Raw genomic sequence first — 115343 nt, 5'->3', positions numbered from 1 at the left:
TGTTCGTCGCTATCATTGTCGCCTTGTTGGTAGGCACGGTGTACGTCTTCGTATTGGAGAAAAAATTCTATATCAAGATGCCGAAGGGTGTTCCGCCAACCGTGGAAAAATCGTTCGCGGCCCTGACTCCCGGGTTTCTTGTCGCGATCTTTCTGCTCGTCTTGTCCGCCATCTTCAGCGCGACTCCGTACGGGAATATGCACGAGTTTGTCTTCAATATCATTCAGGCGCCGTTGACCAGTCTGGGCGGAACCTGGTGGGCTATGCTGGTCTGCGTGTTCGTAATCCATCTGCTGTGGTTTTTCGGCGTGCACGGAACGCTGGTCGTCTATTCGGTGGTCGGTCCGATTTGGGTAACGCTCGGATTGGAAAATTTGGAAGCGTATCAACAGGGGCTCGAAGGTACGAATATTGTCGGCTCGCCGTTCTTTCCCGTCTATGTGCTGGTCGGGGGGGCCGGGGCCACGCTCGGGCTGATTATCTCGATGCTGTTCGCCAAGTCCAAACGATATAAAACGCTGGGACGGCTGGCGATCGTGCCAAGCTTTATCGGCGTGAACGAGCCGGTCATTTTCGGGCTGCCGCTGGTGCTGAACCTGCGTCTGATGATTCCTTTTATCGTGACGCCGATTATTACGAGCGGCCTGGCCATCCTGCTGACCGCCCTGGGCATCTTGCCCGTCCTTAACGGCGTGCAGGTTCCGCTCGGGATTCCGATCATTTTCAACGGCTGGATGACGGGCGGTTGGCGCGTCGGTTTGTTCCAAATCGTGCTGATTGCCATCAGCGTGGTCATGTACTATCCGTTCTTTAAAAAGGCCGATGCTGAGGCGCTGGCCGAGGAGCAGGCGGCTGAGGCAAAAGAGCTGGCTGCGGCTAAGGCTTAGAACAACAAGCTTAATATAATTATGACAAGGCGGTGAGGCTCGTTTATGGCGAGTGCATTTCCGAAACATTTTTTGTGGGGCGGGGCGGTTGCGGCCAATCAGGTCGAAGGCGCTTATAACACGGACGGAAAAGGGCTGTCGACCGCCGATGTCGTCCGCTATGTCCCTCCCGAAGAGCGCGGGAGCCTGGATCAACTGCTAGGCATGAGCCGGGCCCGGCTGGAGGAAGCGATTGCGGATACGGAAGGCAATTATCCCAAACGGCGGGGGATCGATTTCTACCACCGTTATAAGGAAGATATCGCGCTGTTTGCGGAAATGGGCTTCAAGGTGTTCCGGTTGTCGATCTCCTGGCCGCGCATTTTTCCCAACGGGGACGATGACATTCCGAACGAGGCGGGACTTGCGTTTTACGACCGGGTGTTTGATGAACTGCTGAAGCACGGGATTGAGCCGCTCGTGACCATCTCCCATTACGAAATGCCGGTAGAACTGGTCCGGAGTTATAACGGCTGGGCTTCCAGAAAGCTGATCGATCTGTTCGTCCGCTATGCGGAAGTGTTGTTTCAGCGCTATAAAGGTAAGGTCAAATACTGGCTGACTTTCAACGAAATTAACTGTACCTTGAAGGCGCCATTTCTGGGCGCCGGTGTGATTGTGGAAGGGGAGGCCAATCCGAAGCAAACCGCTTTTCAGGCGCTGCATCACCAGTTCGTGGCCAGCGCCCTGGCAGTCAAACGCTGCCGGGAATTGGACGGCGAGGCGAAAATCGGCTGCATGCTGGCGCGCAAGCTGATTTACCCGTACACCTGTCATCCGCTGGATGTCCTGAAAGCCCAGGAGGAAAACCAGATGGCGCAGTTTTGTACGGACGTCCAGGTACTCGGCGCTTACCCTTCGTTTATTAAGCGATACTGGGAAGAACACGGCGTAGCCATCGACATGCTGCCCGGGGATGAGGCGATCCTGCGGGAAAATCCCGTCGATTATCTGTCATTCAGCTATTACATGTCGGTGACGACCAGCGCCGATCCCGAAGGTGCGGTTCGGAACGGGGCGGCGCAAGCGGCGGGCAATCTGTCGGCCGGGCTGGCAAACCCTTATCTGGAGTCCTCGGAGTGGGGATGGCAGATCGACCCGGTTGGCCTGCGCATCGTCCTGAAGGAGATGTACGACCGCTACCGGATCCCGTTGTTCGTGGTGGAAAACGGGCTCGGCGCGGTCGATCGGATCGAGGAGGACGGAACGATCAGGGACGATTACCGGATCGAATATTTTGCCCGGCATATCGAGCAAATGGGCGAAGCGATCAAGGACGGAGTGGAGCTCTGGGGCTACACGAGCTGGGGCTGCATCGACCTGGTCTCCGCCTCCACCTCCGAGATGAGAAAAAGATACGGATTTATCTATGTGGATCAGGACGACGTGGGGAACGGGAGCTTGGAGCGAATCCGTAAAAAGAGCTTTTACTGGTACAAGAAAGTCATCGCTTCCCATGGGGAAGATCTTGAAAACCAATAAATCAGTACGGGGCTGTCCATCGCAGTATTGAACTGCGCTTGGGCAGCCTCGTTTTTATTGTCGGCGGCTGCTTTGGAGCTATGTGGCGGCTCGACCAGTTTATTTTCATGAGCCGCTTTTTTTGGACGGTTCTTCCACTCTATGGTATTTTTACGATATGCCCGTTTTTGTGGCTCCTGATCAGCGGTTTCAAAACGAATAGGATTTCTGCAACCGTCCGTTTGGGCTTTCCCGAAGCTGGCTGTGGAGGGTTATATGAATACGATGGAAGGGGAGATGGGGAATGGAATGGAGATGGAGTAAAGAGCTGGACGGGCCATGGAAAATCCAGCATTTCGAGCCGGGGGAGAAGCCGGCGCTGGAACTGGCCGCTCCGGGATTGGACGACCGTTTCTGGATCGGCGCCGACGTCCCGGGGGACGTCCATTCGGCTTTGATGAAGCGGGACATAATCGATCCGCCTTACTATGGACATAACGATGCCAAATGCCGGTGGATCGAGCGCAAGGAATGGTGGTACAGGACTAATTTTACGTTGGACGAAAAACCGGACCCTGCCGCCGGAGAGCGCGCCGAGCTGGTATTCGAAGGCCTGGATACGTTCGCGGCCGTGTTCGTGAACGGCCATGAAGTCGGGAAGACCGCCAACATGCTGATGTCCCATACGTTTGATGTAACGCGAATCGTGCGCAGCGGATGGAACTCGCTGGCCGTAAAGTTCGATCCGATTCATTTGCATCACCGGGACAAGGAGCAGTTCGAATGGTCTTCCTATACCAAGGAACGGCCTTGGCTGCGCAAGGCGGCGATGAATTTCGGCTGGGATTGGGGGCCGCGGCTGGTCACGGTGGGAGTCTGGGGCAAAGTCCGCCTGGAGCTGCGGAAGCTGGCCAAGCTGGAAAGCGTATACGCTTATACGGCCTCGGTGACGGAGGATCGCAGCGAGGCGGTTCTCGCTGTCGAGGCGGAGACGAGAGCCTTGGCGAGCGGCGTCCGTGCGGAAATCGAGGTGAGGCTGCGCGATGCGGACGGGCATGTTGTCGCTGAGGCCGTACAGCCGGTAGAGGAGAGTCGGAAGTCGCTCTACACGGGCAGACGGGCCAAGGCCGCCGCGGAGCTGCGGATTCCCGCTCCCCGGCTGTGGTGGACGCATGATCTCGGCGAACCGTATCTCTACCGTCTCGAGGTGGTACTCCGGGCGGAAGGCCGCGAGGTCGACCGGTACGCGCAGGCTTTCGGCATCCGGACGGTGGAACTGGCTTTGCGGGACGAGGCGGGCAACCGCTCGTTCACTTTTGTGCTGAACGGGATAAAGCTTTACGCCAAAGGGGCCAATTGGATTCCGGCCGACCAGATGATCGGCGCGATCCCGGAGGAGAGGTACCGCGAACTGGTGGAGCTGTCCGTGCAGGGGCATATGAACATGCTTCGCGTCTGGGCGGGGGGCATTTACGAGAAGGATATTTTTTACGAGGAATGCGATCGTCAGGGCGTGCTGGTATGGCAGGATTTTGCGTTCGCCAACGCGCTTTTTCCCGACTTTAACCGGGATTTCGTGGAAAATGTCAGGCAAGAGGTGGCCGATAATGTACGCCGCTTGCGAAACCGGGCTTCCCTGGCGCTCTGGTGCGGGAACAACGAGATCGACTGGCTGTACGACATGAAAACGGCCGGCGGGGATATTACCGGTCCATTTTACGGCGAGAGCATATACCATGAGTTGATCCCGGAGCTGTTGGAAGAGTTGGATCCGGTGCGGCCCTATTGGCCTTCCTCGCCTTACGGCGCGGAGGACGGCTTTGACGCCAACGATCCGGGAACGGGGGACCGCCACAACTGGCAGGTCTGGCACGGTTCCGTTTACCCCCGGATGTACGGCGAGCCACCGCGGCTCGACTACAGCATGCAGGGCGTGACGTTCAAAAATTACAAGCAGGACTTCGCGCTGTTCAGCAGCGAGTTCGGGATGCACGCCTCCGCCAACCGCTTCACTTTGGAGCGGAACATTCCGGCGGGCGAATTTTATTGGGGCAGCCCGGAGATGGCGTACCGGAACAAAGATACGAACCATCAGAAGGGGATTCTGCTGATGGAAAGCTTCACGGAAATCCCCCGGGATATCGAGGAATATATGAACTTCTCGATGCTGACGCAGGCGGAGGGGCTGAAATACGGCATCGAGCATTACCGCCGCTTAAAGCCGCGGAACAGCGGGGCGCTGGTCTGGCAACTGAACGACAGCTGGCCGGGAACCAGTTGGTCCATGATCGACTATGAGCTGCTGCCGAAGGCTTCGTATTATTATGGACGGACCTTTTTTCATCCGCTGCTGCTGTCACTGGAGCATGAACCGGGGGAGCCGCTGAAGGTATGGGTGGTCAACGACACGCTGGAGACTTTGAAAGGAACGGTAACCCTGAAGGTTTACCGTCTGGATGGGGGCGGCCTCGTATCGGAGACGGCGTTTGACGTCGAGGCCGTTGGTCCCGGCTCGGCGCTGCTGCTGAGCGAGCTTTCCGAACCGGAGGCGCTGGCCGGAGCTGCGTCTCCCGAGGAAGTGATGGTCGAGCTCACCGCCCAGGGCTTCGGCGCGCCGGCGAACCGCTATTACCTGCGGGACCCGAAGGATCTCCGGCTGCCGAAGGCTTCGCTTGCGGCGGAGACCGACCGGGAGGCCGGCACGGTAACGGTGACGGCGTCCGGCCGGGGCGCGGCCCGGCTGGTGAAGCTGGAGCTGCCGCTGGGGCGGGTCCGCTACAGCGACAACTACTTCGATCTGCTGCCGGGCGAGAGCCGGATCGTGGAGGTGCGGCATCCGGAGGGTCTGCCGCTGCCGTGGGAACAGCTGCGGGTCAGCGCGCTGAACGCATAAAAAAGGTTGACCGGGTGGGGGGCAGGCCTCCTCCGGTCAACCTTTTTTCAATTGGAGCAAATAACGGGAGAACCTCCCGTTATATTGGAACATTTCGCCCTCGGGGAGGAAATTAGCGGGAATTCCTCCCGCTAATGCCGTCCATAAAGGGCCAAATGCGACGTAGCGCCCGGATTAACGGGAGTTTTTCCCGTTAATTGCTCACCGCTTGCTCCCAGGCCGGAATTACCGGGAGTTTTTCCCGTTAATTTCTCCGCATGGCCCCGCGAAGTTCCCGCACCAGCGGCACCACCCCCTGGCAGCCCCGGCGCTCTTTTTTTCGCCTAGGCCCAGGCCCAGGCAGCTCTGCATGACGACGCGTGGCTGGCCGCACCATCTCGGCCGTCCGGGGCACTCCCGCCCGCTTTACAGGTCGTCAAACCCGTTGTCGTCGCCGACCTTCCCGTAGTTGCGGGACTTGGCTTCGAAAAAGTCCGTTTTGGTCGCGTTCAGCGCTTCGTCCGAGAACGGCTTGATCCAAGGCATGCAGTTGACGTCCACACCTGCGTAGCCTTTTTCCAGGCCCATCAGGGTGAGGCGTTTGTTGGCGATGTATTTGATGTAGTCGGACAGTTCGTTCAGGTCGATGCCGCGAACTTCTTTCAGGGTATAATGCGCCCAGTTGGTTTCAAGCTGCACGGCACGGTCGATCGTGCGGTAAACGTAGTCTATGTTTTCCTTGGTGTTCAGCTCCGGATAGTCGGTCAGCAGCTGTTTGAACACTTCGGCAAAGAAATAGCAGTGTTGGTTCTCGTCACGTTGAATGTACGAGATCATTTGGCTCGTGCCCATCATCTTCTGGTCGCGGGCCAGATTGTAGAAGAAGGCGAACGTACTGTAGAAGAAGATGCCTTCAAGAATCAGGTCGGCCACGAGCGCTTGGAAGAACGACTGCGGCGTCGGTTCGTCGCGGAAGTTTTGATAGATATCGGAAATAAACTTGTTCCGTTCAAGCAGAACCGGATCATGCTTCCAGTATTCGAAAATCTCCTTCTGCTCCTGCTCGGATACGATGGAGGAGAGCACGTAGGAGTACGACTGGTTGTGCACGACTTCCTGCTGGCCGATAATCGCCGAGATCGCCTCCAGCGAGGAGTCGGTAAAGTACCGCTTCACATCGCCGACGAACATCGTCTGCATCGAATCCAGCACGGCGAGCAGAGAGATATTGATTTTGAACGTGCGCTGTTCCTCCGGATCGAGCCCCACGAATTGCTGGGCGTCCTTGTTCATCGGAATTTCGTCCGCGATCCAGTGGTTCAGGAGCAGGACTTTATACAATTTATACATGTGCGGCATGCGGATATCGTTCCAGTTGAGTATCCCCGAGCATTCCCCGCCGATGATGCGCGTGGATTTGTTCGGCGCCTCCGTGTTAAAAATCGTTTGCAGTTGCATGGATTTTCATCTCCTTGATTATTTTGAAAACCGCCCGGGCCGGCTTCGCTTCCCGCGCTTCTTATGAAGCGCAGGACTCGCATTCCTCGATCGTCAGGGCGCGGCTGCGCACATAGTACGTCGATTTCAGGCCGGCTTTCCAGGCGTGCAGATGCAGGTCCAGGAATTCGCTCGCCTTGATGTCCGGGCGAACGTAGAAGTTGAAGCTTTGCCCCTGGTCCACGTGGCGCTGGCGGGCGGAAGCCATGTTGATCGACGCGTGCTGGTCGACCAGGAACGCCGTCTTGTAGTACCAGATCGTCTTTTCGGACAGATCCGGCGCCGGGTTGGCGATTTTGTACGTCGTCTTCTCTTCGTACGAGAGCAGCTCATACAGCGGATCGATGCTGGCCGTGGAGCCGGCGATGATCGAGGTCGAACCGTTCGGCGCGATCGCGAACATCCAGGCGTTGCGCACGCCGTTTTCGCGGACCAGCTCGGCCAGTTCTTTCCATTGCTCGGTCGTTACGAACTTGCCTTCGCGGGAGCCGTCGGTATAGCCGCGATGGGAAAAGTACTTGCCGTTTTCCCAATCGGAGCCGGCGAACTTCGGATAGCGCCCTTTTTCCTTGGCGAGCTCCATGCTGGATTTGACCAGCAGGTAGTTGATTTTTTCGTAAAGGGCATCGTTGTAAGCCACGGCTTCGTCGGATTCCCAACGGATGCCTTCCAGAGCCAGCAGGTGATGGAGCCCGAAGGTGCCGAGGCCGATCGCGCGGTATTGGCTGTTGGTGTACTGCGCTTGCAGCACCTCGATGTTGTTGATGTCGATGACGTTGTCCAGCATCCGCGTCTGGATCGGTACCAGGCGCTCCAGGACGCCGGCCGGCACGGCGCGGGCCAGGTGGATCGAATTCAGGTTACATACGACGAAATCGCCCGGGATTTTGGAGACGATGATCCGCGTTTGTCCGTCTTTCGTGATAAGCTCTTCTTTTTCCACCACGGTCGGTGTCTGGTTCTGCATGATCTCCGTGCACAGGTTGGACGAATAGATCATGCCGTGCGCCCGGTTCGGGTTGGCGCGGTTGACGGTGTCGCGGTAGAACATATACGGCGTGCCCGTTTCGAGCTGGGACTTCATAATGCGCTTCATGATATCGATCGCAGGCATCGTGATTCGCGGAAGCGTCGGATGGTTGACGGCCTCCTCGTATTTTTCGCGGAACGATCCTTTGCCGAACTCTTCGTCGTAGAAATCCTCCAGGCCGAGTGCACGGCCGTTCTCGTCTTTCCAGCCCATCGTCTTCTTCACTTCATGCGGACAGAACAAATTCCATTCGCCGCGCTCTTCGACCATTTCCATGAACAGATCGGGCAGGCAAACGCCGTGGAACACGTCATGGGCGCGCATCCGCTCATCCCCGTTGTTCAGCTTGAGGTCGAGGAAAGCGAGAATATCTTTATGGAAAACGTCGAGATAGACCGCAATCGCGCCCTTGCGCGTACCGAGCTGATCGACGCTGACGGCGGTGTTGTTCAGCTGGCGAATCCAGGGGATGACGCCGGAGCTGGTGTTTTTATGACCGCGGATGTCGGAGCCGCGGGCCCGCACCTTGCCCAGGTAGACGCCGATACCGCCGCCCATTTTGCTGAGCCGGGCCACGTCGGTGTTGGAATCGAAGATGCCTTCCAGCGAATCGTCGACGGTGTCGATAAAGCAGCTGGACAGCTGGCCGGCGACCTTTTTGCCCGCGTTGGACATCGTCGGCGTCGCGGCTGTCATGTAGATGTTGCTCATGGCCCAGTAAGCTTCTTTAACGAGCTCCATGCGCTTTTCCGCAGGCTCTTGGTGCATCAGGTACATGGCGATGATCATGTAACGTTCCTGCGGAAGTTCCATCGTCCGGCCTTCGAAGTCGGTGGCCAGGTAACGTTCGGCCAACGTCAGCAGTCCGATATAGTCGAACAGCAGGTCGCGGGACGGGTCGATCGTCTCGCCCAGTTCCTCAATTTGCTCTTTGGTGTAGCACTCCAACAGCTCCTCGCGGTAGATGCCGGTTTTGCACAGCTCGACGATCAGGTGATGGAACGATCCGTATGGCTCTTCCGGATACGCTTTATAGCGGCGGTTGACGGCCGCTTTTTTGTAGAGCGAGGTCAGCAGCGCGCGGGCGGCTGCGAATTTCCACTCCGGCTCTTCTTTTGTCACAAGTTCGAGCGCCGACATGGTGAACGCGTTGCTGATTTCTTCGCCGGTGACTTCGTCGCGTCTCAGTTTGGCGTTGACGCCGCGCAAAAGACGCTCCTTGTCCAAGGTATGTAGTCCGTGCAGAATGCGGTCGGCGTAGACGCCCAGGCGTTCGCTGTCAAACGCGAGCTGGCGGTTGTTGGGTTTATTTACGAGCAGTGGCATGAGTAAATTCCTCGCTTTCTGAGCATGGGTTGTTGCCCGGATCGGATCTCTCCGTCAGGCATTAAATCTACAAATTTTAATTCTAAAATTGAAAATATTCAGGAGAAAAGGGGCGCCCTGGAAAGGACGCCGTTGGCACTATTTTGAAAAGGTCTATAAAAATCATCACAGACCATAAATTATACTAGAAACTTAATAAGCTAGAAAGAGAAAGTTGGTTCCCAGAGCACCGCTTTTCCGGAAGCAAGACTTTGCGGAATGTCGATCAGTCTCTGGTTTGAGCTGCCCCGGTATAACAGGGAGGGGTCGCGCAGTTCCTCGACAAAGCGCCCGTCTACCAACACCTGGCAGCGTTCCAGCAGGCGGAATTCGGGCGACCCGGCCTCCGCGTGCTCCGGCGAGGTCAATTCCTCATAGGTATAGCCGCTATAAATCCAGATCGGGACCGGGCCGGCTTCCCCGCGGAGACGGTCGACAAACGCGCCGACTTCCGTCGCGGAGAAAAACGGATCCCCGCCCAGAAGGCTTACCCCGCTCAGCAGCGGGTTGTTTGCAATATCGGCGATGATCTCCGTCTCCCGTTCGGGCGTCAGCGGCTCGCCGTAATTGAAGTTCCAGGTGGCTGCGCTGAAGCAGCCTTTGCAGTAATGGCGGCAGCCGCTGATAAAGATGGCGGCGCGGAGGCCTTCGCCTTCATTGATGGATTCCGGGTAGTAGCCGCAGATGTTCATGCGTCGTGCTTGACCCGGTCCCGGACCTCCGCCTGTTTGGCCGCGTTAAAGCGGGTTTGGAAGTCGCCGGTCAAATAGCCGGTGACGCGGCGCAGGCGGCGGATATGGACATCGTTCTCGTGACTGCCGCAGGAAGGGCAGTTCGCGCCGATAATCCCTTCAAAACCGCAGGCGGAGCAGCGGTCGATCGGATGGTTGATGCTGAAATAGCTGACCTGCTGCGAAAGCGCGTATTGGACGATCTTCAGGAACGCCGCCGGATTGCTGCGGGCGTTGCCGTTCAATTCGATATAGGAGATCGCTCCGGCATTGCACAGGTTGTGGAACTGCGCTTCGAGCTCGATTTTTTTGGCGGCGCTGAGTTTGTAATACACCGGAATGTGGAAGGAGTTCGTATAATACTCGCGTTCCACAACGCCCGGCACAGTACCGTAAAAGGCGCGGTCGCGTTTCGTGAACTTCCCGGACAGCCCCTCCGCCGGGGTGGCGAACAGGGTGATGTTCAGGTTGTGAACCTCACTCATCCGGTCGCAGTAGTCGCGCATGTAGGCGATCAAATCGTAAGCTTTTTTGTAGACCGCTTCATCCTCGCCATGGTGCTTGCCGTACATCGCCTTCATGCACTCCGCAAGACCGATGAAGCCGAGGGAAAGGCTGCCGTGCTTCAGCAGTTCTCCGACCGCGTCATCCGGACCGAGCTGTTCGCCGCCTTCCCATACCCCTTCACGCATCATAAAGTCCGAGGCTTTGGCTTTTTGGGCGGACTGGATCTGGAAGCGGTGCAGCAGGCCTTCCAGAGCAATGTCCAGGTAGTGGTCCAGCTCCCGGTAGAATCCGCGCTCATCGGCTTCCTTCCGCCGGCCCAGCGCGATCCCGTGCTCCAGTCCGAGCTTGACGAGATTCAGCGTATTAAAGGAAAGATTACCTTTGCCGGACAGGCGGTTCCGGCCGAACCGGTCGCTCAGCACGCGCGTGCGGCAGCCCATAGTGGCGAATTCGGTATCCGGATTCTGCGGATCGTAATGCATCAGATTCAGCGGTGCGTCCAGATTGGCGAAGTTCGGATAGAGCCGCTTGGCCGAGCATTCGGCCGCCATCAGGAACAGCTCGTAATTCGGTTCGCCCGGATTCTGGTTGATGCCCTGTTTACACTTGAAGATTTGGATCGGAAAAATCGGCGTCTCCCCGCTGCCGAGTCCCCGCATTGTCGCGGACAGCAGCGAACGGATAACGAGCTGGCCTTCCGGCGAAGTGCAGGTGCCGTAGTTGATGCTGGTGAACGGGATTTGCCCGCCCGCGCGGCTCGACATCGTATTGAGATTGTGGATCAGACTTTCCGCGCCCTGGAGCGTTTCGGTTTCGGTTTCTTTTAACGCGTATCGGAAAGATTTCGGGAACCGCTCCCGGAGATCGCTGCGGCTCATGGTCACCTCACCGCCGAGGTCGGCGGCCGGATCGCCTTCTTCCAAATAATCCAGCCCTTTGCGGAAGTATTTGGCGAAGGACTTGGCCACATAAGGGGCCAGGTCAAAATCGAGCATGTTGGCGGAGACGCCGCCGTATTGGCTGTTTTGCTGCGACTGGAAAATAATCGCGACGAGCGCCATCGCCGTCATGATCGAATTCGGCGGTCTGACACTGCCGTTGCCGGTATTGAAGCCCTCGCGGAGCAGTTTGGCAAACGGGATAAAAATGCAGTTCGTCGTGCCGATGGCGTATTGATCGAGGTCGTGCACATAGACCACATTATCTTGGATCGCTTGAACGAGCCGCGCAGGCATCACGAAATGGTTGGCGTACCATTTGGCGTATTCGCTGCCGAACTTGCTCATTTTGCCCGAGAAGCTTTCCCCGTTCAAATTGGCGTTTTCGCGCAGGACTTCCAAATTGGAGCTGGATACGATTTCCTCGCCCAGATTAATAACTTCATCCAGCATTTGTTCCTTGGAGGTACCTTTATTTGTATTTGTAGTGAAATGGTTGAGCAGTGCCATGATAAAATCTCCTTCCGATTCACAATTAGAAATAAAAAAGCATTTCCACCCCCAAAGAGGTCGAAAATGCCCGGTTGCGCTCTTTGAAAACAGCACGTCGCCTTTGCGGCGCGCCAGAATGACTTATATGTATGGCGGCAAGCGGACACCTTGGCCTGTACCTCGCAGGGCTACTCGGGTGCCATCCAGACGGGCAGGTCTCCTGGCTTCCGGACCTTCCGGCTCCTTCCCGCGGACAATGGCGTCTGCAGTGGCATATGCCGGAGGATGCTGATCTATAGCTAGTGAGACCCGGGGGATCGCACTCTCTATAAAGCTTCCGGTTACAGTGGCGGGACCGCAGCGGATTTGCACCGCACTTCCCTATTAAGCCCCGGCATCGTGCTTGTGCCGGTTCACCCGTCTGTACACTATATTTGGTTGATGCTGTATCATAATAACCCAATATATTGTGTTTGTAAACGGGCGGATAACAGAATTTGAATTTGAAAAACAGCTGAAAAACAGTCGAAAGCAATCAGGATGCGGGGAATCGGGGACGAAAAAAAATAGTAGATTTTGAGGCAAGATTGTGGCGATGATGAGGTAAGCGTTTGCTAGTTTGGGAGGGGAGTAAGCGGGGGCGGAGGGGAGTCCGTTGTCTGCTTGCGGTGGGTTGTTTCGGGTGGAGGTGCACTAACGCGTAACGGAAATAATAGCCGCTACTGTGTCCGATAAAAATGGAGACCGGCCGTTTTGGCGCAAATAGCGGTTATAGTTTGCGTTAGATAAAATCGGAGGTTCGATTGCCCACCGCAGAGCGAGTCTTTATCACAAGCGACGGACCTTTCGACCTTTACCGATTGAATTCCGGGTCCCGAACTTGTTACAATAAATAAAAAATCCGGTTAGCGGAACAACGGGAGGTTGTCACATGGCGATCGCGGAAGTTACGGTCATTCCGATCGGTACAGGTTCCACCAGTCTGAGTTCATATGTTGCCGAGCTGCAGCGGGTACTTGAAAAGCAGGAAGGAGTCCAATGCACCCTGACTTCGATGAGTACGATTATCGAGGGGCCGCTCGATCGAATTTTTACGGCGATTCGGGCGATCCATGAGGCTCCGTTTCAATCCGGGGCCCAGCGCGTTTCCACTTCGGTTAAAATCGATGACCGGCGGGACAAAGAGAGCTCCTCGGAGCAGAAGCTGCGGTCTGTGCAGGATAAACTCGGTTCATCCTAACCCTGTTGCAGCCAAGCAAATGGTTGGTTTAATTACCAGACATTGGCCCTTGCAATATTTTTAAAACGGAGTATAATAATTTTTGTTTCACTTTACCAAGTGATTCTGCTGGTGTAGCTCAGGGGTAGAGCAACGCACTCGTAATGCGTAGGTCGGGGGTTCAATTCCCTTCACCAGCATCTTTTATAACTCAAGCACAGCGCGGCTTCCGAGGTTTTCGGGGGGCGCGTTTTTTTTGCGTGTGGTGATTCACATTATCATACGATTTAAATACTTGAAACTACCAACCTCCGTGGCTGATAATAGGTATAGGTAGAATTATTTTCCAAGGGAGAGCTATTGATGAAGAAGAATTTCATAACGGGCGCGGTGTCTGGTTTGGTTGTTGGTGCGCTGCTTTTCGGAGGAGTTCCGACTTTTGCCGCGGCAGTTAAATCGATCATGGGCGCGAAGGTAACGGGAGTCTATGCGGTTGAGCAGGACGGCAAGATGATCGCAGAAGCGGCGGTTATCAACGGTTCTACATACGCTCCGGTGCGGGCAATCGCGGAAGCTACGGGGACCTCGCTCGATGTAAAGGGGAAGACGATCGTATTGGAAGGAACAGGAGGCACAACGGCTCCGGCTCCTGCGCAAGAGGGGAGTGCGTTAACTCCCGAGACTAAATGGACCAATCAAATAGACAAGCTTAATAGGGAAATTAACGGCTTAAATGTAAAAATTAATGCCGAAAAAGAAGCTATTAAGGGTTACGAAGAACGGATCAAGGCCGAAGAGGCCGCTAAGGTTAAATTACCTGGCGGAGTCGAAGCGATTGAAGCGAACATTGCGGAAAGCCAGCAACTCATCGATAAGTACCGGGAGAAGATAAATGCAGCCAACGCACAAATCGCGGAGCTGCAGAAGAAGATCGACGCGAGCAAGAAGTAAACTAGACGCACAAACCGAAAGAGCCCGCAACTGCGCGGGCTCTTGGTTGTTTGACTAACCGGAGAGGGTTCTTTCGCACTCTTGACCTGCAACTAATGGTTTGGTTCGAATTAAAGGGAATTCTTCCCGTTAATTTGGTACGTATGCGGCTGCAGAGGCGAATTAGCTGGAAAACCTCCCGCTAATTCCCCTAAAATTGTGTATATCGGCAATCGGGCCGCGAAATAGATGGAGCTTTTCCAGCTAAATCCGATCGAAGAGCCAAGAGCGGTACATTAACGGGAGATTTTCCCGTTAATGATGTGGACTCCGGCGGTGGGGCTTTATATTGACAATTGTGGATATTGGCAACGTATCTCCGAAACCAGTTCACATTCTTGCCCAACGCCAGTTCTTTAGTTCAACCTATACAAAACGAATTTCAAAAAATAAAATCATCGTCCGTTAAAGGCTCTACATTCAAAGCCCGGACATAGCCATTGCCTTTCTTGGAGAAGAAATCATGTTGTTTAGTATGGGTACTGATGCCGTTGAACACTATCGGATTGACTTCTTCATCTTCAAATAAGGGGTCGAAACCAAGGTTCATCATTGCCTTGTTAGCGTTGTACCGCAAGAAAACTTTAACATCGTCCACTAAATTGATTGAAGTATATATCTCCTCGGTGTACTGCTCTTCATTATCGTGCAAGAAATGCAGTAACGTTACCAGGGAGTTGTACACTTCCTGTTGTTCTTCCTCGTTCAGTTCAGAGTAAATTTCCTGGGCCAATACCCCGACATAAACACCGTGAATGCTTTCATCACGCAATATTAGGTCGATAATCTCTCCGCTGCATGTAAGTTTTCCTTGACCCGCCAAATAGAGCGGGTAGAAAAATCCGCTGTAAAACAAATAGCTTTCCAGCAACACAGATGAGGCCATGGCGAAATAAAGATCTTTTTTAGTATTGATGTTGTTATAGTATTGCTGAATCGTTTGCGCTTTAGTTTGGAGATGCTTATTTTCTTCCACCCAGCGGAATACACTATCAATTTCTTCCGTGGAAGCCAGAGTTGTAAAAATACTGCTGTACGATTTAGCATGGATTTGTTCCATCATGGCCATGAACCCCAGTACAGCCTTGCGCTGCAAACCGTCCACATGCTCCAAGATCTGCGGCATGCCTACGCCACCCTGGATGGTATCAAGCAAAGTTAAGCCGCCCAACACCTTCATATAAGCTTCTTTTTCTTGATTACTGAGTGTCATCCAGGTCATTTTGTCGTCGGACAAAGGGATTTCATCATCTGTCCAAAATTGCATTATATTTTGATTCCAAAACATAAGCGTGAAGTCATCATCTGGGCGGTTCCAATTGACCGCTTGAATTCCTGGCATTGGATAATCTCCCCTTCTTTGTGATAGAGCTGAAACTAATTAACCGATAAGTCAACTGCTTTAGGTATTAGACCGAGCAGGTTAGGCATTCTTCCACGGACAGCTTTTTGGTACGCGTATAGTACAGCGATTTTAAACCTTTATGTGCAGCATACAGATAGCAACGTGCCAGCTGTCGGGTAGTAACATCACTGTTAACATGTAGAACCGTCGAAATTCCCTGGTCTATGTGAGGTTGAATTTCTGCAATCAAATCTATGACCTTGAATTGATCCATTTGATACGCCGACTTATAGAAGAAGATATTATCCTTTTGCAGGTAAGGCATTGGATAATAGGTTGTGGAGTTAGCGTATGTGCGTGTTTCAACTTGCTCTACGATAGGCATAACGCTGGATGTCGCATTTTGGATATAGGAAATGCTGGCGGTTGGTGCAATGGCCAAACGGTAAGCATGGTACAAGCCGTTTTTCATTACGTTCTCTTTCAGCGTACTCCAATCTTCCGGTCCCGGTATATCAATCCCGGCGAACAGTTCCCGCACTCGTGGTGTTGTCGGCCGGTAGTCCGTTCGGAGATAACGTTCAAAATATACCCCTGTTGCGTATTCTGACTCTTCAAATCCGTAAAAACGTTGTCCAGTTGCCTTGGCAATCTCCATACTTTTCTCCAGTGAATGATAGTTCATGATCATGAAGAAGGTTCGCACAAAATCTCTGGCTTCCTGGCTCTCATACGCGATTTTGTTCTTCGCAAAGAAACCATGCAGGTTCATCGCGCCGAGACCCACCGAATGCATTTCACGATTTGCCTTGGCAACACCCGGCGCATTCTCTACATGGGTCATATCGCTGACTGCGGTCAGCGCGATCATCCCCTCGTGAACGGATTCCTTGATTTTTTTGTGTTCCATGACATTTGCAATATTCAAGGAAGCCAGATTGCAACTTATATCTCTGCGTATGGTGTCTGGCTGACCATAATCCGCAATTTCGGACGTCTCCTGAAGCTGAAAAATCTCGGTACACAGATTCGACATCTTAATTTGACCCACATTTTTGAGAGCATGTGCCTGATTTGCGTTGCTCTTGTTAACAATATACGGATAACCGGATTCAAGCTGGGTCATTGCGATTTTCGTTAACATGTCGCGGGCGCTCATCACTGCTTTTTTGGTAACACGGTCATCAGCGACCAGCGTATCGTACATGGTATCAAGGTCCATGTCGTCAAGATGCATGCCATACGCCTTGTATACACTATAAGGCGCAAAAACGTACATTGGCTCATTGTGTTGCGCTAATTGATAAAAACGGTTTGGAACAATCAGACCGATAGAGAGGGTCTTCAGTCGAATTCTCTCGTCAGCGTTAATTTTTTTACTATCAAGGAACTCTATAACATCCCATCCGAAAATATTATAGTAGGCTGCACCCGAGCCTTTGCGCTGGCCCATCTGATCCGCGTAGGAGAAACTGTCTTCCATCAACTTAAGGACAGGCATAATTCCTTTTGCCGCCCCTTCGACACCTTTGATTGCTTCTCCGCGGGCCCGCAGTTTAGATAGATTGACCGCTACACCGCCACCAATTTTGGATAACTGCATGCATGTGTTTAAGACATAATTGATCGAATTTAGCGAATCGTCCATTTCAAGCAGGAAGCAGGACACCATTTCTCCACGGCGGCTTTTTCCGGCATTAAGAAAGGTCGGGGTTGCGGGCTGTAGCCGCTGTTCCATCATCGCTCGTGCGAGTATACGGGCTGTGTCACCGTCACCACGTCCCAAATGGAGAGCTACAGCCGCTACCCGATCCGGATAATGCTCAAGGTACAACTTACGATCATTACTCTTCAGTGCATAGTCGGTATAAAATTTGGATACCGCCATGTAGGAAGGGAACTTGAAGTTATAGCTATGAGTGATATTAAACAATTCTAAAATTTCTTCGGAGGAATAGTTTTTATAAAAATCTTCATAAAAGTCATTTTCAATCATATACCGTACTTGTTCTTCAAAATTGGCAAATTCCAGACTTCTGGTTGCCACTTCCTTCATAAATTCATCTACTGCTTCCAGGTCTTTTTCTAACTGAAAAAAACCGTCAGAATCCCGTTTCATTAACATGTTGTTCAATTCAATATGTCGCAATTCGATTTACCTCCTGTTTGAAGCGCTCTACATCGGTCGAAGTCCCGGATAACTCAAATTTACTGAGGATGGGGACATGATACAGATCCGAGATCAAGTCTGCGCTTTTTGCAAATTTTTCCCCCCAGTTACGATTGCCGCTGGCAGCCACACCAACAAGATGGTCAGCATTGTGCTGCAAAAAGGAAGATACCTTGTTCGGTATCTGGCCAAATCCTGTTGTATATGTAATGAGTACATAGGGTTCATTTATCGTCATTTGATCTTCAATTTGAACCGCCGGGAGTTTAAGCTTGGATATAAATCTTTTTACGTTGCCGGTCTTCGAATCATAGGCAATTAGCATCGTAGGGTCCTCCTTAAATTCTATAAAATAAAGTAGAACACTATATTTAGTCGACTTCATCCATTTTATAACTATATATAGAATTGTCAATTGCAATGTTGAATAAATCAGGTAGTGATGATGCATTTTATATTTTGAAAAAAGTTGTTGACATTTGAATAGAAAAGGTTATAAAATTACCTCAATATCAAATATCTCAATATTAAGATTCGTGATATTAAGTGACTTGAAGGGTTGCTTAATTAACTGTCAGGCAAGATAAAGGACAATATTCGTTGGATCGTTTTTTTCTAAAATATCTTTATATTAAGAGTTATTGATTCGGAATTGTAGGTCGATTTTATTTATCTAAAATAGGAGGAATAAAAATGAGTAAAAAAACAATGGGTATCCACCATATTACCGCTATTGTCGGACACCCTCAAGAAAATGTGGATTTTTATGCCGGTGTATTAGGGCTTCGCTTAGTTAAAAAAACGGTCAATTTCGATGACCCAGGTACATATCACTTGTACTTCGGTGATCAAGGCGGCAGACCTGGGACGATTATTACCTTCTTTCCATGGGCTAATGCTTATAAGGGAACTATTGGCGATGGGCAAGTAGGGGTTACTTCTTATGTTGTGCCTAAGGGTGCAATAAGCTTTTGGGAAAACCGGCTAAAGCATTTTGAAGTTCCTTTCTCTAAAATCGAACGCTTTGGTGAGCAATATTTGGAATTTGACGATCCTCACGGACTCCATCTGGAAATTGTGGAACGAGAAGCAGGAGAGCCTAATATGTGGAATTTCGGCGGCATTACCTCCGATGTTGCCATTAAAGGCTTTGGGGGAGCGACCTTGCTGTCTGCACAACCGGAAAAAACCGCTGAATTGTTGGAGAAAGTCATGGGACTTGAATTCATAGGCAAAGAGGGAGATATTGCACGGTATCACTCTTCCGCCGACATCGGCAATGTGATAGACCTCAAACTTTCTCCAGTGGGCAGGGGTCAAATGGGTGTTGGTACGGTTCATCATATAGCATGGCGTGCAAAGGACAATGAAGATCAATTGGATTGGCAAAAATATGTTGCTGAACATGGCTATGGAGTCACGGCTGTTCGTGACCGGAACTACTTTAATGCCATTTACTTTAGGGAGCATGGGGAAATTCTGTTTGAGATCGCCACAGATCCTCCAGGGTTCGCACATGATGAAACATTTGAAACCATGGGGAAAGATTTGAAGTTGCCTATTCAGTACGAGCCTCATAGAGCTGAAATCGAAAAGGTCCTGCTCCCATTTGAGGTAAGAGAGCTGGACTAACTGACGAAGGGGTGGATTTGTTTGATTGCTTATATTGGGATACTCGTCTTCAAAGTTACGGTGTAAATTATAATAATTCTGTACGCTTTGGGGAAAAATATCTCCAATGAATATGGAAAGAAGAACAATTTCAGGAGGTTTTGTTCATGGCAAAAGATCTTTATACAGCTTTACAGGAGAGACGTTCGTATTACGGGATCAATAAAAATGTAAATATCTCTGATGCGAGAATTAAAGAGATCGTAGAATTTGCTGTTAAATACACACCTTCAGCTTTTAATTCCCAAACGGCCCGCGTTCTTGTACTTTCAGGCGCTGCACATGATAAACTTTGGGATATTACGACTGAAACTTTGAAGAAAGTGGTTGGAGATGGAGATTTCTCGGGGACCCAACAAAAAATGGATTCCTTTAAAGCGGGTTATGGTACCGTATTGTTCTTTGAAGATGAGGCGGTAGTTAAATCCCTCCAAGAACAATTTGCTTTGTACGCCGATAACTTCCCGATTTGGTCTAACCAATCATCCGGTATGCTTCAACTGGTTGTATGGACGGCTTTGGAGTCTGAGGGACTGGGTGCTTCTCTGCAACATTATAACCCTTTAATTGATGACCAGGTTAAGAAGGAATGGAATGTTCCTGGGAATTGGAAACTGATTGCTCAGATGCCGTTTGGTAATCCAACTGCTCAACCCGGTGATAAAGAATTCCAACCGCTTGAAGATCGCGTGAAATTCTATAGCTGATATTTCAAGGGAGAAAAACCAGTTTCAATTTTGAAACTGGTTTTTTTTGTCATGTACTCCTTATGTGCAAATAAGTTGAAGACTTGAACTTCTGTTAATCCTGAGGCGTTGACAAAAACCGACTAAACCTATATGATATTAAAACGAACTGACTGACCAGTCAATCTGGAGGGGATGATTTCCATCGTAAACGTAAATCAGTCTAGACTACGGGATGCGAGAAAATCTCAATTGATGGATATAGCCGTTGAGAGATTTGCCAAATACGGATATCAGAATACTAAAATTTCTGACATCGTCAAGGATGCCGGAGTGGCGCAGGGTACGTTCTATTGGTATTTCAAGAGTAAAGAAGCTATAGCCCTGGAAATCATTGAGTCTGGCCGAGAAGCATTACTTACGGTGATCAAGAGAGGTTACCGGACTGAAGGCGGCTCTGTTCAGGAAATGGTTCAGGGGTCTGGGCGCCTGCTGGCGAATATTTTTAGATTTGCCCAGGAGCATCGGTATTTCATGGAGCTGCTGCTCACCGGCAATGGAGAAGAGGAAGCCATTCGAAATGCGTTTCGTGAAACGCGCATCGAAATGGAGGAGTCCTTCAGGCGAAATATTGAACGCGCCGTCGAGCTGGGGATGCTGCCGATATCAACAGACATACATATAAGAGCGGCGCTGCTGATGAGTCTGATTGAGGGGATTGTTGCAAGATGGCTGTTTGGTCCTAATCCTGCGGATTCCAACCTGGCTGAACTTACGGTGGATGAGTTGGCGGCGGAAGCCGTTCATTTCGAGTTTTTCGGATTGCTTGGGATATGACAGGTTCAGACAGCGGAGAAGGAGGATGATGTGAGTTGCTGAAGTACGGGCTTAGACGTATAGCCATGATGATTCCAAGTATCGCGGGTATCGTCATGATCACGTTCATCTTAACGAGAATTTTGCCGGGAGATCCGGCGCTGATGATTACAGGGGAACAAGCGCTGCCGGAGTTTGTGGACAAGGTTAGAGAAGAATATGGCTTCAATCAACCGCTGTATATCCAGCTGTGGGATTACATCAAGCAGCTCTTCAGGGGGGATTTGGGATTTGCCTGGCATACGGGGCACTCGGTTGCATCCGATTTTGTCTCGCGTTTTCCGGCTACTTTGGAGCTTACACTGGCAAGCATGTTTATAGCTTTAATTGTAGCCATTCCACTAGGCATTGCGGCGGCTTCCAGGCAAAACTCGATTTTTGATCATATCGCCAGGGTGCTTTCTTTTATCGGTTCATCGGTTCCTATTTTCTGGCTGGGCTTGCTGCTTATTACGTTATTCTACTCCAAGCTTGGGTGGCTGCCCGCTCCTATAGGACGTATTAGCGGCGGCATTAACCCGCCAACCCATATAACGGGCTTGTATGTGCTGGATAGCTTGCTAAGCTGGGACATGATCGCGCTGAAGAGCTCACTTCATCATCTGATTCTACCGGCGATTTGCATGAGTATGGGTACGATGGCTATTGTTACAAAAATGGTCCGGGCGAGCATGCTGGAGGTCATACGGCAGGATTTTATGAGGACAGCCAAAGCAAAGGGATTATCGGGCAGAGCCGTTATTTACAGACATGGTCTTATTAATTCTTTGATACCTTCTTTGACGGTAATCGGACTGCAATTTGGCGCACTGCTTGGCGGAGCCGTTATTACGGAGACGATCTTTGTGTGGCCGGGAATCGGGAATTATGTGACGGAATCGATTCTTTCCGCGGACTATGCCCCCATTCAGGCGATGACACTGATAAGTGCCATATTGTATGGATTCATTAATCTTATTGTCGAATTGTTATATGGGGTTCTTGATCCCCGGGTGAGATATGAATAGTTCATTCAGACAATCATGGACAAGCTTCATGAGAAAGATTACAGCGAAAAAACTGTTGCTTCTCGGTTTAACCCTAGTTTTTGTATGGGTGATATTGGCATTGTTAGCCCCCTGGATCGCTCCGTTTGGACCCGATGAAATACGGACAGAGGACAAGCTCCAGCCCCCGAATATGGTGCATTGGTTCGGTACGGATAATTTCGGCAGAGATATCTTCAGCCGCATTTTGTACGGGGCGCGAGTCACGATTTGGACAGGGCTTGTAGCGATAGGCATAGCTAGTGTGGTCGGGATTCCGCTCGGCGCTATCGCCGGTTATTTTGGAGGAAAAATCGGTAATCTCATCATGAGGTTCATGGATATTTTGCTCGCTTTTCCGTCGCTGATATTGGCCATGGCGCTTGCGGCATCGATCGGTCCCGGTTTATTTGGCGCATTGCTGGCGGTCGGGATCGTCGCTATACCGGAATTCGCCCGTTTAATGTACGGCCAGACCGTGGTGATTAAAGAGAAAGAATTTATTGAAGCAAGCAGAGCGCTGGGGGTGCGGCACTCCTCGATTATTTTTCAGCATATTCTACCGAACGCCTTGGCACCGGTCGTTGTGCAAATCACGCTCGGTTTGGGATCGGCCGTTCTAATTACGTCAAGCCTCAGCTTTCTTGGTCTCGGTGTTAAGCCGCCGACGGCGGAATGGGGAGCTATGATCTCCTATGGCCGTGATTATATTATTTCGGGCGAGTGGTGGATGACCGTGTTCCCAGGCGCAGCTATCGCCACAACCATTTTCGGATTCATTTTGCTTGGAGACGGATTGCGTGACGTTCTTGATCCGCATGGCCAATCCTCCAACAAATAATTAACAACTATAGATTAGGGGTGGAAGACATGAAAAAAAGTAAATTGATTATCCTCATTTCGGCATTGCTGGTATTGGCGCTTGCATCGGGATGCGCGCAAAGCTCCAATCCAAAGCCAGGTGCAGGCAATAAAACGGCAACGAATGCGGAGAACTCCACCGGGACGGATGCCGCGGCGGGAAAAACCATCACGATCGCTTATTCGCAAGGGGCCGGTCAAACGATGGACCCGCATGACGCGGCCGATTTGACCTCGGCTTCCTATGCGTTTGCTCTGTACGATACGCTTGTAACGAGCGCCACGGAAGAAGCCGATGGCAAAACGGTGGGACGTACCGATAAAGTCGTTCCTTCCCTGGCCGAATCCTGGAAAATTTCCGATGATTTAACCACCTATACGTTCACGCTCCGGGACGGAGCCAAGTTCCAAAGCGGGAACCCCGTCAATGCGGATGCCGTCGTGTATTCGTTCGAGCGGGTACAAACCAAAGGCGAAGGCGGGAGCCTATATAAACTGGCAAATATTCAATCCGTTACGAAAATCGATGACAAGACTGTAGAATTCAAGCTGGGTGCACCTAACCATTTGTTCCTGAAATATCTGGCAACCTTCACGTTCTCCATCGTTGACCCATCGGTGGCCAAGGATCAACCGGATGATTATTTGACTCAACATTCCGCGGGCTCCGGAGCATTTAAACTTGAAAAATGGGATCCCGCTACCGAAGCTGTATTTGTCGCCAATAAAGATTACTGGAATGGTGCGCCCAAGGTTGACAAAGTTATCGTTAAATATGTAGCGGAGGCATCCAACCGCGAATTGTTCCTTGAAAAAGGTGAGGTTGACGTAGCGCTCGACATCCCGGCCAAAGACGTTGAGAGCTTGTCGAAGAAAGACAACATTACGATCAGCTCGGAATCCTCCAACCGGATCGTATATCTTGGCATGAATGCGAATTTCAAGCCATTCGACCAGTTGAAGGTGAGACAGGCCATAAACTATGTGATTGATCAGAACAAGTTGATTCAGGACGTTGCCTTCGGACAAGCATCTCCGCTGAAAAGCTCGATCTCCAGCAAATCTCCGGATTTTACTTCCGAGGGAAATGAGTATGAATACAACACGGAAAAAGCTAAACAATTGATTAAAGAAGCGGGCTATGAGAAAGGATTTACCTTTGACCTGACCGTGAACTCCTCTACTCAAGATTATGAAGACATCGCGGTTCTGCTTAAAGCTGAGCTTGAGAAAATCGGGGTAACCTTAAACATTAACAAAGTAGCGCCGGCACAATACCGCGAGCTGATCAACAATAAAAAAGCGGCGGCTTATCTGGGCAAATATACGTCGCTGGTCAACGATCCATCCTATCATTACGGATTCCTGCTGGATAGTAAAGGGGCTTCCAACTACACGGGTTACAGCAGCAAAGTCGTTGATGACCTGTTGGCGAAGGCGAATGTCGAGCCGGATGACGCGAAGCGTTCGGAACTGTACAAACAGGTACAAAAACAGGTTACGGCGGATTCTCCATGGGCGTACCTGTATGAAAGCAATTTGATTGTGGGCATCAGCAAGGGCGTAAATGGGTACATCTTCTACCCGGATGAGATCATTCGCTTCAGCTCATTGTACAAATAAGAAGAAGGACCCCCGAGCCGAAGGGCGCAGGGGGTCTTACCTACTTTAATTCATCAGGGGAGGCCGCTATGACAAAGCTCTTGGAAATAGACCAACTGTCTATCGACTTCGCCAATGGTTCGGGCCCGATTCGGGTAGTAAACGGTGTGCGCTTGGAGCTTGAGGCAGGAGAGACGCTTGGGCTTGTCGGGGAATCCGGCAGCGGGAAAAGTGTGACCTCGTTATCCATTATGCGGCTGCTTCCTCAGGGTTTGGCCAAGGTGGCGGAAGGTGATATTCGTTACCGTGGACAAAGTCTGCTGGACATGACCGAGTCCGAAATGCAAAAGGTGCGGGGCAATCAGATTGCCACGATCTTTCAGGAGCCGATGACGGCCTTGAACCCTGTCTTTAAGATCGGCCGTCAAGTTAGAGAATCGATACGGCAGCACTCGAAAAAGAGTAAAAGAGAGGCCCATAAAGAAGCTATTGCTTTGCTTGGCGAAGTTGGCATATCCGCGCCGGAACAAATTATGGAGGCCTATCCGCACCAGCTGTCAGGGGGGATGCGGCAGCGCGTGATGATCGCGATGGCGATGGCCTCCAATCCGGAAATCCTGATCGCGGATGAGCCGACAACCGCCTTGGACGTCACGATTCAGGCGCAAATTCTGGAGCTGATGAAGAAACTCCAGAAGGAGCGGGGAACCGCGATTATTTTTATTACGCATGACCTTGGAGTCGTGGCTGAAATGTGTGACCGGGTAGCGGTCATGTATGCCGGTCAAATCGTGGAGCAGGGCGATGTTCGGACATTATTCAAGGAGCCGAAACACCCTTATACCATCGGCCTCTTGAATTCGATGCCTCAATTCTCAGGAGAAATGAAGCGCTTGGAGGCCATATCCGGACAGGTTCCTCATCCTTCGGAATATTTGCCGGGCTGCCGCTTTGCTCAGCGGTGCCCTTCCAGAATGGATTTGTGCGAGAGCGAAGAGCCCGCGCTTTACGATTTTGGCAATCAGCATAGATGCAAGTGCCATCTCTATAGGGGGGATACGCATGCGGCCCATTCTTGAGATCAAAGATTTAAAGAAGCATTATCCCGTAAAGACGGGTCTGTTCGGCCGGGTGACCGGCGCTGCGAAATCCCTCGACGGCGTATCCTTTGCGATTGAGAAAGGCGAAACGTTCGCCATCGTAGGGGAGTCGGGTTCGGGAAAAACCACCTTGGGCAAAACCGTGCTTAGATTAATAGAGCCTACTTCCGGAAGCATCCTGTTCGACGGAACGGATATTACGCAGCTCGGTGCGGAGTCGATGAGAAAGCTCAAGACCGATATGCAAATGGTATTTCAGGACCCGTTCGGCTCCCTTGATCCGAAATGGACCGTTCGTCGTATTTTGGAGGAGCCGTTGCGTACCCATTTTAAATTACCGCCGGAAGAGCTCGTGAAAAAGGTGGACGATATTCTCGAGGTGGTAGGGCTGACGGCAAAACATGCCTCGAGATATCCGCACGAACTGTCGGGCGGTCAGCGGCAGAGAGTGGGGATCGCTCGGGCGCTGATTCTTGAGCCTAAATTTATCGTTTTCGATGAACCGGTGTCGGCGCTGGATGTATCGATTCAAGCTCAGGTTCTGACCTTGCTGGAGGATCTGCAGAGCCGCCTGTCGCTTACCTATCTGTTCATTTCCCATGACTTGTCGGTTGTCCGGTACATTAGCGATCAGGTCGGGGTTATGTATCTGGGCAAAATGATGGAGATGGGCCCCTCGGAAGAGCTGTTCACGAATCCGCTTCATCCCTATACAAAGGCGCTGATTTCGGCTATTCCCGAGCCGGATATGGACAAGCGAAGGGAGCGGATTGTTCTGTCCGGAGAGGTGCCGAGTCCGCGCAAACCGCCTTCAGGCTGCGTTTTTCATACCCGTTGTCCTCACGCTATGCCAGAGTGCGGCAGCGTTCAGCCAGAGTGGCAAAAAGTATCCGAAAATCGTTATACAGCTTGTCATTTATATCATAAATAGAAAAAGAAGGTAGGTTAACAACATGCAAGTAACGACAACTTGGCAAGGGAAAAAGTTTTTTCAAGCAGAGGGTCCTTCCGGCTACAAAGTGAATATGGACGCAACTCCGCAATGGGGAGGAGAGGGCAACGGCGCTTCGCCCGTGGAGGTATTATTGGCAAGCTTGGCGGGGTGTATTGGCATTGATGTAACGATGATTCTGGAGAACTTCCTGTCTTCTATTGAAAAGATTGAGATTGTAACGAACGGAGTCCGCAAGGAAGAGCCGCCCAAAGGATTTGCCTCGATCGAGCTGATCTTTAAGGTAGACGGCGATATTCCCGATTACCGGATTTGGAAGGCCATTGAACTCGGGACTTCGAAATATTGTTCCGTATCGGACTCGTTAAATGCGACCATTACACACAGACTCATTCTGAATGGCGTGGAAGTGTTTAAATAAGAACGACGGAAATGGAGGATACTCATAGTCTGGACACTTAGAAAAAAAGTGCCGGGACTGTGGGTATCTTTTTGTCTACTGATGAGAGTATCGGAGTCATATATGATGGTTGGAGTGAAAGCGATTCTGGTTTACTCTTATAATATCGAAAAATACGCTATAGATTCATGAATCAACTGTGCTGCGTTCCACGGGCGGTTGCTGAAGAGGCTTCTCTTATATTCGGCTCCGGCCGCTGCTTTGAGGCGGGACTGCCTGGACAGAGCGGTGTCCAGCAAGGCGGATCGGACCAATGCCAGTTGTCCCGGGAGCCATTCCGAGCCTTTGGAATGAACAATTTCCAAGGCTTCTTCTACCGATTGGTTTCGGATGGACCGCAAAAAATCCCCCCATTTAATCAAGTCGAACCATTTGCCGTCCGTAGAGACAGGACAAGCGCCGAAACCGCTGCAGTCTCCGCAGGAAAGTTTTAGGATGCAATACCAGCATTCTTGGGAGCTCCGGGCGGCAATAACAAAAGATGGAGGTCCACTAAAGGCGAACAGCTCAATTCGCGTTAGTCTATTGTTATTCATCTCCGTAACCCTCCTCAACCGTTCATCCAATTAAAATCGACATGATGCATGTTTTCAGCCTTGTGAATATAGCTTCGGATTTCCGTTTCATTTTCGCAAACGGCAGAATGCTCCAGCCATACGGCGTATTTTGTTTTGTGAACAAAGGTTAAATGAGCGGGAAACGACGCTTGCAATTTCAGCACATACCAGCCCGGAGGTATCCGGAGCCAAGGTTTTCGAAAAGCTGCCAGAAGCGGAAGGCGTAAGCGCGCCGACCAATCCTGTTCCTGCTGTTGTTTCCTGAATTCCCGGTAGATCTCGTGCAAAACCTCTATATCCGTGCATTCTTGACAGGATGCCGGTGCGCCGAACTGGCGGAATATCCCGATTTTGCTGTCGCCGAAACCATAACCTACGATAAATCTTTGCCCGTGTTCTTCATACCAGAACGCTCCAAAATACAGGTAACGCAAGCTAACCGGGTCCAGAAGATTCCGATGCGATCCCCAATAATAAGTCCTCATGTCGATCCTCATCCTCCCATAGGGTTAAAATGTTTAAAAGCCCGTTTGTCCGCATGTTTACAACAAAAAAACCGCCGACAGAGAATAAACCCCTGCAGCGGTTTGCGCGGACGGGCAAAATGCCCCGACGCAAAAGCACGGAAATCAAGGTTCTCTCTGCTGCGCTTACGAGGTTAGCTGTCGGATTCGGGCGGTGAGAGTCGCCCTACCTTACGAGACCGATAACGTCTCATTTCGGATTCACCCCAAGTTGGACCGAATTTGCGGTCCGATGGTTCCCCCGCTTCCCGCCATAACGGGAATTCAGCGTTCATACAAGTCGAAGAATTCACGGTTCTAACTATAATTCAGGTCCGTATAAAAAAGGGGTAAATAAACCGCCCACGGGTGTAAAAAAACCGTAAAAATGATGAAAAGTCTTGTAAACATGAGTATTTGCGAGGAAAGAAAAGAGTTTCCATTTTGATAACGCTGCCTTTATCCTAGAACTCCTTATTTCAGTGGATACACATGCTACAGCGTTTTACAATCATTTTGTCAAGGAGTAAGATACGGTCCATGAATTGAATTGCTATTCGATTCTAATGGAGCTGCCGATCCAAAACGGGGAGTCAACGGACCGAAGCTTGTGTGGGAGCAAGCCGATCGGAACCGGGAACGAAATCGTTCGTTCACGACTCGATCAGCGAAGACGGGCGTCTCTCACCGCCTGTAAATGTCAGCTAACCCGTAGATAAAGGATCGTGTGCTATTGAGGGAGAGGATGAATCAATCGGTTATTCATCGTTTTTTCTGCCACAGTCTCGGAAAACTGTGACTTACAATATTTTTTTAAAACGCTGAATCCTTGGAAGACTCAAGGAACGGGGGAACCAACGAAACCGCGCTCGGTTTCATGGGGTGAATCACTCGGCACTCTTAAATGCCTGGTGTAGGGCGACTCTCACGCCCGAATCCGACAGCTAACCTCGTAAGCGTATGGAGAGGCAACATTTTGTCGCGGGCCGATCAGGACGAAGGCGTCATGAGCGAGAAGCCGCGGAAAAGGTTCCTCTTTTCCAAGGCTTCTTTTTGTTGCCTTTTTCCTTGATTCGGAGGAGGAGCGCATGGAGAAAAACCGTATTTTAGTGGCCGCTTCGAATAAAGCGGGGAGAAACTTCATTCGGTTGCTTATGTACCAAAAAATTCCGGTAGCAGCCTTAACCAATAACAAAAGGGAAGAAAAGCTGCTGAGGGAAATCGGAGTGAATGAGGTTTTGCGTGTAAGTACTACCCGTAATAAGGCGGGTGAGATACCTGTATTTCCGATCGGGCGAGTTTTCATTTTTGAGTCCAGTCTACCGCTAAGCTGTCAGTATTTGCAGTTTGTTGCCCGGTTTTCCTGCAAGGCGATAACTGTCGTGACGACCATGTGGCATCCCGAGGCGATTTATAAAAAACTCGGTGCTTCCTTTGTGGTATACACAAAAAACGGGGAAGTCGGGTTTCTACTCAGCGATCTGACTGATTAATTATTTGGAGGAGTGTCGTAATGCTGGATATTTGGATGGGACTAACGTTAGCCGCAGCCTTCGCGCTTGTGATCGGATTTGTCGTTTGGTGCGGGAAAACGGTAGCGGACTCGGGAGGCGAACACGAATGACGATCGTGTTGATGTTTACGCTCGTATTGCTGATCTATTTGATCTATGCCTTACTTCATCCGGAAAAGTTTTAACGAGTGTTTGATCTTTATCTTTTTTATAGCGGCAATACCAGGGAGGAACGGTCAAATGGATATATTGCAAATCGGAATTGTGATCGGCATTTTGCTGCTGATTGCCAAACCGCTTGGAAATTATTTGTTTTATGTTTTTTCTAACGAACCCAATCGCACGGATAAAATATTCGGGTGGGCCGAGAAGCCCATTTTTGCGGTCATCGGGCTGAAGCGCCGCCCGGGCATGAGCTGGAAGCGGTACGCGATCAGCTTCGTCGCGACCAACTTCGTGCTCGTCGCGGTAAGTTATTTCCTGTTGCGGATACAGAGCGGCTTGCCGCTTAATCCGAACGATATCGGGAATATGGAACCTACGCTGGTGCTAAACACGGTTATCAGCTTTATCACGAACACAAACCTGCAGCATTACAGCGGCGAGACGGGGTTGACATATTTCTCGCAAATGGCCGTCATCATGATGATGATGTTCACGTCGGCGGCTACGGGCCTTTCGGTCGCGGTCGCGTTTGTCCGGGGCATTACTAGCAAAGGCAAGACGCTGGGCAACTTCTTTGAGGATTTCGTCAAGGCGCATACGCGGGTTTTCTTCCCGTTGGCGTTGATCGTCACTTTGGTGCTGGTCGCGCTGCAGGTTCCGCAGACGCTCCATCCGACACTGGCGGTAACGACACTGGAAGGAGCTGCGCAGCAAATTGCGATCGGGCCTGTCGCTTCACTGGAGTCGATCAAACATCTGGGCACCAACGGCGGCGGCTTTTTCGGCGCCAACTCGTCGCACCCGTTTGAGAATCCGAACCCGTTGACCAATGTAATCGAGATTCTGTCGATGTGGTGCTTGTCCGCGGCGCTGCCATTCATGTACGGCAGATTTGCGAAGAGCCGCAAGCAGGGCTGGGTTATTTTCTCGGCAATGATGGTTCTGTTCCTTGTGTTCCTTACGATCGCCTATACGGCGGAAACAAGCGGAAATCCGGCGCTGAATGCGCTGGGCATCGACGCTTCGCAGGGCAGTATGGAGGGGAAAGAGGTGCGTTTCGGCATAGCCCAATCCGCCCTGTTTACCACCGTGACGACGGCGGCGACGACTGGTTCGGTCAACAACATGCACGATACGCTGACCCCGCTCGGCGGTCTGGTGCCATTAGCGGAGATGATGCTGAATGTCGTATTCGGCGGCAAAGGCGTCGGGCTGATCAATATGCTGATGTACGCGATACTGGCCGTGTTCATCTGCGGACTGATGGTCGGCCGTACGCCGGAATTCCTGGGCCGCAAGATCGAGCCGCGGGAGATGAAGCTCATCGCGATTGCGATATTGGCGCACCCGTTCATTATTCTGGCGCCGGCGGCGCTTGCCTTCCTGACCGATCTCGGTAAGGGCGCGATTACAAATGCCGGCTTTCACGGAATCACGCAGGTGCTGTACGAATACACCTCGTCAGCCGCAAACAACGGCTCCGGCTTTGAGGGATTGGCGGACAATACGCCATTCTGGAATATAACGACCGGCCTGGTGATGTTTTTCGGGCGGTATATCTCGATGATCGCGATGCTCGCCGTCGCCGGATCGTTGACGCGTAAGCAATGGGTGCCGGAGACGATCGGCACGTTCCGAACGGACAACGCCCTGTTTACCGGTCTTCTGATCGGCACCGTCATTTTGATCGGCGCGCTGACTTTCCTGCCGGTGATTGTCCTGGGGCCAATCGCTGAGCATCTGACGATTCGTTAAGTAAGAAATGGGGAGAAATGGCCATGAACGAAAAACGTAAGAAAAGCATGTTCTCCGGTCCGCTTGTTGCGCAAGCCCTGAAGGCGAGCGTCGTCAAGTTGAATCCGGCCGTCATGATGAAAAATCCCGTGATGTTCGTCGTTGAGGTTGGCACGATCATCGTACTGTTAATGACGGTATTTCCCGGTTACTTCCATGCGGAGGACCGCATCGGCTTCAACCTCACCGTATTTGTGATTCTGTTGTTTACGGTACTGTTCGCCAATTTCGCGGAAGCACTGGCGGAGGGGAGAGGCAAGGCTCAAGCTGATACGTTGAAGCGGACGAAACAAGAGATCACCGCGAATAAAGTGGTTGGCCAAGGCGTTAAAACCGTGCCTTCAACGGAGCTGCGCAAGGGGGACATCGTCATCGTTTCCCAAGGGGAGATGATTCCCGGCGACGGGGAAGTGATCGAAGGGCTCGCCTCCGTCGACGAGTCGGCGATCACCGGCGAATCGGCGCCGGTGATCAAGGAAGCCGGCGGCGATTTCAATTCGGTCACCGGCGGGACGCGCGTCATTAGCGACCGCATCAAGGTGAGAATTACCAGCGATCCCGGTGATACGTTCATCGACCGGATGATTGCGCTTGTCGAAGGTGCGAAACGCCAGAAGACGCCGAACGAAATCGCGCTTAGTACGCTGTTGATCAGTTTGACGATTATTTTTCTGATCGTTGTGGTGACGCTCGGGCCGATCGCTTCTTATGTGAATATTCAATTGGAAATCCCGGTACTCATTGCACTGCTGGTCTGTTTGATCCCGACGACGATCGGGGGTCTGCTGTCGGCCATCGGCATCGCGGGCATGGACCGGGTGACGCAGTTCAACGTGCTGGCGATGTCCGGTAAAGCCGTCGAGGCCGCGGGCGATATTAATACGATGATCTTGGATAAAACCGGAACGATTACCTTTGGGAACCGGATGGCCAGCGACATCGTACCGGTCGGAGGCGCTAGCCTGGATGTGGCGGCCGCTTGGGCGGCGGTATCTTCTGTACAGGACGAAACCCCGGAAGGCCGCTCCGTACTGGAATGGATGAAGAAGAACGAAAAGACCTATGACAGGGCGCTCGGCGAGGATGGCAGCTTTGTTGAATTCAAAGCGGAAACTCGAATGAGCGGCATCGATCTGAAGGACGGACGTAAGGTTCGCAAAGGAGCGGTAGACGCCATCCGCAAATGGGTGGCCGCCCAAGGCGGGGGGATTCCGGACGAGTTGGAGAAACAGGCCAATCGTATCGCGTCGGAAGGCGGAACGCCGTTGGCCGTGGCGGTCGATAAACAAGTCTTTGGCGTCATATATTTGAAGGATACGGTGAAGCCCGGTATGCGCGAACGGTTTGATCAACTGCGCGCCATGGGCATCAAAACGATTATGTGCACCGGCGACAATCCGCTGACGGCGGCAACCATCGCCAGGGAAGCGGGCGTCGACGATTTTATCGCCGAGAGCAAGCCGGAGGATAAGATCGCCGTGATCCGCCGGGAGCAGGCCGAAGGCAAGCTGGTCGCGATGACCGGCGATGGCACGAACGACGCGCCGGCGTTGGCGCAGGCTGACGTCGGGCTGGCGATGAACAGCGGGACGACCGCGGCTAAGGAAGCGGCCAATATGGTCGATCTCGATTCCGACCCGTCGAAAATTATCGAGGTGGTGGCGATCGGCAAGCAGTTGCTGATGACGCGCGGCGCTTTGACCACGTTCAGTATCGCCAACGACATTGCCAAATATTTTGCGATCATTCCGGCGATGTTCATGCTGGCCATTCCGGAGATGGAAGCCTTGAACATTATGAAGCTCGGCTCGCCGCTTTCGGCCGTACTATCGGCGCTCATTTTTAACGCTATTATTATCCCGCTGTTGATTCCGCTGGCGATGAAGGGTGTCGCCTACCGGCCGATGAGCGCTTCGCGGCTGCTTAGCCGCAACTTACTCGTCTACGGCTTGGGCGGTGTGATCGCCCCGTTCGTCGGGATCAAGTTGATTGATCTGATCGTTCATATGTGGATCTGATCTTTGCCATTCGCACGGCAAATTAAATATAAATATGAAAGAAGGAAACGGCTATGAGTACCATTGCGCAAGAAGAACAGGCTGGGCGCTCCGGGGGAGCGGTTTTCTGGATAGCTTTGCGCGTCGCTCTGTTGTTCATCATCTTATGCGGTATTGTATATCCGCTCGTCAGCACGGGCCTCGCGCAACTGCTGTTTCCCCACCAGGCCAACGGCAGCTTATTGAAGGATAAGGACGGCAGCGTGGTTGGTTCGGAACTGATCGGGCAATCGTTCACCGATCCAAGTTATTTTCAAGGACGCGTATCCAGCATCGATTACAAGGCGGAGGCGTCCGGTTCCAACAACTATGCGCCTTCGAATCCGGATATGCTTGCCCGCACGAAAGCTTCAATCGACCAGTGGCGCCGGGATAACCCGGATGTACCGATCGAGCAATTGCCGCTCGCTCTCGTTACCAACTCGGGGTCGGGACTCGACCCGCACATTACGCCGCAATCGGCGCTGGTGCAGGTGCCGCGAATCAGCAAGCTAACCGGTATTTCCGCGGCCGAGCTGGAAACGCTGGTGGGCGAATATACGGAGGACCGCGACCTGGGCGTATTCGGTGACAAACGGGTCAACGTACTGAAACTCAATTTGGCGTTGAAAGAAAAGTTGGGTAAATAACGCTTTGACAGGCCCTGTCCGCCCGTTTTCCGGGAGACGGGGCAGTCGCATTTTTTCCGGCAGGTTCGATATTCAAGAAAAACGAGGTGATCCAATTGCCTAGACGGGTCGTCATTCCGGACGCTTTTGATCCGTGCAATCTGTGCCAGCCGGACAGGCTTAATGCGGCCGTGCCGCAATTTTTGGAAGGAAAACGGGTGGTCCGGCCATTGACAACGTACCGGGAGGTGGCCAACGAGTGACCGAGTTTAAGCGAAAAACGCCGGATGAAATCTTACAATCGATTTCGCAACTGCGGAAGGGACGGCTTAAAATTATCATTGGCCCGGTTAGCGGTTCCGGCAAGACGTATCATATGCTGCATGAAGGGAAGCTGCTGAAGCAGCAGGGAATCGATGTGGTCATTTGCGCGATCTCGACCATGCAGCGGTCTGAAACCGTACAACAAACGATGGAGCTGGAGCGTGTGCCGAGCATCCATTGGCGGAAAGAAGGCAAGGAGTACAAAGATTTGCCGCTTGACGCGATTGTGGCCCGCAATCCGGAGGTGCTGCTGGTTGACGGCCTTGCTCATCGCAACCGTAAGGGGGCGAAGTTTAAGACGCGGCTGGAGGACATTCGATACTTGATGGAGCAAGGGATCAGCATTATTACGACAATCAACGTCTACGAGTTGGATGGGGTGGACGCGATCGTCCTTAAACGAACGGGGATTCGGGCGGAAGAAACGGTACCTTCCGATACGTTGGAGCTTGCCGACGAAGTGCGGCTGATTGATGTTTCCCCGGAGACGATGTTGAAGCGGATTGACGAAGGCATTCTGGGAGATCAGACGCATCCCGCGATGGCCCGCCGCGGCAATCTTGGCGTGCTGCGGGAAATTTCGCTGCGGCTGATGGCGGAAGGGGTTAACGATTCGCTTGAGAAGCATCGCGAAGAGCTCGGACTGCTTGGTCCGTCGGGCGCGGCGGAGCGGATCCTTGTTTCGGCGCAATATCACTGGAACGGATCGCTTTATGTGCGAAGAGGGCAGCAAATCGCCAAAAGATTGAACGGCGACATGATTGTAGTAACGTTTGTCCTCCCCGAGCGGAAATTATCGAAGGATCAGCAAATGTTCAAACGCTCCATTCGCAAGCTGGCGGAGAAGGTGGATGCCAGATTCGAGGAGCTTCCCATACTGCATCTGCGCAAGCTTCCGTCCATGCTCGTACGTTATGCCATCCAAAACAACGTCACCCGTATCGTGATGGGCCATTCCAAAAAAAGCCGCTGGCAGGAACGCTGGCAAGGCTCCATTGCAGGCAGGGTGCTGCGAAAAATGCGGAATGTGGACGTGTTTCTGATGGCGGACCGCGCCGAGTATGAAGGGGAGCGAATCCTGCCGATCAAACCGAAATCGAGCGGAGGGGCGGAGCCGTTCCGGAGGCTTAGTCCCAAGGAAATCGAAAAGGAAATCCAAACGATCCGGCGCGGCACATTTAAAGTTTATATCGGAGCTGCTCCCGGGGTAGGCAAGACCTTTAAAATGCTGCAAGAAGGCAACCGTCTGCTTGGCAAAGGAATCGATGTCGTAATCGGTTTATTGGAGACGCACGGCAGGAAAGAAACGGCGGAACAGATAGGCCAATTGCCGCTTATTCCACGGGTGAACATGGTCTATCAATCAGCGCAGCTTGATGAAATGGATACGGAGGCCATTATCGCGCGTCATCCCGAAGTCGTGCTTGTCGATGAACTCGCGCATACGAATATCCCCGGCAGCCGCAATAAGAAAAGATATGAGGATGTAATCCGCTTGCTGGAAAGCGGCATTTCTGTCATTTCAACGATCAACGTACAGCATCTGGAAAGCCTCAATGACGCGGTGCAGCAGTTGACCGGTGTCCGCGTGCGCGAGACGGTGCCCGATGCCATTCTGAAAATGGCGGATGAGGTCGAACTGATCGATGTGACGCCGCAAATGTTGCAACAGCGGATGCGGGACGGCAAAATTTATGCTTCCGAAAAAGTGGATCAGGCGCTGGGTTCATTTTTTAAAATCGGCAATTTGATCGCTTTGCGCGAACTGGCACTCCGCGAAATTGCCGATGATGTGGATGAACGCTTGGAAGCCTGGGACCGGAATACCTCTCTCCGCGGGCCATGGCATCGGCAAGAGGTTATCTTCGTCTGTGTGGATACAAGTCCACGAGCGGAGCGGTTAATTCGGCGCGGGTTCCGCATTGCCCACCGGCTCAAGGCGGAATGGCATGTCCATTATGTGCATTGTGCCGGCGCCCTGTCCGATGCCGATAATAAGCGGTTGGAGACGCTTCGTCAATTATGCGAGCGGCTTGGAGGCAAGATGGAGGTGGCCGGGCTTGGCAACCATAGAAACACCGGTGAAGCGTTGCTCCAACGGATGCAGGAAGTGCGCGCCACCCAATTGATTATCGGCCAATCCCGCAGGCCGCTATGGTACTCGCTGATGAAGGAAACGGTTGTTCATTTCATGCTGCGCCGCGCTCGCTGGGTCGACATGTTGATCGTGGCCGACTTCGATCCGACGGTTACCGAGGAAGGTTTGCAGTCGATTTGAGAAACAGTCTCTATTTCTAGCTATTTTCGCGATATGGTGGATACTCGCCACTGATGTTGCATCCAACCCGGCACGGTGTGGCGGGGAGGGGGCCGAGGTCAGGGTTTTGCCCGCTTTTTCCCAAACTAAGGCCCTAAAATCCGCTATTCCGCACCGCCCAGCCGAATCTGACAAAATAGAGCCGCAGCAGGCTCTTATTCGCTCGATCTATGGTTTCTGTTTATCGTCAACATAAATCCAGTTGGCCTTGGAGATGGTATCCATACCTAATGATTCCATGTTGGCAACGGCCTCTTTAAGCTCTTCGCTAAATTTACTCTCTTTGAGATCTGAACTCGCCTCGATGGCGGTTTGATCCTTATTTTTAAAAGCCAAATCATAATAAGAGATATTTCCATCCGAATTGTTCAATTCCATTCGCAGATCTTCTTTCTTGTTGTTCATTAACTTATAAGTAAAAGTCGTCTCCACTCCATTAAAGACTTGAGTGAAGGAATCCTTTCCGATATAGATATCATAGCTAATGTCCGGCTGCTTGGTGTCTGTTGCCTTCCAGTGTCCTAAAAGTTTGTCGGTGCTATTTACATGCCCGCAACCGGATAAAAAAACAAAAATAGAAATCCCAAAAACGAAAGCCATAATATGCTTATACTTGTTTCGTAACATCCTAATTTAGCCCCCAAATAAATGAATTTTATGAATAAGCATCTTTCATTATATTCTTTTTTTGGAATTATGAAAAATTCATGGTTGACGTCTTTGCTCCTAAATTTTTTATCGGTGTTTCGGATGATTGACAGGGAACCATAAAAATGAAATAATTTATATATGATCAATCATTCATATGTTATTCGTTTTTCTCGGAAGGATGGGATTAGAATATGGAGACGGGTGCCGGTACAGCCAAACGGAAATTTCTGCTGGAAGGTCTGGATTGCGCCAACTGCGCTATGAAAATTGAGAACGGAATCCAGAAGATTGACGGAGTGTCATCCTGTTCGGTGAACTTCGTAAATAAAACGCTAACGATGGAAATGGCCATGGAGCAGTCCGAGGAGATCATGGATTTGGCCAGGAAAAAAATCCGCACGCTGGAGCCTGACGTCAGAGTAGTGGAGCAGGGAACGGCGGGGGCGCAGGCGGGAAGCCGGCAAGGGAAGTCCGCTAAACCTGGTGGAGTGCATAACCACGGCCATACTCACGACCATGATCACGCTCATGAACACGGCATGGAAGCGGCGGATGACGGTCACGGCCATTCCCATGATCACGGCGCGCAAAGCATCAGAACCATGGCCGTCCGTCTGGTTGCCGGTCTTGTCATCGGGACGGCGGCATTAGGGTTAGCCCTGGGCCGGGAGCTTGAGCTGCTTCTGTACCTCGCTGCGTATCTTATCGTGGGCGGGGATATCGTACTCAAGGCGCTGAAGAATATCGTCAGAGGCCGGGTGTTCGACGAATACTTCCTGATGTCGATCGCGACCATCGGCGCCTTTGTGATCGGTGAGTATCCCGAAGGCGTAGCCGTCATGCTTTTTTACCAGGTCGGAGAACTGTTCCAGAGCATCGCGGTTAACCGGTCGCGGAAATCGATCAGCGCGTTGATGGACATCAGACCCGATTTTGCAAATTTAAAATCCGGCGACGAAATTCTACGCGTGAGTCCGGAGGAGGTGCAGATCGGCGATTGGATCATGGTGCGGCCGGGGGAAAAGGTGCCTCTTGACGGCAAAGTCATTGAGGGAAGCTCGGCCATGGATACTTCCGCGCTGACCGGGGAGTCCATGCCGCGCGAAGTGGCGGCGGGCGATGACGTGCTGAGCGGATTCATCAACAAAAACGGGGTTTTGACGATCGAGGTGACCAAGGAATTCGGCGAGTCGACCGTGGCCAAGATTCTCGATCTGGTGGAGAACGCCAGTAGCAAAAAGGCGCCGACGGAAAATTTTATTACGAAGTTCGCCCGCTACTATACACCGTTTGTCGTCATTGTTGCCGTTTTGCTGGCCGTTCTGCCTCCGCTGATCCTCAGCGGGGCGACGTTCGCGGATTGGGTCTATCGGGCTCTGGTCTTCCTGGTCATTTCTTGTCCTTGCGCCCTGGTGGTTTCGATTCCTCTCGGCTTCTTCGGCGGCATCGGAGCCGCTTCCAAGAACGGCGTGCTGGTTAAGGGCAGTAATTACCTGGAAGCGTTGAATGACGTCAAATATGTCGTCTTCGACAAAACGGGTACGCTGACCAAAGGCGCGTTTCAAGTAGGCGGCATTTATCCGCAAAACGGTTGGACCGAGCAGGAACTGCTGCGTCAGGCCGCTTTTGCCGAAATGCACTCCACCCATCCGATTGCAGAGTCCATTCGGGAAGCTTATGGGCAGGAATTGAATGAAGCGCTGCTTGCGAATTACAACGAAATATCGGGATACGGAATCCAGGTTATGTTCGAAGGCAGGGAAGTGCTTGCCGGGAACGCCAAGCTCATGAAGCGAGAGAATATTAAATTCACCGCGCCAACCGAGTTGGGGACCATTGTGCATGTCGCGATCGGTAAACAGTATGCCGGCTATCTGGTCATTGCCGATGAGGTCAAGGAAGATGCGGCGAAAGCGGTCCGCTCCTTAAAGCGCCTGGGCGTGAAGAAGATTGTGATGCTGACGGGCGACATCAAGGCGGTGGGGGAGGATATCGGCAAAAAGCTGGGCGTGGACGAAGTCCGGGCCGAGCTGCTGCCGCAGCATAAGGTGGAGGAACTGGAAAAGATCGACCGCGAGAAATCGCGGAAGGAAAAAATCGTGTTCGTCGGCGACGGGATCAACGACACTCCGGTTCTGGCCAGAGCCGATGTCGGCGTGGCCATGGGCGGCCTCGGGTCCGACGCGGCGATTGAAGCCGCTGATATCGTCATCATGACCGACGAGCCCTCCAAGCTGAGCTCGGCGATTTATATCGCAAAGAGAACCCGGCGGATCGTATGGCAGAACATTATTTTTGCCCTGCTCATCAAGGCGGTCTTCCTGCTCCTGGGCGCCTTCGGGATTGCTACAATGTGGGAAGCGGTGTTCTCGGACGTGGGCGTGACCCTGCTGGCCGTTCTCAATGCCATGCGCGTACTGAGGATCAAACCCAATCCGGCATAGGGGATGCGATGAGTATGAATAATCGCTGGAATAAGTTGATTTATCGGGCGGGGGCCCCTTTCTACGATTACTTGTTCAACGCGGGACCTTTCGCCCGGGCGAGAAAAAGAGTATTTGCCGATCTCGCTCCGAAGCCGGGCCAACGCGTGCTGCTGGTCGGGGCGGGAACGGGCGCGGACCTGCGCTTTTTCCGCGGAAAGGAGCTTGAAGTAACGGCCGTCGACCTCTCGCCGGCCATGCTCGCTCAGGCGAAATCCAAGGTAAACGGAAACGAGAATATCCGATTTTTGGAGATGGATGCACAGGACCTGCGTTTTGCCAATCAATCCTTCGATTTGGTGATCGCAAGCTTGATTCTGTCGGTTGTGCCCGACGAGCACAAATGCATGTCGGAACTCGTTCGCGTTACGAAGGAACAGGGGAGGATCGTCATTTTCGACAAATTTCAACCCCGGGAGAGCGAAATGCCGCTGCCCATACGGTTGCTCCGGCCGTTTATCGCCGTATTGGGAACCGATATCGGCCGGGATTACCAGGCTATACTTAAACCTCATCTTGGCGGACTATTCATTCAGGAAGACAGCCCAGCCATGTTTGGAGAAATGTATCGCAAAATCGTGCTCCAGCGGCGAGCTTCGGCAGGCCGCCGACTTTGATCCGGATTGAAGCATATAAAGCTGTAGAGCTAACTTAACAAGGACTGTCCCGCATGTCATCGAAGATGGCGAGGGGCAGTCCTTTTTTTACAACACCTTGAACGAAATTAGCCTTTTTCGGCGCTGGCCGCATCATCCATGGTTGGTGTGCTGGAGGGTTTGCAGAAAAATCTGCTCAATATGCGCGTCGTCGAGCGAATAATAGACCGTTTTTCCGACTTTGCGCCGTTTCACGATCCTCATGTTGCGCAGGTAACGAAGCTGGTGGGAAACGGCCGATTGCCCCATCTCCAGGAGGACCGTCAAGTCGTGCACGCACAGTTCCCTTTTCAGCAGGGCGCCGATGATTTTTACGCGGGTCGGATCGCTGAACGCTTTGAACCAATCGGCAAATTGAACGGCCGCCTGGTCATCGATTAACTCCGCCTTGATCGCATCCAAATCCACCGTTCCCGAGCAGCTCGTATCGCATTCTTCCGTTATATTTATAGATCGTGTCATGGATGATCACCTTTCCGCTGGGCGTTTCCATCATTATATCAAAAAGGACGAATTAAACGAAATCATTACTATTAAACTTCTTCAGAAGTTAAGCGATATTGCCCACTTATAACGGTATAACGGGAAAACCTCCCGTAAAATTACCGCAATTGGCCCCTCAATCGGATATAACCGAAAAAACTCCATCTATTACGCGGTGCCAGCGCCTATATCCCCTATTTCGGATTGAATAGCGGGAGGTTTTCCAGCTAATTTACCTCTGCTCCGGCATAGGCAGCTAATTATCGGGAAGATTTCCTGTTAATTAGGAATACAACCTTTTTCCGGTACTTATACACAGAACCAGAGAGAACGGCGAAAGCCCGGGGTATCCGCAAAGGAAAACAAGCCAACAAAAGTGCGAATTATGCATTTGCAAAAATGGCCGGCCACGGGTGAAAATAGAGGGGACGATACTATAAGGGAAGGATGAACCGGAGTGCAGCGGAGTAAACGTGTGTTGGCTTTTGGAGGTTTGATCGTGGCGGTTGCGGGAGTCTCTCTATTTTTATCCCAAAATACAAAGAACCCCACCCGTGAAGTACAAGACAATCGTGAGATTAAGGAAATCGTGCAAAGATATAGCGCCTGGAAGGATGCTTCCGAATCGGCGTCCATTACCTCGCACCAACTCATTGTGTCGGACGGGGGAAAGGAAGTTGTCTACGACCTGCCCGAACGAGAATTTTTTGTTTCCGTCGCACCGTATAAGCAGAATACACATCCTTGTCAAATTCACAGTTTGACGGGCTGCCAAGGGGAATTGGCGAATGAGGAGTTTAACGTCCGCATTGCCGATTCAAACGGAAATCTCGTGTTGGATGAAGTAAAGAAGACCGGTTCGAATGGTTTTATCGACTTGTGGCTGCCGCGAGACCAAACCTATCAAGTTATTATCGAGCAAGACGGGAAGAAAGCGGAGTCCACCATTTCTACGTTTAAAAACGATGATACCTGTGTTACAACCATGCAGTTGGTGTAATGACGATGAGCTTTATGGATGCTTGGGAGGAATTGTTCGTAGAGCAGCAGCGGGAACGAGATCGGCTTCGCGTTAATCAAATCACGATGAAAGTCACATATAAGAAAAAGAGCAAAAGCAGAGAACACCAAAAGGAAACGACTATCGAATATGGGCTGGTGGAACGTGATATAGACGATGAGCGTTTAATCGGAAGATATGAGCTTTATTTCGCCGATCGGGACACTCTAATTCAGAGAGACCGGGTGGGGGCGGATATGGCTTTTGGTGAACTTTTGGATGAACATGCGGCTGCTAACGCCATCTTCCCCTATTTGGCGGAGCATTACGCTTCTATCTTGGAGGAATCCCCTTTCGCGATCAGCTATAACCCTATTGCGGAAGCTTGGATTATCGAGGGAACACTGCCTCCGGGATGCCTGGGCGGAGTATTCTATATTGCTCTGGCGAAGGAAAATGGAAAGCTGCTCATGATGCATGGGACCAGATAATACGAACCTTTCACCTTGAAAGGGATGTTCCTTCACGCAAAAACAGCCTTACCCTTGGTTTAGCAAGGGTAAGGCTGTTTCGGTTTAAATGGGGTTCAACTACAGGCCGGCGATGAAATTGTATACCGCCCGAGCCGCCTGAGCACGGTTGGTTTTCGCTTGCGGCTCCAGCCGGCTGTCGCCCGTGCCTTGGATTATTCCGGCCTTCAGCATGGCTTCCATGGCGGGCCCGGCGTATCCGGCTATCTCGGAGGCATCCCGGAACGCCTGGATCCCGTTTGCACCGCTGCCGGAAGGCAGCTTCGTACCGGAGAGATCCGCGATTCGGTGGAGCATGACCATCATATCCTGGCGGGTAATTCCGGCTTCCGGACGGAAGCGGTTATCGCCTTCGCCCTTCACCAGCCCCAGCCGCTTCGCTTCCGCCAGGTACGGAGTATAGTATTTGTTCCCCGCATCGGCAAAATTGGCTGCCGCACCGGTGCCCGAAGATTTGTACCCGAAGGCGTTCATCGCCATGATCAGGAAATCCGCCCGGCTGACTTCGGCATCAGGCCGGAAGCTTTCGGCCCCCGTCCCTTTGACGATATCGCGGGTCGACAAATAGTTGACCGCCGCGTAATACCAATCGTTCGCTTTCACGTCCGTGTACGGCACCGCTTTATACGCTGCGGCAAACGTTCCGAAGTGATTCGTGCGGAAAACCATGGACCGGGTCTGCGCATCGTACCGGCCGTTGATTACAGCCTGAGCCGTCCCGTCCTCCTGAATCGACATGATTACCAGGTTGTCCGGCTGTTCTCCGGCTGTCGGAGTATAAGGCAGGGAGATGACAACCTCCGTTTTGCCGTTGGCCCATTCGGCCGCAGCGCCTCCGATCCGGAGGGACTGATCGATTGCCGGTCTGTTGCCGACCACCCCGCGGACCGGGGAGGCAAGACCTTCGCGCTCGGCCCGTCCGATGACAAGCTCTGCGTATTCGCCGGCATTCGGCAAATGCGCCAACATATCGGAAGGAACCGTTACGGCCGCTGCGGGAGTAACGACACGGTAACGGTCATTACCGTGATCTCTGTTCAGCAATGCGGAAGGCAGGCGCAGGACAACGTCCCCGTTATGCTGTTTTCCCTGGGCGTCCAGCTCGATCGATACCGTGCGGATTCCGTTGTCTGCCGCTGCCTGGGTCAGCGCCCGATTCAGCGCATTTGCATCCGGCGTAGCGATAGCCTGGTCTCCCTCGATCTTGGTAGGGGCGACCACGGTTCCCGGGGCCGGCGTTTGGCCCGAAGGCGGTGCAGTTCCCTGCGTACCGCCCGGAGTGCCGCCCGTTATACCGCCCGAACCCGTTCCCGGGCTGTTCCCGGAGTTGCCGCCTCCACCGCCGCTGCCCGGATTTGTCCCCGGGTTACCGCCGGGATTCTCCCCGTCTCCGCCGCCCGGTTTAGGCGTCCCGGTCGTAAAGCGGTAAATCGGGCTCAGCCGCTCGGCGCCGTATTCGTCTGTAAGCTGCATGTACCAGTAGTAGGTATGATCCGGCTGCAAATTTTTCCAAACGGCCGACGCCTCCGAACCGGAAGCCAGGTCCGTTTGCTCGCCGATGACACGATCCTTGAAGACATTCAAGGCGAAGTAATCGGTGGCGACCCGTTTTGTCGTATCGCGGAAGGCAAACGGCTCGGTGAAGTCCTCGATGGCGTCATCGAAGAAGTTGTAATCGTCCAGATAAGGCGAATACGTATCCACATCGAGCGTCCCCGCCGACGGGTCCAATTTCAGCAGCCGCAAGTAGCCGCTGCCCCCGCTCGGCCCCCCTTGATAATCCGCCAGCATTTCAATGACCTGGCGGGTGGAGCCGTCCGGGTTCTGCACCGTCTTCACTACGCGGTTGGCGGCATGGTAATGGCCGCTCAGCACGAGCTGGACATTCGGATTCGGCGCAATGATCTGATCAAAGACATTTTGCGCCATATTGGACAACGTCCCATTCGTCTCCAGATAGGCATGCATGCCGACAATCGCGACGCGGTCCGCATGTTTCTTCAGCACTTCGTTGGCCCAGATAATCGTTTCCGGCGTATCCTCCAGGCCAAAGCCGATGTACAGGAAAATAAAATCATGCCCGCCGAACGAATAGAGATCATAGTGGTTTCTGTTATTGTCCATTTGCCCGCCGTACCACGGATTTTTCTCGTATCGGTCGGCGCCTACATACTTTCCGTAGTTTGTATAATCCACGCCGTCGATAATGACGTCATGATTCCCGGCAAGCACGCCGTAAGGCACTCCGGCCTCGTCCAGCTTGTCCAGGTTGCGGTCGGCTACCTTCCATTGGGCTTCGTCATTCGCTTTGTTGACGATATCGCCGGTATGAATGGCGTAGCTGAACGTTCCCTGACGGTACTGATCGACGATCCAGTCGCCCATCGTATTAAAAATTTCCGGATAGGACTCTGCGTAATATTGCGTATCCGTAAACCACAGGATCGTAAACGGATCATTCACGCCTTTCACTTCGTCCTGCACCATCGCCTGGATCCGCCCATCCCGGACGAAACGGGACGGCTCGACCTTAGCGGTAAGCTCGATATCGCTCTCCTTCGCGTCTCCGGTTGCCGATTTCAGCGCGGCCCATTTGCCCGCTTCGTGATCCCAGGCATACAGCGTAACGATTCGGCCCGGCAGTGTGCGGCCTTTCCAGTACAGTTCGGCCGTATCGCCCGGCTGTAGTTCTTGTTCCAACTTGATTTCGAACCGGTGATACGGGAATCCGGAATCGGTATCCGACACCAGATATTCACCGTCCGGTTTGGCGATCTGCGCTTTATCTTCAGCCGACAGGCCCGTCTCGCCTTCGGGAGTCAGCACCAGCGGAGGTTCGCGGTCGGCCACATTCCGGTAACCGGCGATCGCTTCGCTGCGAACAAAATCATATTTGTCGGCCTCAAGGAACCGTACATCCAGCTTGTCCCCGCTCGGGTCGGAGACATGGGCGCGCAGCGTCGCGTTCGTCGGTACGTTGATCGCAAAATCCGCAGGCGCGACTTCGCCCGGAGCGAGCGGCTGCTCTTCGCCGATAACGAAGGCGCGCTCCATAACGGCGGTGTTGCCCGCTCCGTCGAACACGGTAACCTTCAAACGATGCTCGCCCGGCGTCAGAACCGTGGAAGAGGTGGCGTAAGGCAGTTCGATTTTCGTACCGTCGAGCTCGGCTTCCGTCTTTTGAATGCCGGTCAGGTTATCCGATGCGATGACGTTCAAGGTAACGGCGCCCTTCAGCGCCTGCCTTTCCTCGACCGGGAGGTTGTCGCCGGCCACGACGGCTTCGATGACGGGATCGGTGTTGTCGACCATTATGTCGAAGGCCTCCAATTCGTCGTTTCCAATCGTCATGGCGAGCGGATAGACGCCGTCTTTCAACTTTTCGGTGTCCAGTTCCACGTATCGGGCCGTATACTTCTCTTCCGCCACGGCGAAGTGGAAATCGCTGACCATCGGTTTGTTCGGATTGCTGCCGTAATCGGCATCCCCGAACCCGTAATAGGTGTCTTCCCGGTAATCTATCGTCGTTTGGCTGCGGTTGCCCAAATAATTAATGACCTGGTCCGGTTTGACCACCGAACCGTCGGGCAGAACCAGATGCACATTCATCACTTCGAAGTCATCGTGGTTGTTGATGCCGAACACTTTATCGTGCTCGCTTACTTGATAAGGAGCGTTCTCGTTGCCCGTATGCACGGACACAACGGAGCCGGTGACAAGCAGCTCGGGCGCCATCGGGAAAACGGACCATGCCCCGTCGGAATATTTGGGCAGGATGCGGGTAAAAAAGGACGGCTGGCCCGACGGGTCCAATGCGCTCGCCGAGGCCTGATAAATTTGGTCGACCCCCCGCGTCTGCATCCCCAACTGGACGGTGCCCGGAAGGGCCTTACGCATCGGAAGCGGCTGGCCGTTCAACCGGACTTCGATCTGATCCTGCGCGCTGCGCCCGTAAGCGTAGAACGCGGCTTTGTCCTTGAACATGCTGCCCGCTTCAATCGACAAGCCCGGCTCCGGCAGTTCGGTTCCGGCTCCCGTTTCGTTCACGGTCAGCAGGCCGCCTCGCGAATTGTAAGGAACGCGCGTCCGATTACCTTTCTCGTCGTCCGTTTCGATAATGTAACGGTATGCCCCTTTTTCAGGGAAGGCGACCGTTCCGCTGTAGACATACTTGCCGCCGTCCCGGGACAGCAGCTTCAGCGGCTCTTTGCCGGAGTAGACGGTCGCCTCGTTCGTCGCGGGACCGTACATCACTTCCGCTCTCGCGAGCGGCTCGTTGCTGACCAATTTTACGGCGTAGGGCTCGTTTTGCCCCAAATTATAAACCGTTTGCTCATGCTCGAGGACCGGAGCGGTCATATCCACGCCGTTCACGGGCGGAACCTGTCCCGGATCGATGCTGCCCGGATTCGCATACATCCGGTTGTCCAAGCGTTTCATGACATGTCCGGATTCCGGATAAGTGTAGCGCACCACGGCATTGCGTACGTCATTGACCAGTCTGTCGGGACTGTCCGGCGTGCTCGGATCGTACCAGGCCTCCACCAGGTAGCGGTCCGGCTGCTCCGGACTCGACAGCGCCAAGCCGCGCTGCAGCGAATTCGGCAGGTTAAATTCCGACGGCTTCGAATTGTCGTAGAAGATCACATCGCTGTCTTCCAGCGTAGAGTTAAAGTGCAGATTAAAATCCGCCGTCGTCGTATACCCTTGACCGTTGGCTATCGCTTCCTTGGCGAACCAGATGACCGCCCCGCTGTACGGTTCGATGGCCGTGTGCTGCGGAATGGTCCACTGCTTCGGCGCGGTATTCCCCGGATACAGGTACCATAAACGATAATCCTTCAGATCCAGCGTCTCGTTCGAGTTGTTGTAGATTTCGACGTATTCATATTGATTGCCGCTTCCCCAGCGGTAATCGCCCGCCGGATTCGGGAGAATTTCCGTAATCAAAAGACGGGGGACTTCCGCATCCACGGTGCCGGTTAGCGATGTTACATACTCCTGGGAACGGGACGTTTCAATTCCGTCCGAAGCTTCAATATAATAATACAGCTTGTCCCCGGACAGTTGAGCGGAGGGAACTGCGCCTTCATAAGCGTCTTCGCCGGTATTTTGCATCGGAGCTTCCGCGAACGGACTGTTCGCGACGGACTTATAGAACAGTTTGACCTGCAGCGGGTCCCCGTCCTCATCGTAAACGCTTGCCGTTACTGTCACATCCTTCGTACGATCGGCCGAAGCCGCTGGAGCATGGACAATGGCCGGGGCATAGTTCGCCACGGAGACCAGCTGTCCGGGCTCGGTTAAGCCGGCGGAAGGCAGCGCCTCCCGGGCATAAGCGACCATGGCGGCACCGCTGGAGGGCAGTTGGAGATGGAGGCTTTGGCCGTCACCGACATCGTCCGCGGTGTAATACACCTCGCTGATAATGGCGGAATTGTCATCTTTGCGGGTCACGTACAAGCCGCGGTCCGTGTTGTTGAAACCGTCCTGCCCGCTAAGCTTGAACACCGGAATCCCGTCCGGCACGCCGTGATAGCGTCTGAAGTCCGCCTCGGTCAAATTGGCGGCCGCTCCGGTGATGGAGGAACTGGTGCGCTTTACCCAAAGCACGGCCGGACTACCCGCAGGAATAATAACATCGTCAAGGCTGCCGTATGCCGCATCCGTAACGGTAACGTTCAAATCCTTCGTGCCGGTATTGTAGTTGTACCGGATTTTATACTCTTCATTAAATGATATCTCCCGGTCCGAGGCGTTATAAATCTCCACGAACTCGAACAGATCCGCTCCGCCGGCTCCCTCAATCTCATTTTGATTGGAGCGGTCGTCGGGATACACTTCCGTAATGAATACACCCGTTCCGGGCGCCGCTGCCGCTGCCGCCTTGCTTGCCGGCGCAGGCTGGAAGAATTGCGCGCATAGTATGCTGCAAGTTAAAAGACCGGCTAACCACTGCTGTTTCCTCATGTTATCCTCCCTATGCCTTTTTTACCTTAAAGAGCATAGCCGAGGGAGGTAAGAAGGATGTCAAAAGAAGTCGATAATTATGTAAATTTATACAAAATTCTGTTTTTGTATTCATGTAAAAAAGCGATTGGTTATAGACGGAATTATTTTGTTGTCCAAAAAAATTAAAAGATGGAAAAACCTGAACTAACTTAATTGCGCTCTGTGGACAAGCCATTGCAAGAGTTGTTTTTAATGAATGTCATTAAAAAGTCACAATTTTCCTCGTATTCCCCGAAAATACCCCCCGTGAGGGCTATGTAAAGCGACAAATGTTATAGCTTAATATATCGGTAAAAGTCTTTCAATTTTTGAAATGGGAAAAATCCAAGGATCGGAGTAGGTTTATGAAATTATGAACGGGAAGCGCTGGATGTTGGTGTGTCTATGTTTTGCCGCGGCCTGTTGGATCGGCCAGTTGTCCGCGGGGTATTCGAGCCAAGCCGCCCAAGCTACCCAAGCCGCTGAAGACGAAAAGCCTTTGATCCCGCTCCAGGAACTGGTGGATCGGGCTCAGCCGGGCGAAGTTGTCCGGCTTGCGGCGGGGGACTATGCCGGCCCTGTCGTCATCGGTAAGAAGCTGATCCTACAGGGGGAGGGCGGAGCTTTGCTCGCACATGATAGCCCGGGGCCTGCCATTACGGTGAAGGCCGAAGGCGTGGAAATCCGGGGCCTAGGTATCCGGCAGAAGGCGGAGGGGGAAGGCTCGGCGGCGGTGCTCGTCCGCGCGGACAAGGCGGTCCTGCGGGAGCTGGACATCCGAACACGCGGGTCCGGCATTTTGCTGCGTGAAGCGAGCGGCGGACGAATTGAGGATAACGTCATTACATGGGACAGGGCCGGGGCTAGACTCAGTCTGGGGCAGAAAGGGAACGGAATCGATCTTTACGGTTCACCCGACAATAGAATGATCCGCAATGAAATCCGGAACATGAAGGACGGAATTTACCTGGAGAACAGCCGCAGCCTTACAATTGAGAATAACAAGATTTACGGCTCGCGTTACGGCATTCACTGCATGTACATCGACGGCACCCGGATCGCGGGGAACCGGGGCGAATCGAACTTTACCGGTGCGATGGTCATGGGAGTCAAGGATATCGTTCTATCCGACAACGTGTTCACCAAACAAAGCCAAAATGTTCATGCCCAAGGCATCCTACTGTATGATGTGCGAACCTCGCTGATCGAAAGAAACAGGGTCGACGGGAACCGCGTGGGAATTTATCTCGAGCGATCCAGCGATAATGAGCTGCGGGATAACGCGGTTTACCGGAACTTCATCGGCATCCAGTTTGCGGATGCGGAACAAAACCGCATTCACGGAAACGATTTCGTAGCCAATGTGATCGAAGCGGAGGCGGCGCAAAGCGGGGAGAACCGGATCGAACGGAATTATTGGGATTCCTTCGAGGGACTGGATCTGGACGGTGACGGGTTTAGTGAGACCGCATACGCAATGAACCCGTTTTACAAAAACCTGATTTCCCGTACTCCGGCCTTTCAGTTGTTCTTTCAGTCGCCCGGCATGACGTTCCTGAGCGATATGGTGGAGGAAGATCGGAAGCGGTGGGCTAAGGATGGTTCTCCGTCGATGCATCTTCTTCACCCGGATCTTGACCCTGCGTTGGAGCGGGATCAAGATCCGGCCGCGGAGAAACGGGAACGGATTCCGGAGAAAACGTTTATGCTGATCATCGCTTCCATGCTGTTTGCGGGATCGCTGGTCGTCATTATTTATTCGAGAGGGGCAAAATCATGAAAAAGGGATTTTTCGCTTTAGCGCTGATGACCGTGGTGTTGGTTATGTTGGCGGGCTGCGGGAGCAAAACGTATCAGCCGCAGGCCATTAATGAAGATGTCGACGTTTGCGTCATCTGCAACATGCAGGTGAAGGATGACGCTTTTGCCACCCAGATCGTGCTGAAGGACGGAAAAAGCTTGAAGTTCGACGATATCGGATGCATGAACGAATGGAAGCGGAAGAACGATACGTCCCAGATCGGGATGGACTTTGTGCGTGATTACAACGATAAGGAATGGATCGAATTCAAAAAGGCGACCTACGTCTATGACGCCTCCATTCGTACCCCGATGGCTTACGGGATTGTCAGCTTTAAGGACAAGGCTTCCGCAGAGGCGTTTGTAGCCGAACAGGGGGTTGGGCAAATCGTGAGCGCCGAGGAACTGGCGAATCATACCTGGAAACAAAGCAAGGAAATGATGGAGATGCCCGGTCATATGGAGCATGGCGAAGGACACGAGGAAGGACACGGACAAGAGCAAGGAGAAGGGCATGGATCATGACGGACCTGCTGCAAGTGGCCAAAAAGGAAATTAAAGTCGGCTTTCGCAACCCGTGGGCCTATTCCTTTTTATTGCTGTTCTCGGTGTTTAGCCTTAGCTTGCTGCTTGTAAATTCGCAAAACCGGATCGGCGGCTATTCGGGAATTACCGGCTCCATGCTGAACTTGATCTTGTATCTGCTTCCTCTGATGGCCCTTTTCTTGGGCTCGTTTTCCCTGACGGCGGAAAAAGAGGAGGGAAGCTGGCAACTGCTCTCCACCTACCCGTTGGGGACGGTCCCGTTTCTGCTAGGCAAATATGTCGGGCTGTCGATCGTCCTGCTAACCATCCTCTCCTTCGGGTACGGGCTGATGGGGCTGGTCACCGCGCTGCTGGGAAAAGCGTTTGAAATCAATACGTATTTGCTGTTCTTCTTTTTTTCCTGCGGCCTGGTTTTGTTGTATCTGGCGCTCGCTTTATGCATTGGAGCATTGTCAAAAAACCGTTGGCAGGCGATGACCATTTCCGTCATGGTATGGTTCTTTACCGTCATCGGCTGGACGACTCTGCTGATCGCAGTCTTGGGCTTGCTGCCCTACTTATGGATCAAACCGGTGCTGACTGTGCTGACACTGCTGAATCCGGCGGAATTTGTGCGTCTGTTCGTCGTCGTGAAGCTGGGCGGTGGTTCGGTGCTGGGAGCGGAATATTATCAATGGGTCGGCTGGATTCAAAAACCGGGCGGAAGTCTGCTGTTTGCCCTGCTATTTATCGTTTGGGCGGCTTGTGCGATTTCCGGCGTTTGCCGGATTTGGGAAAGGGGGAGGACACGTGGCTGAGCCCCTGGTCATCGTCAATAAAATTAACAAGTGCATCAAAGGGCAGCGGCTGGTGGCGGATATCTCTTTCGAGCTTGGAGCCGGCCAAATCGTCGGGCTTTGCGGCGGCAACGGCGCGGGAAAAAGCACCGTGCTGCGCATGGTGGCGGGGATTCTCCAGCCAACCTCGGGGGGCATTCGTATAAACGGCTTGGAGTGGAAAAAGGAGCGGAAACGGTTTTCGGAGCAGATCGGGTATATGCCGGACGATTTTCAGTTTCCGCAAGGTATGACGGCGGCCGAGATGCTGTCCTTCTGGGCCGGCTTGCGCAAGCTTCCCGCAGCAAGCGTACAGGAGGTCCTGGCGCTGGTGGGACTCGAGGACAAGCGGCACAAAGCCGTCGCTACGTTCTCCAAAGGGATGCGGCAGCGGGTGCTTTTCGCGCAGGCCATTCTGGCGAAACCGCCCCTGCTCATTATGGATGAGCCCACCAACGGGATGGATCCCTACTGGATCGGCGAGTTTATGGAACTGCTCAAGCAGATGAAACGTCAAGGGCAAACGGTGCTTTTTTCCACGCATCAACTGGAGCTCGCCGAGGAGCTCGCAGATTATGTCTTGTTTTTGAACTCCGGCCGAGTTTGCGGGGAAGGCCCTGTGGAGGTTTTTCGCAAAATGTACGGCGCACTGCCTCTTCATGCGGCCTTCCGGCACAGCCTGGGGCTGGATCCCGGGGGGAGGATTGCGGATGAATAAGGCTCTGAACAAGCGAAGGAATTCTTTTCTTGCGGCTGGAATACTCGCTTTGGTTTTGATTGCCGCGGGATGGGTTCTCTTGACGAATCTCTCCGGAAATGAGGGACAGTCGCAGTCCGGCAGGTTAACGGTTGGCAGCGCGGCGCCGGATTTTCAGGCTGTTGATATGGAGGGCGAAAAGGTGCCATTGTCCGATTACCGGGGGAAGGTGGTTGTCCTTAACTTTTGGGCCTCCTGGTGCGGTCCCTGCGTGAACGAAATGCCGCTCATCGACCGCGTCCGGCAATCGAATATCCCAGGCATGGAAGTATTGTATATCAATGTCGGTGAGTCGAAAGGAACGGTGCGCGAGTTTTTGACTCTGCATAAGTTTAATTTTCCCGCCCTGATTGATGCCACAGGGAAATTAGCAGGTCTTTACAAAGTGACTGGGCTGCCGGTGACTTACGTTCTTGACCCAGATGGAGACATCGCCCGGGTAGCCGTCGGAGAGATCCGCAGTGAGGAGCAGTTTCAAGCTTATATCGATGCCGCCAAAGAGGATTAATTCTGCATTTAATCCTCTTTGCTGCGCGCGGAACTTGTGGTTTGATACATTTAGGACATGAATCCCATGATATAAATCGCGAAACGGAGGAGTTGCAACTTGACCTATAAACAGATCAAATGGATGATTTTGTTCATTCCCACGCTGATCGTGGGGTTATGGGAATATGTGCGGCATCAGTTCCTGTTATCCTATATTTCCATGGATCTGGGCAACTGGCTGACGCCGTTGTTGGTCTATCTGGTCAGTGTGACCCTGCTGACTCAGCTGTTCTCCATGCTGGAAAAAATCCAGTCCGAACTGCAGGCCGAACGGGCCCAAAAAGCCGCTTTGGAGGCGCGCGAACAGCTGGCCAAAGAGCTTCATGACGGAATCTCCCAATCGCTGTTTTTGTTGTCCGTCAAAGCGGACCGCCTGGAGTATACGGAAGACCAGGCGAAGTTTGAGGAGGAGCTGTATAAAATCAGAAAAACGGTCCACGAAGTGAACCGCTATGTAAGACAAGCCATCGCCAACCTGAAATACGCCCCCGTCCCGGAGGACGAGTCGCCTTTTTTCGCCACCTTGGAGGATAAAGTCAAACAAACGGCGGGTGAGGTTCTCATCCCGATGGACATCCGGTGGGAGATCCCGGAGGACGCTTTTTCGCCCAAAGAGAAGGTGGAGCTTCTGGCTTGCATCCGTGAAGCCGTCGTCAATATTCAGAAGCATGCCCGGGCGGGAAAAGGATGGATTTACGCGGGCGGGACCCGAAGCGAATGGAAGGTGGAAATTAAGGACGATGGGCGCGGGTTCCAGGGGAATCCTTTTGAATCCAGGGGCAGTTACGGGCTTAGCATCATGAAGGAACGGGCGGAAGCGATGGGCTGGCGGCTCCGGATCCGAACGGAGGAACTGACGACGCTGGAACTGGAAAAGACGGGAGGAGGCGCATGAAATGAAGACGCGCGTGCTTGTTGTGGACGATCACGCCCACGCGAGGGAGGCGATCTGCGAAATTCTGGCGATGGATGACCAGTTTGAAGTCATCGGTGTGGTCAAAAGCGGCCAGGAGGCGATCGAGTTTACCGAACAGTGGATGCCCGACCTGATTCTGATGGATATTCAGATGCCGGGGATGGATGGTTTGGCGGCGACACAGCGGATCAAGCTGAGCTTTCCTTATGTCAAGATCGTCATGATTACTGTCTCGGATGATATGTTTCATTTGCTTGAGGCTTTAAAGCGGGGGGCCCAAGGGTATCTGCTCAAAAATCTGGCGCCTTCGACCTGGATGGATTATCTGCGCTCCATCGTCAACGAAGAAGCCCCCTTGAGCCGGGAGCTGGCCTTCGAAATTTTGAAGGACGTTTCTCTATCGAATAAGCGGGAAGTCGCCGGGGCCCTGACTCATCGGGAAAAGGAAATTTTGGGTCAGGTGGCCAACGGCCTCACAAACAAGGAGATTGGCGAAATGCTCAGTATTTCCGAGCATACGGTCAAAAACCACCTGAAAAACATCCTCCAGAAGCTGCAGGTGCAGAATCGGGTGCAGTTGACAAGGTATGCCTTGGAGCAAGGGCTGGTTGCCGGAAAGGGCGGTTTTAAAGGGGACAGGGAAGCTGACTAGGGTGCAGTACCGGCTGGAGACGGCAAGTCGTAGAAGCGATCGACGGCATCGTTCATTATCCGGTCGTAAACGGCGATAGTCCACCGTTTTGCCATGCTCCTGTTTCTTTTGCGGGGGATGATAACCGTAATGAAAAATAATCCCATAGCGCGCTTTTATATCCCAGTTGATGCGGTAGGTTGAACTAAAGAATTGACATACACACTTAACCATTCTACTAACGGGAAAACCTCCCGTTAATTTACCGCTCTTGACCCATGGATCCGAATTAACTGGAAAAACTCCATCTATTTCGCGGCTCAACCGCCGATATACGTAATTTCAGGCGAATTAACGGGAGGTTTTCCAGGTAATTGGCCCTATAGCCGCAAAGGCACCAAATTAACGGGAAGAAATCCCGTTAATTGAACAAAGAATTAGCGGAAGGGCAGGCCGTGGCGTTGTGCCCCGGGCTCCTTGGCGGATTTGCGACGCCGCGAGAACCGGCGGAAATTGTCGGCGGCACCGGAGAGGACGTTCTGCTCGACAAAGCCCGGGTGCTAACGAAATCCGGCGAGAACGCTACGGATATGGATGGGAAGGGGGCCGAGGGGGGAGCGCCTTGCCAAAGAGGCCGCCGCCACGGCCGCCGTGCCGAAGGAATTCCGCCCGTCGTGCGGGAGCGCCATGATTTATGACGGCCGCTTTGCCAACGGCGGAGTGCCGGCAACGGAGTTACGGACGTCTTGATCGAACGGGAAAGGATACCGGTCGTCTCCGAGAATGGATCGGTGAAATCATCGATGGGGAATAACAGCGGTTGGCGTTATGATCTTATGCCATCATGCCCAGGCTTGCGGTAATAAATCACGCAGGCTTTTTTTATTTATGGATAAAACGCATCAAAAAGTCCGGAAGCCCTAAGCCCCCGGACATCCTCCAACTAGGCTAGCGGTGCTCGATCAGATCGATCGCGCCGAGCACAAGGTGGGCCAGGCCAAATCCGAGAGCCCCGGTTGCAGCAAGCTTATACTTGCTTCCAAGCAGTGATGCGGCAGAAGCGGACACTACAGCTCCAAGAACGGTAGGAATCAAACCTTCACGCATGCGTAACACCCCTTTGGACTGGTTTGGAAAGACAACGTTATTTTGGGAAGGCTGGGGGCCATTTATACATCGGGCCAGATTCAAAGCTTTAACCGATAGGGTAAAAAGAGGGCAAAACAGTTGTATAAGTTGAACTATTGATCCAGAATCATTTCACACTCTTGCCTATCGCTAAATTGCTAGTTCAACTTATACAGTCAAGGGGGAAAGAGCATGAAACGGAGAAAAACGTCCCAACTGACGCAACAGCTCGTGTTTGTTGGACCCTCCACGATATTTTTCGTCCTGATCGTGGCCGTTCCGTTTTTTCTCGGCTTATATTACGCCTTTACGGACTGGAACGGGATTTCGAGGCAGGCTGATGTTGTCGGCGTCCGCAATTTCGTCCATATTTTCACCAAGGATCCGGCCTTTCTGAATTCTTTCTGGTTTACGGCCAAATTTACCGTGCTCGGTGTCATTCTCACGAATGTGGTGGGCTTCGCGCTGGCGTATTTTTTAACGAAGCGTTTGTACACGCGGAACGTGATGCGGACGGTCTTCTTTATGCCGCACGTCATTGGAGGCTTGCTGCTGGGGTTCATCTGGCAGTTCATTTTTGTCCGGGGGTTCGCTTCCATCGGCGGGGCGACCGGAATTCCCTTCTTCCAGCTGCCGTGGCTGGGGACGGAAGCCACCTCATTCTGGGCGATCGTGATCGTGTTCGTGTGGCAAAATGCAGGTTACCTTATGGTCATCTACATATCCGCCATCAACAATGTGCCGAAAAATCTGATCGAAGCGGCCAAGGTCGACGGGGCCGGACGCAGGCAGGTGCTGAGGCATGTCATTGTCCCTTTGGTCATGCCGGCGGTCACGGTCTGCCTATTCCTGGCGATTTCCTGGTCGTTCAAACTGTTCGACCTGAACTTGTCCCTGACCAAAGGGGGGCCGTACAAATCGACCGAGTCGGTGGCGCTGAACATCTACAATGAGGCGTTTACAATCAGCCGTTTCGGCATGGGCTCGGCCAAAGCCATTATTTTCTTCATTATCGTGGCGTTGATCTCGATTCTTCAGGTCCGGGCGACCAAGCGCAGGGAGGTTGAACTGTGATGGATACAGCCAAACGTTACCGTGGCGGCATGCTGCTGGTCGAGGCGCTTTTGATCCTCGGCGGACTGGTGTTTCTCGTTCCTTTTTACTTCCTGGTGGTGAACTCGGTAAAAACCTTCGGGGAGATTCTCAGCGACGCGGCCGGATGGCCCGCCGTACCCCAATGGAGCAACTATGCGGAAGCCTGGGACAAAACCTCGTTCCCGAAGGCGTTCGGCAACTCGCTGCTCATTACGATAGCCAGCAATTTACTGCTCGTGCTGATGTGCTCGATGGCCGCTTACCGGATGGCCCGCAAGCCGACGGGATATAACCGTTTCTTGTATGCGGCCTTCGTCGCCGCTATGGTCATTCCTTTCCAGGCCATTATGATTCCGCTGGTCAAGGTGTCCAGCCTGCTCGGCCTCATGAACTCGACCTGGGGACTGATCGTCTGTTACCTCGGCTTCGGCGCGCCGCTGACGGTATTCCTGCTGCACGGCTTCGTCAAGTCGGTACCCGTGGACATCGAAGAAGCGGGGCGGGTCGACGGCTGTTCGGCGTACGGCATTTTCTTCCGCATCATTCTGCCGCTGATGCAGCCGATCGCGGTGACGGTCATCATCTTGAACACGCTCTGGATCTGGAACGACTACCTGATGCCTTCGCTTATTTTGCAGAAACCCGAGCTGTATACGATTCCGATCGAGACCTTCGCCTTCTTCGGCCAATACACCAAGCAGTGGGACCTGGCGTTGCCGGCCCTGGTGCTCGGAATCACGCCGATCGTGATCTTTTTCCTGACCATGCAAAAATACATTATCGAAGGCATCGCGCAAGGTTCGGTTAAGGGGTAACCGGGGGCCGGGCGATTCGATAAAGAGATCGACAAGAGTGGTGGAAGGAGAGTGAGTCAGACATGAGAAGGGGTAAACAGGCACTGCTCCTGCTGGTGATGGCGCTGCTCGTCGCCGGTTGCGGCAAAAGCGGTCCGGACATGGACGGAGGACGCAAGGTGCTGCATATTTTTCAATTTAAAGTGGAGATTGCGGAAGCGATGGAACGCCTGAAGGCGGAATATGAAAAAGAGCATCCGGACATCAAGCTCGACATTCAGACGGTAGGCGGAGGCAGTGATTATGGCGCTTCATTACGGTCGAAATTCGCCTCCGGCGAAGAACCGGATATTTTCAATATCGGCGGCTACACGGAAATGGAGATGTGGCAGGAGTATCTGGAAGACTTGACGGACGAACCGTGGGTAAAGGACGTCAAAAAGATCGCCCTGGAGCCGATGACCAAGGACGGCAGGCTGTATGGCATGCCGGTGAACTTGGAGGGATACGGGTTTATTTACAATAAGGATCTGTTCGCCAAAGCCGGTATCAAGGAAAAGCCGGTCACGCTCAGCGGGCTGCGCGAAGCGGCCGAGAAGCTGAAGGCGGCGGGGATCACGCCGTTCTCCAACGGCTATCAGGAGTGGTTCGTGCTCGGGAACCATAACGTCAACGCCGCCTTTGCGAACCAGAAAGATCCGGCGGATTTCATCCGGGGATTGAACGAAGGCAAGTATAAATTTGCCGATGACCCCGTATTTGAGCAGTGGACAAAATTGCTGGGTATGACGCTGGAATACGGCAACCCGAACCCGCTGACCACGGATTACAACACCCAGGTGACGATGTTCGCCAACGGGGAAGCGGCCATGCTGCAGCAGGGCAACTGGACCCAGGTGCAGCTGGACGGCATCAATCCCGACCTGAATCTCGGCATCCTCCCGATGCCGATCGACGATACGGGAGAGGACAACGACAAGCTGTTCGTCGGTGTCCCGAATAATTGGGTCATTTACAAGGATTCCCCGATGAAGGAAGAGGCGAAGGAGTTTCTGAACTGGCTCGTCACCTCGGAAACGGGCAAACGGTTCATCACGAAGGAGTTTAAATTCATCCCCGCCTTCGACAGCATTCAAGGAACGGAGAAGGACCTCGGCGCCCTTGGGATGGAAGTGCTGAATTATACCGATACCGGGAAGGCGCTAACCTGGAACTGGTTTCGCTTCCCGAACGGAATGCCTTCCGAATTCGCCAGCATTATCCAGGCCTACATCGGAGGCAAAATCGACAAAGCGGGGATGTTCGAACAGTTCCAGCAGAACTGGGACAATCTCAGCGTCGAATAAAAAGGCCGTAAAATGGACGCAAGCGTCAAACGGTTTATTCCAAACCGTCGACGCTTGCTTTTTTGTTTCTTTAATCGTATATTGCAACCCGTACCTTCATGTACACGTGAAGGATGTTGGCGTGTGGTTCCTGCCTAGACTACAACCGTAACTGCAGACGGTTTCCAAAACAACAAAAGCCCTACCTCTCATTTGTCCTTGCGGCTCCGATGACCGCGCCAGTGTGAATCAGAAATCTACGAAAATTCTTACTCGTTGGGTCATTCAAATAGGAATTTCATACCGGATAAGGTATTAGGAGAGTTATAATCTTTTGAGGAACTACTATAGAGGGTTTAACAATCAGTATTAATCTTACAGTAACTTTCATGAAAAGTCAAATTTGGACTTTCAGACCGCCATTGAACTCGAACATCGGCCTCTGACACATGGTGTTGCCCGCCACATTAACGGCCTTTTGGGGCGTTATTTCGATGTCATCGGGAATGAATTCCTGCAAAAGGTCAGGCTTTCCGGCGGGTAAAACGCCTAGGGAAGTCTAACGGCTGTAGCAGCCGTTATTTAACGAAAAGTAGCCCTTTCGAAATTCTAGCGGTCGTGAGCGCCGTTATTTCCCTGGATTCTCGCCCAAACAGCCTGTTTATTCGAAATAAGCGCCGTGGCGACCGTTAGAATGGGAAGTCGGCGTTTTCGGGGCAAATAACGGCTGTGGCAACCGTTAGCGTTAATTTTCGTCTTTCTTGCAAAGCTGCTCATGCGACGGCGGTTAGGGAAATGGGGCACGCCGGATCCAACGTAAGGCCCTTATTCACCTGTCCGCTTACAAATTATGGACCCCATAATCTTCAGAAAAATCCCCGCCTCAATAAAACGGCGGGGATTTTTCTGCGTAAATTAGTTGGCGAACGTGTAGCTGTCGTTGGTTTTCTTCAACATTTGCTTGAATCCGGGGGAAGCGTACAGTTTTTTGTCCTTCGTGATAAAAAGGACTTCCGTGTTTGGCGTATTTTCCGCGAATTTGAGTCCTTCTTCGATCCCCATGATCAGCAGGGAGGTATCCATCGTATCGGCATCCGTGGAACGGTCCGTCACGATCGTGACGCTGCTGATATTGTTATCGACCGGGTAGCCGGAACGCGGATCGATGATATGCTGGTACAGTTTGCCGTCTTCCACGAAGAAGCGCTCGTAAATCCCCGCGGTTACCACGGTTTTGTCTTCGACCCGGACAGTTCCGATCGGGTTGCCCCGTTCCTGGGAGGGATCCTGAATGCCGATGTTCCAGGTGGATCCGCCCGGCTTGCTGCCCATCGCAAAAATATTGCCCCCCAGGTCGATGATCGCGCTGCTGAAGCCCTGCTCCGCCAAGTAATCGTAGATGGCGTCCGCGGCATAACCCTTACCGTAGGAGCCAAGGTCGATCTGCATCCCCTTGTCCCGCAGGTAAATCTCGTGCTTCTCCGGGTTGAGCTCAATCTTGCGGTAATCCGTCAGCTTCCGGGCGGCTTCGATGTCCGCGGCGGGAGGGACATGCGCCCCCTCATGGCCGATGTTCCATAAGCTGACGAGCGGTCCGATCGACGGGTCCAGCAGGCCGTCCGTTTTTTGCGCATAATCGACGGCGAGCTGAACGAGTTCGAACGTATCCGGCGAAACCTCCACGGGGGCAATGCCCGCTTGCGCATTTACCTTATGGATCTCGCTGTCCTCATTCGTCCGGCTGATTTTGCGGTCGATGTCCTTCATCAGGGCTTCCAGCTCTTTAAAGTTCCCGGCGGTAGCCCGGCTATCATATATTTTGATGGTGACGACGGTATCAAATATAAAAAAGGTCTGGACCAAAGGCTTCATGGACGTCCCGGACTTCGACGAATCCTTGGAAGAAGTGGCGGCCCGCGCATCAGCCGGGGAGTCCGCCGCTTTCCCATTCGCGGAATCGCCGCCCGCGCATCCTCCAAGCAGCGCCGTAATCAAGACCAGGGTCAGCAACAGGATTGCCGTTTTTTTCTTCTTCATATGCGTAGCCTCATTTCTCCCGTTATCTCGCCTTGATTTTAGCAGAAATAAAAATGAGCTAAAAGTACTTTCATTCACAAAGTAAGAATTATTCTAATAAACTGCCCTTTAAGTGATGATTTTGTGAAATGGGTCCTAGATTGAGACATTTGTCACACGGGAGTGAGGAAAGTTACAGGTATAATGGGTTCATCTAAGATTTATATAATTAAAAAATAAGATAAAAGGAGTTAGCCATGAAACGTGGAGATATCCTGCTGATCGGGCTGATTGTTGTCATTGCCGCGGCTTTCTTGGTCCCCCGTTGGTTTGATGGGGATTCAAGTGAAAAATATCACAACGAACCCCGTGTAGCTAAAATTTCTGTGAACGGCAAGCCGTTTCGCACGGTGGAGTTAACCGGAGAAGAACAGGAGATTGAGATTAAAACGGAGTACGGCTACAACCTCTTGAAAATTCATGATTATGGCATTGAAATGATCGATGCCGACTGTCCGGATAAAGTGTGTTATACGTTTGGATTTATTGAACGCAACGGCGGGACTATCGTTTGTTTGCCGAACAAGTTGCTTGTAGAAATCGAGGGGGCGTCCGGGGAAGGAGATGAGCTCGATGCCGTCGTTAAATGAACAATCCCATTTGGCCCTAAAAAGAACGGTCATCATCGCTATTTTTGCGGCGGTTGCGGTCGTGCTGAGTCTGGTGGAGAGCGTTATTCCCATCAATATGAGCGTTCCCGGAGCAAAGCTCGGGCTGGCCAACATCATGGTGCTCACATGTCTTTATTTCCTCCGGGCCAGGGACGCCATGATGATGGTGCTATTAAAAACACTGCTGACGGCTTTTATTTTCGGCACTTTTTCCAGTTTTCTATTCAGCATCATGGGGGCGCTGTTCAGCTTCGCGGCGATGTGGTTTCTGCTGCTGGTCGGCCGCAAGCGGCTTAGCGTGATCGGAATCAGCATCGTGGGAGGTATCGCCCATAACATCGGGCAGTTGACCGCCGCAGCTCTGTACTTCAAAACGTCAAATATATTCTATTACTTGCCGATGCTGCTCCTCATGGGGGTATTAACCGGCATTGCGGTCGGCATTGCGGTGCGCTATCTGATTCCTTCCTTGTCCAGACTGGCGCTGTTCGACGGGTTTTTGACCGAATCCGCCTAGCTGAGAAAGGGCCGGGAATCGGCCGGAAAGGAGAATGGCGATGAATGCCACCAGGCTCGCCTATGAACTGCAGCACGTCTCTTTTGCTTACGAGCCGGAACATCCGGTCCTTAACGAATTGTCCTTCTCCATCCCGCAGGGAAGCTGGGTCTCCCTCGTCGGCCCCAACGGCTGCGGCAAATCAACTCTGGCGAAGCTGCTGGGGGGGCTCCTGTCCGTTAATGCCGGCGCCATTATAGTAGAAGGAATCCCTCTGCTCAAGGAGACCGTTCAGCAAATCCGTCCGCGAATCGGGATGGTGTTTCAGAACCCGGATAACCAGTTTATCGGGGCCACCGTCGAGGAGGATATCGCCTTCGGCTTGGAAGGGAGATGTCTGCCGCGCGGGGAGATGGCGAAGCGGGTTCGCCATTACGCCGATAAGCTGGAAATCGGCCATCTGCTGTCCAAACACCCTTCCGAGCTGTCGGGAGGGCAGAAACAGCGGGTCGCCGTCGCGGCGATTTTGGCGATGGAGCCCGGTATTCTTATTTTTGACGAAGCCTCATCCATGCTGGATGAACGGGCGCGGGGAGAACTGCTGGCCATTTTAAAAGAAATGAAGCGTTCCGGGAGGTACACCATGATCTCCATCACGCATGACGCCGGGGAGATCCTGGCTTCGGATCGGGCGATCGTGCTGCATAAGGGAGGGCTGGCGGCGGATTTGCCGCCCCGTGAATTGTTCCGAGACGAAGCTCTGCTGGAATCCTGCCGGCTGATTGCGCCCTATGGCATCCGGCTCTCGTGTGAGCTCCGTAAGCGGGGGATTTGCCTTGCGGCCGAGTCTCCGGAGGAGGTGGCGGACGCGATATGGCAATTGAATTCGAGCATGTAAGCTTCGCCTATGACGACCGCAGCCTGTGGCGTCAAAGCGCGTTGGAGGATATCAGCCTGAGGCTGGAGGAGGGCGGATTTGCCGCGGTTGCCGGAGCCTCGGGATCAGGGAAATCGACGCTGCTGCAGCTTTTCAACGGAATTTTAAGGCCGACCGGGGGAACGGTCCGGGTGCTGGACTGTCTAATTCAAGCCGGAGAGAAACCTCTGCCGCTGCGCGATCTTCGCCGGCGGGTAGGCCTGGTGTTCCAGTTTCCGGAACAGCAGCTGTTCGAGGATACGGTGGAAAAAGATCTCTGCTTCGGTCCGTTAAACTTCGGCATGACGCTGTCCGAAGCGAAGGGACGGGCGAGCAGAGCGCTGGAGATGGTCGGTCTGGACGATTCCCTGCTGGAGCGAAATCCGTTTCACCTCAGCGGCGGGCAGATGCGCAAAGTGGCGATCGCTTCCGTCCTGGCGATGGATCCGGACGTGCTTGTGCTGGATGAGCCGACCGCTACACTCGATCCGCAGAGCCGGGCCGAGCTCGCGCTTCTGTTGTCCCGGCTGCATCGGGAGCAAGGCAAGACGGTGATCGTCGTTACGCACCGTCTGGAGGAAATGCTGCCGTACGCCGACCTGTGGATCGTCATGAAGGAGGGCAAAAAGGCATTCCAAGGGCCCACCGCCGAATTGGTCCGGGAGGCGGGGCGGTTGCAGCGCGAATGCGGCCTGACGGTTCCGGCATGCATCGCCATGTGGAACGAAATCGCGGGCAGGTTTGGCCTGGGCGGCGAGGAGCCGTGCCTGACGCCGGAGGCGCTTGCGGCACGCCTTCACCTCTTGGTGAACGCGCCGCGCGGTCCAGGCAGCCATACGGGGAAAGGGGGATAACCGTGCGCAATAAACTGCTGTTCGGACGCCGGATCGATACCGGCTCATGGATCCATGGCCTGGATCCCAGGGCCAAGCTTACCGGTATGCTGCTGTATCTCGCGGCGATCGTGATCGTCGGCTCATGGCAGGCGCTTGCTTTTGCCGCGGTCTTTTCCCTGGCTTATATGGCGGCGACACGGATCCCGATCAAGTATTATGTCAAGGCCGCCAAGCCGCTGTGGGCGCTGATGGTGTTTATTTTTGCCGTTCAGTGCCTGACGGTGGAGCAGGGCCAAGTGCTGTGGCGCATCGGGTCCTGGGCGCTATATACCGGGGGGATAAGGAGCGGCTTCATTGCCGCCTCGCGCATGGCGCTGCTCGTTTCGTTTACGGCGATTCTGACGTTTACCACCACCCCCGGGCTTCTAAACCAGGGCTTGGCGGGTGTGCTGGCGCCTTTTCAGAAAATCGGACTGCAACCCCAGCGCCTGACGCTGATGATGAGTATCGCACTGCGGTTTATCCCGACGATTTTGGAGGAGACGCAAAAGATTTTGAAGGCTCAGGCCGCCCGGGGCGCGGATTTGAGGGAGCTTCCCTGGCGGGAGAAGGGGAGAATGCTCGTCTCCCTGCTGGTGCCGGTGACGGTCAGTGCTTTTCGCCGCGCCGAAGAGCTGGTTCTGTCGATGGAATCCCGGGGATATACAATCGGCGCGCCGCGCACGGAATACCATCAACTGAGCTGGAGCCGCCGGGATACCTGGTTTGTATTGTCGTATGTTGCACTGATTGCGGCGGTATGGATGCTGCGCCGGATTTAAGAGAAACCGTGCGGATAGACGCGGAATAACGGAGGAGGGGAACGCGGTGGCACGCTATTTTAACAGTAGAGAGGTCGAACTGCTTGCACCGGCGGGAACGTTTGAAATTTTCAGAGAGGTGATCGAGGCGAATTGCGATGCCGTCTATTTTGGCGGTCCAAGCTTGAATATGCGGCTGATGCGCAAAGGCTACAATTTTTCCCGGGAAGAAATTACGGAAGCGGTGAAGATCGCCCATTCCCTGGGCAAAAAAACGTACGTAACGGTCAATAATCTTTTGAACGAAGGGGAGATCGACGAGGCGGCGGAATACTTGCGCTTTCTCGAGCAGGCTGCGCCGGATGCGATCATCGTTCAGGACTTCGCCGTTCTGGCGCTGATCCGGGAATTGAAGCTGACCATTCCGGTGCATTCTTCGGTCATGATGAATGTACATAATGTGGAAATGGTCAAAGCGCTCCAGGAACTCGGCGTCACCCGGGTCGTCACGTCCCGGGAAATGGACCTGCATACGACGCGTTATCTGCAGGCGGTGACGGGGATGGAGCTGGAGTATTTTGTGCATGGGGATATGTGCTCGGTACACGGGGCGAATTGTTATTTCAGCTCGCTGGTATTCGGCATGAGCAGCAACCGGGGCAAGTGCCTCAAGCCGTGCCGCTGGGATTACCGGATCAAAAAAGACGGCAGCATTTACCCTTCGGAGTATCCGCTTGCCGTCAAAGATATGTTCATGTACGAGCATATCCCGGAGTTGATCCACGGGGGAATCACCTCGTTCAAAATCGAGGGGCGCATGCGGGACAAAGCGTTTGTCGTCATGCTGGTCAACGCCTACGGGGATGCGATCGACCGGTACATTAACGATCCGGCGGGTTTTGAGCGCGGCAAGGATACGCAACTGCTCTACGAGAACCGGAAACGCGATTTTTCCACGGCGTATGCTTTCGGGCGTCCGGGCTTATCGAACATCAATAAGCGGTATGAGGGAACTGGGAAATTTTACAGCACGGGAAAAGTGTTCAGCACACCGACCGAAGAACGGGAATTGGGCGTAAAACGGCTGGATGAAATCCGTGGGCAATGGTCCGTCCTGGCTGCCGCCAAAAGCGGGGAAGCCGGGAAATCCACGCCCGAAATCTCGGTGCATGTCAACAACAAGGCGCAGGCGGCCGCCGCGCTGGAAGCGGGAGCGGACCATATCTATTTGTCGGGCGATGTGTTTGAGCCGGATCGTCCGTTCACCCGAGCGGAGATCATGGAGCTGGCGGCGCTAAAGGGCGGGGCGAAACTGTATTTGTGCCTGCCGCGGATGATGACGGAGCTGCATTTTGATATGTACGACGCATTATTATCCGGGGAGCGCCTGCCGATCGACGGGCTGATGGTGACGAATCTCGGAGCGATTCGCCGTTTCGCGGGCAAGGGCTATCCGTTGGTCGGAGACTTCAACTTGAACGTGTATAACCGTTTGTCCGCCGGATTTTACGCCGACCTTGGCATCGGGCGGCTGACGGCTTCGCTGGAATTGCCGCTGCTGGATTTTACCGCGCTGTTGGCCCAAACGCCCGTGCCGCTGGAGGCGATCGTGCACGGCTCTCCGGCCTTGATGTACATGGAGCATGACCTGTACGAAAATGCGGAAGTGTTCGAGCCGATTGGGGAAGAAGACAATCATTTCGTCGACAACAGTGTGCTTGTGCTGAAGACGGACAAAGGAGAGAACCCTGTGTACCGGGACGCATACGGCCGCAATCACTTGACCCTGGCCAAGGAGCTGTGCCTCCTGCCGCTGGTCAAAGAGCTGAAGGAGGCTGGCCTGGCCGTCTTCCGCATCGAGGGGGCGACCTACCGGCCGGAGCGGCTGCGCGAGGTTGTGGCCGCCTACAAAGCCGCGCTGGCGGAGCCGGACACGGCCGCCGAGCGCTTCGCGGGCCTGCCGCCGGTCTACGCCGGCTACACGCTGGGCGCGCTGCAGTTTGACGGCGGCGCAGCCAGTGCGGCCAGCGCACCGGCGGCGGAGCCGGCCGCGGCGGCGCGGGCGTAGGCGAAGCGGCCCCCGCTGCCGCGCGTTGCGGCAGTGCCGTGCGCTGGAAGGCCGCCGCAGCGGCTGTGAGCACCGCGGGGGTGCATGCCGCAGGCTCGCCGGGCCTGCTGGCGGCGGCCAGCGCACCGGTGCCCCACCCTGCCCCGGCCAGCCAGCGGCAATTAGCAGGAAAAACTCCCGCTAATTTCGCACGCAAGCAAACTATTCACCAATTTAACAGGAAAAACTGGAGTTAATTTTGCGATTTTCGCCGACATTTACAGGTTTCCTCTAAAATAACTCCAGTTTTTCCAGTTAATTCGGTTATCACCGGAATGACGGGTGAAATAGCTGGAGTTTTTCCCGCTAATTTTGCCTCAACCGTGTCAAACAAAGAGGCACCAATCAACGAGACCAAAGGAAAGAGGGCGGTTGAAGATGAAGCAAACTTATATCGGACCGGAGGGTGTGTTAGAGAAGCGTCGGCGGTATTTTTACCCTTGTACCAGTCATTTTTACCGGAATCCGCCGCAGCTGGTTAAAGGCGAAATGCAGTATTTGTACGGGCATGACGGCAAATGTTACACGGATTTCTTCGCGGGGGTGTCGGTGGTCGCCGCCGGCCACTGCAATCCGGAAATTACCCGGCGGACCGCGGAGCAGTTGCGAACCCTCCAGCATACGTGCACGATCTATTTGACGCAGCCGAATGTGGAGCTGGCGGAACGGCTGGCGGGCGTGCTGCCCGGAGGGCTCGGCCGCACGTTCTTTGTGAACAGCGGCTCGGAGGCCAATGAAGGCGCGCTGCTGCTCGCCCGTTTGCATACTGGGCGGAAAGGCTTTATCGCGCTGGAGCAGGGCTTGCACGGCCGCACGTATCTGACCATGAGCGTCACGGGGCTGGCGATGTGGCGCTCCGACCCGCAGCTCGACCATCCGCAGGCGCAGGCGGTCGAGGACGTGTCGTTCATCCCGCGCCCGTTCGAACGCGGGATGAGCAGCGAAGCGGCGGCACGCCGCTCCATCGATGCCCTGAAGGCGGTGCTCGCGGAGAAGGGCGGCGACATCGCCGCCATGATCGCGGAGCCGATCCAGGGCAATGGCGGCATCATTGTGCCGCCGGACTGGTATTTCCCTGAAGTGAAGGCGCTGCTGGAGCAGTACGGCGTACTGCTCATCGCCGATGAAATTCAGACCGGCTTCGGCCGCACGGGCCGCATGTTCGCCATGGAGCGCTGGGGTGTCACGCCCGATATCGTGACCATGGCGAAGGCGCTGGGCAGCGGCGTGCCCGTGGCGGCGTTCGCCACGACGGACGAGATCGCCGCCAGCTTCACCCGGCCTTCGGCCTCCACGTTCGGCGGCAATCCGGTCTCGTCCGCGGCCGCGTTGGCGGTGCTCGACTACATCGAGACGCACCGCCTGCCCGAGCGCGCCGAGCGCCTCGGCCGCAGGCTGCTGGACGGCCTGCGGGAGCTGGCCGGCCGGTTCCCGCGGCTCGTCTCCGACGTGCGCGGCGCTGGGCTTATGATCGGCGCCGAGCTGTGCGCCGATGATCCGGGGCGGGGAGCGCAGTTGGTTGACGAGGTGCTGGAGGAAATGAAGGACCTCGGATTCCTCATCGGTAAAAATGGAGTCGACCGCAACGTGCTCGCGTTTCAACCGCCGTTGGTCATTACGGAGGAGGATATCGCCGAGATGCTCGCCGCCCTGGGGTACGCCCTGCACGCAGCCTGTGAGGCAAAGGGGGAGAACGCTTATGGAGTACGCCCGTAGAATCGGCACAAAAATCAGGCTGTACAGCGAACTGGTGATGTTTTCGCATACGCTGTTCTCCCTGCCCTTCGCCATTATCGCAATGGTATGGGCCGCGGAAGGCTTTCCTTCCTGGCGGGTGATGCTGTGGGGGCTGATCGCCCTCATCGGCGCCCGCAACGGAGCCAACGCCTTTAACCGCGTGGTGGACCGGACCTTTGACGCGCAGAATCCGCGCACGGCACACCGCCACCTACCGCGCATGCTGCTCGGGGAAAAAGAAGTATTGCTGTTCGTGGTCGTCAATTACGCCATATTCGTCTTTGCGGCAGGGATGCTGAATCCGCTGTGCCTGGTTTTATCGCCGGTGGCCATTTTTCTGATCTCATCCTATTCTTATACGAAGCGGTTTACGTATTTGAGCCACCTGTATCTCGGCTTCACGATTGCGTCGGCGCCGATCGGCGCCTGGTTCGCCGTGACCGGGCGGTTTGCCTTTACCCCGTTTATCCTGGGAACGATCGTAATGCTGTGGATCGCGGGGTTCGATATTATCTACGGTTCGCAGGACATCGAATTCGATAAAAATCACGGGCTGTGGTCCATTCCCAGTATCTTCGGCCTAAGAAACGGTTTGCGCATCGCGGCCGGTCTTCATCTCATTATGGTGCTGCTGCTGATCGCGCTCATTCCGATTCGGCATCTGGGTTGGCTCTACGTCGCGGGGATCGTGATTTCCTTCTTCCTGTTGATGACGGAACATAAAATCATCAAGCCGTCGAACCGCAAGGTGATGAAGGTGGCGTCCTACAATTTAAACCAGGTGATCAGCATGGTGATCCTGTTCTTTACGCTCGGGGATTTTTTCTTCATGTAAAAAAAGTGCGAGCTGCCAAGTGGTATTTCCACACGGCAGCTTGCACTTTTTTTGTCTAAAGGCGGTGCGACCAGCTTCCCTTGGAACCTGGCAGGTGAATAAGGGCCGAGCCGAATCGGTCCGAAATAGCGCCCCAAATGGCCGCTAATATAGCGGACATTTGGGGAAAACGCAAAACAAGCACCGGCACCGACCTCAAGCAGACGAGGGGGGTGCCGGTGCTCTCTCCGGCGGCATCAGCTTTCCCGGCCGCCAAAATACCACAGTAGGGTCTGCAAATCCCGGTAAGCCGGAAATGGTTTCAGCCGGTTGATGATCGCTTCGGCTTCGTCCAGATATTGACGGTTAAGGCGTTCGCTTTTCTCCAGCGCATCCGATTGCTGAATCGCCGCGATCACCGCATCGGTAACTTCCGCGGGGGTCTCCGGGCCTACGGTCCGGATCGCGGAGGCCAGCCGCTTGTTCCGCAGCGCGAACAGCACAGGCAGCGTAACCTGGCCCTTGCGCAAATCGCTGCCCGCCGGTTTACCCAGCTTTTCCGCGGACTGCGTAAAATCGAGAATATCGTCCTTGATTTGGAAAGCCATGCCCAGCTTTTCCCCAAAGCTGTACAGCAGGTCCGCGGTCTTCTCCTCGGCACCGGCGGATTGCGCGCCTATTTTTAAACAAGCGGCCATTAACTGAGCCGTTTTGTTTCTCGATTTTTCCAGATATTCCTCAATGGTGATGTCGTAATCAAAAAGATGGGTGAGTTGCTGATACTCGCCAAGGCAAAGCTGGGTGGTCGCCAGGGAGGACAAATCGTAGACGTATCGTTCCCGTTCCGCGGAGTACACGGACAGAAGCTCGATTACTCGGGCGGACATATAGTTGCCCACATGAAGGGCTCCGTTTACGCCGAGCTTGATATGCATGGCCTTTTGTCCCCGGCGGACCGGAGAGTCATCGATGATATCGTCATGGATGAGGGAGGCGGCGTGGATAAATTCGGCCGCTGCCGCAAGCCGCCACACTTTGCGCCCGTCCGGCGACGGGCCGAAACGGCTGCCGACGATCACCATGAGCGGGCGGACTCTTTTGCCGCCGGAACGAACCAATTCGACGATGCTCTTGCCAAGGTCGGAAGAACGGGGGACGTCTTTGTCGTACTTTACCATGTTTTCGATTTCCCGGTCCACCGAGCGAAGGGAAATATCGAGTGCTTCGTCAAGCGTAAGTTGTGGCTTCATGCGATGACCCTCCTTATGGTGCTTCTGCGGTTAGATCGCCCGTCGGATGCGGTGACTTTCCAATTGCAAATATAGTTCTAGGCTTTTTAGCAGATGATCGTCGTCCGGTTGGCCTTCCGCGCGTTGGATCTGGATCTGCTTGAGCACGGGAGCGAGTTTGGCGAGCAGGTCGATCTCGCCCCATTTCAGGCAGAGCTGTACATATAAACTGTATAGGTAGTCGCCGTCCAGCACTTTGCGGACAAGGGCTTCCCCGCCGCCGGTGGCTTCACATTCTCCATGGCGCTGAAGGGCGAGCTTGATTGCGATGTAAATGGACAAGAGGCGCTGGCGGCGTACCGCCGGCATCTCGGATTGCTCCAAGAGCAGGGCATAAGGCTGAATGGCTGCGACAGGCAAGTCAAGCTCTATGCCGGTTTCGGGCGACAGTTCGCCCCGTAACAGGTGGCTAGCGTTCTGGATGAGCTCAACATTCATAAGGGCACACTCCTCGCTGTAATACCGCGATAGTTAAAATCTTAGGTAATAGATTAAAAATTAGAGTAATGTGCGGGTACGCACATTACTCTTCACTAAATAGGTTAAAATGCTAATAGTTCAATTCATTACTTGTTTAATCCGTGTACAGGTACCATCTTCGTACGAGCGGAATCTTCTTCCATTGTTTCTTAAGCCAAGGAAGCACGTAGTAGTCGAGGCCGAAGGTGCTGCCGGAGCCGCCGATCAAGGCTACCCCTGCGGTCATATACCAGAGCATCTCGGTCGAAGCCATGCTCGACGACCATATCATAATTCCCAAGCCGACCGTGACAGCCGAGGCAACCGCCGTAAACAAACCGACGATAATCAGAATGCCGAGCGCGATCTCCATGAAGACCATGAAGAATTGGAACACGGTAGCGAGCGCGGTGTAACCCCCATCCGAGGTATAGAAGAAAACTTCCATAAACCAGTTGACGATGGACTTGATGAATCCAGGCACCGGCAGGGCGGTGACCGCGGTAGAAGCGCTCTCGACAGCCGAAGCCGCCGCCTGTGCGTCTACGGTTTCGGTAACTTTGCCGGCCGCTTCACTCGCGGCGGAAACCGCGTCACCCGCATGAGGAGAAGCCGGAATCAGGAAGATGTTGTTCGGATCCTTCAGGATCTTAGGAAGCTTGTCGAGCCCTTCCTCCAACCACTTGTAACCGACGAAGATCCGAAGCGGAACGAGCCAGAAGTTAGGGGAACGTTTGGAAAAATGTCCGCCGACAAAGCTTCTGCGATTGTTCACATGGAAGAATTCATGCATCATATAAGTCCAGACTTTGTTGAATCCGGCGACGGTGAACAAGTAGTACATGTTGATCAAGTGCTTGGAGAACATCGCCATGAAACCGGAAAGCATGAACATTTTATTCGGAAGCCCTACATTCGCTACGCCATAGCGGCTGCCGATGCAGACCATCGTACCGTGGAAGCCCGGCTTGTAGGATTTCTTCGGCTTGTTATGAACATCGGCGTGGATATTATGGGCGATCAGCGGGCCGGCCTGTTCGGCGTTTTCGACCATCTGCGGTACCGGACGGGTCTCGCCTTCCGGAATGTAGAAGATGTTGTCGCCGACGACATAAACATCTTCATGATCGATGCTTTGCAGTTTGTCATTGGTGACGATCCGCTTGCGGCCTTCCTGCTTCACATCCAGCTTGCCGACGAGCTCCGAGCCTTCAACCCCGGCGGTCCATACCACCGTGTCCGCTTCGAGCTCTCTGTCGCCAAGCACGACACCGCCTGGGGTAACCCCGGTAATTTTGGCGCTGGTGACGATTTCGACGTTCATTTTATGCAGGCGTTTTACCGCCTTTGCAATCAGCTTGTCGGGCAGAATCGGCAGGATTTTCGGTGCCATATCCGCCACGACGAGGCGGACTTCGCTCGGTTCGATATAGAATTCCTTGCAGAGTTCGTTGCGGAATTCGGCCAATTCGCCGACCAGTTCGACTCCGGTAAAGCCGGCGCCGACTATGACGAAGGACAACTTCTTCCGGCGTTTGACCGGGTTGGTCTCTTTGGCGGCTTCGCTGAATTTGCGCCGCACCTGTTCTTTCAGACGAACGGCGTCTTCAAAGGACCATAGAGTCAAGGAATGTTCCTCGGCTCCCGGAATTCCGAAGAAAGTAGGTTTACATCCGGTACCGATCACAAGGTAGTCATATTTGTAAGTATTTTTTTCGGAGCGGAGCTCCTTGGAAGCAAAATCAATGTGATCGATGGAATCGAGCACCACATCCACCTTTTGTCCGGCAAAAATCTTCTTAAGTTCGATTTTGACGGAATCCTCCGGCGCGCGGTTGGCGGCGACTTCGTGAAGTTCGGTCAGCAGCGTGTGGTACGGATTGCGGTCGATCAGCTTGATCTCTACATCCTTGTCTTTTTTAAACAGTTTGGCCAGGTGTTTGGAAGTTACCACACCGCCGTAACCACCGCCCAGAACGACAATCTTTTTCAAGGGACTCACCTTCTTGTTATAGAGTGGAAATCATGGAGCAGCAGGCTTGTTATTTCACTTGTTATTTCGCTTGTTCCAGCGCTTTGGTCACCAGATCGAAGTAGGACTTCAAGCTGATCGATACGCCGGAAATCGCGTCGGTTTTGCCTTCTTCGTTAAAAGTAAGGGAAGCCGGATCCTGCTTTTCAACCAGATAAGCTTCGGCTTTGGCCGCTTCTTCATGCCATTCGGCTTGTGCCCCGCCGGCTTTCATGCCGTATTTGCCGTCGATGGAGTTTTGTTTCTTGTCTTCGCCGGCTTCGTTCACACCGCTGAAGTTGACCTTAACGATCTTGCCTGCAGCGATAACCACGTCCGCGGTTTCCTTCCAGCCGCTCTTCTCGTCAAACTTATCGCCTTCGGCGTGGTAGGTCCCGTCTTTATAAGGACCGGCTTCTACCGGACCGGCCGTCAGAGCTTGATCCGCCAGGTTAAAGAAATCGTCAACGTGTACGGAAACTCCGGTAATCGCGTCGGTTTTGCCCTCTTCATTCAACTTGATCGCTTTCGGATCTTGCTTCTCAATCAGGTATTGCTCCGCTTTCTCGGCCTGCTCATGCCATTCGGATTGAGCGCCGCCTGCCTTCATGCCATACTTGCCTTCTTTGGAGTAGGTTACTTTGTCTACGCCGATATTGGCGTTGGTTGCGTTCCACTTGGCTTCCGTAATTTTTCCTCCGGATACCGTCAGCGTAACGTAGGATTGCCAGCCGGTCTTTGCGTCGGCTTCCCCTTGGGCAAAATAAACGCCGTCCTTATATTTGCCTTGCTCGCTTCCGGCATTAGCTTTGTCTGCTCCCGTCTGGGCGCTGCTTTCCGCAGGGGCATTGCCGGCCGGAGCGGCTCCTTTCCCTTCGCCGTTGGATCCGCAACCGGCAAGAACGCCAAGCAGAAGGGCACTGCACAAAAGAATGGAATATTTCTTCATAAATAATGACCTCCGATTTGGAATATATATATTAAAATGTACGGACATTTTAATAACATTGTAGGAGGGCGAACTAGCGCCAATACTGGGTTTCTAGGTCTTTTTGGGGAGTCCTAAAACCTTTGTTCGATGGCATTTTAGCATATATAGTATGGGGTTAATGTGAAAAATATCACTTAGTATGTGACAAAAAACAACCCCGAAAAACGCAGCAGCCAAGGCGCTGCTTGGGGTTTCGGGGTTGGAGGAGGAGCTTACCTTCAAAAATATTTTTTTAAAATTTTATTTATCCGGAGGAAAAGGCTTGTCCATGTTTTTCTCGTCCACATCGCCCGGAATTAAATCCGGAGCGGGCACGATCGGGACATGCGGCATTTCCTGAAAGCTGAAAATTGCTTTAATTTTGTCCCGCTGGGCCTTAGGTCCGAGAATGTAAAGCGTATCCCCCTCCCGGATCACGGTATTTCCCCGGGGGGTGATGATCTGTTCGCCGCGGATGACCGCCGTCACGAGCACCTCTTCCGGCAGGTCGAGCTCCTGCAGTTCCTTGCCGATGATCCTCATTCCCGCATGGATATGGAGATGGTTGATCTCCGATTTCGTTTTTCCCAAAGCGACGAGCTCCAGCAATGAATGCTGGCCGGTGCCGCTTTCGTCGGCCAGGCCGAGCTTCACCGCCAAAGGGGAGATCGTGGCCCCCTGAATGACCGCCGAGGTCAAGATGATAAAGAAGACAACATTAAAGAAAAGGGGGCCGTTCGGCAAACCGCTCATGAGCGGGTAGGTCGCCAGCACGATGGGAACCGCCCCGCGGAGTCCTGCCCAGGAGATCAGGATTTTGTCCTGAAAAGAGAACTTGGAGAACATCGTACTGACAAAAACGCCGACCGGACGGGCTACGAGCATCAGTAGGAGCGACAGCGCCAAACCGGGGAGCATAATTCCCGGCAGTTCTCCGGGAAATACGAGCAGACCGAGCAGCGTAAACATCGTGATTTGCATAATCCAGCCAAAACCTTTGTTGAACTGGAGAATCGACTGGCGGTAGGTCAGGTCCGAATTTCCCAACACGAGCGCCATCACATAAACCGCAAGCAGCCCGCTGCCGTGCAAGGCGGAGACGACGCCGTAGCTCAAAATGGCAAAGGCGATAGCCATAACGGGGTACAATCCCGAGGAATCAAAATTCATGCTATTAATTACTTTAACGGCGAGCCAGCCGAAGGCCAATCCCAACAACAGCCCCAATCCCATTTCCAAAAGGAAAGAAAGCGCCAGGGAAACGAGGTCATGCTCGGGATGCCGAATCCATTCGATAAGGGTGACGGTGAGAAAAACCGCCATCGGGTCATTGCTTCCCGACTCGGCTTCCAGGGTCGCCGTAAGGCGTTCCTTGATATTTTTTCCTCCCAGCACGGAGAAAACGGCGGAAGCGTCCGTACTTCCGACGATGGCTCCGAACAGCAAGCCCTCTTCCAGAGAAATCCCCAATATGTTGGTTGCGCTAATGCCGATAATGACCGTGGTAATCACAACCCCGATCGTGGCCAGTGATAGAGCGCTGGGGATGACGGGCCGAATCGTCGTATATTGGGTCTGCATGCCTCCCTCAAACAAAATGACGATTAAAGCGAAGGTCCCGACCAATTGGGCGAGAAAGGCATTGTCGAAATAAATAAATCGGCTCAGCACCATGCCCGCAGCGATAAAAAAGACGAGGGCCGGAAGCCCGAAACGGCTGGAGAATTTGGTGGCGAATACGCCGATCAAGAGCAAGCTGGCCAGCAATATGATAATCGAATCCGTGAGTGCGGTAAGGTCCATAGCCGGCCTCCCTTCTTATAGTTCTATAATTCATTAATCACCAAATCCGGGTATGAAGCTGCCGCTCCCGTTGCTTGTGAAAACTTTTCTCTTTTCTGCCGATAATGATGTAAGAAGCGTTTTGTTCTGCTAATGCGATACGGAAGGAAGGACGGGCGATTCCTTGACGGTATATAACACTTTTATTTCTCGTTTAAAGCTCAATTATGCAGCCGGTACGCTTTTGGCGATCGTGGCGTCCGGCGGCCTGATGCTGTTTGCCCCTTTGGACATTTCGATCGAGGAGTATTATTGGTTGACGGGGGTACTGTTTTTTTCCATCTGCGTTATGTTCGCGTTGGAATGGCTCGTGTTTACCCTGCAGGTCAGACCTATCCGCAATTGCTTCGCTAAGGAAGGAGGCAGCTATTCCAACCTCCAAACGGTTTATATACGAACCCATCGTTTACCGGTTCTGGCCGTCAAACGCATTCTCGGCCCCCATCTGTTGGGCCTGCTGCTCCCGGCTGCCGGATTAACACTATGGCTCATTTATATCGGAAAATTATCGATTCCTTATTATTATGTCCTGCTTGCTTCCATTGGAGTAATTATCGTGGCCGGGATGCATGGACTCCTCGAGTTTTATTTAACCTCCTATACCATACGTCCGGTTTTAATGGAGCTATCGTCCCGGGCGCTTCGGCAATATGGCAAGGAACTTACCCTTGGCGGCAGGGTGCTTTTATCCATTCGCCGCAAGTTGAGATGGAGTTTTTTTATGATCGGGGCGTTCCCCCTGCTGCTTTTCAGCCTATCCGTGCAATTTCGCCTGGGAGGGAAGTGGATGGCTGTCGACTCTTCCTATTGGCAATGGGCGATATATATTCTCGCGGTCGGCTTTGGCTTCGCCTTTATCGGCTCCAGGCTGCTGACCCGGGAGATCGTGCTGCCGATCCAGCATCTTTACGAAAAGATGGCCGAGGTAAAAATCGGGCAGCTTCGGTCCGGAGCGAGCGATCTGTTCTCCGACGAGTTCTCGCGGCTTGTTTCCGGGTTTAATCATATGCTGCGCGGAATCCAAGTTCAGGCCGAACGCAACAATCAACTGCTGGAGAGCTATTTTGCCACGCTGGCGGCTGCCCTGGATGCCCGCGATCGTTACACGGCCGGCCATTCCCTGCGGGTCGCGGAATATGCGGTCGAAATCGGGAGGCTCGCCGGTCTTTCCGAAGAGGAGCTTCAGGACCTGAGGAAAACGGCGCTTCTTCACGATATCGGAAAAATGGGGATCCCCGATTCGGTTCTATTAAAGGAAGGACAACTGAGCGATGAGGAGTGGGAACGTATCAAGGAGCATCCCGTGCTGGGAGAAGCGATTCTAAAACGGATCGAACCGGCCGATGCGATGGAGCCTTTTTTGCCCGGTGTAAGGTCGCATCATGAGCGTTACGACGGCGCCGGTTACCCGGATGGATTAATGGGGGACGACATTCCGCTGTTCGGCCGGATCATTGCGGTCGCCGATGCTTTTGACGCCATGACTTCCGACCGCCCTTACCGGAAGGGACTGGACGAAGAGAAGGCGGTAGCGATTCTGGAAGAAGGCCGCGGAACCCAGTGGGATCCATATTTTGCTGAGCTTTTTATCGAAGCCTATCGCAACAAGCAAGTAAAGAAACAAGCCCAATAATTTCATTGGGTTTGTTTTGTTTTCAGGGACAAGGGCGGATTGCACGGCGGTTCAAAGGCATGGGCTGAGGGTATTTAGAACATATACGGAAAGTTCCATATGCTCATCTTGCTTTGTTACAAATCGGACAAGGAGTTGACTTGAGATGGACGAGAACGTATTTAAGGGAAAATGGAACCAGATCAAAGGCGAAGCCAAAAAGCAATGGGGCAAGCTGACGGATGACGATCTGGATATTATCGCCGGGGAGAAGGATAAGCTTGTAGGCAAACTTCAGGAGCGTTACGGACACACCAAGGATGCCGCCGAGCGGGAGTACGAAGACTGGGCACGTGCCCGCAAGTAGACTCGCGGCTTAGCCTGAACTATCGGAGGCGAAAGGATGTATGTATCCCGCGTAATCACCGGAAAAATCATCGAGATGCGGGGAGACAGCGTGGTGACGGTCCAAGGGGATACGGTCAACACCTATCATCTCCGTTACTATTCTTTGCGGGAAGTGGAAGTTGAGCCGCTGCCCGAGTCCGAACCCGAGCCTTTGCCCAAACGTGGCGGACTTCGAGGCCTGTGGACCAGCCTGCGGAAGCGAGACGCGGAACGCAGCCCGCTTTCACATCCGCTCTTCTGGAAAAAGGGCGCGAATCGAATCTGATTTGCGCCCTTTTTTTTGTTATATTTATGCAAATATTTGCAAATCGATTCATCTCTTTCCTGCGCCGCCGGATATGTTAAGATGGAAGAGCCTAACAGGAGGAATAGATACCGGGAGTGAGCTTATGGGTTTTGGCAAAATGTTTCTGCTTAATCTGGGGATGCTGATCACATTTGCTTACCTCGTGAATGTGGTCTATAAGTATGCCTTTTCGAAAATCGACCCGAAAATAAACTACGCGTTATCCCTGACGCTCTTTATTTTTTCCGGATGGCTCTGTATGGAGTTCGGATTTCAACTCAGCGAAAACGTGATCTTCGATCTGCGCCTGGTCCCTTTAATTATCGCTTCCGCCGTCTACAAGAGACCCGGGGCGCTGGTGTTGATCGGCCTCGGCATCGGACTGGCCAGACTGTCGCTCGGGGTGAACGAGGCGGCCATGGCCGGGCTGATCAATATGTCGATTATGGGGGTGGTCTGCGCCCTGCTTAATATTTGGATGCGGCGCACCGATTATCGGCTAACGATCAAGGCGATGGTTACCATCCTCGTCACGAACGTCGTCAATACGATCAACATCGGCGTGTTCGGCGTCATTCCCGCCAAGCAGTACCTGCTGGAGATTGCGCCCGTAACCTTCCCGCTGACCGTCGCTATGAGCCTCGCGTTTGCGCTCATTCTCTGGGATTTTCAACTGGAGCGGAGGCATACGATGGAGCTCAGCTACACCAACAATCTGCTGCAAATGCAGACCGAGGAACTGCGGAAGGCGAAGCTGGACCTGGAGGAACGGGCCGAGCAATTGGCGCTGGCCTCGCAGTATAAGTCGGAATTTTTGGCCAATATGTCCCATGAACTGAGAACACCGCTGAACAGCATCATTAATTTGGCTCAAATTCTGGCGGAAACGGAAGAGGGGGAGGAACGGGGAAAGAACGGCGATGAAAACCCTAATTACGGTACGATTATTTACAAATCGGGACAAGATTTGCTCGGCATCATTAATGATATCCTGGATTTGTCCAAGGTGGAGGCGGGACACATGGAAATCGCGCGGGAGACGGTGGTGCTGGCGGAAATAGCCGAGACGCTGGAGATGCATTTCGAACATATCGCCCGGCATAAGGATATCCGGTTCCAGGTCTCCCTTGAAAAGGGCTTGCCCAGCATAATAGTGTCCGATTCCCAGCGGGTGGGGCAAATACTGCGGAATTTGCTGTCCAACGCCTTCAAATTCACCCACCAGGGGCAAGTGAAGCTGGAAATCCGCAAGCTGCCGCCGGACGGTAAGGTGCTGCCGGGGGAGTGGATCGTCTTCGCGGTCACGGACACCGGCATAGGCATCCCGCATCATAAGCAGGAGGCCATCTTCGAAGCCTTCCGCCAGGCGGACGGGTCCATCAGCCGGAAATACGGGGGAACCGGTCTGGGGCTCTCGATCAGCAAAGAACTGGCCCGTCTGCTGGGGGGCTTTATCCGTCTGCAGAGCAAGGAGGGCGTCGGCAGCACGTTTTCTTTGTACCTGCCGCTTGCGCCGGGAGCCGAGAAATAACGGCTATAACAGCCATTAGATTACCGGCCTGGCTGAAACACGGGAAAAAGCCCGTCTCGCCGGTTGCGTTCGGAGCCCAAATCTGGCTACAATATAAGAAATTTTAAAAAAAGAGGGATGAACGATGAGTAAACAAGTGATTTCCACCACAGCGGCGCCGGGAGCCATCGGGCCTTATTCGCAGGCTATTCAGATCGGGGAGCATGTGTTCACTTCCGGCCAACTCGGTCTGAACCCGCAGACGGGCGAGCTTGCCGCGGGGATCGAGGCGCAAACCGAACAGGCGCTGCGGAATCTGGGCGCTATTTTGGAGGCCGCGGGGACAGGGTTGGATAAAGTCGTGAAGACAACGGTGTTCCTGAAGGATATGAACGACTTCGCTACGGTAAATGCCATTTACGGGCGTTTCTTCAGCGAGCCGTATCCTGCCCGCAGCGCCATAGAGGTGGCCCGCCTGCCGAAGGACGGCCTTGTGGAGATCGAAGCGGTCGCTTTCAAATAAGGCGAATGTTGGGGAAACAGAGGCTCCGCCAGTCGAAGAGACTTGGTGGGGCCTCTGTTTCGTTATAAAAATATGCCCGGTTCGCCCGGCTTATTAGAGACAAAATTCTAACGGCTGCCATGGCGCTTATTTCCGTCAGAATCCCGAAAGTGCGGATCTCCGCGAAATAGCGTCTATGATGTCCGTTAGAGCGAGCACGCGGCGTGTAGTTCGTCCGGTCCTAGGCGCTAAGGATCGTCTGGGCGGTGCTGAGCCGACAGTGGGACGGCCCCGGCTTAAGGCCCGGCCGAAAATTTCTAACGGAAGCCATAGCCGCTATTTCGCTCATGAAGGGCACTTTCAGATTCTAACGGACGCAGCAGCCGCTATTTCAGTAAAATGAGATCATTTCGACGGGAAATTGGACAAATAGGCGCTAATATTTCCGTTAGAATCCCAAAAGTGAGGATCTCCACGAAATAGCGTCCATGATGACCGTTAGAGCGAGCACGCGGCGTGTAGTTCGTCCGGTCCTAGGCCAAGGGTCGGCTGGGTGCTGAGTCGACAGTGGGGACGGCCCCGGCTTAAGGCTCGGCCGAAAATTTCTAACGGAAGCCATAGCCGCTATTTCGCTCATGAAGGGCACTTTCAGATTCTAACGGACGCAGCAGCCGCTATTTCAGTAAAATGAGATCATTTCGACGGGAAATTGGACAAATAGGCGCTAATATTTCCGATAGAATTCCGAAAGTGCGGATCTCCGCGAAATAGCGTCTATGATGACCGTTAGAGCGAGCACGCGGCGTGTAGTTCGTCCGGTCCTAGGCCAAGGGTCGGCTGGGTGCTGAGTCGACAGTGGGGACGGCCCCGGCTTAAGGCTCGGCCGAAAATTTCTAACGGAAGCCATAGCCGCTATTTCGCTCATGAAGGGCACTTTCAGATTCTAACGGACGCAGCAGCCGCTATTTCAGTAAAATGAGATCATTTCGACGGGAAATTGGACAAATAGGCGCTAATATTTCCGTTAGAATTCCGAAAATGCGGATCTCCGCGAAATAGCGTCTATGATGTCCGTTAGAGCGGGGCATGCGGCGTGTAGTTCGTCCGGCCCAAGGGGGTTATGGCTTGCGGATTCGATCCTTGAGAGACTTCGTCAGTCCCTTTCCCGGGCGCGAAAGAAGAGCAGGGAGGCGGCCAGTAGAAACAGGAGGGCCGCTGCCAAGCCCGCGGTCACAAACACCACCCGTTCTTCGGAATGCTTGTCCGCGATCGCGGCAAATCCCCAGGCCACCGGCAGAGGGAGAACTCCATCGCGGGTGCGGCTGCCGAGCAGGAAAACGACGGCCGTTCCGCCGATGAGCAGCCCCGCTGCCAGCCAAATTGCCGGAAGATCGGGCAAAGAGCGGGAAGGAATAACGTGCTGCACAAGGATCTGCAGATTAACCAGCGTAGCGGTCAGGATCCAGCCCAGATACAGGCTAAAGGGAAAACGGATGAACCAGATTTCCCCCAAAGCCGGCCGAGGAGTGACGCGGGTATGGCGGTGGAGCTGGAAGAGGGACCATAAGAGCAGCAGCGTAGCCCCGAAGGAAAGCGGCAGGTATTCCTGGTGCCATAACAGCAGCCAGCTTATGTTGAATAGACAAGAGAGCCCGAACCATGCCGTATAAGTCCGCATCCATTTGGCCTCGTCGTTTTTTCGCCGAAAGAGATAGACCACCGCACAGCCGATCAGAAGATAGATGACATTCCAGATCATGAAGGCATACCCTTCGGGGGTCAGGTGGGAGGGATAGCGGTCGGACAACTCCCCGGTTTTCGCGCCGCCCAAAGGAAGTGTCTCCGCCATGACATTTACCGCCACCAAGGCGAAAAAGAATAATATGTTCCACCATCGGCAAGCCTTGCTATTGAACATGGATGCGGCCTCCTTTATCCGGTTATAAGTTGCTTCATTGCGTTTACTATATGAATATACCCATTCCCGGAAAAACAATTTCCGCGAGGAACTTCAAAAAATGGGGGACGGAACAAACCGACCGGGAAAAAGTCGGAAAGAAGAGCGGTTTTATATAGGAAAGGTTTCGTATAAGATAGAACTAGTGTGTTTTAAGGGAATGAGAATCGGGAACGACAGGAGATCACCATGAATCAACGCCTTTATGGAATATGGCTTGGGGATGTGTTTTTTTGCTTCTCGGGCGAGATATCGGAGAGCAAAGTGGATGCCTGGACGGCAGCGGTACGGCCTTTGGAGCCGGTTCCGGGATTGCGTCCGTTTCAGCATGCGGCCCTTCGGCTTGCCGAAGTGAGGTATCCCGTCGCCCCGGGGAGAAGGTCCGCGGGCGGCGGAGAACGGAAAGGGCTGATCGGCCGGACGCTGGAAGGTTTGGCGCTGCCGGTGCCGGAAGCCTGGCGGCTTCTTTTGAACTGGGACGAAGGTTATTACGCACCCAGAGGCGTGCGGCCCGGGCCGGAATTCTCCTACTGGAGCACGGCGGCCCGCTTTGCCCTCGACCTGCTGCGCCGGGGGAGAATCGTGCCGGGGTTGCGGGCGGCGGCGGGCCCTCAGGGACGCCGGCGCTTGACCCAAGCTTCGGCCCGAGCCGTCTGGGGACCGCTGCTTGACCGGGAGGAAGACGCCGGACGCTTCCGCCGGCTGGCCGAATCCATGCCCCCGCTTGGTTTGGCCGCCATGCAGCAGCCGGCCGAAGCGGCGGAGAGCGGAACGATCGCCGGCCGTCAGATGGCATTGCTGCATTCCTTTCTGACGGCGATGGTGGATCACGAAGTCCGCAAGGCCGTGCAGGACCTTGGCCGGAAGCTGAATCCCTCGCGGGCCGATTACCGCAGAGGCGCCTCGCCGATCTCCGAGCTTTGGTGGAACGGCCTGCTGACCGCCGGGACGCCGCCTGACCTTACAGGCCATACGGCGGAGATCGAGCAGTTGGCGGAAGATGTTGCCGAAATCGGCGGGGGACGTCCGCGTGCCGAGGAGGAAGAGCCGGGAGGCAGGTCCGCGGGTACGCTCCGGCTGTGCCTGCGGATCGAGCCGCTGCCCTCGGGGAGCGGCGTGCCGGATTCCGGGCTGGCCTGGCGCCTTTCGTTCTGGGGCGAAGGGGCCGAGGATCCGGCCGTACTGCTGCCCGCCGGATTGATCTGGAGCTATCCGCACGCGGAAATGGAGATTCGCGGGCGGAGGTACGGCAAGGTGCAAGAAAGCCTGCTGCTCCGCTTGAAGAAAGCGGCGGAGATGTCGCCGGAGATCGCGGGGGCGTTGGAAGGGCCCCGGCCGGAGGCCGTCACGCTGGAACCCGCGGAGATGGTCGCCTTTTTGGGCCGGTCCGTGGCGCTCCTCCGCAAGCAGGGGGTGACGGTACAGATGCCGTCCCGCTGGACCCGGGAAGGCCGTCGCCCCGCCGGGGTGAGAATCAAGGCCTCGAGCTGGGGGACCACGCCCGAGAGCAAAGACGAGGGGGCCGGACTAGGCGTCCAGCAGTTGATTGCTTTCGAGGCGGGCGCCGTGCTGAACGGGCAGGAACTGACCCGGGAGGAGTTGGCCCGGCTGGCTGCCTTGAAATCCCCGCTCGTCCTGTTCCGCGGGGAATGGATCGAAATCGACGTCAAGGAACTTCGCCAGGTGCTGAAGTTTATGAAGCGGCAGGAAAGCGGCACGTTGACCTTCCGGGACCTGATGTACCTGGCTTCGGGTACCGACGAGGATCACCGGTTTGAAGGGCTGCGGGTCGAGCGGGTGGAGACGGAAGGCCTGCTTGCCGTTCTGATGAGCGGCGAGCTGCTGCGGGACGCCAAGCCACGCCCGGTGCCCGAAGCGCTGAACGGAACACTCCGCCCTTACCAGGAGCGGGGCTTCCAATGGTTGGCGGCGATGCGTCAACTGGGCTTCGGCGCACTGCTGGCCGACGATATGGGGCTGGGCAAAACGGTCCAGGTCATTACGGAGCTGCTGGACGGCCTGGCGGCTTCGCCGGGGACCAGCCTGATCGTGTGCCCGACTTCGCTGCTCGGGAACTGGCAGCGGGAACTGAACCGGTTCGCGCCGCAGCTGCGACTATACATTCATCATGGGAGCGACCGGCTGCACGGGGATCGGCTGGCTATGGAATGCCGGAACAGCGATGTGGTGCTTACGACCTATCAATTGGCGGGACGCGACGGCAAAGAACTGCGGGAGCTGGAATGGAAGACGATTGTACTGGATGAAGCGCAGTACATTAAAAACTTCGGCACCAAGCAGGCTCAGAGCGTGATGAAGCTGAGCGCGCCGCAGCGGATTGCCATGACCGGCACGCCGGTGGAGAATCGGCTGAGCGAACTATGGTCGATTTTTCAGTTCCTCAACCCGGGATATCTGGGAACGCACGCTTCCTTCCGGGCCAAGTACACCGGGGGCGGTGACCCGCAGTCCGCCGAGCTGGGAAGGCTGCGCAAGCTGGTGGCTCCGTTTTTGCTGCGCCGGCTGAAGAGCGACCCGGATATCCGCAAGGATCTGCCGGAGAAGATCGAACTGAAATCGTACTGTTCGCTTACGGCGGAACAGGCCAGGCTGTATGAGGCCGTCACGGCCGATCTCATGGACAGAATCGGAGGCAGCGGCGGCATAGCCCGCAAAGGCCTGGTCTTGTCGTCGCTGACCCGGCTTAAGCAGATTTGCGACCATCCGCGGCTTGGGGCGAGAGGAACTTTTGTCCCAGGGGCAGACCCGGAACGGTCGGGCAAGCTGGAACGGCTGACCGAGCTGCTTGATCTCATCATGGATAACGGGGAGGCCGCCCTTATTTTTACGCAATATGTGCAAATGGGGGAGATTCTTCGGGTGAAGCTGGCCGAACGTTACGGGGATACTCCGTTTTTCCTGCATGGAGCCGTTCCCAAGCCGGAAAGGGACGCGATGGTTCGAGCCTTCCAGGAGGGAACGGGTGCGCCTATATTCGTCCTGTCGCTGAAAGCCGGGGGCGTGGGACTTAATCTGACGAGGGCCAATCATGTCATTCATTATGACCGCTGGTGGAATCCGGCTGTGGAGAATCAGGCCACGGACCGGGTATTCCGGATCGGGCAGCGGAAAAACGTGGAGGTGCATAAGCTCATCTGCCAGGGAACGCTGGAGGAACGGATCGATGAACTGATCGAACGAAAAAAGACGCTTTCCGAGCAGGTCGTCGGGTCGGGAGAGCAATGGCTTACGGAAATGTCCGATGAAGAGCTGCGCGGCCTGGTGATGCTGCAGGGTGCGGGAAATATCATCGAGGAGGATGCGAGATGAGCCGGAGAACGGAGACCCTTGAATCTGTGAAACTGGAGCCGGTGCCGGGGGCGCTGCGCGTGATTTTCCCGGGAGAAGCGCCGCGCGGAAACGGGGCGCGCCGGAGCAAGCGCGCGGCGGAAGGCGCAAGCGGCGTGGAAGCGGCGGCCGACACGGCTCCGCCGCCGCTCTGCGTCGTCGAGCTGCCGGCTCCCGCGCCGGGCGGCGCGGACGGCGACCGCCTGCTGCGGCAGCTCGAGGGCCGGCCGCTGATTCTGGCCGGCCTGCTGGAGGAGGGGGCAGCGGCGCTGTCCGCCCTGCTCCCCGAGCTGCCGCCGTGGCGGCGGGAGCCGGGCCCTGCCGCGGCGCCCGTGTGCGCCTGCGGCGCGGCCCCCGGCGGCGGCCATGTGCCGCAGGCCCTGGCCGCCGCCGACGCCGCTTGGGCGGCCGACCCCGGCCTGCGGCTCGCGCTGCTCGGCTGGACGCCGGAGGCGCTGGCCGCGGCCGTGCTGGAGCGCTGGGCCGCGGCCCAGCCGCTGCCGGCGCCGGAGGAGGCCCTCCGCCAAACGGCGGGCGGGCCGGAGGCGCAGCGCTCCGCGGCGGGCGACGGGCCGAACGTCGCCGAGTGGCTCGCGGAGCTGGCGGCCGAGGGGCGGCTGCACCTGCCCGGGCCGCAGTTCCACGACGTGGAGGCGGAGCTGCGGGAGCTTGCGCCTCCGGACGTGGAACCCGGGCACGGGCCCGGACCTGACGCCGCCTCGTGGGCCCGCCTCTTGCTGCCCGGCGTCCCCGGCGCGGCCCGCGGCCTTTCCCTGGTCGCCGGCCGGGTGATGGAGCGCGCCGCCGATCTTGCGGCGGCGCATTCGCCCAAAAAAACGCGTTAGACCGCCTAGCGTGCGGTGTCAAAAAAGCTGTCCCTCACCGTTTAACACGGCAGGGGACAGCCTTTTTTTTGAAGTGGAGAGTCGTCTATTTCGGCAGGGATTCGGTTTCGGTCCGCCGGGCGGGGATTTCCGAGGCCCCCATGATTTCCCGGCGCAGCCCGTGCATTTTTTTGTCCAGGGCGTCCGCCGCTCTGGCCGCCTCCGTCAACTCGCGGATGACATGCGAAGGCACCTGCTTATCATACTTATAGTAAAGAATGTGCTCCATGCTCGCCCAAAAATCCATCGCCAGCGTACGCATTTGAATTTCCACCTTCATCCACCGCTGACCTTCGAACAGGGTCAAGGGGACCGCCACGATGACATGCAGGCTCTGGTAGCCGTTCGGCTTCGGATGCTCGATGTAATCCTTGATTTCAATGATGTTGATATCCTCGCGCTGCCGAAGGTGGTCCAGCAGGCTGTAAATGTCCTGGGCAAAGGAAAAGACGATCCGCATGCCCGCGATGTCGTGAATCTGATTTACCATATTGTCGACCGTCAACGCGAAGCCTTTGCGTTCCAGTTTTTCCAGAATGCTTCTCGGTTCCTTGATCCGGGTCTTGATGTGTTCAATCGGACTGTATCCGTTATGAATCTTCCACTCCGTCTGGACCAGCTTGATCTTGTTCTTCAGTTCATCCAGAGCGAGCTGGTACAGCGTGGGGAGCTTCTTCCACTCCTCCAACTTGCGCAGTTCGTCATCTTTGATCTCCCATTGATACAGTTCGCGAAGGTCCAACTGGTTCAGCAGGCTGTCCTTGTTACTCGGGTTGGATATACTCAGTCTAATCTACTCCCATTTCTTCTGAAGTTCTTAGGTTTATTTTACCTTGAATAGGCCTGGAATTTCAAAAGAAATGACGGAAAGCCTCCAATTGTCGAAAGCGGCGGCGTTTACTTGTTTAACGGGGTCCCGCCGTTATATCCCGGATGGTTGTAGTCCGTGTTGGATAAATTGCTGAGCACGCCCATCCCCATGATCGCCTCCCGGGTCTTCTCGGTCCCGTTGCGGTACAGCAGCACGTAGATCTCGGTCAGCCGGCGGTTGAACTGATCCGGCGCCTCGTCATGGTCGGCGGATTTATAGGGCACGGGCGCCCGCTTCAAGGTATACTCGTCTTCCTTGGCCAGCTCTTCGAGCTTGTCGCGAAGCACCGAGAGATCTTCCTCGTCGAGCAGAACTTCAAATTCGGCGGAATCGTTCGGCACTTCCTGAACGAGCCGGTGCGTCACGGAAATAAAGTAAGTTTTTTTCGGGGATACCATTCGCCATTTCTCCTCTCCTTTGTGGAACGATCAGATCTACACATTAATACACGGGGGCCATTCCGATGAATCAAAGGGCAGATTTTCACCACAGCCGCAAATCTGGTATGATAACTTCTAGAATTTATCTCATAGGAATGATAAAGAGGTTACAAGCGCATAGAGCTTTCCGGGTTTCTTATTTGGGAAAGTAATGGAATGGGAGGATTGCATTCATGAATTTTTTACAGAGGATTAAAGACGGTGCTGGAAAAGTGACCGACCGCGCGCAAAACGCCGTGGAGATCGGGAGGCTGAACACACAGATTTCGAATATTGAGCGAGAGATGGGGCTCTATTTCCAAAAGATGGGCGAAGTCTTCTATGAGGGTTATTCCCGCAAAGATATGTCCAATGCGGAAAAAGAGATGGTCGAGCTGGCCAAAACCTGCGATCTGTTGTCGGAAGAGCGGGATGAAATCCGCGCGAAAATCGCCGAGCTGAAAAATGAACGGCTGTGCGGCGCTTGCGGCAAAGCGATTGCCGAAGACGCGCTGTTCTGCCAATACTGCGGACGCAAGCTTGATAAGGCGAAGACGGCGGTCGGCAAGAAGAGCCCCGCCAAGGAGGCGGAGGAGGATCGGGACCATGGTCTTCAGGATCCGCTGTCTTTGTTCGCGGAGCCGGTTTCGGACGAAACGATCATCTATAAAGAGCCGGTGGCAACGATGTCCCCGGTAGTCGAAGAGGAACGGGAGCATGACGAATTTCGCCGTAAGCGGGAGCTGGAACGGGAACGGGAGCGTCAGGAAGAGCTGGACCGCCGGATCCGCACCTGGAAGGAAAATGTGGAGCCGCCGAAGAAACAGGTATCCTCCGCGCTGGAAACGGGGATTCCGACCGTAAGCTGTCAGATCTGTTCTTCGGTCCTCGTTAAAGGGACCAAATGGTGCCCTCATTGCGGTTCGGAGCAAATTTAGGATAGGCGTTGACGATTTCACCAATTTGTAAAAAGTGGGGCCCGATATACGGAGGTCATATCCGTAGTAGAAGGAGAGGCACCCGCTGCCGGACGGCACGGATTCCGGGAGGAAGCATCCTCTTGAGCCGTGCCGCTTGCGTTTCATTCAGAGGACTTCAAGTTCGCCGCCCGGATGAAAACGTAGAGCGGGGGGAACGCTTAACATCATCGCGGGATCGTCAATTACATGAATGAAAGGAGCACGAAGACTATGGAGTGCATCGTACATTTTGACGTATATCATAAAAATGAAGTGAAAGAATTAAGGGGTTTAATCTTTTTGAAAAAAGGGGAGATTCCTTCCGAGCAGGACTTCCTATCCATGTTTGATGAGATGGGGTACAAACTGCGCCTGGAGGACAAACAGGATCTGATTTTTAAGCCGACGAACCCGGGAGCGGACTACTCCCAGATTAAAATCCGGCGCCTGGACACGGGGGACAAAAGTTACAAGGAAGATACGGAGCTTCGTTCCCTGTTAAACCATCTCCTCCCCGGAGAGTCCCGACCTCTCTAGGCCGGCCGCCAAGCCGGTCATAAAATTTCCTCTTTATTTCTTCGCCCGGTATGCGTTATACTTCTAACGTTGCATGAAAATCGACATTTTTTTTCATATATTTTCTCGTATATGTGCAGGAATCGGCCTGCATGTCTCTACCCGATCACCGGAATGATCGGACTACGGGGAGAACCGCGGGTTGGCTGGAAGCCGCGCGCTTAGGGCGGGATCCTGAGGCGTGGGGGACTCTCGCCAGTTTACGTCGGTTTTCTCCCTTTGTTTAGTCCATATTCCGGGCGGTCCGGGATATGGGCTTTTTTTTCATGCTTTGCGGGGGACGGAACAAGAAGAATGATGTCTAGGAGGAGACGACGGTATGAAGCTTTTAAAAGATAAAGTCATGGCGGAAGGGATTGTCCTGGGGGAGAACGTCCTTAAGGTGGATTCGTTTCTGAACCATCAGATGGATCCTGTCCTGATGCGGGAAGTGGGGAGCGAATTCGCCCGCAGATTTGCCGGCGAAGGCATTACCAAGGTGCTGACGATCGAGTCGTCCGGCATCGCTCCGGCGATTATGACTTCGCTGGAGTTGGGCGTACCGATGATCTTCGCCCGGAAACACAAATCTCTGACCCTAAAGGACAACATCTTGGTGGAGAAAGTATATTCCTTTACCAAGCGGGAAAGCAATGAGATTACGGTGTCACGGAAGTTTTTGCATCCCGAAGACCGGGTGCTGATCATCGACGACTTTTTGGCGAACGGGGAGGCGGCGTTTGGCTTGGCCCGAATTGTGGAGCAAGTCGGCGCTTCCGTGGTCGGAATCGGCATCGTCATCGAGAAATCGTTCCAGCCCGGCGCAAGATTGCTGGAAGAGGCGGGCTACAGGGTCGAATCGCTCGTCCGGATCGCCTCGTTGGAGAACGGGACGGTTACCTTTGTGGAAGAAGTGCACGAGGCCTGAACGAATGAAATATTGACAGAAAACCGGAACAATTCCGGGCTTATCAGGGAGAGGAGCTTTCATATTCATGGAACGTGAAAGGATTTTTCAAAGGAACCGCCATCCCCTCAAAACGCTGTCGCTCGGCATTCAGCATGTGCTGGCCATGTATGCCGGCGCGGTGATCGTACCGCTCATCGTGGGCGGGGCACTGAACTTGTCGCATGAGGCGTTGACCTATCTGATTTCCATCGACTTGCTGGCCTGCGGGGTGGCGACGCTGTTGCAGGTATGGGGGAACCGCTTCTTCGGGATCGGGCTTCCCGTCATGCTGGGCTGCGCCTTTCAGGCCGTATCTCCGATGATCGCCATCGGGCTTACGGACGGCATGGGTGTCAGTGCGATTTACGGAGCGATCATCGCCTCCGGCCTGTTCGTCTTCCTGTTTTCCGGCTTGTTCGGGAAACTGATCGCTTTATTTCCGCCGGTCGTGACCGGTTCGGTCGTAACGATTATCGGGGTGACCCTGATTCCCGTGGCCTTGACCGACTTGGGCGGCGGCGACGTGTCCAAGCCCGACTTCGGGAGCCCGGCCAACCTGGCGCTCGGGTTCGGCGTACTGTTGTTCGTGGTTTTGATGAATCGCTTTGCCAAAGGCTTTCTGCGCTCCATTTCCGTCCTGATCGGCTTGATTGCCGGCACCCTCGCGGCGGCGCTGCTGGGTAAAGTCGATTTGACGCCTTTAAAGGAAGCCAGCTGGTTTCACATGGTCCAGCCGTTTTACTTCGGTACGCCGACCTTTCACGCATCGGCGATTTTGACGATGATCCTCGTGGCGATCGTCAGTGTTGCGGAATCGACCGGTGTCTTTATGGCGCTCGGCAAAATCGTGGATAAAGACATTACGTCCAAGGATCTGGCGCGCGGCTACCGGGCCGAAGGTCTGGCGATCATGCTGGGCGGTATTTTCAACTCGTTCCCTTATACGACTTATTCGCAAAACGTGGGGCTTGTACAAATGAGCCGGGTCAAAACCCGTGACGTCATCGTGGTTGCCGGCGGCCTGTTGATTCTGATCGGTTTCGTGCCGAAGATCGCGGCGCTGACTCAACTGGTGCCTACCTCCGTGCTTGGGGGAGCGATGATCGCTCTGTTTGGCCTCGTTCTTTCCTCGGGAATTCGGATGTTGGGCGATCAGGTGGATTTGAACCGGCATGAAAATCTGCTGATTATCGCCTGTTCGGTCGGCATGGGGCTCGGCGTGACGGTCGTGCCGGAAATCTTCGACAGCCTGCCGTCCTGGCTGCGCATTTTGGTGGATAACGGCATTGTGGCGGGCAGCTTTACGGCTATTGTCATGAACCTCTTGTTCAACGGTCTCGGCCGGAAAGGCACACCGGTTCCCGCAAAGGAGTAGCTTTGCTCTGCTTGAACTGAACCGGGTGCCCGCTGCCTGCCGGATGAGGCTGGGAATAGGGATGGGAATAGGCGCGCTTTTCTCCTGCTGAAGGCTACATGCGGTTTAACTGTTTTTCCGCTAGCTCTCCGATCCATGGCAGCTTCAGCCATTTCCCTTGGAGGGTGGCCAGCATGAGGACCAGCCACAGAACCAGGCCTACAATAGAGAGGAGCAGGCCGACGACGGTGCCGATGATGGGCAGAAATCCGGCCAGCGCGTGAAAAACCATCAGCCCGCCGAACAGAATGACGGACTGCAAGGCGTGAAACAGCACGAAACGGCTTCTTCGTTCCACGGCCAGAAACACGATCCCGCCTACGAAGGCGAACAGATAGCAGAGAAAACCGGCTACATTTTCATACAGGCCTGTGGATGATTTGAAAGGGGACAAGGGATCACCTGCTTTCTAATACGGATGCCTACCTAGTACTCAATGTATGACGAGCCTGGGGTGGGCAGAACCGATTTGCACAGGCGAGGGCTTGCAGGAAGCGGGCTGAAACCATTGATCCAGGATATCGTTGACTATGACCTCCGCGGCCATCGGCTTGCGGAGGTTTTCCATATTGGCGCTGACGCGGGCCAACTGCCGGCTGTCCTGCAGCAAAGCGTCGATCCCGGCATGCAGGGAGCGCGGGTCGCGGGCGATGCGGGCAATCCCTTTGCTTTCCAGGTAACGGGCGTTGTTCAGCTCCTGTCCGGGAACAGGCCGGTACAGAAAGAGCGGCAGACGGCAGGCGAGCGCTTCCGATAGCGTGATTCCCCCCGGCTTGGTGATGATACAGTCACTTGCCAGCATAAATTCGGCAACCTCATCGACAAAGCCGAACAAGTGGAAGTCAGGGTGGTCGCCGAACTGAAGGGCAAGCTTCTGATACAACTCCTCATTTCGTCCGCATACGGCAAGGACCTGATAGTTTCCTCCGGCAAGCAAAGCCTCGCAAATATCCCGGTTTCCCTGCATTACGCCGGATGCGCCGGCCATGAGCAGAATCGTTTTTTTATTTGGATTTAAAGCGTGGCCGATCCCCGAAACGGCGGGAGAATTTCCGTCGCACCGGAAATCCGGCCGAAGCGGAATCCCGCTTACCAGGACGCGTTCCTCCGGGACGCCGCGTTCGATCATTTCCCGCTTCATATCCTCGGTCGCCACATAGTACCGGTCGACTCCCGCATGCAGCCATCTCGCATGAACGTCAAAATCGGTAATCACGTTGACGAGCGGCAGGGAGAGGGAGGCCCGCTCGATCAAATCCGGCAGGGCCAGCTGGGGGAACGTGTGAATCACCAGGTCCGGCTGGTGCCGACTGATCGCTTTTTTCAAAGTCCCCGAACCGATGGAGTTCACCGCCCGCAGAAAGGTCGCCCCGATCCGCAAATCCTTGGTGACATTGTAAATCCATCCGTACAAGGAGGGCAGAGCCTTGAAGCTGGTCAAGTATATAAATTTTGTGAGTTCGTTCAGTCTGGGGTGGGCTTCCGCCATTAGATCCAGCAATACGACATCGCGGATACCTCTGCTGCGAAAGCCGGCCTCGATGGCTTTGGAGGCCCGGTAATGCCCGTCCCCGTAGCTGGCGTAGAGAATCATGATTTTTGGCGTCTTCGCGTTCAAGGACCTTCCTCCCTTTACATGGATTGAAGTGCGGGCAGAATCTTACGTTCAAGCAAAGCTTTCGGATTTCTATATCGTTTGACCTCGCTCTCCGAGGAGATTGCAACCGCCGCCTCCAGATCGGGTATCACATAAATTTGCTGTCCCCCATGCCCATGGGCGTAGCTGTAACGGATGCCCGCGGCTTCGTCGTTCCACCAGTGGTAGCCGTACCGGCCATAGGCGTAGAACGGAGGGCATTGGGGAGACAGCGCGCGGGCGATCCATTCCGGCGATACGAGGGGGCGGCCTTCCCAAGCGCCGTTTTGAAGGCACACAATGCCTATTTTCAGCATATCCCCAGCGGTCATATGGAGCCCGACATGCCCGCCGGAATGGCCTTCCGGGCTTGCCTTCCAGCGGACGTCAGCGATATTTAACGGTCGAAACAAATGGGTGGTCGCATAGCTTAAAGCGGTGCATCCTGTCCATTTCGACAGCAGCACGGACAATAAATGCGAGCAGGGGCTGCAGTACATAAATGTGCCGCGCTGCTCCGGGACGACCGGGAGCCGCAGGATGAAATTTCTCCAATTCCGGCTGCGGTGGAACCGGTGAATAAACCGTTCTCCCAGCTTCGGACCGGTCTGCCAGTAGAGCCCGCTTGTCATCGTCAGCAGTTCACGCAGGGTTAGCTGGGACCATGCGGGATCGGGCCTTACGGGAGCATGTTCTTTGACGTCCGCCCAAACCGGCTGATCCATTGCGGGGAGCTCGCCCCGGCGATCGGCGATGCCGATCAGTAGACTGAGCACGCTTTTGGTCGCGGACCGAAGATCATGCAAGCTTGAGGCGCCGTATCCGTTGTAGTACGCCTCGAACCTGAGCCTTCCGCTTTGCCATACCAGCAAGCTGCGAATTTTGGAGTAATCCTTTCGAACGGTTTGATCGATAGTGCTCCAATTACGACCGGCGTCAGCGGGCTGTTTTATCATGTATGTCCTCCTGTTAGAGAATACAATAGTATGATTAACGCGGAATTAACGTCCCGAAGCTATAATCGAATCTAACCTTATCTTAACCAGCGGAGCATGATCCCAATAAACAAATCGGCCAATCCAAAAAAATGGGTGTTTGGAAGAAAGCTGTAACTGCCAGCTGAATATGTTACAATAGGGGGACATAAGGTCTTTCCTTGTTTTGCTAAGACCGGTATATATGCAAGACGCTGTTCTCGCGTGCCTGATTCATCGGGAAGAGGTTCGGGTATGTATAGTGTCATGCGCCAGCTGAATAAGTTAAACCGTAAGCTGACTTCATGAAGTACTGCTTGTTACGTATTCTCGAGATCGGAGCATTGAACTAGAAACGTTCTGGGAGGGAATTTGGTATGGCAACGAAAGGTCACAATGAAGTGAAGGAAAGTTTGCGGGAGATGACCCGGATATTCAAGCCGAAAGACCCGAAGAAGTTCGTAAAAGAATATGTCCGCAAATACCGGATTACTGGCGGCTATGAGGAAGAGTTGACCCTTTTGGTAGAGACGGAAATGGGGAAGCTGAATTCGTCGGTTTCCTGAAGTCTGCCGTTCATGAATTTGAACCCAAATACCTATAGGCTAATTACCGTCCCGGCGAGAGCAGGGGCGTTTTTTCTTTGTTTATCACATATAATGTAGCATCCAAGAGGTAATGTTGTTGTTAGGAAAAACAGCTTTGTGCCGCGAAAGGGGATTGCAGATTGAAACCAAACTTGAAGTCAAAAGAAGAGGTCGCCCGAATCCGCGAAGCCGGAGCGATTTTGGCCGAGTGCCACCGGGGGATCGGCAAGCTGATTGCCCCCGGCATCACCACGGCGGAGATCGACGGGTTCGTAGAGTCGTTTCTTGCCAAACGGGGCGCGAAGCCGGAACAGAAAGGTTACCGCGGCTTCCCTTATGCCACCTGCGCTTCTATAAATGAGGTGGTATGTCACGGGTTTCCTGGGCCGCAAAAATTGAAGCAAGGCGATATCGTCACGATTGATATGGTCGTGAACAAGAACGGATGGCTGGCGGACTCGGCGTGGTCTTACCGTGTCGGGGACGTGGATGCGGAAGCGGAACGGCTGCTGCGAACGACGGAAAAAGCGCTGTACGCCGGCATTGACGCGGCGCATCCGGGAAATCGGATCGGAGACATCGGCTATGCCGTACAGCGGGTGGCTATGGAAGCGCGCATCGGCATCGTCAAGCCGTTGATCGGCCACGGCATCGGGCGGCAGATGCATGAAGCGCCCGACGTGCCGAACTTTGGCCGCCCCCGTAGCGGAGTGAAGCTTCTCGCCGGAATGGTCATCACGATCGAGCCGATTTTTACGCTGGGCGAAACGGGCGCGGTGCTGTGGGACAATGACGGCTGGACGATTCGTTCGGCGGACGGAAGCCTGGGCGCGCATTATGAACATACGCTGGCGATCACGGAGGAAGGGCCGGTAATTCTGACGATATAAAAACTCGGAGAGCGAAAGCTCTCTTTTTTTATGCGCTTGGACCGCTTCAATTTTCCGCCAAGCCGGATAGAACGGCGACTCTCCATAACACGGTTACTCCCACGGACATAATAGTCGCTATTTCGCGCAAAGTCGCTCTTCGGGAATTCTAACGGAAGCCACAGCGCTTATTGTGCCTGTTTAGCGTCTGAATGGCCTCGTTTCGCCCAAATAGCCGCTACTGCGACCGTTAGAATCCCGGTTGGCTATAAAAATGTGAAATAGCGGCTATGGCTTCCGTTAGTGGATAAGTTATAGCGGATAAAAGCAGGTTAAGGCGCATTAAGGCACATTAAGGCGTCAGTCAGGTCGGGCGCAATCGGATTTTTTTCGATCGCCGGAGGTCGCTCGGTTTTCTTTTTTATAAATTTCAATATAAAGTTCTGGGAAATGTCAAAAATGAAAAACAGGAAAAGAAGCGCAAACTCTAACATAACCTAGTAAGGTTCAGGGCAGCTTCCGGAGGGTAATCCAAAAGTGAAAACGTTCGCAAATCCCATTGTGGCGCGCCCTCGCGGCTTTTTGAACAATTTGTGAACTCATCTCGGATCATTGACAAAACAAGGGTTCGATCATATATTTAATAGGTGATTGTTGTAATTGACAGAAATGCAGTTTCCGTGATAAGACAGGTAGTTTTGAGTGTGCCGGATGCCTGTACATAACCGGGAAGAAAACGGAAAAGTGGGGTAGATCAATGATGAAACCGTGGAAGGCTGGAAAGCGGCTTGTACCTCTGTTTGCCGGGCTACCGCTTTTGTTGTCCGCATGCGGCCGCGAGGACTTGTCGGTGCTCAGACCACAGGGAACGGTAGCCGAAGGGCAATTGGGCTTGATCAAGCTTTCGGTTACGATCATGGTGGCGGTCATGGTGATCGTGTTTGCGATTGCGGCGTATGTATGGATCAAATACCGCCGGAGACCGGGGCAGAACGAGATTCCGAAACAGGTGGAGGGCAACTTTAAGCTGGAGATTATCTGGACGGCTATTCCGCTCGTACTGGTCTTGATTCTGGCCGTGGCCACCGTTCAAAAGGTATTTGCGTACGGAGAAGACTATGCGAAAGACAAAAACGCTGTAAAGGTGAAGGTGACTTCCCATTTGTTCTGGTGGGAGTTCTCTTACCCGGATTACGGGATTACGACAGCCCAGGATCTGATTATTCCTTCAGGCAAGAAAATCGCTTTGGAACTGAAAACAGCGGATGTGCTTCACTCGTTCTGGGTGCCATCGCTAGCCGGAAAGACCGATACCAACACGGACGGCACGGTGAACAAGGCTTGGCTTGAAGCGGACAAAGAAGGCGTTTACTTGGGGAAATGCGCGGAGCTTTGCGGTCCGTCCCACGCTTTTATGGAATTTAAAGTGAAGGCGGTCAGCGACGATTCCTTCAATAAATGGGTGGATGCCATGAAAGCGCCTGCGGTGCTTCCGGAGGATCCGGCCACTGCCGAGGTCTTCAAGAAACAGTGCTTGACTTGCCATGCGGTCGGAGACCAAGGGGGGCCGAGCGGCCCGAACCTCACCGGCATAGGCGGCCGGGAAACGGTGGCAAGTATTTTGCTGAATGAGGAAGGCTCGGGGAAACCGGTTGACGGCAAGCCTGTAAAGGACAATCTCGTGGAATGGCTTCAGGATCCCCAAAAGGTGAAGCCCGGCAACAAAATGCCGCAGCCGAAAGAAGATTTGGGCCTGAGCGATGAGGAAATCGACGCGATTGCCCAGTATCTGGCCGATTACAAATTATCGTATTGATCTTTGGTGCCTCTGGCGGCATTGAGGTTATAGGAACTCTAAAGGGGGTACAAAACCTTGGCTCACGCTCACAGTGTCAAGCGGTACAAGGGTTTGATGGACTGGTTGACGACGGTCGACCACAAAAAGATCGCTATCCTGTATTTGATAGCGGGCGGTCTGTTCTTTGGCATCGGGGGGATTGAAGCGCTGCTGATCCGCGTTCAGTTGGCCAAACCGATGAATGATTTCGTAACAGCCCAGCAATTTAACGAATTGATTACGATGCACGGAACAACCATGATTTTCCTCGGCGTTATGCCGGTTATTTTTGCGCTGATGAACGCGGTCATTCCGCTGCAAATCGGAGCCCGCGACGTAGCGTTTCCGTTTCTGAACTCGCTCGGGTTCTGGACCTTCCTCTTCGGCGGTCTGCTGCTGAATCTGAGCTGGGTTATGGGCGGGGCGCCGGATGCCGGATGGACCTCTTACACGCCGCTATCCTCCACGGATTACAGTACGACGCACGGAGTCGATTTTTATACGATCGGCTTGCAGATCGCCGGGCTGGGTACGCTTATCGGGGGGATCAACTTCCTGGCCACGATCATTACGATGCGTGCGCCGGGGATGTCATTCATGCGGATGCCGATGTTTACCTGGACGACCTTCGTCACTTCGACGATGATTTTGTTCGCTTTCCCGGCGGTCACGGTAGGCCTGGTGCTTCTGTCTTTCGACCGGATTTTGGGCGCGAATTTCTTTGTACCGTCCATGGGCGGGAACCCGGTGCTCTGGCAGCATATCTTCTGGATCTTCGGGCACCCTGAAGTTTACATTTTGATTTTGCCGGCCTTCGGGATTATTTCCGAGGTGGTCAGCACCTTCTCCCGGAAGCGGTTGTTCGGTTACAGCTCGATGGTGTTCGCGACGATTCTGATCGCCTTCCTCGGCTTCATGGTGTGGGCGCACCACATGTTTACCACAGGGATGGGGCCGGTTGCCAACGCGCTGTTCTCGATTGCGACCATGCTGATCGCCGTTCCGACGGGGATCAAAATCTTCAACTGGCTGTTCACGATGTGGGGCGGTCAAATCCGCTTTACAACGGCCAACCTGTTCGCTTCCGGTTTTATTCCGACCTTTGTTATGGGCGGGGTTACCGGGGTTATGCTGGCCTCCGCTCCGGCGGATTACCAGTATCATGACACTTATTTTGTCGTAGCGCACTTCCACTATGTTATTGTCGGCGGTCTCGTGCTGGGGCTGTTCGCGGGGCTGCATTACTGGTGGCCGAAAATGTTCGGACGCGTGCTGAACGAAAAGCTCGGCAAGCTGGAATTTTGGACGTTTATTATCGGCTTCCATCTGACGTTCTTCGTGCAGCATTTTCTTGGACTCGTGGGGATGCAGCGCCGGGTATTTACGTACCTGCCGAACCAAGGCTTCGATCTGATGAACCTGATCAGTACGGTGGGCGCTTTTCTGATGGGCGTCGGCGTGATTATTTTCCTGATCAATGTGGCGATTTCGTTCAAACAGCCGAAGGGCGTGGAAGCCGACGTATGGGAAGACGGACGGACCCTGGAGTGGGCGATTCCTTCGCCGCCGCCGGAATACAACTTTAAGCAAACTCCGCTCGTGCGCGGGATCGACGCTTTCTGGAAAGAAAAGATGGCCGGGAACAAGGAGATGACGCCTGCCGAGCCGGTTGGGCCGATCCATATGCCTTCGCCGACGATTCTGCCGTTTGTCATGTCGGTCGGCCTGTTTATCGCTGGTCTTGGCTTTATGTTCACGAATGACGACTTTGGCAACGGCCTGCTGAATTTCCTGTTCAGCAACTATATCGTCACGGGAATCGGCCTGGCGATTACGCTGGGGTCCATGCTGCTTCGTTCGCTATTCGACGATCACGGCTGGCATATCGAACCGGATGAATTGAACGACAAGGGGGTAAAAGCATGACGACACCTCATGCACAGCAGGTATCGGGCGAACTTCCCCATGAACCGGAAAAGGCGACGCTGGAAGGCCGCAACAAAGTGCTTGGCTTCTGGCTTTTCCTTGGGGGCGAAGCGGTCCTGTTCGGAACCCTGTTCGCCACCTTCCTGACGCTGCGAAACCAGGTGGCCGATGGCCCGTCCGCCAGCGAGCTGTTCAGTTTGCCGATCACGGCGGCGGCGACGTTTATCCTTTTGGTCAGCAGTTTGACGAGCGTGTTCGCCATTCAGGCGATGCATCGGGGGAACCGCAAATCGTTGGCGAATTGGCTCGCGGTTACGGTTCTGCTCGGTCTGGCGTTCCTGGTGCTAGAAATTTACGAGTTTGCGGAATACATGATCCATGAAGACTACAGGATGACCACCAGCGCCTTCAGTTCGGCTTTCTATACGCTGGTCGGCTTCCATGGAGCGCACGTTTTGTTCGGGATCCTTTGGATTTCGATCCTGATCGGACAGCTGTTCAAAAAAGGATTGAACGTCGTTACAGCTCCGAAGGTTTATGTTGCCGCCATGTACTGGCATTTTATCGACGTCGTGTGGGTGTTTATTTTTACCGTAGTTTACCTGCTCGGAAAGGTGGTAGGTTAACATGACCAGTCACGATTCGAACGGAGAGGCGGTCAAGCACCGTCACCGCCATGAAGGGCCGCAGAAGCATATCGTCGCCTTCGTCTTCTCGATCATTCTGACGCTGATCGCGTTTGCGGCGGTGGCGGCCGGGGGCGTAAACACCGCCTTTACGGTGCTGCTTCTGCTGGTGATGGCTGTGCTGCAAGTTCTTGTTCAACTTGGCTACTGGATGCACATGAAGGATAAAGGCCATATGATTCCGATCGTATTTATGGCCGGCGGATTTTTCGTCGCCGGGACGGCGATCATAGCGGCGCTATACTGGATGTGGTGGTAAAATATAAAGAGGTCGGCTTGAATTCAAGCCGCCTCTTTCATGTTATTGACGGGTATTACGCGTTCACAAAATCGACAGAAAGACGAAGGCGGGAAGGGAGGGTTCAGCGTGCTGGGGTTAGAATATTTTAAATTTGCGGAAGTTTGGAGTCCCGTGTTTTTGGCGGTCATACTGCTCATTACGGCGGGGTACCTTGTGTTGACGGGACCGGTCAACGAGAAACGGGGACAACCCGCTGTAAGCGCAGGCCAAAGAAGTTTGTTTTTATTTGGAATCACCGTGCTGTATTTCGCCCAGGGCGGACCGATCGAACTGCTCGGCCACATGATGTTCAGCTTTCACATGGTCAGTATGGCGCTATCCTATCTTGTGGCTCCGCCGCTTTTGATGCTGGGCCTTCCCGCCTGGGTGTGGCGGTCGGCCGCGCCGTTCCTTGGCCGCGGTCCGCTGCGCCGGCTCCGGTTCCTGACGCATCCGGTGGTGGCGGCGGTGGTGTTCAACGGGCTGTTTTCCATCTACCATCTTCCGGTTGTTCACGACTATGTCATGCTTCATTTCGGTGTTCACCGCCTGTATTATCTTATTCTGTTCCTCGCTTCGGTGCTGATGTGGTGGACGCTGGTCAAACCGCTGCCAGAACAGGCGGGAGCGCACGGCTTGAAGAAGATGGGCTTCATCTTCCTTAACATGGTGCTGCTGACGCCGGCATGCGGTCTGATTATTTTTGCGCCGGAGCCGCTGTATGCGACCTACAGCGATCCCGAAGTATGGGCCAAAGCGATGGGGTATTGCGTGCCGGGAGATCCGGCCACGCTGCTTAGCCAATTCGGTGGGCCGGAATACTTCGGTTATCTCGAACCTCGGGTGGACCAGCAGGTTGGAGGCATACTAATGAAATTTTTTCAGGAGATCATCTTCGCCTCGATGCTCGCTTACGTATTCTTCCAATGGTACCGGCAGGAAAATCGGGAGGACAAGGAGGATGCCCGGGCGGAGGATTTCAAGCTGAATCGGGTTTAGAGATTGACGCGTGGACAGGAGGATTCTCATGGATTTGTTTACCTTGTTCCCTACGATCAGTACATCGTTTATCGTAATCAGCGCCGTGCTGGTGGCGATCGGTTGGAACCTGATCATCAAGGGGAAACGGGAAGCGCACAAGAAGACGATGATTGCCGCGGCCGTGGCCGCGTTGCTCTTCTTCATCATCTACATGTCGCGGACCGTATTTATCGGCAATACGTCTTGGGGCGGGCCGGATGATTTGAAGATCTACTACCAGATCTTCCTGATCTTCCACATCGTGCTGGCCACGGTGGCCGCCGTCTTCGGCATCACTACGCTCTTTCTGGGCTTCAAGGAGAAGTACGCGAAGCACCGGAAGTGGGGGCGTACGACTTCCGTGATCTGGTTTTTCACGGCGGTCACGGGTGTGGCGGTTTATGTCCTTCTGTATTTGTTGTATCCCGGCGGACATACGAAACCGGTGTGGGAAGTGATTTTTGGGCTGTAATGGAAATGATGACGGCGACCGCCGGAGCTCGATGGCTCCGGCGGTTTTTTTGCGCGGTTTTGTATGGGGGGGGCGAGGAGAGACAGAGAAACTTGTCGCCTCGGTGTGGCGAGTTGGATCCGGCGCGCCCCATTACCCTAACTGCCGTCGCATGAGCAGCCTTGCAAGAAAGGCAAAGATTAGGCTAACGGTCGCCACAGCCGTTATTTGCCTCGAAAACGCCGACTTCCCATTCTAACGGTCGCCACGGCGCTTATTTCGCATAAACAGGCTGTTAGGGCGAGAATCCAGGGGAAATAACGGCGCTCACGACCGCTAGAATTACGAAAGGGTTACTTTTCGTTAAATAGCGGCTGCTACGGCCGTTAGACTTCCCTCCGGCTGCCCTTTTTGACCGCTTGATCCCCACGAGTCCGAATCAGGCCGGAATAGCGCCCCAAAAGGCCGATAATGTGGCGGGCAGCACCATGTGTCGGGTTTGATGCAACGTCAGTGCTGCAGGCAGGAAGGATACAAACCTGAGTTGACGTCATTATGAGCACAGTATATACTGTGTATAAAGATATAAACAGTAAGCACAGTTAAGTTGGGAGGATCCGAATTGAAAACCTGGAAGGATGCCTGGTTTATTTTTAGGAAAGACCTGCGGGCAGACCGCCTGTATTTGATCTGGAACGTGATTTTTATGGTGTATTCCGGCGTGATGATCAGCTTTCTGTTCCAGTCCAGTGAAAAGGCCGAGGTGGAGAGGGTACTCACGCCGATGGCGGATTTTATGGCGTTGTTGCTCATCCCCATGATCGGCTTCTACTTTTCGCGGCGGTCCTTTAATTACTTAAAGGAGGATTCCTACACGCAGATGCTGCTATATTACAGAACCCTGCCGATTCCGGGCCGGACGATTATGAGAAGCCGCCTGATCCAGTTGGCAACGGCCGTGGTGTTTAATGGGGCAATATTCTTCGCGGCATTGTACACGATGCTTTATTTCATGGGTGAGGGGATCGGGTTCGTCCAATACATCTCCTTTGCGCTGACCTGGATGGGATATGCCCTGGCTATGAACGGTCCCTATATATTTTTGGAGTTTTTGACGAGAGGCCGCACCTATCTGTGGATGACTTTTGCCTTAATGTTCGCGGTGGGCGCTCTGGCCTTCATCATAGCCTGGTTTGACGGCAGCCTGCTTGATTTTACTTTACACCAATCCGGACGGTTCGGTTTGCTGTCTCCCGTGATGTGGGGATGTCTGGCGGGAGGCGCGATTCTTCTGATCTTGTTCAGCAGGATCACGCTGCGGCGATTGGGCGGGAGGGATCTGGCAAGATGATGAACTTCAATGGTCTGCCTGGAATCGGAGGTGAACCGGAAGGTGTGGATTCCTATTCAGATCAACGAAAATAGCGCCGAACCCCTGTATCACCAAATCGAGACTCAACTCAGGTCCCTGATCGTCAGCGGGCAAATTGAGGAAGGCACGCTGCTTCCGTCGATCCGCGAGTTCGCGGGCAGTTTAAACTGCAGTGTCATCACAGTGCGGAGGGTGTATCAGGATTTGGAGAACGAGGGGCTGCTTCGCACGAAGCAGGGGACTGGCACGTTTGTGGCCAGCGTCGGGGCCGGGGAGCGCGATGCCTACCGGAGGACCGTGGTCCAGGAAGCGGTGGAGGCGGCCGTGGATACCGGGATTTCGGTACAGTACAAGGAAGATGAGCTGAAGAACTTGTTTTTGCAAATTTTGAAAAAGAAGTACGGCGAAGCGAAAAGCAAGGGGGAACCGAAGTGACGGAGACTGCGGAACAAAAAATCGCTATCGAAATGAAAGGCGTGGTTAAAGAGGGGCGAAGAAAGCCGATCGGACCGCTAGATCTTCGCATTCCGAAGGGCTACGTGGTCGCCTTGGTCGGCCCTAACGGGTCCGGGAAGAGCACGATCATGAATCTCCTGCTGCAGACGATCCATCCCGACGCGGGGGAGATTGCCTGGTACGGGGGACCGGCCAATCAGATGCTGCCGCTGGCTTTAAAGCAGCGCATCGGGTATGTCCCCGAAAATCCGGCCCTGGAAGAGAATTTTCTGACGGCCCGGGATGCGGCGGAATTCCGCTCGCATTGGTATCCAACCTGGGATCAGAAACGGTTTGAGACCTTGGTGGACCGTTTTGAAATTCCTTGCGGGGAACGCTTAAACCGATTGTCCAAAGGAGAGCGGCGAAAATTCGAAATCGCGGCGGTGCTGGCGGCCAGGCCCAAGCTGCTGCTGCTGGATGAACCGTCCTCGGGTCTGGATCCCTTCGCCTGGAAAGATATGATCGAGCAGCTTCGCTCCTGCCTGGACGAGGAGGATGTCACGATTGTCATCTCCACCCATGTCGTGGAGGAAGTTAAGCGTCTCGCCGACTTTATCGTTCTGGTTCATCAGGGGCGGATACAGGGCATGGCCGAGAAAGATGCCTTGTTCAACACCTGGAAAGAGGTCTGGGTACGGGGAGCGGAGCCGGAGGAACTTGCCGAAGTACCGGGTGTCCTCAGCTGCGTCCCGGACGGACCTTCCGTTTTCCGCATCCTGGCTAGGAACGCCGCGGGGCTGGAAATGGAAGAAAGCGCAGGTACGATTCAAATTCTCAAAAGCCGGAGTCTGGAGCTCGATGATATTTTGGAATTGTGGATACAGGGGCATCCGCCCGAAGAACTCATCACATAAGAAAAGAGGGAGCACTGATGTCAAAACCATTGGTACTGGATAAGGTAGTCAAGCAATTCGGCAATAAAACCGCCGTGAGCGAAATTTCACTGCAAGTCGAGGAAGGGGAAATTTACGGTTTGCTCGGGGCTAACGGGGCCGGCAAAACGACGACCATGCGGATGGTACTGGGGCTGATTTATCCGGACGGGGGACGGATTTTATATAACGGCAAGCCTTACGGATCGGAGCTTCAGCATATGATGGGGTATTTGCCGGAAGAGCGCGGGTTGTACCCCAAGGTCAAGGTTAGCGACCAGATTATCTATCTGGCCCGCCTGCGGGGCATGTCCGCTTCCGAGGCCGACAAGAGTTTGAAATATTGGCTGGACCGGTTCGAGGTTCCGGAGTATTACGACAAGAAAATCGAGGAGCTGTCCAAAGGGAACCAGCAAAAGATGGGCTTCATCGCCGCCGTCGTCCACAAGCCGAAGATCGTCATTATGGACGAAGCTTTCAGCGGTCTGGACCCGGTTAACGTCGAACTGCTCAAAGCGACGGTCAAGGAGCTGCGGGACAGCGGAACCAGCATTCTTTTCTCGACGCACCGGATGGAGCATGTAGAGGAGCTGTGCCGCAACATCACGATCCTGCACCGCTCCAAAACCGTGCTTCAGGGCAGCTTGCGCGAGATCAAGAAACAATACCCGAGAGAGGAAATTCTGCTCCACACCACTTCGGAAGTCTCGGGACTGGAAGGGATCGCGGGGGTAACCGGGGTGGAACGGAAGGAACGGGGATACCTGATCCGCATTTCCGACGTGGGAGCGGCCAAAGCTGTCTTGCGCACGGCGATGGAACAGAGCGAAGTGGAGCATTTTGAAATCAAAGAACCGACTCTGAATCAAATATTCATTAAAGAAGTGGGTGAATCGCATGAATAAAATGACCACCGTTATCGGGTTTACGTTTCTTAATAAGGTCAAAGCCAAATCGTTTTTGATCACGACGCTGGTGTTGGCGCTGCTTGTGACCATCGGCATGAACGTGCCTTATTTTATCGCCAAATTTACGGGCGGGGATGACGCACCGGCGTCGATCGGGTTGGTTCGGAGCAGTCAGCCGGAAATCGTTCAATCGTTCAGGGCTTATCATGATAAACAGGAGTCTCCCGGCTTTACTTTAACGGAGTACGAGCAAGCGGACGAAGCGGTGCTGAAGAAGGATCTCGAAGACGAAAAAATTGACGGCTACCTCCAATTTGGCGAAAGTACCGCCGGGGAATTTCCGGGCGTAACCTATGTGTCCAAGAAAGACAGCATTCCCCAAGACATTCAAGCCTCCTTGCAGGCGGTGCTGCAAAGCGTCAAGGCCGAATATATCACCAAGGGGACGCTCAACGAGGAGCAAATCGCTTCATTGACGGCTCCGGTTCAGATCGAAGCGCAGAAGCAGGCGGCGCCGGGAGCGGCAGGAGCCGGGGAAGGAAAGACGGAAAAACCCGCACTTATTAATTATGTGATCGTGTACGTTTTGGTCATTCTCTTCTTTATGACGATTATGATGACGGGCAATATGATCGCCGCGGAAGTGACGGCGGAAAAGAGCTCGCGCATCATGGAAATTCTGATTACGAGCGTATCGCCGCTCGCGCAAATGTTCGGGAAGATCATTGGCATGTTCCTGATCGGGCTGTTCCAGATCTTCATTTTTGCGGCCGTGATTGCCATTAACGTAACGCTTCCGCACAACCGGCCGATCCTGTCCGAATTGAATCTGGATTTGTCCCAGATCAGCGTAGAAGTCATTGTGTTTGGCTTCATTCTGTACATTCTCGGGTATTTCCTGTACGCCACTTTGTTCGCGGCCATCGGATCGCTCGTAAGCCGTACGGAAGAGCTGGGGCAGGCGATCATGCCGATTACGATGCTGTCTCTCGCCGCTTTCTATATCGGGATTTTCAGCCTCTCCGCCCCTAATTCGACGTTGTTGAAGGTAAGCACGTATATTCCGTTTTTCTCGCCGGTTTCGATGATCGTCCGGATCGGTCTGGGGGACACGCCGATGTGGGAAATCCTCGCTTCGCTGGCCGTACTGCTTATCGCTATCTTCCTGTTCGGTTGGCTTTCCGCGAAAATTTACCGCACCGGCGTGCTGCTTTACGGCAAGCGGCCGACCCTTAAAGAATTGCAAAAGGCGATGCGGGCGTATAAAATTTAAAGAAGCCAGTGTAGATCCACTCCATCCGGGGTGGATTTAATCATTTCAAGCGGTAATAAAGCGATCGAGGGAGGGGAATTCCAATGAAAGAACACAAGCGCCTGTCCGAAACTCCGTATTACGCCGTTATCTTTTCGAGCAAAAGAACGGCCGGGGATCAAGGATATGCGGAAATGGACCAAAAGCTGGATGAGCTTGTGGTGAATCAGCCGGGCTATCTGGGAGCGGAAAGCGTCCGCAACGAGGCGGGGAAAGGCATTACCATTTCGTATTGGGCCAGCCTTGAAGACATCAAGAACTGGAAGCAAAACGAGCTGCACAAAACGGCGCAGCAGCAGGGGCGGGAGGTTTGGTACGAAAATTACACCGTCCGGATTTGCAAGGTGGAGAAGGAGTATTCGTTTGGCGAGATTTGATCCGGGCGGGTGAATAAGGGCCCTACGCGGCGCTATTTTGCCGAATTTTGCTGGGCGGTGTGGAATAGTGGCTTTTTAGGAGCTTATTTTTGGAAAAAGCAGGCAAAACCCTGATTTCGGGGTCCGCAACAGGGGAATAGGACCCTTTTGGGCCGCTATTATCCCTGCGGAACCAAATTGGGCCGAGATAGCGCCGCAAAACGCCGCTACTGTGGCGGCCAGGTTTGAAATTATAAAAATAGCGCATAATACGGATGATTTTAAGCCGAAGCCATGGCGATTAGGAGGTTGCAAGGCATGAATCATCTGATAGTGTACGCCCACCCCAACGAGGACAGCTTTAATCACAAAATCCTGCAAACGGCGGTGGATGCGCTGAATTCGGGCGGTCACGAGGTCGTAGTCCGCGATCTTTACAAAATGGGCTTCAACCCCGTATTATCCCTGGAGGATACAAAAGCTTTGAAGGAAGGAAACCTGCTGGAGGACATCCGAACGGAGCAAAACCACTTGACCGGGGCGGACGTCATTACTTTGATTTACCCGATTTGGTGGGCGGGTCTTCCCGCGATTCTTAAGGGATATATCGACCGGGTTTTCGCATACAAGTTTGCGTATACTTATAACGGTGAAGGTACTGTGGACAAGCTGTTAACGGGAAAAAAAGGGGTCATTATCAGCACCTACGGAACGTCTGAGGACTATTACGAAGCGATCGGCATGGAAGATGCGCTGAAGCAAACTTCCGGCGAGGGCATCTTTGACTTCTGCGGCATCGAAGTCGCGGAACAACTGCTGTTCGGCGGGGTCAACCAGTCCGTGACGGATCAGGAGCGCCGGGACATGCTCGAGCGGGTAAGAAGCCTGTTCAGTGCTTTCTAGAATTTCTCTTGGCAAAAGCTGCGGAAAACGCGGCTTTTTTCTTGCCGTAAAGCACTCAAACGGAAAGGCTTGTTCGATGGCGGGACTTATAGTACGATCTGACAAGAGGTGAATGAACATGAGCGAAAACCGCAAAGTCGGCGTGCTGTTCGTCTGTCTGGGGAATATTTGCCGTTCCCCGATGGCCGAGGCCGTCTTCCGGCATCTCGTCGCCGAGGAGAAACTTACGGAGCAATTTCTGATCGATTCCGCCGGAACCGGCAACTGGCATATCGGCAAGCCGCCGCATGAGGGGACTCGGGCAATCCTGGAACAGTACGGCATCTCGTATGAAGGGCTGCTGGCGCGGCAGGTCGGGTCGGACGATTTTACCCGGTTCGACTATATCGTCGCGATGGACAATCAGAATGAACGCGACCTGAAGGCTTTGGCCCGGCAGGCGGATGCCCGAATCGTCAAGCTGCTCGACCTGGTGCCCGATTCCACAGTGAAGGAAGTGCCGGACCCTTATTTTACCGGTAACTTTGAGGAAGTTTATGAAATGGTCGTAAAAGGATGCGGCGCCCTGCTGGAGAAGATCAAGCGGGAAGCGTTGTAACTGTCGTGATTGTAACTGCGAAGCCTGTCCCATGTATGGGGCGGGTTGTTTTTTGCCATCCTAGTGCCCCATCAACAACCTTGATAACATTGAATTCCTGCGTATCTGCATGTTTTTTTCTTGTATGGAACAAGAATTTCAAAATTCCTGCAAATCTGCAGGAATTTTCGACGAAACCGGCTCGTTTCTCTAAAACCGCTAGAAATGCCTGCAGATTTGCATCCTTTTTCGCATCCCCTCGTGAATGAGCCTAAATACCTGCAGATTTGCATCTTTTGGAGCCGGAAGGGTTGGAAAGTGCACATACGTTTGACATACGGGGAAGGCTTCACTATTATTATACCCATAGGGGTATATGCTTCCCCTGAAGATGGAGGGATTCCGATGGAAACTTATTCGGAAGATTTAAAACGGCGCCTGAAGCGGATCGAAGGTCAGGTTCGCGGCGTTCTCCGGCTGATGGACGAAGGCAAGTCCTGCAAGGAAGTCGTCAGCCAACTGTCCGCCGTGCGCAATGCCTCGGATAAAGCGATCGCCCAGATCGTGGCGGATCATCTGCAGCACTGCCTGCTGCAGGGTACCGACGGAATAAGCGCGGATCAACGCGTCAAGGAGGCCGTAGAGCTGCTGGTCAAGAGCCGCTAGACGGCGATGAAGATAAGGAGATGAGGATGAAGGATGAGTTTCCAAGCGAATAAGGAGATTACGGCCGATGAGCTGGCGAAGCGGCTGGAGCGTGGAGAGGATTTGAATATTGTGGACGTGCGCGAGCCCGTCGAATGGGAGGAAGCTCACATCCCGGGCTCCAAGCATATCCCGCTGGGGCAACTGCCGGAAAGATTCGAGGAACTGGACCGGGAGAAGGAATGGTTTATCGTCTGCCGCAGCGGAGGCCGCAGCGGACTTGCCTGTGAACTACTGGCGGAGAAGGGGTATGATGCGGTGAACATGACCGGCGGGCTTTTGGCCTGGCGAGGCGAGCTGGTTTAAGCGATGATGATTGTTATAGCGATCGTTTTCCTGGCCGTGGCCGGCTGGATGGTTCACCGTCTAAGGCCGGTGAAGGGGCTTGCATTTGTGGATGCCAGCCAGCTCCGCGAAACGGCGGCTCTAAAGGGGCCGGCCAAGCTGGTGGACATCCGTGATGCCGTTTATTACGAACAAGGCCATGTGCAGGGCGCGATTAATATTTCCCTTGGCCGGCTGCCGTTCGTCTGGAGTAAGGAATTGTCGCCGGAGGAGCCGGTCGTTCTTCTTTCCTGCAGCTTGCATCAGAGCAAACGGGCCGCCCGGATGCTGAAAAACCGCGGATTTTGCCAAATCTACGCGGTTCGCGGCAGATTTTGCGCCTGAATTTTTTCTACCGGTTTAAAGCACGGGTTCGCGATATGCGGGCCGGTGCTTTTTTTTCTATCCATAAATTATTCCGGGTTGAATGAAACTTTCTATCTCCGGGAGACGTTTTACTTGGAGAGTATGAAAACCAAGGAGTCAGGAGAAGAAAACTATGCAAACCATGCAGCCTTCATCGCTGCCTAGCCGGTCGTCCGTTCGGCGGGGAAAAGGCACGCCTACGCGAAAAAAGTCGAAAAAGAAGAAAAAAAGAGGCTTTTTCCGCTTTATCGGCAGATTGATTATAGTCATGATGTTTTTGGGTGCGGTCGCCGGGATCTGGCTGTTTTTTACGCCCTCGGGGAACAATGTCCGTTATTTGATGGCGGACACCTTGATCACGACGCAGCACCGCCATTGGGCCAAGTATATAATCGGACAAGCCGAACTGGATAAACGGGTGGCCGCTTATCAGGAGAAGTTTGAGCAGATGGGGGAGGAAAGAGATACCCATACCATCGATTTGCCTTCGGACAAGGACCAAACCGAGGCCAAGAAGCCGTTAATCGAGACAGAGGAAATTTCGGGCGACGGTTATCGCGGTTATGTGCTGACCGTCAACGATCCGACGAAAATTCGGCTGGGGGTTCCGGCCAAGCGGGGCCGAGGGGAGAAGGTATCCAGCATGGTCGACCGAACCGGGGCTCTCGCCGGCGTGAACGGCGGCGGTTTTGCCGATCCGAATTGGAAAGGGAACGGCTTCAAGCCGATCGGCGTCGTTATTTCACGAGGCAAACTGTATTACAACGGCATCGGCACCAAGGCATCGACTCAAATCGTGGGGATCGATAAGAAAGGAAAGATGATTGCCGGGAGATATACACTCAAGGAGCTTGATGAGCTGGGCATACAGGAGGCCGTAACGTTCCAGCCGCGGATTATCGTCAACGGCAAAGGACAGATCCGCAGCCAGAAGGATGGCTGGGGGATCGCCCCGCGGACCGCGATGGGGCAGAGGGAGGACGGTGCGATCCTCTTCGTCGTCATCGACGGCCGCCAGCCGGGATACAGTATCGGAGCGAGCCTCTATGATGTTCAGAATATCCTGCTGGAACGCGGCGCGGTCATTGCGGCCAATCTGGACGGTGGTTCCTCCACGGTACTGGTCTCGAAGGGCGGGGAGATTGTGAACAAGCCTTCGTCCCAACACGGGGAGCGCTACCTGCCGACGGCGTTCCTCGTATTCGATGATCCGGATCAGGTGGACATTCCGAACATTTGGGAAGGTCTGCGGCCGAAGGATATCGATCCGGGCAAAAAATAGCGTGTTGCGTTTCAAACGAAAAAAGCGCACTGTCCTCAAACCGTCTTTCGGGTGACATGAGGGCAGGGCGCCTTTTTTTATTCATTTGATGAATACGCCGCCGAACGGAATCGCCTCGCGCAGAAACCGTTTGACGATGCCGTCGTTATTGTCGAGGTCGCGCTCGAGCTCCCGACCTCCGCCGCCGGCCTGGATCAGCACCGTACCATGTCCGGTAATTTTCCACTGGTATTTCATATGTTGGCTGGCCAGATGGTTGCCGTATACGGACAGCTCCAGTTTGGCGTTCTCGGGGTAGGCGATGACACAGCCGGCCTCTACATATAGCGGCTCGTCCGGCAACAGCGGCAGTTCCAGAACCTGACCTTGCGTCAGGATGCCGATTTGCCCCTCGCCGGAAAATTTCATCTTAATGGCGTCGCGGGTAATCATCATATTCTTCATGCTTAGCATCCGCGTTTCCATACGGACGCCCTCCGTATAATAAAACAAATGCTTGAAGTCGTACAGCAGGTCGCTTCCGTCGGACAGTTTAATCGATTTCAGGGTTACGGAAGGGGGCATGGCGGCTACAAATTCGCAAGGACCGGCGAGATCGGCACGAATGAGCTTTCTCTTACGGTAGATGCCCTTCATGTTCATCAGCCGGTCCGTTCGGCTCCCGGCTTGCCCGCGAAACGCGATAATCTGCGCCGGATGCAGCACATGGAGCAATTCCCCCTCCCCAATCCTGAAGGTGACGGCTTGTCCGCCAAAGCCGGACGGGTCGCTTTCGTAATCCAGTTTCATCGTCATGTTCTCCTCGTCAGCCCAAAGTCAGGAACTTTATCTATTTACCGCCGCAGCAACAACCGGATGACCCGCAGCAAAATGAAATAACCGGCTAGCAGAGCGACCCCCGTCAAAATCAGGATGCGGGTCTTCCGGGCGCTGGCCTCACGTTTTTGTTGGGCTTCGGTCAAAGCCGTGACCGAGGCGGCCAATTCGCGGTTTTGTTCCATCAGGGCCTCGTTCTGTGCGCGGTAGGCTTCCAGGGTCGATTCCGCTTCCGCCAGCTTGTCCTGCGTCATTTCGTAGTTCGCCTTCAGTTCATTCACTTCCCCGGGAAGCTCGGATATTTCCTTGGCCCCTTTGTAAAAGTCGCTGAAAAAGCCGGCATGCGCGCGGGATTCCCCGGGCAGAAACGGGCCGAATATCAACGATACGCCGATCGGCAGGGCCAGTGCGGTCTTTTTTAAAACGGAGCGCAGTCGCATTCTTCTCCACCTCCGTAAATACAAGTTCTCCTTCAGTATTACGATCTCGCCCGTTAAAAAGTTTCCATACCTTTTATTTACACGCTTGAGTCGATACGTTAAGCATGAGCAAGAGACCCGTTCTCAAAGCGGAACGAGCCTCCCTAAAGCGGTCCGGCTACATGGTGTATCCCGGCCGACGCAAATACATGATCGCCACGGTCCGGGGACCGCAGTGGCAGGAAATCGCGCAGCCCCCTTCGATAATGGCCACGTCGCGGACATCGGTTCTCTCAAGCAAGGTTGTCTTGATGTAATCGGCAGCTTTTTCCGCAAGCGTTTGGGCCACGATGATGAGGTCCCGGTCGATCTTATGGATATTTTCCGCGAAATGGTGAACCATTCGCTCCACGGCTTTTTCGGTCTTGCCTCTATATTTATCGGCGGAAATGACAAGCCCTTCCTTAATGCGAAGGACGGGGCGGATCTTCAGCAGGCTTCCGATCATATGTTGCACGCTGGATACCCGGCCGCCCTTGTGAAGATAATCCAGGCTGTCGACGAGCACTTCGATCTCCACGCGGTCGCGGAGTTCCTCCAGCATGGCAGCAATATCCGGGGCGTTTGCTCCGGCTTGGGCAGCTTGGGCGGCTTTCAGCGCCAGGAGGGCGATTCCGCCCGACACATTCAGTGAATCCACAACGATGACGCGGCCTTCCGGCAGTTCCTCCGCGGCAATCAAAGCGTTTTGGCAGGTAGAAGAGAGCCGGGAAGACATGCTGAGGAATACAATCGTGTCGCCCTGCTCGATCCAGGGTGTGAAGGCCGCGATAAAATCGGCGGGAGACGGTGCCGACGTCCGGGGCAATTCCCCGGTTTCATCGACCCGCCGGTAAATATCGGTTGTGGTGATTTCGAGTTTGTCTTTGTAGGCCTTTTCACCGAACACGACATAGAGCGGAACGATCCCGATCCCGTACCGGGTCATCCAGGACTCGGGGATATCGGAGATGCTGTCCGCGAATATTTTCACTTGTGTCAACGCATTTCCTCCAATTGGTATTTATTTGATAAGAAGAATCATAGCTTTCTTTGATTATAGGGGGCCGGGATACATAAAGCAAAGAAGTTCACTTAGGTAATCTTTTGTATGGCCTCACTTCGACAAACGTCAGCTTTTGGTATAGGCGAAACGTTGCCGGTATTTGCGCGGAGACATTCCTTCAAAACGCGAAAAGCTCGCCGTAAAGTAGGCGGCCTGGTTGAAACCGACCTCCTCCGCGATCCGCTCGATCGGCAAATCGGTTTGCAGCAGAAGCAGCTTCGATTGGTCGACCCGCAGCCGCAGCAGATAAGCTGAAGGCGAGCAGCCGAATACTTTCTGCATACAGCGCGCGATATAAACGGGGTGAAAATTGATCGCTTCTCCCAGTTTCCGGGCGGAGAACGGATCGCGGAAATGCTCCCGCAAGTAAGAGGCGGCCCGCTCCGCGCATAGGGATTGCGGGGTGGGGTGCTCCGTTTCCAGCGAAGCGGACAATAGCAGAATGACCTCCTGAAACAGGGCCTGCTGCTTTAAGCGGACGCTCGACAGATGGATGTGACGGTTCATCGCCGTAAGCTCGCTGATGATTTCCGCCATTTTTTGCGGTTGCGCAAGCTTGATGAACTGCGGCAAGGCCATCGTGTAAGCGGTAGCCGTAAAGGGAGGCAGCGACAAGTACCCTTGCGGATCGCTTTCATGGCTTCGCCCGCGGTTGAGCCAGTACTCCTCTTCGTCCACGACCCGCCAGTCCCCGAGGATTTGAAAGTGGAGCCAATGGTGCAGGGATTCTGCCCGGCAGCCCTCGTAAGCGTAATGGTAGCTGTCCGGACGCAGGATCAAGGCATGCCCTTCGGTGACCTCGTATTCCCGTTCCTCCTCGCCGATATAGAGGCATCCCCGGACCGCGACGAGAAGGTCAAAGGCGCCGATATTTTTACGGCTGGGATGCTTGCCTCCCACAGGAAGAGCCGCCAACCCGCTGACGATATAGTGGGGCAACGGCGGTGCGGTAAACTCGATAATTGGCGGCATATCACACCTCCAGAATATTGATGATTCAGGTTTGAATATTGAAAGATTGAGTTGATTTTCTGATACATCGCTACAACTATACCATCTATAATGTGTTTCATGTTAAAAAGTTTGTGGTGACACCAAGAAACGTCCCCCATACAACAGGAGGTTTTAATAGTGAAGAAAAAAAAGGGGAGCGAGAAGAATAAATTCTCTTTGTGGCTTTTGGCTTGGCCGATATTTATCGAACAATTTCTGCAGTTTTTGCTCGGGTCGGTCGATACGTTGATGGTCAGCCGGATATCGGATCACGCGGTAGCGGTCGTCGGTTTCTCCAACCAGCTGTTTAACGCGCTGACGACGTTGTTTGCCACCGTGGCGAGCGGCGCCGGGATCGTTATCGCGCAAAAAATCGGCTCCCGCAAGGAAGAAGACGCGCGCACGGTAGGGATTATCGCGTTTAACGCGACCGGTGCGATCGGCCTGGCCCTCAGCATATTGTTGATCGCGGTTCCCCGGCCAATCGCCCGGGTTCTGCAATTGCCGGAGGAACTGCTGCCCTTGGCCGAGATTTACATTTCCATCGTCGGCGGCGGCATGATCTTGACGGCCTTGATGGCCGTACTGAGCACGGCGATCCGGAATACCGGCAACACCAAGGGGCCGATGGTGACGGCGATCGGGATGAACGTCATTCATATTGTAATGAACTACGGATTTATTTTCGGGGCAATCGGCTTCCCTCAATGGGGGCTGACCGGCGTAGCGATCTCCACGGTCATCAGCCGGCTGCTCGCCACTATCGTGCTGTTCGTGATTTTCCTGGGCGCTTTCCACCGGAAAATCGAGCGCAGGGACTTCGCCTTGTTCGATCGCAAGCTGTTCAAGGAAATTTTGGTCATCGGC

At 53.9% G+C, this 115343-nt stretch carries 105 protein-coding genes, 1 tRNA gene and 4 riboswitches (2 of these 110 cut by a window edge); of the genes, 77 read left to right on the top strand and 29 right to left on the bottom strand.

Annotated elements, in window-relative coordinates:
• The 3 genes from V4U88_RS18985 to V4U88_RS18975 all read left to right on the top strand — a co-directional run.
• Window positions 1–887 carry the 3' portion of a PTS sugar transporter subunit IIC gene (locus V4U88_RS18985; protein WP_334074821.1) on the top strand. 409 nt of this gene lie to the left of the window's left edge, so only the last 887 of its 1296 coding nucleotides appear in the window; its start codon lies off the left edge, out of view; it ends in the stop codon at window positions 885–887.
• A 45-nt stretch (window positions 888–932) separates the two neighbouring features.
• Window positions 933–2408 carry a glycoside hydrolase family 1 protein gene (locus V4U88_RS18980; protein WP_334074820.1) on the top strand — a complete coding sequence of 492 codons (1476 nt, stop codon included), beginning with the start codon at window positions 933–935 and terminating at the stop codon, window positions 2406–2408.
• Between the two features lie 283 nt (window positions 2409–2691).
• Window positions 2692–5280 carry a beta-mannosidase gene (locus V4U88_RS18975; protein WP_334074819.1) on the top strand — a complete coding sequence of 863 codons (2589 nt, stop codon included), beginning with the start codon at window positions 2692–2694 and terminating at the stop codon, window positions 5278–5280.
• Between the two features lie 405 nt (window positions 5281–5685).
• On the opposite strand, the gene V4U88_RS18970 is transcribed toward V4U88_RS18975, so the two are convergent.
• The 4 genes from V4U88_RS18970 to V4U88_RS18955 all read right to left on the bottom strand — a co-directional run bounded on the left by V4U88_RS18970 (window position 5686) and on the right by V4U88_RS18955 (window position 11780).
• Window positions 5686–6717, bottom strand: coding sequence for a ribonucleotide-diphosphate reductase subunit beta (locus V4U88_RS18970; protein WP_334074818.1), 1032 nt, complete (start codon window positions 6715–6717; stop codon window positions 5686–5688).
• Between the two features lie 61 nt (window positions 6718–6778).
• Window positions 6779–9112, bottom strand: coding sequence for a ribonucleoside-diphosphate reductase subunit alpha (locus V4U88_RS18965; RefSeq protein ID WP_334074817.1), 2334 nt, complete (start codon window positions 9110–9112; stop codon window positions 6779–6781).
• Window positions 9113–9312: 200 nt separating this feature from the next.
• Window positions 9313–9843, bottom strand: coding sequence for an anaerobic ribonucleoside-triphosphate reductase activating protein (gene nrdG / locus V4U88_RS18960; protein WP_334074816.1), 531 nt, complete (start codon window positions 9841–9843; stop codon window positions 9313–9315).
• Complete coding sequence (locus tag V4U88_RS18955) at window positions 9840–11780, bottom strand: anaerobic ribonucleoside triphosphate reductase (protein ID WP_442951896.1); 1941 nt, start codon at window positions 11778–11780, stop codon at window positions 9840–9842. Before V4U88_RS18955 ends, nrdG begins: the two co-directional genes overlap by 4 nt.
• A gap of 232 nt (window positions 11781–12012) precedes the next feature.
• Window positions 12013–12255: riboswitch (cobalamin riboswitch) on the bottom strand.
• A 495-nt stretch (window positions 12256–12750) separates the two neighbouring features.
• Here V4U88_RS18955 and V4U88_RS18950 point away from each other — a divergent pair.
• From V4U88_RS18950 to V4U88_RS18940, 3 genes are all read left to right on the top strand, one after another.
• Complete coding sequence (locus tag V4U88_RS18950; protein WP_334074814.1) at window positions 12751–13059, top strand: MTH1187 family thiamine-binding protein; 309 nt, start codon at window positions 12751–12753, stop codon at window positions 13057–13059.
• Window positions 13060–13166: 107 nt separating this feature from the next.
• A tRNA-Thr gene (locus tag V4U88_RS18945) sits at window positions 13167–13238 on the top strand.
• A gap of 163 nt (window positions 13239–13401) precedes the next feature.
• Window positions 13402–13989, top strand: coding sequence for a hypothetical protein (locus V4U88_RS18940; protein ID WP_334074813.1), 588 nt, complete (start codon window positions 13402–13404; stop codon window positions 13987–13989).
• A gap of 421 nt (window positions 13990–14410) precedes the next feature.
• On the opposite strand, the gene nrdF is transcribed toward V4U88_RS18940, so the two are convergent.
• The 3 genes from nrdF to nrdI form a co-directional block, all read right to left on the bottom strand.
• Window positions 14411–15370, bottom strand: coding sequence for a class 1b ribonucleoside-diphosphate reductase subunit beta (gene nrdF, locus V4U88_RS18935; RefSeq protein WP_334074812.1), 960 nt, complete (start codon window positions 15368–15370; stop codon window positions 14411–14413).
• A 67-nt stretch (window positions 15371–15437) separates the two neighbouring features.
• The gene (gene nrdE / locus V4U88_RS18930; protein ID WP_334074811.1) at window positions 15438–17522 is read right to left on the bottom strand and encodes a class 1b ribonucleoside-diphosphate reductase subunit alpha; all 2085 of its coding nucleotides are present in this window, start codon (window positions 17520–17522) and stop codon (window positions 15438–15440) included.
• Window positions 17509–17868 (bottom strand): class Ib ribonucleoside-diphosphate reductase assembly flavoprotein NrdI, encoded by a 360-nt coding sequence (gene nrdI / locus V4U88_RS18925; RefSeq protein ID WP_334074810.1) that lies wholly within the window; start codon window positions 17866–17868, stop codon window positions 17509–17511. The genes nrdE and nrdI overlap by 14 nt, the downstream gene beginning before the upstream one ends.
• Before the next feature lie 368 nt (window positions 17869–18236).
• Between nrdI and V4U88_RS18920 the strand changes: the two genes are divergently transcribed.
• The 9 genes from V4U88_RS18920 to V4U88_RS18880 all read left to right on the top strand — a co-directional run bounded on the left by V4U88_RS18920 (window position 18237) and on the right by V4U88_RS18880 (window position 26737).
• Complete coding sequence (locus V4U88_RS18920) at window positions 18237–19175, top strand: ring-cleaving dioxygenase (RefSeq protein WP_334074809.1); 939 nt, start codon at window positions 18237–18239, stop codon at window positions 19173–19175.
• A gap of 146 nt (window positions 19176–19321) precedes the next feature.
• Entirely contained in the window at window positions 19322–19921 is a 600-nt protein-coding gene (locus tag V4U88_RS18915) for a nitroreductase family protein (protein WP_334074808.1), read from the top strand.
• 234 nt (window positions 19922–20155) lie between these two features.
• Window positions 20156–20737 carry a TetR/AcrR family transcriptional regulator gene (locus tag V4U88_RS18910; protein ID WP_334074807.1) on the top strand — a complete coding sequence of 194 codons (582 nt, stop codon included), beginning with the start codon at window positions 20156–20158 and terminating at the stop codon, window positions 20735–20737.
• 35 nt (window positions 20738–20772) lie between these two features.
• On the top strand, window positions 20773–21783 hold the full coding sequence (locus V4U88_RS18905) for an ABC transporter permease (protein WP_334074806.1): 1011 nt from the start codon (window positions 20773–20775) through the stop codon (window positions 21781–21783).
• A 28-nt stretch (window positions 21784–21811) separates the two neighbouring features.
• On the top strand, window positions 21812–22642 hold the full coding sequence (locus tag V4U88_RS18900) for an ABC transporter permease (RefSeq protein ID WP_334074805.1): 831 nt from the start codon (window positions 21812–21814) through the stop codon (window positions 22640–22642).
• 29 nt (window positions 22643–22671) lie between these two features.
• Window positions 22672–24285 carry an ABC transporter substrate-binding protein gene (locus V4U88_RS18895; protein WP_334074804.1) on the top strand — a complete coding sequence of 538 codons (1614 nt, stop codon included), beginning with the start codon at window positions 22672–22674 and terminating at the stop codon, window positions 24283–24285.
• Between the two features lie 68 nt (window positions 24286–24353).
• A complete protein-coding gene (locus V4U88_RS18890; RefSeq protein ID WP_334074803.1) occupies window positions 24354–25343 on the top strand; it encodes an ABC transporter ATP-binding protein in 990 nt (329 codons plus the stop codon).
• Window positions 25327–26295 carry an ABC transporter ATP-binding protein gene (locus V4U88_RS18885; RefSeq protein ID WP_334074802.1) on the top strand — a complete coding sequence of 323 codons (969 nt, stop codon included), beginning with the start codon at window positions 25327–25329 and terminating at the stop codon, window positions 26293–26295. Before V4U88_RS18890 ends, V4U88_RS18885 begins: the two co-directional genes overlap by 17 nt.
• A 22-nt stretch (window positions 26296–26317) precedes the next feature.
• Window positions 26318–26737 carry an OsmC family protein gene (locus tag V4U88_RS18880; protein ID WP_334074801.1) on the top strand — a complete coding sequence of 140 codons (420 nt, stop codon included), beginning with the start codon at window positions 26318–26320 and terminating at the stop codon, window positions 26735–26737.
• A 137-nt stretch (window positions 26738–26874) separates the two neighbouring features.
• Here the strand turns inward: V4U88_RS18880 and V4U88_RS18875 are convergent, their stop codons facing one another.
• Together V4U88_RS18875 and V4U88_RS18870 are read right to left on the bottom strand one after the other, a co-directional pair.
• Window positions 26875–27312, bottom strand: a complete 438-nt coding sequence (locus V4U88_RS18875) for a hypothetical protein (protein WP_334074800.1) — start codon at window positions 27310–27312, stop codon at window positions 26875–26877.
• 14 nt (window positions 27313–27326) lie between these two features.
• Window positions 27327–27818 carry a hypothetical protein gene (locus tag V4U88_RS18870; protein WP_334074799.1) on the bottom strand — a complete coding sequence of 164 codons (492 nt, stop codon included), beginning with the start codon at window positions 27816–27818 and terminating at the stop codon, window positions 27327–27329.
• Window positions 27819–27965: 147 nt separating this feature from the next.
• A riboswitch (cyclic di-AMP (ydaO/yuaA leader) is annotated at window positions 27966–28137 on the bottom strand.
• 508 nt (window positions 28138–28645) lie between these two features.
• A riboswitch (cyclic di-AMP (ydaO/yuaA leader) is annotated at window positions 28646–28809 on the top strand.
• Window positions 28810–28924: 115 nt separating this feature from the next.
• Between V4U88_RS18870 and V4U88_RS18865 the strand changes: the two genes are divergently transcribed.
• The 7 genes from V4U88_RS18865 to V4U88_RS18840 all read left to right on the top strand — a co-directional run bounded on the left by V4U88_RS18865 (window position 28925) and on the right by V4U88_RS18840 (window position 36575).
• Complete coding sequence (locus V4U88_RS18865) at window positions 28925–29329, top strand: hypothetical protein (protein ID WP_334074798.1); 405 nt, start codon at window positions 28925–28927, stop codon at window positions 29327–29329.
• Between the two features lie 127 nt (window positions 29330–29456).
• Window positions 29457–29534: a K(+)-transporting ATPase subunit F gene (gene kdpF / locus V4U88_RS27050; protein WP_416367251.1), complete on the top strand. Its 78-nt coding sequence runs from the start codon at window positions 29457–29459 to the stop codon at window positions 29532–29534.
• Window positions 29535–29589: 55 nt separating this feature from the next.
• Window positions 29590–31269, top strand: a complete 1680-nt coding sequence (gene kdpA, locus V4U88_RS18860; RefSeq protein ID WP_334074797.1) for a potassium-transporting ATPase subunit KdpA — start codon at window positions 29590–29592, stop codon at window positions 31267–31269.
• A 23-nt stretch (window positions 31270–31292) separates the two neighbouring features.
• The gene (kdpB, locus tag V4U88_RS18855) at window positions 31293–33326 is read left to right on the top strand and encodes a potassium-transporting ATPase subunit KdpB (RefSeq protein ID WP_334074796.1); all 2034 of its coding nucleotides are present in this window, start codon (window positions 31293–31295) and stop codon (window positions 33324–33326) included.
• A 53-nt stretch (window positions 33327–33379) separates the two neighbouring features.
• Entirely contained in the window at window positions 33380–33994 is a 615-nt protein-coding gene (gene kdpC, locus V4U88_RS18850) for a potassium-transporting ATPase subunit KdpC (protein ID WP_334074795.1), read from the top strand.
• An 86-nt stretch (window positions 33995–34080) separates the two neighbouring features.
• Window positions 34081–34236: a hypothetical protein gene (locus V4U88_RS18845; RefSeq protein WP_334074794.1), complete on the top strand. Its 156-nt coding sequence runs from the start codon at window positions 34081–34083 to the stop codon at window positions 34234–34236.
• A complete protein-coding gene (locus V4U88_RS18840; protein ID WP_334074793.1) occupies window positions 34233–36575 on the top strand; it encodes a histidine kinase in 2343 nt (780 codons plus the stop codon). The genes V4U88_RS18845 and V4U88_RS18840 overlap by 4 nt, the downstream gene beginning before the upstream one ends.
• A 207-nt stretch (window positions 36576–36782) precedes the next feature.
• Here V4U88_RS18840 and V4U88_RS18835 read toward each other — a convergent pair whose 3' ends face one another.
• Complete coding sequence (locus tag V4U88_RS18835) at window positions 36783–37214, bottom strand: hypothetical protein (RefSeq protein WP_334074792.1); 432 nt, start codon at window positions 37212–37214, stop codon at window positions 36783–36785.
• 242 nt (window positions 37215–37456) lie between these two features.
• Between V4U88_RS18835 and V4U88_RS18830 the strand changes: the two genes are divergently transcribed.
• Window positions 37457–39709, top strand: a complete 2253-nt coding sequence (locus V4U88_RS18830; protein ID WP_334074791.1) for a heavy metal translocating P-type ATPase — start codon at window positions 37457–37459, stop codon at window positions 39707–39709.
• A 14-nt stretch (window positions 39710–39723) separates the two neighbouring features.
• Window positions 39724–40365 (top strand): class I SAM-dependent methyltransferase, encoded by a 642-nt coding sequence (locus tag V4U88_RS18825; RefSeq protein WP_334074790.1) that lies wholly within the window; start codon window positions 39724–39726, stop codon window positions 40363–40365.
• A gap of 132 nt (window positions 40366–40497) precedes the next feature.
• Here the strand turns inward: V4U88_RS18825 and V4U88_RS18820 are convergent, their stop codons facing one another.
• Window positions 40498–40866 carry an ArsR/SmtB family transcription factor gene (locus V4U88_RS18820; RefSeq protein ID WP_148455574.1) on the bottom strand — a complete coding sequence of 123 codons (369 nt, stop codon included), beginning with the start codon at window positions 40864–40866 and terminating at the stop codon, window positions 40498–40500.
• 478 nt (window positions 40867–41344) lie between these two features.
• On the opposite strand from V4U88_RS18820, the gene V4U88_RS18815 reads away from it, so the two are divergent.
• Both V4U88_RS18815 and V4U88_RS18810 read left to right on the top strand, forming a co-directional pair.
• Window positions 41345–41887, top strand: a complete 543-nt coding sequence (locus V4U88_RS18815) for a CueP family metal-binding protein (RefSeq protein ID WP_334074789.1) — start codon at window positions 41345–41347, stop codon at window positions 41885–41887.
• Window positions 41888–41892: 5 nt separating this feature from the next.
• Window positions 41893–42378, top strand: coding sequence for an NTF2 fold immunity protein (locus V4U88_RS18810; RefSeq protein WP_334074788.1), 486 nt, complete (start codon window positions 41893–41895; stop codon window positions 42376–42378).
• 99 nt (window positions 42379–42477) lie between these two features.
• On the opposite strand, the gene V4U88_RS18805 is transcribed toward V4U88_RS18810, so the two are convergent.
• Complete coding sequence (locus V4U88_RS18805; RefSeq protein ID WP_334074787.1) at window positions 42478–48387, bottom strand: S-layer homology domain-containing protein; 5910 nt, start codon at window positions 48385–48387, stop codon at window positions 42478–42480.
• A 394-nt stretch (window positions 48388–48781) separates the two neighbouring features.
• Here V4U88_RS18805 and V4U88_RS18800 point away from each other — a divergent pair, with 394 nt between their 5' ends.
• The 8 genes from V4U88_RS18800 to V4U88_RS18765 all read left to right on the top strand — a co-directional run bounded on the left by V4U88_RS18800 (window position 48782) and on the right by V4U88_RS18765 (window position 55120).
• Window positions 48782–50188, top strand: coding sequence for a right-handed parallel beta-helix repeat-containing protein (locus V4U88_RS18800; protein ID WP_334074786.1), 1407 nt, complete (start codon window positions 48782–48784; stop codon window positions 50186–50188).
• Window positions 50185–50733, top strand: coding sequence for a nitrous oxide reductase accessory protein NosL (locus V4U88_RS18795; RefSeq protein WP_334074785.1), 549 nt, complete (start codon window positions 50185–50187; stop codon window positions 50731–50733). Before V4U88_RS18800 ends, V4U88_RS18795 begins: the two co-directional genes overlap by 4 nt.
• Window positions 50730–51551, top strand: a complete 822-nt coding sequence (locus V4U88_RS18790; protein WP_334074784.1) for an ABC transporter permease — start codon at window positions 50730–50732, stop codon at window positions 51549–51551. The genes V4U88_RS18795 and V4U88_RS18790 overlap by 4 nt, the downstream gene beginning before the upstream one ends.
• Window positions 51544–52287 (top strand): ABC transporter ATP-binding protein, encoded by a 744-nt coding sequence (locus V4U88_RS18785; RefSeq protein ID WP_334074783.1) that lies wholly within the window; start codon window positions 51544–51546, stop codon window positions 52285–52287. The genes V4U88_RS18790 and V4U88_RS18785 overlap by 8 nt, the downstream gene beginning before the upstream one ends.
• Window positions 52280–52834, top strand: coding sequence for a TlpA family protein disulfide reductase (locus tag V4U88_RS18780; RefSeq protein WP_334074782.1), 555 nt, complete (start codon window positions 52280–52282; stop codon window positions 52832–52834). Before V4U88_RS18785 ends, V4U88_RS18780 begins: the two co-directional genes overlap by 8 nt.
• 99 nt (window positions 52835–52933) lie before the next feature.
• Window positions 52934–53770, top strand: coding sequence for a sensor histidine kinase (locus V4U88_RS18775; RefSeq protein WP_334074781.1), 837 nt, complete (start codon window positions 52934–52936; stop codon window positions 53768–53770).
• 1 nt (window position 53771) lies between these two features.
• Window positions 53772–54443 (top strand): response regulator transcription factor, encoded by a 672-nt coding sequence (locus tag V4U88_RS18770; protein ID WP_334074780.1) that lies wholly within the window; start codon window positions 53772–53774, stop codon window positions 54441–54443.
• Between the two features lie 404 nt (window positions 54444–54847).
• Window positions 54848–55120, top strand: a complete 273-nt coding sequence (locus V4U88_RS18765) for a hypothetical protein (RefSeq protein ID WP_334074779.1) — start codon at window positions 54848–54850, stop codon at window positions 55118–55120.
• Window positions 55121–55370: 250 nt separating this feature from the next.
• On the opposite strand, the gene V4U88_RS18760 is transcribed toward V4U88_RS18765, so the two are convergent.
• Window positions 55371–55529, bottom strand: coding sequence for an asparagine synthase (locus V4U88_RS18760; RefSeq protein ID WP_334074778.1), 159 nt, complete (start codon window positions 55527–55529; stop codon window positions 55371–55373).
• Between the two features lie 213 nt (window positions 55530–55742).
• Between V4U88_RS18760 and V4U88_RS18755 the strand changes: the two genes are divergently transcribed.
• The 3 genes from V4U88_RS18755 (at window position 55743) to V4U88_RS18745 (ending at window position 58785) form a co-directional block, all read left to right on the top strand.
• Window positions 55743–56624, top strand: coding sequence for a carbohydrate ABC transporter permease (locus V4U88_RS18755; RefSeq protein WP_334074777.1), 882 nt, complete (start codon window positions 55743–55745; stop codon window positions 56622–56624).
• Window positions 56624–57460 (top strand): carbohydrate ABC transporter permease, encoded by an 837-nt coding sequence (locus V4U88_RS18750; RefSeq protein WP_334074776.1) that lies wholly within the window; start codon window positions 56624–56626, stop codon window positions 57458–57460. The genes V4U88_RS18755 and V4U88_RS18750 overlap by 1 nt, the downstream gene beginning before the upstream one ends.
• Window positions 57461–57522: 62 nt before the next feature.
• On the top strand, window positions 57523–58785 hold the full coding sequence (locus tag V4U88_RS18745; RefSeq protein ID WP_334074775.1) for an ABC transporter substrate-binding protein: 1263 nt from the start codon (window positions 57523–57525) through the stop codon (window positions 58783–58785).
• 894 nt (window positions 58786–59679) lie between these two features.
• On the opposite strand, the gene V4U88_RS18740 is transcribed toward V4U88_RS18745, so the two are convergent.
• Window positions 59680–60801 (bottom strand): FAD:protein FMN transferase, encoded by a 1122-nt coding sequence (locus V4U88_RS18740; protein WP_334074774.1) that lies wholly within the window; start codon window positions 60799–60801, stop codon window positions 59680–59682.
• A 236-nt stretch (window positions 60802–61037) separates the two neighbouring features.
• Here V4U88_RS18740 and V4U88_RS18735 point away from each other — a divergent pair, with 236 nt between their 5' ends.
• From V4U88_RS18735 to V4U88_RS18700, 8 genes are all read left to right on the top strand, one after another.
• Entirely contained in the window at window positions 61038–61430 is a 393-nt protein-coding gene (locus V4U88_RS18735; protein WP_334074773.1) for a NusG domain II-containing protein, read from the top strand.
• Window positions 61414–61968 (top strand): Gx transporter family protein, encoded by a 555-nt coding sequence (locus V4U88_RS18730; protein ID WP_334074772.1) that lies wholly within the window; start codon window positions 61414–61416, stop codon window positions 61966–61968. The genes V4U88_RS18735 and V4U88_RS18730 overlap by 17 nt, the downstream gene beginning before the upstream one ends.
• A 40-nt stretch (window positions 61969–62008) precedes the next feature.
• On the top strand, window positions 62009–62845 hold the full coding sequence (locus tag V4U88_RS18725; protein WP_334074771.1) for an ATP-binding cassette domain-containing protein: 837 nt from the start codon (window positions 62009–62011) through the stop codon (window positions 62843–62845).
• On the top strand, window positions 62821–63717 hold the full coding sequence (locus tag V4U88_RS18720) for an energy-coupling factor transporter ATPase (protein WP_334074770.1): 897 nt from the start codon (window positions 62821–62823) through the stop codon (window positions 63715–63717). The genes V4U88_RS18725 and V4U88_RS18720 overlap by 25 nt, the downstream gene beginning before the upstream one ends.
• A 2-nt stretch (window positions 63718–63719) precedes the next feature.
• The gene (locus V4U88_RS18715) at window positions 63720–64520 is read left to right on the top strand and encodes an energy-coupling factor transporter transmembrane component T family protein (RefSeq protein WP_334074769.1); all 801 of its coding nucleotides are present in this window, start codon (window positions 63720–63722) and stop codon (window positions 64518–64520) included.
• A gap of 46 nt (window positions 64521–64566) precedes the next feature.
• Window positions 64567–66567 carry a peptidase U32 family protein gene (locus V4U88_RS18710; RefSeq protein WP_334074768.1) on the top strand — a complete coding sequence of 667 codons (2001 nt, stop codon included), beginning with the start codon at window positions 64567–64569 and terminating at the stop codon, window positions 66565–66567.
• 417 nt (window positions 66568–66984) lie between these two features.
• Window positions 66985–68322: an aspartate aminotransferase family protein gene (locus V4U88_RS18705; RefSeq protein WP_334074767.1), complete on the top strand. Its 1338-nt coding sequence runs from the start codon at window positions 66985–66987 to the stop codon at window positions 68320–68322.
• The gene (locus V4U88_RS18700; protein ID WP_334074766.1) at window positions 68306–69178 is read left to right on the top strand and encodes a UbiA-like polyprenyltransferase; all 873 of its coding nucleotides are present in this window, start codon (window positions 68306–68308) and stop codon (window positions 69176–69178) included. The genes V4U88_RS18705 and V4U88_RS18700 overlap by 17 nt, the downstream gene beginning before the upstream one ends.
• A 236-nt stretch (window positions 69179–69414) precedes the next feature.
• Here V4U88_RS18700 and V4U88_RS18695 read toward each other — a convergent pair whose 3' ends face one another.
• The 5 genes from V4U88_RS18695 to V4U88_RS18675 all read right to left on the bottom strand — a co-directional run bounded on the left by V4U88_RS18695 (window position 69415) and on the right by V4U88_RS18675 (window position 75689).
• Window positions 69415–70407: a polyprenyl synthetase family protein gene (locus tag V4U88_RS18695; protein ID WP_334074765.1), complete on the bottom strand. Its 993-nt coding sequence runs from the start codon at window positions 70405–70407 to the stop codon at window positions 69415–69417.
• Window positions 70408–70437: 30 nt separating this feature from the next.
• On the bottom strand, window positions 70438–70884 hold the full coding sequence (locus V4U88_RS18690; RefSeq protein ID WP_334074764.1) for a hypothetical protein: 447 nt from the start codon (window positions 70882–70884) through the stop codon (window positions 70438–70440).
• A gap of 136 nt (window positions 70885–71020) precedes the next feature.
• Window positions 71021–72898, bottom strand: coding sequence for an FAD-dependent oxidoreductase (locus tag V4U88_RS18685; protein WP_334074763.1), 1878 nt, complete (start codon window positions 72896–72898; stop codon window positions 71021–71023).
• Window positions 72899–72959: 61 nt separating this feature from the next.
• Entirely contained in the window at window positions 72960–73865 is a 906-nt protein-coding gene (locus V4U88_RS18680) for an FMN-binding protein (RefSeq protein WP_334074762.1), read from the bottom strand.
• A 282-nt stretch (window positions 73866–74147) separates the two neighbouring features.
• The gene (locus V4U88_RS18675) at window positions 74148–75689 is read right to left on the bottom strand and encodes a potassium/proton antiporter (RefSeq protein WP_334074761.1); all 1542 of its coding nucleotides are present in this window, start codon (window positions 75687–75689) and stop codon (window positions 74148–74150) included.
• Between the two features lie 163 nt (window positions 75690–75852).
• Between V4U88_RS18675 and V4U88_RS18670 the strand changes: the two genes are divergently transcribed.
• The 5 genes from V4U88_RS18670 to V4U88_RS18650 all read left to right on the top strand — a co-directional run bounded on the left by V4U88_RS18670 (window position 75853) and on the right by V4U88_RS18650 (window position 80067).
• Complete coding sequence (locus V4U88_RS18670) at window positions 75853–77361, top strand: HD-GYP domain-containing protein (protein ID WP_334074760.1); 1509 nt, start codon at window positions 75853–75855, stop codon at window positions 77359–77361.
• 145 nt (window positions 77362–77506) lie between these two features.
• On the top strand, window positions 77507–77707 hold the full coding sequence (locus V4U88_RS18665) for a CsbD family protein (protein WP_334074759.1): 201 nt from the start codon (window positions 77507–77509) through the stop codon (window positions 77705–77707).
• A 36-nt stretch (window positions 77708–77743) separates the two neighbouring features.
• Entirely contained in the window at window positions 77744–78013 is a 270-nt protein-coding gene (locus V4U88_RS18660) for a hypothetical protein (protein WP_334074758.1), read from the top strand.
• A gap of 124 nt (window positions 78014–78137) precedes the next feature.
• Window positions 78138–79565 carry an ATP-binding protein gene (locus tag V4U88_RS18655; protein ID WP_334074757.1) on the top strand — a complete coding sequence of 476 codons (1428 nt, stop codon included), beginning with the start codon at window positions 78138–78140 and terminating at the stop codon, window positions 79563–79565.
• A gap of 124 nt (window positions 79566–79689) precedes the next feature.
• On the top strand, window positions 79690–80067 hold the full coding sequence (locus tag V4U88_RS18650; RefSeq protein WP_334074756.1) for a RidA family protein: 378 nt from the start codon (window positions 79690–79692) through the stop codon (window positions 80065–80067).
• 1132 nt (window positions 80068–81199) lie between these two features.
• On the opposite strand, the gene V4U88_RS18645 is transcribed toward V4U88_RS18650, so the two are convergent.
• Window positions 81200–81964, bottom strand: a complete 765-nt coding sequence (locus V4U88_RS18645) for a tryptophan-rich sensory protein (RefSeq protein WP_334074755.1) — start codon at window positions 81962–81964, stop codon at window positions 81200–81202.
• Window positions 81965–82192: 228 nt separating this feature from the next.
• Here V4U88_RS18645 and V4U88_RS18640 point away from each other — a divergent pair, with 228 nt between their 5' ends.
• The gene (locus V4U88_RS18640; RefSeq protein WP_334074754.1) at window positions 82193–85333 is read left to right on the top strand and encodes a DEAD/DEAH box helicase; all 3141 of its coding nucleotides are present in this window, start codon (window positions 82193–82195) and stop codon (window positions 85331–85333) included.
• Window positions 85330–86196 carry a hypothetical protein gene (locus V4U88_RS18635; RefSeq protein ID WP_334074753.1) on the top strand — a complete coding sequence of 289 codons (867 nt, stop codon included), beginning with the start codon at window positions 85330–85332 and terminating at the stop codon, window positions 86194–86196. The genes V4U88_RS18640 and V4U88_RS18635 overlap by 4 nt, the downstream gene beginning before the upstream one ends.
• Window positions 86197–86281: 85 nt before the next feature.
• On the opposite strand, the gene V4U88_RS18630 is transcribed toward V4U88_RS18635, so the two are convergent.
• Both V4U88_RS18630 and V4U88_RS18625 read right to left on the bottom strand, forming a co-directional pair.
• Window positions 86282–86986: a GTP pyrophosphokinase gene (locus V4U88_RS18630; protein WP_416367250.1), complete on the bottom strand. Its 705-nt coding sequence runs from the start codon at window positions 86984–86986 to the stop codon at window positions 86282–86284.
• Between the two features lie 146 nt (window positions 86987–87132).
• Window positions 87133–87504 carry a hypothetical protein gene (locus tag V4U88_RS18625; RefSeq protein WP_334074751.1) on the bottom strand — a complete coding sequence of 124 codons (372 nt, stop codon included), beginning with the start codon at window positions 87502–87504 and terminating at the stop codon, window positions 87133–87135.
• A 215-nt stretch (window positions 87505–87719) separates the two neighbouring features.
• Between V4U88_RS18625 and V4U88_RS18620 the strand changes: the two genes are divergently transcribed.
• The 4 genes from V4U88_RS18620 (at window position 87720) to V4U88_RS18605 (ending at window position 91363) form a co-directional block, all read left to right on the top strand.
• Window positions 87720–88463, top strand: a complete 744-nt coding sequence (locus V4U88_RS18620) for a zinc-ribbon domain-containing protein (protein ID WP_334074750.1) — start codon at window positions 87720–87722, stop codon at window positions 88461–88463.
• 252 nt (window positions 88464–88715) lie between these two features.
• Window positions 88716–89021: a hypothetical protein gene (locus V4U88_RS18615; RefSeq protein WP_334074749.1), complete on the top strand. Its 306-nt coding sequence runs from the start codon at window positions 88716–88718 to the stop codon at window positions 89019–89021.
• An 85-nt stretch (window positions 89022–89106) separates the two neighbouring features.
• A riboswitch (purine riboswitch) is annotated at window positions 89107–89206 on the top strand.
• A 173-nt stretch (window positions 89207–89379) separates the two neighbouring features.
• The gene (locus V4U88_RS18610; RefSeq protein WP_334074748.1) at window positions 89380–89967 is read left to right on the top strand and encodes a xanthine phosphoribosyltransferase; all 588 of its coding nucleotides are present in this window, start codon (window positions 89380–89382) and stop codon (window positions 89965–89967) included.
• Window positions 89968–90034: 67 nt separating this feature from the next.
• Window positions 90035–91363: a nucleobase:cation symporter-2 family protein gene (locus tag V4U88_RS18605; RefSeq protein WP_334074747.1), complete on the top strand. Its 1329-nt coding sequence runs from the start codon at window positions 90035–90037 to the stop codon at window positions 91361–91363.
• A gap of 94 nt (window positions 91364–91457) precedes the next feature.
• On the opposite strand, the gene V4U88_RS18600 is transcribed toward V4U88_RS18605, so the two are convergent.
• The 3 genes from V4U88_RS18600 to V4U88_RS18590 are packed head-to-tail and all read right to left on the bottom strand — an operon-like array spanning window position 91458 to window position 93994.
• Window positions 91458–91796 carry a DUF4870 domain-containing protein gene (locus V4U88_RS18600; protein WP_334074746.1) on the bottom strand — a complete coding sequence of 113 codons (339 nt, stop codon included), beginning with the start codon at window positions 91794–91796 and terminating at the stop codon, window positions 91458–91460.
• Between the two features lie 39 nt (window positions 91797–91835).
• Complete coding sequence (locus V4U88_RS18595; RefSeq protein ID WP_334074745.1) at window positions 91836–93020, bottom strand: MGDG synthase family glycosyltransferase; 1185 nt, start codon at window positions 93018–93020, stop codon at window positions 91836–91838.
• A gap of 14 nt (window positions 93021–93034) precedes the next feature.
• Complete coding sequence (locus V4U88_RS18590) at window positions 93035–93994, bottom strand: serine hydrolase domain-containing protein (protein ID WP_334074744.1); 960 nt, start codon at window positions 93992–93994, stop codon at window positions 93035–93037.
• Window positions 93995–94389: 395 nt separating this feature from the next.
• Between V4U88_RS18590 and V4U88_RS18585 the strand changes: the two genes are divergently transcribed.
• The 20 genes from V4U88_RS18585 (at window position 94390) to V4U88_RS18490 (ending at window position 111143) form a co-directional block, all read left to right on the top strand.
• Entirely contained in the window at window positions 94390–94578 is a 189-nt protein-coding gene (locus V4U88_RS18585; protein WP_148455660.1) for a hypothetical protein, read from the top strand.
• A 161-nt stretch (window positions 94579–94739) separates the two neighbouring features.
• Entirely contained in the window at window positions 94740–95489 is a 750-nt protein-coding gene (map, locus tag V4U88_RS18580; RefSeq protein WP_334074743.1) for a type I methionyl aminopeptidase, read from the top strand.
• Window positions 95490–96225: 736 nt separating this feature from the next.
• Window positions 96226–97284 (top strand): cytochrome c oxidase subunit II, encoded by a 1059-nt coding sequence (coxB, locus tag V4U88_RS18575; protein ID WP_334074742.1) that lies wholly within the window; start codon window positions 96226–96228, stop codon window positions 97282–97284.
• 96 nt (window positions 97285–97380) lie between these two features.
• On the top strand, window positions 97381–99231 hold the full coding sequence (gene ctaD, locus V4U88_RS18570; protein ID WP_334074925.1) for a cytochrome c oxidase subunit I: 1851 nt from the start codon (window positions 97381–97383) through the stop codon (window positions 99229–99231).
• The gene (locus tag V4U88_RS18565; RefSeq protein WP_334074741.1) at window positions 99228–99857 is read left to right on the top strand and encodes a cytochrome (ubi)quinol oxidase subunit III; all 630 of its coding nucleotides are present in this window, start codon (window positions 99228–99230) and stop codon (window positions 99855–99857) included. The genes ctaD and V4U88_RS18565 overlap by 4 nt, the downstream gene beginning before the upstream one ends.
• Window position 99858: 1 nt before the next feature.
• Complete coding sequence (locus V4U88_RS18560) at window positions 99859–100176, top strand: cytochrome C oxidase subunit IV family protein (protein ID WP_334074740.1); 318 nt, start codon at window positions 99859–99861, stop codon at window positions 100174–100176.
• A gap of 108 nt (window positions 100177–100284) precedes the next feature.
• Window positions 100285–101196, top strand: a complete 912-nt coding sequence (gene ctaG / locus V4U88_RS18555; RefSeq protein WP_334074739.1) for a cytochrome c oxidase assembly factor CtaG — start codon at window positions 100285–100287, stop codon at window positions 101194–101196.
• Window positions 101197–101224: 28 nt separating this feature from the next.
• On the top strand, window positions 101225–101689 hold the full coding sequence (locus tag V4U88_RS18550; RefSeq protein WP_334074738.1) for a DUF420 domain-containing protein: 465 nt from the start codon (window positions 101225–101227) through the stop codon (window positions 101687–101689).
• Between the two features lie 601 nt (window positions 101690–102290).
• On the top strand, window positions 102291–103019 hold the full coding sequence (locus V4U88_RS18545) for a hypothetical protein (protein WP_334074737.1): 729 nt from the start codon (window positions 102291–102293) through the stop codon (window positions 103017–103019).
• A gap of 42 nt (window positions 103020–103061) precedes the next feature.
• Entirely contained in the window at window positions 103062–103475 is a 414-nt protein-coding gene (locus V4U88_RS18540; protein WP_334074924.1) for a GntR family transcriptional regulator, read from the top strand.
• Entirely contained in the window at window positions 103472–104392 is a 921-nt protein-coding gene (locus V4U88_RS18535) for an ABC transporter ATP-binding protein (protein WP_334074736.1), read from the top strand. Before V4U88_RS18540 ends, V4U88_RS18535 begins: the two co-directional genes overlap by 4 nt.
• A 17-nt stretch (window positions 104393–104409) precedes the next feature.
• On the top strand, window positions 104410–105315 hold the full coding sequence (locus V4U88_RS18530) for an ABC transporter ATP-binding protein (RefSeq protein WP_334074735.1): 906 nt from the start codon (window positions 104410–104412) through the stop codon (window positions 105313–105315).
• Window positions 105308–106591, top strand: coding sequence for an ABC transporter permease (locus tag V4U88_RS18525; protein WP_334074734.1), 1284 nt, complete (start codon window positions 105308–105310; stop codon window positions 106589–106591). The genes V4U88_RS18530 and V4U88_RS18525 overlap by 8 nt, the downstream gene beginning before the upstream one ends.
• 83 nt (window positions 106592–106674) lie before the next feature.
• Window positions 106675–107007, top strand: a complete 333-nt coding sequence (locus V4U88_RS18520) for an antibiotic biosynthesis monooxygenase family protein (protein ID WP_334074733.1) — start codon at window positions 106675–106677, stop codon at window positions 107005–107007.
• Window positions 107008–107304: 297 nt separating this feature from the next.
• Complete coding sequence (locus V4U88_RS18515; protein ID WP_334074732.1) at window positions 107305–107889, top strand: NAD(P)H-dependent oxidoreductase; 585 nt, start codon at window positions 107305–107307, stop codon at window positions 107887–107889.
• Between the two features lie 118 nt (window positions 107890–108007).
• Complete coding sequence (locus tag V4U88_RS18510; protein WP_334074731.1) at window positions 108008–108487, top strand: low molecular weight protein-tyrosine-phosphatase; 480 nt, start codon at window positions 108008–108010, stop codon at window positions 108485–108487.
• Between the two features lie 384 nt (window positions 108488–108871).
• On the top strand, window positions 108872–109132 hold the full coding sequence (locus V4U88_RS18505; protein WP_334074730.1) for a metal-sensitive transcriptional regulator: 261 nt from the start codon (window positions 108872–108874) through the stop codon (window positions 109130–109132).
• Between the two features lie 33 nt (window positions 109133–109165).
• Entirely contained in the window at window positions 109166–109477 is a 312-nt protein-coding gene (locus V4U88_RS18500; protein ID WP_334074729.1) for a rhodanese-like domain-containing protein, read from the top strand.
• 3 nt (window positions 109478–109480) lie between these two features.
• Window positions 109481–109840: a rhodanese-like domain-containing protein gene (locus tag V4U88_RS18495; protein WP_334074728.1), complete on the top strand. Its 360-nt coding sequence runs from the start codon at window positions 109481–109483 to the stop codon at window positions 109838–109840.
• A 163-nt stretch (window positions 109841–110003) separates the two neighbouring features.
• Entirely contained in the window at window positions 110004–111143 is a 1140-nt protein-coding gene (locus tag V4U88_RS18490; RefSeq protein WP_334074923.1) for a phosphodiester glycosidase family protein, read from the top strand.
• A gap of 81 nt (window positions 111144–111224) precedes the next feature.
• Here V4U88_RS18490 and V4U88_RS18485 read toward each other — a convergent pair whose 3' ends face one another.
• The 4 genes from V4U88_RS18485 to V4U88_RS18470 form a co-directional block, all read right to left on the bottom strand.
• A complete protein-coding gene (locus V4U88_RS18485; RefSeq protein ID WP_334074727.1) occupies window positions 111225–111932 on the bottom strand; it encodes an AIM24 family protein in 708 nt (235 codons plus the stop codon).
• 44 nt (window positions 111933–111976) lie between these two features.
• Window positions 111977–112399, bottom strand: coding sequence for a hypothetical protein (locus tag V4U88_RS18480; RefSeq protein WP_334074726.1), 423 nt, complete (start codon window positions 112397–112399; stop codon window positions 111977–111979).
• Between the two features lie 157 nt (window positions 112400–112556).
• Window positions 112557–113420, bottom strand: a complete 864-nt coding sequence (locus V4U88_RS18475) for a DegV family protein (protein WP_334074725.1) — start codon at window positions 113418–113420, stop codon at window positions 112557–112559.
• 129 nt (window positions 113421–113549) lie between these two features.
• Complete coding sequence (locus V4U88_RS18470) at window positions 113550–114455, bottom strand: AraC family transcriptional regulator (protein ID WP_334074724.1); 906 nt, start codon at window positions 114453–114455, stop codon at window positions 113550–113552.
• 159 nt (window positions 114456–114614) lie between these two features.
• Between V4U88_RS18470 and V4U88_RS18465 the strand changes: the two genes are divergently transcribed.
• Window positions 114615–115343 carry the 5' portion of an MATE family efflux transporter gene (locus V4U88_RS18465; protein WP_334074723.1) on the top strand. It continues 660 nt past the right edge of the window, so only the first 729 of its 1389 coding nucleotides appear in the window; it begins with the start codon at window positions 114615–114617; its stop codon lies off the right edge, out of view.

Source organism: Paenibacillus sp. A14 (assembly GCF_036864815.1).
GTDB classification, from domain to species: domain Bacteria; phylum Bacillota; class Bacilli; order Paenibacillales; family Paenibacillaceae; genus Fontibacillus; species Fontibacillus sanfengchensis.
This window is presented reverse-complemented; position numbering and strand designations above follow the sequence as displayed.

What these genes read in the sequence shown, in the direction of transcription:
- nrdG (WP_334074816.1), bottom strand. Translation starts at nt 9,843, where the DNA reads ATGAACATCTGCGGCTACTACCCGGAATCCATCAATGAAGGCGAAGGC.
- V4U88_RS18780 (WP_334074782.1), top strand. Translation starts at nt 52,280, where the DNA reads ATGAATAAGGCTCTGAACAAGCGAAGGAATTCTTTTCTTGCGGCTGGA.
- V4U88_RS18835 (WP_334074792.1), bottom strand. Translation starts at nt 37,214, where the DNA reads ATGGCTTTCGTTTTTGGGATTTCTATTTTTGTTTTTTTATCCGGTTGC.
- V4U88_RS18880 (WP_334074801.1), top strand. Translation starts at nt 26,318, where the DNA reads ATGCAAGTAACGACAACTTGGCAAGGGAAAAAGTTTTTTCAAGCAGAG.
- V4U88_RS18675 (WP_334074761.1), bottom strand. Translation starts at nt 75,689, where the DNA reads ATGGACCTTACCGCACTCACGGATTCGATTATCATATTGCTGGCCAGC.
- V4U88_RS18735 (WP_334074773.1), top strand. Translation starts at nt 61,038, where the DNA reads ATGAAACGTGGAGATATCCTGCTGATCGGGCTGATTGTTGTCATTGCC.
- V4U88_RS18740 (WP_334074774.1), bottom strand. Translation starts at nt 60,801, where the DNA reads ATGAAGAAGAAAAAAACGGCAATCCTGTTGCTGACCCTGGTCTTGATT.
- V4U88_RS18975 (WP_334074819.1), top strand. Translation starts at nt 2,692, where the DNA reads ATGGAATGGAGATGGAGTAAAGAGCTGGACGGGCCATGGAAAATCCAG.
- nrdF (WP_334074812.1), bottom strand. Translation starts at nt 15,370, where the DNA reads ATGCCAGGAATTCAAGCGGTCAATTGGAACCGCCCAGATGATGACTTC.
- V4U88_RS18635 (WP_334074753.1), top strand. Translation starts at nt 85,330, where the DNA reads ATGAGCCGGAGAACGGAGACCCTTGAATCTGTGAAACTGGAGCCGGTG.
- V4U88_RS18625 (WP_334074751.1), bottom strand. Translation starts at nt 87,504, where the DNA reads ATGGTATCCCCGAAAAAAACTTACTTTATTTCCGTGACGCACCGGCTC.
- V4U88_RS18655 (WP_334074757.1), top strand. Translation starts at nt 78,138, where the DNA reads ATGGGTTTTGGCAAAATGTTTCTGCTTAATCTGGGGATGCTGATCACA.
- V4U88_RS18640 (WP_334074754.1), top strand. Translation starts at nt 82,193, where the DNA reads ATGAATCAACGCCTTTATGGAATATGGCTTGGGGATGTGTTTTTTTGC.
- nrdI (WP_334074810.1), bottom strand. Translation starts at nt 17,868, where the DNA reads ATGCTAATTGCCTATGATTCGAAGACCGGCAACGTAAAAAGATTTATA.
- V4U88_RS18515 (WP_334074732.1), top strand. Translation starts at nt 107,305, where the DNA reads ATGAATCATCTGATAGTGTACGCCCACCCCAACGAGGACAGCTTTAAT.
- V4U88_RS18950 (WP_334074814.1), top strand. Translation starts at nt 12,751, where the DNA reads ATGGCGATCGCGGAAGTTACGGTCATTCCGATCGGTACAGGTTCCACC.
- V4U88_RS18470 (WP_334074724.1), bottom strand. Translation starts at nt 114,455, where the DNA reads ATGCCGCCAATTATCGAGTTTACCGCACCGCCGTTGCCCCACTATATC.
- V4U88_RS18605 (WP_334074747.1), top strand. Translation starts at nt 90,035, where the DNA reads ATGGAACGTGAAAGGATTTTTCAAAGGAACCGCCATCCCCTCAAAACG.
- V4U88_RS18560 (WP_334074740.1), top strand. Translation starts at nt 99,859, where the DNA reads ATGACCAGTCACGATTCGAACGGAGAGGCGGTCAAGCACCGTCACCGC.
- V4U88_RS18965 (WP_334074817.1), bottom strand. Translation starts at nt 9,112, where the DNA reads ATGCCACTGCTCGTAAATAAACCCAACAACCGCCAGCTCGCGTTTGAC.
- V4U88_RS18610 (WP_334074748.1), top strand. Translation starts at nt 89,380, where the DNA reads ATGAAGCTTTTAAAAGATAAAGTCATGGCGGAAGGGATTGTCCTGGGG.
- V4U88_RS18795 (WP_334074785.1), top strand. Translation starts at nt 50,185, where the DNA reads ATGAAAAAGGGATTTTTCGCTTTAGCGCTGATGACCGTGGTGTTGGTT.
- V4U88_RS18790 (WP_334074784.1), top strand. Translation starts at nt 50,730, where the DNA reads ATGACGGACCTGCTGCAAGTGGCCAAAAAGGAAATTAAAGTCGGCTTT.
- V4U88_RS18505 (WP_334074730.1), top strand. Translation starts at nt 108,872, where the DNA reads ATGGAAACTTATTCGGAAGATTTAAAACGGCGCCTGAAGCGGATCGAA.
- V4U88_RS18730 (WP_334074772.1), top strand. Translation starts at nt 61,414, where the DNA reads ATGCCGTCGTTAAATGAACAATCCCATTTGGCCCTAAAAAGAACGGTC.
- V4U88_RS18895 (WP_334074804.1), top strand. Translation starts at nt 22,672, where the DNA reads ATGAAAAAAAGTAAATTGATTATCCTCATTTCGGCATTGCTGGTATTG.
- kdpB (WP_334074796.1), top strand. Translation starts at nt 31,293, where the DNA reads ATGAACGAAAAACGTAAGAAAAGCATGTTCTCCGGTCCGCTTGTTGCG.
- V4U88_RS18620 (WP_334074750.1), top strand. Translation starts at nt 87,720, where the DNA reads ATGAATTTTTTACAGAGGATTAAAGACGGTGCTGGAAAAGTGACCGAC.
- V4U88_RS18480 (WP_334074726.1), bottom strand. Translation starts at nt 112,399, where the DNA reads ATGCGACTGCGCTCCGTTTTAAAAAAGACCGCACTGGCCCTGCCGATC.
- kdpF (WP_416367251.1), top strand. Translation starts at nt 29,457, where the DNA reads ATGACGATCGTGTTGATGTTTACGCTCGTATTGCTGATCTATTTGATC.
- V4U88_RS18870 (WP_334074799.1), bottom strand. Translation starts at nt 27,818, where the DNA reads ATGAGGACTTATTATTGGGGATCGCATCGGAATCTTCTGGACCCGGTT.
- V4U88_RS18520 (WP_334074733.1), top strand. Translation starts at nt 106,675, where the DNA reads ATGAAAGAACACAAGCGCCTGTCCGAAACTCCGTATTACGCCGTTATC.
- V4U88_RS18705 (WP_334074767.1), top strand. Translation starts at nt 66,985, where the DNA reads ATGAAGCAAACTTATATCGGACCGGAGGGTGTGTTAGAGAAGCGTCGG.
- V4U88_RS18885 (WP_334074802.1), top strand. Translation starts at nt 25,327, where the DNA reads ATGCGGCCCATTCTTGAGATCAAAGATTTAAAGAAGCATTATCCCGTA.
- V4U88_RS18810 (WP_334074788.1), top strand. Translation starts at nt 41,893, where the DNA reads ATGAGCTTTATGGATGCTTGGGAGGAATTGTTCGTAGAGCAGCAGCGG.
- V4U88_RS18800 (WP_334074786.1), top strand. Translation starts at nt 48,782, where the DNA reads ATGAACGGGAAGCGCTGGATGTTGGTGTGTCTATGTTTTGCCGCGGCC.
- V4U88_RS18750 (WP_334074776.1), top strand. Translation starts at nt 56,624, where the DNA reads ATGGATACAGCCAAACGTTACCGTGGCGGCATGCTGCTGGTCGAGGCG.
- V4U88_RS18660 (WP_334074758.1), top strand. Translation starts at nt 77,744, where the DNA reads ATGTATGTATCCCGCGTAATCACCGGAAAAATCATCGAGATGCGGGGA.
- V4U88_RS18485 (WP_334074727.1), bottom strand. Translation starts at nt 111,932, where the DNA reads ATGAAACTGGATTACGAAAGCGACCCGTCCGGCTTTGGCGGACAAGCC.
- V4U88_RS18920 (WP_334074809.1), top strand. Translation starts at nt 18,237, where the DNA reads ATGAGTAAAAAAACAATGGGTATCCACCATATTACCGCTATTGTCGGA.
- V4U88_RS18890 (WP_334074803.1), top strand. Translation starts at nt 24,354, where the DNA reads ATGACAAAGCTCTTGGAAATAGACCAACTGTCTATCGACTTCGCCAAT.
- V4U88_RS18915 (WP_334074808.1), top strand. Translation starts at nt 19,322, where the DNA reads ATGGCAAAAGATCTTTATACAGCTTTACAGGAGAGACGTTCGTATTAC.
- V4U88_RS18665 (WP_334074759.1), top strand. Translation starts at nt 77,507, where the DNA reads ATGGACGAGAACGTATTTAAGGGAAAATGGAACCAGATCAAAGGCGAA.
- V4U88_RS18980 (WP_334074820.1), top strand. Translation starts at nt 933, where the DNA reads ATGGCGAGTGCATTTCCGAAACATTTTTTGTGGGGCGGGGCGGTTGCG.
- V4U88_RS18825 (WP_334074790.1), top strand. Translation starts at nt 39,724, where the DNA reads ATGAATAATCGCTGGAATAAGTTGATTTATCGGGCGGGGGCCCCTTTC.
- V4U88_RS18550 (WP_334074738.1), top strand. Translation starts at nt 101,225, where the DNA reads ATGGATTTGTTTACCTTGTTCCCTACGATCAGTACATCGTTTATCGTA.
- V4U88_RS18875 (WP_334074800.1), bottom strand. Translation starts at nt 27,312, where the DNA reads ATGAATAACAATAGACTAACGCGAATTGAGCTGTTCGCCTTTAGTGGA.
- V4U88_RS18490 (WP_334074923.1), top strand. Translation starts at nt 110,004, where the DNA reads ATGCAGCCTTCATCGCTGCCTAGCCGGTCGTCCGTTCGGCGGGGAAAA.
- V4U88_RS18585 (WP_148455660.1), top strand. Translation starts at nt 94,390, where the DNA reads ATGGCAACGAAAGGTCACAATGAAGTGAAGGAAAGTTTGCGGGAGATG.
- V4U88_RS18510 (WP_334074731.1), top strand. Translation starts at nt 108,008, where the DNA reads ATGAGCGAAAACCGCAAAGTCGGCGTGCTGTTCGTCTGTCTGGGGAAT.
- V4U88_RS18725 (WP_334074771.1), top strand. Translation starts at nt 62,009, where the DNA reads ATGAATGCCACCAGGCTCGCCTATGAACTGCAGCACGTCTCTTTTGCT.
- V4U88_RS18525 (WP_334074734.1), top strand. Translation starts at nt 105,308, where the DNA reads ATGAATAAAATGACCACCGTTATCGGGTTTACGTTTCTTAATAAGGTC.
- V4U88_RS18910 (WP_334074807.1), top strand. Translation starts at nt 20,156, where the DNA reads ATGGATATAGCCGTTGAGAGATTTGCCAAATACGGATATCAGAATACT.
- V4U88_RS18700 (WP_334074766.1), top strand. Translation starts at nt 68,306, where the DNA reads ATGGAGTACGCCCGTAGAATCGGCACAAAAATCAGGCTGTACAGCGAA.
- V4U88_RS18760 (WP_334074778.1), bottom strand. Translation starts at nt 55,529, where the DNA reads ATGCGTGAAGGTTTGATTCCTACCGTTCTTGGAGCTGTAGTGTCCGCT.
- V4U88_RS18865 (WP_334074798.1), top strand. Translation starts at nt 28,925, where the DNA reads ATGGAGAAAAACCGTATTTTAGTGGCCGCTTCGAATAAAGCGGGGAGA.
- V4U88_RS18720 (WP_334074770.1), top strand. Translation starts at nt 62,821, where the DNA reads ATGGCAATTGAATTCGAGCATGTAAGCTTCGCCTATGACGACCGCAGC.
- kdpC (WP_334074795.1), top strand. Translation starts at nt 33,380, where the DNA reads ATGAGTACCATTGCGCAAGAAGAACAGGCTGGGCGCTCCGGGGGAGCG.
- V4U88_RS18530 (WP_334074735.1), top strand. Translation starts at nt 104,410, where the DNA reads ATGTCAAAACCATTGGTACTGGATAAGGTAGTCAAGCAATTCGGCAAT.
- V4U88_RS18615 (WP_334074749.1), top strand. Translation starts at nt 88,716, where the DNA reads ATGGAGTGCATCGTACATTTTGACGTATATCATAAAAATGAAGTGAAA.
- V4U88_RS18955 (WP_442951896.1), bottom strand. Translation starts at nt 11,780, where the DNA reads ATGCTGGATGAAGTTATTAATCTGGGCGAGGAAATCGTATCCAGCTCC.
- V4U88_RS18745 (WP_334074775.1), top strand. Translation starts at nt 57,523, where the DNA reads ATGAGAAGGGGTAAACAGGCACTGCTCCTGCTGGTGATGGCGCTGCTC.
- V4U88_RS18565 (WP_334074741.1), top strand. Translation starts at nt 99,228, where the DNA reads ATGACGACACCTCATGCACAGCAGGTATCGGGCGAACTTCCCCATGAA.
- V4U88_RS18590 (WP_334074744.1), bottom strand. Translation starts at nt 93,994, where the DNA reads ATGATAAAACAGCCCGCTGACGCCGGTCGTAATTGGAGCACTATCGAT.
- V4U88_RS18500 (WP_334074729.1), top strand. Translation starts at nt 109,166, where the DNA reads ATGAGTTTCCAAGCGAATAAGGAGATTACGGCCGATGAGCTGGCGAAG.
- V4U88_RS18820 (WP_148455574.1), bottom strand. Translation starts at nt 40,866, where the DNA reads ATGACACGATCTATAAATATAACGGAAGAATGCGATACGAGCTGCTCG.
- V4U88_RS18940 (WP_334074813.1), top strand. Translation starts at nt 13,402, where the DNA reads ATGAAGAAGAATTTCATAACGGGCGCGGTGTCTGGTTTGGTTGTTGGT.
- V4U88_RS18645 (WP_334074755.1), bottom strand. Translation starts at nt 81,964, where the DNA reads ATGTTCAATAGCAAGGCTTGCCGATGGTGGAACATATTATTCTTTTTC.
- V4U88_RS18650 (WP_334074756.1), top strand. Translation starts at nt 79,690, where the DNA reads ATGAGTAAACAAGTGATTTCCACCACAGCGGCGCCGGGAGCCATCGGG.
- coxB (WP_334074742.1), top strand. Translation starts at nt 96,226, where the DNA reads ATGATGAAACCGTGGAAGGCTGGAAAGCGGCTTGTACCTCTGTTTGCC.
- V4U88_RS18680 (WP_334074762.1), bottom strand. Translation starts at nt 73,865, where the DNA reads ATGAAGAAATATTCCATTCTTTTGTGCAGTGCCCTTCTGCTTGGCGTT.
- V4U88_RS18770 (WP_334074780.1), top strand. Translation starts at nt 53,772, where the DNA reads ATGAAGACGCGCGTGCTTGTTGTGGACGATCACGCCCACGCGAGGGAG.
- V4U88_RS18695 (WP_334074765.1), bottom strand. Translation starts at nt 70,407, where the DNA reads ATGAAGCCACAACTTACGCTTGACGAAGCACTCGATATTTCCCTTCGC.
- V4U88_RS18690 (WP_334074764.1), bottom strand. Translation starts at nt 70,884, where the DNA reads ATGAATGTTGAGCTCATCCAGAACGCTAGCCACCTGTTACGGGGCGAA.
- V4U88_RS18900 (WP_334074805.1), top strand. Translation starts at nt 21,812, where the DNA reads ATGAGAAAGATTACAGCGAAAAAACTGTTGCTTCTCGGTTTAACCCTA.
- V4U88_RS18830 (WP_334074791.1), top strand. Translation starts at nt 37,457, where the DNA reads ATGGAGACGGGTGCCGGTACAGCCAAACGGAAATTTCTGCTGGAAGGT.
- ctaD (WP_334074925.1), top strand. Translation starts at nt 97,381, where the DNA reads ATGGACTGGTTGACGACGGTCGACCACAAAAAGATCGCTATCCTGTAT.
- V4U88_RS18495 (WP_334074728.1), top strand. Translation starts at nt 109,481, where the DNA reads ATGATGATTGTTATAGCGATCGTTTTCCTGGCCGTGGCCGGCTGGATG.
- V4U88_RS18755 (WP_334074777.1), top strand. Translation starts at nt 55,743, where the DNA reads ATGAAACGGAGAAAAACGTCCCAACTGACGCAACAGCTCGTGTTTGTT.
- kdpA (WP_334074797.1), top strand. Translation starts at nt 29,590, where the DNA reads ATGGATATATTGCAAATCGGAATTGTGATCGGCATTTTGCTGCTGATT.
- V4U88_RS18970 (WP_334074818.1), bottom strand. Translation starts at nt 6,717, where the DNA reads ATGCAACTGCAAACGATTTTTAACACGGAGGCGCCGAACAAATCCACG.
- V4U88_RS18805 (WP_334074787.1), bottom strand. Translation starts at nt 48,387, where the DNA reads ATGAGGAAACAGCAGTGGTTAGCCGGTCTTTTAACTTGCAGCATACTA.